The following is a 115343-nucleotide window of genomic DNA, read 5'->3' as shown; positions in this document are numbered from 1 at the left end:
CAGCCAGAACGCCATCTTTAGCGATGGAGCGTTTGAAGCGACGAAGTGCTGCATCAATTGTTTCGTTTTTGCGAACTTTCGTTTCAGACACCAGTTTTCCCTCCCTCCGACCAGACCGTCCGGAAAAATAACACGGCTTATCAACTTTCATTATAGGTGAAAACGAACTGCAGTGTCAACTAAATCACGTTTTTTTACACTCATTTTTTTCTAAAGCTGTTCATGACGATTATTGTACGGATGCTCACTTTCGCTTCCAACCGTGTATCTTATTTAAGCGTGGGAGTCGGAAATGCCGGTTAATGCGCCAAGTTTACCGCCGCCGAGCAAATGATAATGCAGATGCTGTACAGCCTGTCCGCTATCCGGGCCGCAGTTGTTAATTAGACGATAGCCGGATTCAGCGATGCCGAGCTGCTTGGCAAGTTCGATCGCTACGCGATGAATTTCGCTAATTAACGGCAAGTCCTCCGCAGTTACTTCATTCATGGAATCGATATGCTTTTTTGGAATGATCAGTACGTGTACAGGTGCTGCCGGAGCGATATCGTAAAATGCCAAAATTTGCTCATCCTCGTACACTTTGTTGCATGGGATCGTACCTGCAACGATTTTGCAAAACAAACAATCTTCTTTAAACATCGAAAATCCCCCTTCCTAATAGGACAGTTACATTTTTTCCAATACGACTTTGGAGCCTTTGCCTGCTTGCTCTGCCGGTATAATAACCAGTTTACGCGGCAAGCGCATCCGCAGCTCCGGTACGTGACTAATGATGCCGACAGCCAGGCGATCGGTATGCAGTTTCTCCAGTGACGTCACCACTGTATCGAGAAGTTCGGGATCAAGCGTACCAAATCCTTCATCCAGGAAAAAGAACTGCAACGGGTATTTGCCACGTAATTGAATTTGTGCGGACAGTGCGAGCGCGAGCGATAGCGAAGTTAGGAACGTTTCGCCACCGGAAAGCGTCGACACCGGACGGCGAATGCCTCCATTTCCATTATCGCAAATGACAAACCCACCACCTGAATCGACTTCCAGTGAATACCGTTGACGCGTCAGAAAACGAAGTCGCTCCGAAGCGGCAAGACTGACTTGCATTAACTGCTCCTCGGCAATATATTCTACAAATGCATTGCCACGCATACTGGACTGCAATTTGGACAAATATGACGCTTCAATCGCAAGCTGCTCACGCTGTCGTTCCAGCTCTAACCAGCGGATGTGCCGATGTTCCAAATCTTCCACATCGCGTGTGGCACGAGCGCGTTGTTCCAATGCCGCTTCATCCGCCTGCCTTGCTTGCTGCCAGTTTTGCTGCAACCCCTGCCATTCTTGCTCCGACACATGCTGTCCGTCCAGTCTTGATTCCAGCTCACGCAAGCGTACAGTCAATTCGCTCTGCTGTTCCCGATGCTGCTCGATCCGCTGCCGCCCTTGCACTTGCTGCTGTTCATCCATGCGGGCAGTGTTAACATGCTGTTCATCCGTAAAGCGAGACGCAGCCAACGCCTGTTGCCAACGCGTCTGTGCTTGCGCCACTTGCGTTGCTAGCGCTTGCGCGGACTGTGTTGCCAGCGCACATGCCTGCGCAGCTTGTTGCTGCTGCTCTTGTGCTGTACGTAGCTGACGTGCCCAATGCGTAGCTTGCGACCGATAACGTTCCAGCTCAGACTGCGACTGCTGTAACAGTTCCTCAGCGGATTGCCCGCCAATCCATTGTTCCAGACGACTGCGTTTCTCTTGCAGCTGTCTTTCCTCAGCTTCAAATCGAGTACGCAACTCAATCTGCTGCCGCTCAAGCGCATTCGTTTGCTGCTCATATTGCTGTAGCTTATGTTTGCGTTCTTCCATATACGGTACACTTTTTTCCAGCCCGGCGCGAATTTGCTCTGCCTGTTCATCTCGTTTGGTCAGCTCGGTAAAGCGCTGGCGTGCCTCTTGCTGCGAAAGTTCCCCATGCGCATGTTGCCAATCGTCTAGCGATTCCTGCACCGCCTTGTGCCCCGCTTCCAGGCGCAGCGCTGATTGTTCATACAGACGCTGTACACTTTGGCGCTCTGCTTGTACGGCAGTATAGCGCTGTGTCCATTCGCGTTGCTCTTGCCGCCATAAACGCAGCTGCTGGCGCAACTCGTCCATTTGCCGTTCCAGCGCTTGTACAGCGGTACCATATCGGGCAAACCATGCCTCGGCAGCGAGCAAACTAGCATGCAAAGAAGATTGTTCATGTTCAGTTTCAGACAGTATAAATGGAGACAAGCTAGCTTCCTTATCATGATCACTGTACTGATAATCGCCAGTGTTGACGGATGACGTCTCCGCCCCACTTGTTGACACTGCAACTTCCGCTTGGGCATGCTGCCACTCCCAATCGGCAATGATCCGTTCCAACTCATAACCGTAATTGCGCATACGTTCGCCATATTGCATGGCAAGCTGACGGAACGGATGGAGCATTTGCAAATCATGATGCAGATCAGCAGTATCGGCTACGTCGGCAACGGCTGCTGCCGCTGGCTGTGGATGGTGGAGCGATCCGCATACGACACATGGCTGCCCATCCTGCAATTCCGCTGCCAGCCGTGCAGCCAAGCGATGCGATTCGGCTTGCCGAGATGCTTGCTGACATTGCTGTTCCAGTTGTTCCAAACGTTCATGTGCCCCGGTGAGCAAGCGCTCTTGTTCCTGTTGTACCGTTTGCGCTGCTACCGCCATACCGTACAAATGCTGCTCGGTCAGCGCGAGCTTTGCCGACTGCTGCTCAAGCCGTTGCCATTGCGTATTGTGTTGCTCACTCGTCGCTGCATATTCCTTATGCTCTTGCTCCAGCTCGGCTTGACGAGCACGCAAGCTATCAAGTGTACCGAGTCGTTGCTGCGCTTCTTGAAGCTCACGTCGATCACTACTGCGTACTTCGCACTCTTTCAACTGCTGCTCCAATTCCGCACGGCGCTGCTCGGCTTTGTGCAACATACGCTGCTCACTCTCTGCCTGCTGCTGCACTTGTACAATTTCTGCCTCCAGTTGTTGAAGACGCTCATGCAGCATACGCTGTGCTTGTTCTAGCTCGGCACATTGCTGCTGCAATTCAAGCGCCTGACCTAACTGTTCTAAACGTAACAATAGACGCGGCTCATGCGTTGCCAGTTCCAAACGTGCTTTTTGTTCACCAGCGGCAGCCTGTTCATGACTCTGCTCGACTTGCTGAAGTTTAAACTGCAACTCGTTCAGCTGTTGCTCAGCGGCTGCGGATTGTGTTTGTACTTCCTTCCACGCATCCAGCAGCGGCAGCAATGTGAGCGCCGATTCCGCATCCGCCAGCTCCTGCTCCAATAGACGAATATCCGGCTCATGCTGACGCAGCCGTTCCTGCCGGGTATGCAGCAGTTCACGCTCGCGCAGCAATTCGCGCACTTTACCAAGCTGCTCCACCTGTCCGTTCATGTCAAGCAGGCGTGCACGCACACGCTCTGCCTCCTGCGTCATTGCGGTCAGATGCTCCTTCGCCTGCTTTACTGCGTCTGCTGAGGCATCCCCAAGCCCGGTTTGCTCGGATGCAAATCGTTCTAGCTGATGATCGGTGTCTTTGACGCGCTGATTGAGCTTTTGCATTAAACGGTCACCGTAACGTTCCAGATGGAACAGTCGCTGTAGCATCTGTCTGCGATCGCTGCCTTTTAGCGACAGAAACTCGGCAAACTTGCCTTGTGGCAGCACTACTGCACGGGTGAAATCGTCCATTTTCAATCCGATATATTCCTCTACACACCGGGTCACATCACCAAGTTTATCGGCAATGACTTCATCACTACCGGGATTGCAGACGATAAACCGACTCATGCTATTGCTGACCGTATGATCACCTGTACGCTTAAAACGGCGCTCGACTCGATACACTTGCGCTCCCGCATCCGACAACAATTCAAACGAAAATGATACAAATACCGCATCCTCCGAATGATTCAATATGCCTTGCGTTCCGTTTTGGGCACGCTCCACTTTACCGTACAGCGCCAGTGTGATCGCATCCAGCACGGTTGATTTGCCGCTGCCTGTCGGTCCAAAAATACCAAACAGACCGGTTTCACACAATTCGGTAAAATCAATCTCCTGCTGCTCGCGATAGCTTTGCAAGCCGGATAGCTTTAACGTGATGGGCTTCATGGCTGCACTTCCTTATTGTTAAAATCGTGCATCATTATTTTATTAAATAGATTAATTAAACAGATTTGTTAACCAGATCGCTATGTTGTCGCATAGATCGCGGTATCTCCACATTGGATTGTACTATCGATTGGACAAATTATGATGCGTATCCACTTTACTGAAATAGACATGCTAGTAGCTTGTCTCAAATTTATCCAGGGATTGCGTTCGTCTGAATGCTGCACGGTTCAAGCAGGGTTCAGATGGACGCAACCTTACATCTTCCTGAGACAAGTCACTAGTAGCTTGTCTTAAGTACATTTAGAGTTTATCACTACAACAATCGCTTGCTGATGACTAGGTTACGGTACGTTCAAACATGATTTTCATTTGAGACAGCCTACTAGTAGCTTGTATCAAATACATTTACAGTTTGTCGATCTCCCCTCACTTGATGATGAATAGGTTAAGGTACGTTCAAACACAATTTTCATTTGAGACGGCTCACTAGTGCTTTGACCAAGTTAAATGTTAATTTGATTGTGTGCTGAAATCCTGATCCATGCGATCTTAAAACAGATTCAACACTCCAACTCATCTCGGTCAAGGTGCTAGTACTTTAACCAACTTACATTCAATGTCTAATTGACTACATCTTATGAAAAATATTTTAAAAATCGCCAATACTGAAATCCGTCCTTCTCCCTTATTTCCTTCCCACAGTGAAGTGCATTTTGCATCAAATCGAGTTTGCGTACACCCCCTAGGCTATCCTCAAGACAGTTTACTCGCCGACACTTCGCTCATTTCTTCGCCATCGATTAGTTCCAGAAATAGCTCTACCAACCGATCTTCCGGCACCGCTCCACCGGTCTGACGCTCATAAAATTTACGAAACAGCTCATGCACTGGCAATTGTGCACGCTCGCTAAGCAGCTCTTGCGTCTCCATTTGCGTATAAATCGGACGAATATTGACGATACCGCCACACGCTTTGCGCAATGTTTGGATATCGCTCATCGATAATGCTTCAACAAGTGAAATTTCCAGATCGATAAACGCATTCGGATCGCGTCCTTCTTCCAGCCATTGATACACTTCGGCAAGTCCGTTTTTCGCTTTCCAGCGCACAAGTGGACGACCGCTGCTCAGAAACAGTTCTTCCATTTGTGGCGTTTGTCCTGGCGCAATATCCAGCATTGTGACCGATTTCGCTTGCCCGGACTCGGAAAAGCTATACGCAAGCGGTGAACCGCTGTAACGGATCATCCCTGCTCCTTTTACAGCCTGCGCCCGATGCAGATGACCAAGCGCTGTATATTGCGCCCCCGTATCCAGTGCGGACGGATCAACCGTATACGCTCCACCGACTTGAATCGGTCGCTCCGAATCCGTTTCCACTCCGCCCAGCACATAAATATGACTCATCGCCAAATTGACGGTATCGTGCCGGAAACCGGAGCCAAGTTGACGCATCAGACGTCCGACACGCTCACTGTAAGCACGGCGAACGGTATTTTCTTCATTTTCCTCAGTTAACAATTCATGCAAACGCGCTTCGGATGGATACGAAAGTGGAGCAATGATCGCCGTTTCGTCCGTGCGTGGAACATTAATATTCAGCCCTGTCGATTGGGAGACACCGAGCAGATGAATGCCACGCCCGCGCACAAGCGGAGCTGCCGACGAAATGCGTTCCGGCTGATCATGATTGCCGGCAATGACAACGAGCGGTCTGCCTTGCTGCGTCAAACGCGCCGTCGCTTCATAAAAAAGCTGTTCCGCGACTGCTGGCGGATTGACCGAATCGTACACATCGCCTGCCATTAAAATTAAATCCGCCTGCTGTTCATTCGCTATCTGTACTAGTTCATCTACAAATGCCGCCTGCTCCTCCATCCGGCTACGCCCTTCCAGCGTTTTGCCAAAATGCCAGTCTGCGGTATGTAAAATACGCACAGAATTCCCCCTTTATACAGTCAATTGCCAGTTGTTCATTATTTGACGCTCAATCTTCCAATCATCGCTTCATATTTATTCATCAAGTCTATCCATCAAGCCGAACTTGATGCTTGCCATCAAAAAAATACAACCATAGTTCATCGACATTCCAGCCAAGCGATTGCTGTACAGCCAGCGCATATAGTTCAAGCTGTACTCGATAACGCTCCTTCAGCATCTCGATACCACCTTCATGCGCAAGCACACGGTCGGTTTTATAGTCGACCAAAATCGTACGCTCACCTTCGCGGAACAGACAGTCGATAATGCCTTGTGTGAGCATTAGATCGCCATGCTCGTTCACAGGCAATGCATGGCTAAATGCCAGCTCACGCCGTAGCCAAGCTGCATTGCGCATACGCTCGCCAAGCGTTGTCGCAAAAAATGCCGCCACTTCAGCCGCTTCCACACTATCCGCTTCCGGTTGTCGCAAAATTTGCTGCTCGACGAGCCGCTGCTTGGTTGCCTCGACGAGCTGTATTGTCACTTCACCATTATGCAGCGGCACACGTTGCATAACCGTATGATAAGCGGTACCACGCTCCGCTCCGCTCATTCCTTTTTTCTCCATAAATGAAGGTCGTTCCAGCTTGAGGCTGTAATGAGGATGATCGGCACTAGTGGACAATGAGTTTGCAGACATGTCAGATGTCGCTGCATGTGCAAAAGTTGCTGACGGCACATTCCCTTCCACAGCGGAATCTTGTGGCTGCCGCTTTGCATGATGGTTGGTCAAACCGCTGATCGACGACGGAATAGAGGAATCCAAGCCAGTATCCGGCAGATTGGACAGAGATACATGTTCATCTGTTGATGCCGATAATGGCAATTGTACTGCCGGATCATCATTCTGCCCATCCTGCGTAGCGACCGGCTGCTGCTTCCGTGCTAACGATTGCTTTTGCCGCTCGATATATGCTTTAAGCTGAGGGTTCAAATCCCAAATGCCTTCCCACAGATCGGCATCTGGCACCTCATCCGAGACGAGCTGTAGCTTCAATTCGCTGACCGTTGTTTTAGCCGCTATATGCGCAGCCTGCTCATACGGATACGTCCAATCTAGTCGTGCATCAATCGTTGCTGCCCATTGCCGTTGCTGCTGTTCAAGACGAAGCCGATCGGTTTCGTTCATTGGCAACTGCTTAGTAGGAGCTTCATTTTTCATATTATTCACTTCTTGAATATCATTCACTTCGCCATTCACTTCGCCATAAGCTAACGACGCATCATGCGCTGCCGCCTGCTCGGCTGGAGTATCGGCACCGTCAGCATGGTCAGCACGATCGGTATACTGCTGACCATCAGTAGTCCCGATTGCGTTTGCCATCCCATCATTACGGGTCATGCCATCTGCTTCAGCCCGTTCAGTTACCGTATCCGAATGAATACCGCCTTGCTCCTGTTCCCATGCAGCCGCTACAATATCGAGCCATTGCGGCGCTTGCTGCTGCTGCAACGCCTGCCACTTCGGATCGTGCTCACGCGGTTCGATCGTCACTTGCTCACCCGCATCCGCCGCAGCCAGCAGTCCACGTGAATCGACGATATGCACCTGCCAGGCTGCCGGATCATCGGTCAAAATGGCTGCATATGGCGCTGTCGCCGCTTCGCTACGTTCGCGGAATACACGTGCCGCCCGGTGGCGCATAAAGGCTGGGCCAAGCCAGTCCAAATAACTGCGTGCACGTGACAGCACATAGTCCGGCAGCTCCAATGCCGGATGAGACTGCACTTGACTCCAGGCGGCAATCCGTTTGTCCAGGTCTTTTACCGTTGCCAGCATAATCAGCTTATCGCGCGGACGGGTTAATGCCACATACAATACACGCAATTCTTCAGCGAGCAATTCCTTTAACGCACGGCGACGAATCGCTAAATTGGGCAATGTCGGATAGCTGACCCGTGTGTCCTCATCGACAAATTTCGGTCCAAACCCAAGCTCTTTGTGCATCAGAAACGGTGCATTCAAATCCTGCATATTGAACATTTTCGCCATACCAGCCAGAAAGACGACCGGAAATTCCAGCCCTTTACTTTTATGAATAGTCATAATCCGAATCGCATTTTCCTCCGACCCTCCGGCTGCTGAGCCGAGATCGCCGCCAGTATCTTTCAGTCGCCGAATAAAACGTAGAAAACGGAACAATCCCTGCGCTGAACTAGCACGCTCAAATTGCAGCGCCCGTTCATACAACATACGCAAATTGTGCTGACGCTGCACACCGCCCGGCAAACCGCCCAACCAGTCGATATAACCAGTCTCTCGATAAATGCGCCAAATCAAGCTGCCTAGCTCTCCTTCACGCGCTTCCGCACGCCAGCTTTGCAGCTGCTCATGAAAACGATGCAGTTTAGCGGTCAGCTTGGCGTTGTCATGCCATTCATCCGTTGCCTGTGAACGTTCCAGCGCGCCTTCGCCAATATTAGCGGACGGATGCACGATAGGATCGTTTGCTGTCCGTTGCGTATCGCTCGCTTCCAGTAGTGCCGTCATCGCCTCGTAAAAAGTTACCTGTTTGCGCGCCAACCTGACTTGGACAAGCTCATCCTCATTCAAGCCGACGAGCGGCGAACGCAGCACCGATGCAAATGGAATGTCCTGCTGTGGATTATCGATAATATCGAGCAGCGACAGCATCACATCCACTTCCACCGCTTCAAAATATCCTTGTTCCACATCGCTATACGCCGGAACACCAGCCAATTTTAGCTCATCAAGCATCAATGGCGCCCAAACGGCGGTCGAACGCAGCAAAATGACCATATCGCGATACTCTACCGCACGCAGCCCATCCAAACTTTTATCATAAATCATTAGCGGCTTGCCACCAGGAGTCGTCATTTCCTTTACGCGTACGATAATCGCCTGCGCCTCCAACCGCGCTGCTTCCAGCTCAGCATGATCCGCTCCAACGGACGTATCGCTATCACTCGCTTCATCGTCACCACGCTCTGATGTGTCTGCCCCGCCGCGTTCAAGCAGCCAAAATTCCGGTTCATAATCCGCTTCATGCCCATCCGGGTAGTTGGCTCCCGCCACCAGTTCAGCGCGCTGATCATAAACGATCTCAGCTACCTTCTCATTCATCAACTGTCGAAACAACATATTGACCGCATCGACAACTTGCACACGACTGCGAAAATTACGCGATAGATCGATTCGCCGCCCAGCACCGCTCCAGTCATCGCGATAATCGTGATACTTTTGCAAAAACAGTCCCGGCTCCGCCAGACGGAACCGATAAATGCTCTGTTTTACATCACCGACCATAAACCGATTGCCTGGCAGCTCACGCGAAATTAACTGTACCAGTTGCTCCTGCACCGAGTTCGTATCCTGATACTCATCCAGCATCACCTCGTCAAAACGCGCCCGATATTCCAACGCTGCCGCTGACGGGACGATTTCCTCCGGTGTAGACGCAGGATCACGCAGCACTTGCAGTGCATAATGTTCCAGATCGGAAAAGTCGACCCAGCCATGGCGCTGCTTTTCCTGTTGATAACGCTCACTAAAGCGAATGACCAGTTCAGACAGCTCCTCCATCAGCGGCGCCGATTCACGCAGCTCCTGCGCAAATTCAGCGGCTGTGCGTCCGAAAAATAGACTTCCCAGCTCGCCAAGCGACTTTTTGACCGTTTCACGCAGTTGCTTGACCGTTTCTTGCAGCTGTACATCCAGTTCATCGCTTTTGCGCATTGACTTCAGCTTTCCAAATGTGATCTGTTCAAAGACCGGATACAGTTCACTCCACGGCTTGGACATGACCGCATCTTGCAAATGATGAACCAATTGCAAATCGGCATGGAGTGTTTCCGCATACGCCGCTGGGCCGCCTGGCTGCAATGCCGTCTCAATCGCTTGCCGCAGCAATGCTTCCAATCCTGCTAGCGCCATACCGAGATCGCTCATAATTTGCTCAACCCATACCGATTGCTCAAGCTGCTGTACATCTTGTACGTTAAAAGCACGTGCCGTTTCCCGCAACCAGTGCTCAGGCCACGGATGACTGCGCGCAAAATGATACAGTCGCTCCACCAATTGCAATGCCGCATCATCGCTACGCTCACCGCCAAACCAGTTAATTAGACGGTGAAACTGCTTGTTGTCGCGTTCTTCTTCCTCGGTATATTTATCCTCGAACAGCTCCTCCAGCAATTCTTCGCGCAACATGGCGCATTCATGTTCACTGGCGATCCGAAAACCCGGATCAAGCGGAATCATCGCATAATAACGCTGAATAACTTCCATGCAAAATGAATGCAGCGTCGTAATCGACGCTTGACCGAGCAATGCCAGCTGTCTGCGCAAACGCTCATCGGTCGGTCGATTCAACACTTCCCGATCAAGCGCCGCCCTAATCCGCTGCCGCATCTCGGTCGCTGCTGCCTTCGTAAATGTCGCCACCAACATCCGCTCCACATCAAGCGGATGATTCGGATCGGTCACCTGCTGAATAATGCGTTCAACGAGCACTGCTGTTTTACCGGAACCAGCAGCAGCCGCAACGAGCAAATTGTTACCGCGCAGCGATACCGCCTTCCATTGATCTTCTGTCCATGTACTTGCTTCCGGTCGTGGAACGTTCAATTGCTGTAAGGCATACGCTCGTTCACGATGCGAAGTATGAACTTCACGTTCATCGGAAACCGTCTCCTGCTTGCCCGATACCGCAGGAACGGGATGATCGTTCTGTCCACCCTGCCCTAATTGTTGTGCACGCTCATTATCGCTCATATCCGCTCTCTCCCTCCTGCGGGTTTTGCCGGGTTTGCAGCAGCTCCCAAGTTTCGTTTTTGTTCGGTTTTTTCAGTACATTATATTGGTTGCCTTTGATGCTCTCATCAAACTGACAAACCGATTTGTACGCGCAAAATGTACATGCTTTTTCCTGATCGATCCGATACGGCTTAATCTGGGTCACGCCGCCGGTAATGCCTTCACCGATCGCGCGCGCCGTCTGCCGCACATTGGTAAGCAGTTCCTGCCATTGCTGCGGCGAAGCAACCGCAGAGCTGCTATAAAAGCCGCCATCCGCTTTCACCGCCACCGGCAAAATCGCGGAATGCCCTTTTTCAAGCGTACTGTCCATCTGATTAATCACATCACGATCCGCCACCAGCAACCCTTTCATTTTGAACCGTTTAAGCAGTTCCTGACGCGATTGCTCCATGCTTAGACGGTTGCTGGATTGCAGCATCGGGTTATGCACATGAAAATAAAGCGCGCCCGCCGGATCGGCTTTTTGCCCCATTTGAGCTTCGGCATGCGTCAGCAGTACATCAAGATACGTCAACATTTGCAGCGCCAGTCCGTAATAGACTTCATGCAGCTTCAAATCGGTCGAACTCGATTTGTAATCGATAATCCGAATGAGCAAATTGCTGTCGCCTTCCGCTACATCGACACGGTCAATGCGTCCGACAATTTCCATCGTATAGCCGTTAGCAAGCGTAAAACGCAGCGCCGGCCAATTGCCATCCGGTCCAAACGCCAGCTCCAAATATCGCGGTTCAAACTGTCCCCGTCGCGATTGTTCGCCAATGATAACCGAAGCACGGCTTACAATATCACGCAGTTTACGCGTAATATAACCATACCGTCTTGAACTAAGCAAAATTTCACCTTGCAGTCGTGGAGTATGTTTATCTACCGCTGCTTCCGCCACCTGTATACATTCCTCCGCTGTCAGCTCACCCCAGCTTCTTCCTTGCGCTTTTAAATCCTGGGCGAGCGTCGTGAGCGAAGCGTGGAACAATTGCCCGATGTCCGGCGCTTTCAGCCGATACTCTTGTCGCTCGCGCAGCTTTAAGCCACGCGCTGCAAAATGAGCAAACGGACACGATACAAACTGCTCCATACCGGAAACGCTCGTACGCAGCACACGCCCATACAGCCGCTGACTCGTGTCCTTGTTTAACCGCTGACCGACATTGTCGTAAAACAATGAGCCAAGCAACCGATGAAGCTGCAAATTCCAGTTTTCATTACGATCGTACCAACGCAACACATGCCACCATAACACCGGCATATCGGTGCCACGACTCCATTCACGCAACTGACCGATCAGATGCGTAAGCGTAACACTTGGACGTCCGACCCATTCCAATTGCTGCTGTGCTGTATACCGGAAGTTCGCAGTCATGCCGATCGATTGCTCACGCAAACCGGGAAAGAGCGCTTTTACCGTTGTAATTACTTCCGATGCGATCAAACCGCGTCCTTCTTCATCGCTCATCGCATAGCTAATCCAAAGCCGCTCGCTCGCTACCGTCAGCGCATGATAAATAATAAACTGCTCATCCAACTGTCGCCGCGTAATACCCGGTGCCAATTCCAGCCCACTATTGGTCAAATTAAGCCGTTCCGCTTCATTCAAAATGCCGCCATCTGGAAAGACGGACGGCACAATCCCATCATTCACACCGAGCACAAAGGCGTATTTAATATCAAGCGGACGTGTCCGATCAAGCGAACCGATCAATACTTGATCAATCGCTGGCGGTACGATACCAAGCCGCAACCCGGCAAGACCCGTTTCCAACAAACCGGCAAACGTTTCCGGCTGAATTTCTTCCTCCGCCATAATATCGACCATCTGCTCCAATAGTTCGATAATGCCGCCATAAATCTGAATATGCTCACGCGCACGTAGCGGCTGTCCGCTAGCAGCGGCTTCTGCACTCCATCGTTCCAGCTTATCCGCCACATCCACTTCTTCCAACAGTTCGTACAAGGCGATGCACATGTCGGTCGCATGGCGCGCTTTTTTGAGCTTCTTTTCCAATCGTTGCAGCGGTTCCGCTACCCGGCGGCGTGTCAGTTCGATTTGCTGTGCCTGTACCGCATCGCGCTCGCTTGGCTCAGCGCTATTCGTATCTTCCGCTTCAAGCGACAAGCTTGGCATCCCTTTCCATGCACGCCCATCTGTCCAACGATAACCGTGAATACCGCAAGCAAGTACCATATTTTCAAGCCGATCCAGATCATCCGCCGTAATCTGCTCATCTAACGTTACGAGCAACCCGGTTTTAATGCAGCGAAACACATCTTCATAGCGCCAATTGTACTGCACTACATCAAGTGCAGCACGCATAAACTCGGCAAGCGGATGATGCAAAATGCCACGCCGTTGATCAAGAAAATACGGGATATTGTAATCTTCCATCAAAGGTGCGATCAGATGCTCATAATCATCCAAATTGCGCACAAACACAGCCATTTCTCGCCAGCGCGCGCCTTGCTGTTGCGCCAGCTTGACCATTTCACGCAATGCGCCTTCAATTTCGGTACGGCGATTCGGTGCGCAATGAATCGACAGCTCGTCTGTCGCGCCATGTTGCAGACGACCGCCCTTCCATAGGCTGCGGGTACGATAGCCTTTTTCCAAATGACCAAGCAGCGGGCTATGTTGAAAACGCACCGGCACATCCTCATGCGCAGGCGACAGATTTTCCACCGCTTCCGGATCAGCATGTCCTAACGCTTCAGCAAATTGATACAAACGCCGACAAGCGACCGCCTGCTCATAAAACAGCTCCATCTCCGGCGGCTGCTCATGCCAGTAAGGACGATCGAGCGTGAGCGATACGGTCACACAATCGACCTTTGCGAGCAATGCCATAATGACGCTGTATTCCTGTGGCGTAAAGCTGTGAAATCCGTCAATCCACACTTCGGCTCCATTTAGCATCTCCGAGCGCGGAATCGCTTCCGCCAGATCGTCCAGCGTATCATCACGATCGATATACAATTGGGATAGCCCATACTCATACTGGCGATAAATATGCTGCAAATCATGTAGTTTGTCCGTTAGCAATGGCGAGACGCCAGTGGCGGATTGTTGCACATACGCTTCCAATTGCGCTGCCGTCAGCGAATAATGTTTAAATTCGCTGTACAGTTCACTCAGTTGACGAATAAATCCAAACTGGTCGCCAGAGCGTCCGAATAGCTTAAGCTGGGATTGTTGCTGCTGAAGCAGCTTGTAGAGCAGCATCTTTTTGCCTTCATCCGCAATGACCGTACGCGCCGAACCGCCAACTTCACGCAATATGAGTTGGGCAAGACGCCGAAAACCGTACGCATTGGCACGCATATTGCCGCGCACCCGTTCGGTACGAATGAGCGCATGTTCCGTTTGAAACGAAGCCTGTTCCGGCACGATCATAAATAGCGGCGCACCAGCAGGTTCCGCGGCGATTTGGTCGATCACCCGATTGATGATCGTAGTCGTTTTGCCGCTGCCGGAGCGACCGATGATAAACTTAAGCGGCATATGCCCATCCCCTTTTGTGTATAAAATAAAAACATGGAATTTATAGTATATTGCCCAGACCACTTCGGATCGGCTTCTGTATAATCGTACCGGCATAACCTTATGTTGAGAAAGAGATATAGTAATTTGCTGCGCAAAAACCTTTTGAGTGCACAGCATATTTGGAAATCGCAAACCGTTAAACAGGAACAAATGTTCTTATTTATATTTTACCGGAATCGGTCTGCAATTTCAACATTATGCTCACTGCTATGTATTCCCACAAATGGCAAATCCCCACCGTCCCAAGCGTACAATCCGGTACGACAGGCGGAGGGGATTCCTCACCATTATTTTAGCATCTTATTTTAAAACGAAGCGCTACGCACTTCAAAAATCGCAAATTTCAAATAATGCCCTTCCGTTACGCCGAGAATTTGCGGATGATCTTTCCCGGCTGCACGCCATTCCACGAGCCGCAACACTTTACCAGCGTCTTGAGCCGCCTCCTGAATCGTTTCCAGGAACAACTCTGGCTTCATATGATACGAACAGCTTGCCGTTACTAGATAGCCGCCTTCATTGACCAGTTTCATGCCATGCAAATTAATATCTTTGTAACCGCGCACCGCACCAGCTACTGCACTTTTCGTTTTGGCAAACGCCGGCGGATCAAGAATTACTACATCCCAGCTACGTCCGCCACCTGCGGTTATCGGCACTGATGTATCCTGTTTGCCGCCTTCAGCACGCGCACGGCGTTCTTCCAGCCCTTTGGCATTGCTGCGCAAATAATCAAACGCATCCGCCACCACAAACTCCACCCGTTCTTCAAACCCGTTCAAACGCACATTTTCCTGTGCACTTTCAATCGCATGGGCGGAAATGTCAAGACAGGTCACTTTTTTGGCACCATATTTGCACGCATTCAGCGTAAAGCTGCCGGTATGGGAAAAGCATTCCAGCACGGTTGCGCCATCCCAATACGGAAATTGTACCACATTGCCTTTGCGATTGACCGGTGCTTGTACGGTCTGTCCATCCTGTGTGACCGATTGTAACGTAATACCACTGCGTTCGCCCCAGCCGCGCATAAGTGGAGCGATCGAAGCGCGATTTTCGCGTTGATCGAAGAAATAACCGGTTTTCTGTCCTTCCTCAATATCCACTTTAATCCATAACCCATTTTCCTGTACAGTCACATGACGCGGGCATTCGCCATATAACACGCCTTTCACTTCGTCCAACCCTTCCAGCTTGCGCACCGACACATCACTGCGCTCATAAATGCCTTTTGGCTGCACCACTTCAACGAGCGCATCGATAATGTGCTGACGACGCTGATCCATGCCAAGCGTCAACAACTGTACGACCAACACATCGTCAAATCGATCGACAATCAAGCCCGGCAAAAAGTCCGCTTCCCCATAAACGAGCCGATACGCACGCTCCTGCGGCAAAAAACGCTCCCGATGCTGCACACATGAGCGAAATCGGTTCGCAAAAAATGCCTGATCCATCACAGTTTCCGGCGCTCTAGAAATGATCCGCACCGTAATTTTTGAAGCTGGATTATAATAGCCGGTCGCAAGAAATTTGCGCTGATGATTGAGCACCTGTACCGTTTCGCCTGCCTGCGGCTCGCCCTCCACAGCGGCGATTTCACTTTCAAATACCCACGGATGCCCTTGCTCCAACCGCTTTTTACGTTTTTGCTGCAAAATAATTGTTGCCAATGTCCGTTCACTCCTTTTATACATTACATTCGCATGCGAAGCGATTTCAGCCTCCGCTGGCAAAACAAAAGATTTCATCCTGCTGCTCCGGCATCTCACCGGTTATGCAAAATGAAATCCTGCTTGAAACCTTTTTATCCATTTGCGGTATCCGATCGCTCAGCTACATTAAAATCTATAAGATCGTATGTGAACGTTGAGCCGCCTATAAGCGAACGGAGCGAGCAGCATGACGGCGCGCTTCCACTCGCGTATACCGCTCAACTGCTCATTCCATCCAACGAGCATAAGCGTTACGATCTACACTATGAGAGCGAGACAAGTGACTGCGACGAGCCTGCTTGAATAGGTGCACCTACAGCAGCTCCACCGCTGCATCATCCGAATCAAGTCACCATCCATCCAATCGCTTATTATGCGAGCTGACTTGGCTCCTGCTCCAGCACACGTACAAGCTGTCCTTTGGACGTATTTGCGCCCGGCTCGATCAGCTTCACACGACACAGCTTGCCAATAAGCTCCTCTGAACCGGCAAAAGCGATCTGCAAATAGTTGTCGCTATAACCGCCGATCATCCCTTCACCGAACACGCCTTTGTCGTTATTTTCCGGAATAATATCGAGCACATGACCGACAAATTTCTCCGCATAAGACAGCTGCATTTGCTCAGACAGATCGATCAGTTGATGTACACGTGCATGTTTCACTTCATCGTCCACCTGATCTTCCATGCGTGCGGCTGGTGTACCGGTACGTTTGGAATACGGGAACACATGCATTTCGGAGAAACCGATCGCTTTCATCATATTGTAGCCATTTTGAAACATTTCGTCCGTTTCGCCAGGAAAGCCAACGATCACATCGGTCGTAATCGCCACATCCGGCATCGATTGACGAATCCGGCGAATTTTCTCCGCATATTCGGCAACCGTATATTTACGACGCATCCGCTTTAACACCTGATCATCACCCGCTTGCAGCGGAATGTGGAAATGGCGGCACATTTTGGACGAACGATTCAGTACGTCGAGCACTTTTTCGTTAATTTGACTCGCTTCAATCGAGCTGATGCGAATACGCTCCAACCCTTCCACTTTATCCAAATCCCATAGCAGGTCGGCAAGATCGTAATCTTCCAAATCGTCGCCATAACCGCCGGTATGAATGCCGGTCAGGACGATTTCTTTGTACCCTGCCGCCACGAGCTGGTGCGCTTGAGCGATAACGCTGCTTGCCGCACGGCTGCGCGACAGACCGCGCGACCACGGGATAATGCAAAATGTACAGAAATTGTTGCAGCCCTCCTGAATTTTCAAAAAGGCACGTGTATGATTGGCAAAGTCGGGCACATCCAGTTCCTCGAACTCGCGTGTTTTCATAATATTGCGCACCGCATTAATCGGTTGACGCTCCGCTTGCAGCGTATGGATATGCTCCATCAGCTTGTCGCGATCTTGCGTACCGACGACGAGGTCTACACCTTCGATATCGAGAATTTCGGCTGGCGATGTTTGCGCATAACAACCGGTTACAGCGATGATCGCATCCGGATTACGGCGTACGGCACGCCGGATAATTTGACGGCTTTTTTTGTCGCCTGTGTTAGTGACCGTACATGTGTTGATCACGTACACATCCGCCGTTTTTTCCTCAAAATCAACCTGCTCATAGCCTTCATTTTTAAACAGTTGCCACATGGCTTCTGTATCGTAAAAATTGACTTTACAGCCCAGAGTATAAAATGCTACAGATGGCATAATTCAAACTCCTCCCATTTCTCCGGTTTCATACATGAGACAAGCAAGCGCGGTCATCGCTGCCGTTTCGGTACGCAAAATACGTCGTCCAAGCCCGGTCGATACCGCCCCATGCTGCTCTGCTATCTCCACTTCCTGCTCGGTAAAGCCGCCCTCTGGCCCCACTACGACCAGCACGCGTGTAGGCTGTTCTCCGCTCTCACGCTCGCTTAAACCGGCTGCAAATGGCTGCAACACATCGCGTAACTGGCTGCCATTTTCCTTTTCATAACAAAAACAGATCAGATCATATTGCGCTAATGAAGCTAACAATTGCTTCCAGCTCAGCGCATGGGCAATCGCCGGAATACGGCTGCGATGACTTTGCTCAGCGGCTTCTTTGGCGATTTTGCTCCAACGTTGCAGACGTTTTTCCTCTTTGCGTGCATCATACTGCACGACCGTACGTGCTGACAAAAACGGCACAAACGCCGCCGCACCCAGCTCTGTACATTTCTGGATCACCGTCTCCATCTTATCGCCTTTGGGCAAACTTTGCGCGATTGTCACCTGTACTTTTGCTTCGGACGATTGCTGTAGTCGTTCCACAATCCGTGCGGTGACGACGCCATCCACCATCGTTTCGATCATAGCTAATACATCAAGCTGCTGTCCGTCACAGGCGATAAATGAATCGCCTTCCTCTGAACGCATCACTTTTATAATATGCCGGGCATCTTCACCAGTAATCGTGACTTCGTGCTCACTAAACTGCGCTGCCGGTACAAAATATCGCTGCATCACTCATCCACTTTCTGTGCGTAAAATCAACTATCGTTCCTGAATCCGTCCCTGCTTCCACACTACCAGACCTGCGCATCGCATTCAAATAGCCCGACCGTGTAAACAAGCCGGACTGCTCCAAAATAACGCCGCACATCGTCCCTAACAGCAAGAACACTGAATCCTTATCATACAACTTTTAGCGAGCGAGGGCTAGCGTTTTGGCGCAATTTGTATAGGACTGAGCTAATTATATGTACACGATAGATGATCATTTGGCGATGTATAAATCTGACCTAACGAGCTTTAGCTGGGTAAGGCATAAGCATCACATCCTTTATGTGAAGTATAACGTAATCATTAAATCCTAATTCTCATCCACAAAACAAACAAGCCCTTCCCCAACCTGACACTACATCAGTTGGAAAAGGACTTGCCGTGATCCATTACAGGATCGCTTTATGCTCCATCCGTTCAAATCAGTTGCGAATCATATAATCAAATGCGCCTAGTGCTGCCGTCGCGCCAGAGCCCATCGAAATAATGATCTGCTTGTAGGCGCTATCCGTGCAATCGCCAGCGGCGAATACGCCCGGCATGCTTGTCGCGCCATGCTTATCGGTCACAATCTCGCCCATACGAGTCAGTTCCAGCGAATCTTTCAACCAGTCCGTGTTAGGCACGAGACCGATCTGAACGAATACACCTTCCAGCTCCACATGATGCACTTCGAGCGAATCACGATCTACGTAAGTAATACCGTTTACAGTATCCGTACCTGTGATTTCTTTTGTCTGTGCATTTTTGACAACCGTCACGTTAGGCAGGCTATATAGGCGCTCTTGTAAAACCGAATCGGCTTTCAGCTCGTTACCGAACTCGATTACCGTTACATGTTTAACGATCCCGGCAAGATCAATCGCCGCTTCGACGCCGGAGTTACCGCCACCGATTACCGCTACACGTTTGCCTTCAAACAGAGGGCCATCGCAGTGTGGGCAGTAAGCAACCCCTTTGTTTTTGAACTCCTCCTCACCCGGTACGCCGATATTGCGCCAGCGTGCACCTGTCGACAGGATGACGGTTTTGCTTTTCAGCACTGCGCCATTTTCCAATTCGACTTCGACGAGTTCTTGTTTGTGCAGCCGCTTAGCGCGCTGGGAAGGCATAATGTCAACACCGTATTCCTTCACATGTTCTTCCAGACTGGCTGCAAGTTTAGGGCCTTCGGTATATTTCACACTGACAAAGTTTTCGATCCCGACCGTATCCATAATTTGTCCGCCGAAACGTTCAGCGACAAGACCGGTACGAATGCCTTTACGGGCGGCATAAATCGCTGCACTGGCACCGGAAGGGCCGCCGCCAACAACAAGCACATCATACGCTTCTTTGCTAGCAAGTTCATCCGCATTAGGACCTGCACCGAGCTTGCTCAAAATATCTTGCAGTGACATCCGACCGTTACCAAACGGCTCACCGTTCAAAAATACAGTCGGTACAGCCATAATGTTTTTGCTGTCGATCTCATGCTTGAATGCGCCGCCTTCAACCATCGTATGACGGATGTTCGGGTTCAATACACTGAGAATGTTCAACGCCTGCACGACGTCAGGACAATTGTGACAAGTCAGGCTTACATAGGATTCAAAATTGTATTCGCCCTGAATCGCTTTCGCTTGAGCGATCAGACTGTCATCTACCTTAGGCGCACGGCCGCTTACCTGAAGCAGCGCCATAATAAGCGAAGTGAACTCGTGACCAAGCGGAACACCGGCAAATACGACGCCGGTGTCCTCTTGTCCACGATTTACGCTAAAGCTTGGTGTGCGTTCGAGGGTTGCTTGTTCGACCTTGATGCGCGAGGAAATGGCAGCCAGCTCATCCAGCAGTTCCAGCGTTTCCTGAGATGCTTTGTCAGCGCCAGCGCTTACTTTCAGAACGATGTCGCTTTCCAGCAATTGCAGGTATTGCGACAATTGGACTTTCATTTCTGCATCTAATGCCATTGTTTATGCTCCTTACACGTAAACGTGAATCACGTTTAGCTTAAATTTATCGAATCGATCGAAAAGAATCGCTTAGATTTTACCAACCAGATCAAGGCTTGGTTTCAATGTTTCAGCGCCTTCTTTCCATTTCGCTGGGCAAACTTCACCCGGATTGTTGCGCACGTATTGTGCGGCTTTGATTTTGTCAACAAGTGTACTTGCATCGCGACCGATACCGTCAGCATTGATTTCTACCGTTTGTACGACACCATCCGGATCGATGATAAATGTACCGCGTTGTGCCAGACCTTCTTCTTCGTCCAGTACTTCAAACAGACGGGAAATGCGTTGCGACGGATCACCGATCATGATGTACTCGATTTTGCTGATCACATCGGAATGATCATGCCATGCTTTATGTGTGAAGTGAGTGTCTGTCGATACGGAGTATACTTCAGCACCCAGACTTTTCAGTGTTGCGTATTGATCTTGCAGATCGCCCAATTCAGTTGGACATACAAATGTGAAGTCTGCCGGATAGAAACATACTACACTCCATTTACCTTGAAAGTTTTGATCAGACACGTCGATGAACTCACCGTTGTGAAAAGCTTTTGCGTTAAAAGAATCTACCTTTTTACCGATCAGAGACATAATATAATTCCTCCCATTATCCAATGATTTTTTAATTACTCCAACATGTAATTAGAATAATTATAATCTGAGAACCATTATCATACTAGACGATAGTTGCTGTCAAGCGATGCGGTAGACTTCACTTAATCTTCATACAACTGGCAGCCCACTGTTGCTTTATTACCCTGATCGCGGACGCTTTTATCCATTTTGGTGAAATAGATTTAGCGATAAAAGTTCAACAATTGTTCATATTTGCCCTTTTCGATTATAAAGCGCTTACATACATCGAAACATATAATACACGAGCGGAAATGATCCATCTTCATGAAGTTCATGAACAACGATAAACGCCGATATCCGGTATCGATCCGGTTATCGGCGTTATTTAAATAAACAAGATAGTTTGGTGTTATAACCCATTTGTACAGTTTTCAATATCGATCAAGCATATACATTAACAACTATAATCGCAAAGGTGAGCGGAACGTCCTCTGGTGAAAATCGTGCATTTACCGCTTTGCCTACAATAAAAAATCTTATCCGCCAAACAACAGATTGCCAAGGCTATAAAAGCTGCTTGACAATGAACCTGCCAGCTCATACAGCGGTTGAATCGTATACGCCTTCAGCGGCGGCAGGAAGACGACTAACAGGAACAGCAGCAATGCCCATTGCTCCATACCTTGCAGCTTTGCGCTAATCCGCGGCGGCAGCAAATCGGTCAAAATGCGATAACCATCGAGCGGTGGCAACGGAATCAAGTTGAACACAAACAGGAAACAGTTCATCAAAATCATATACTGTACAAATGTATAAATAGCAATATCGATCCGGTTGTTGGCAAATGAACCGATCAAACCAAAATAGTTCAGCGCATAATAAATAATTGCAGTCACGAGCGCAAGCAGCAAATTGCTAACCGGGCCAGCTGCGGAAACGACAATCCCCATCAGCCGCGGACGATCAAAGTTAGCGCGGTTAACCGGCACCGGACGCGCCCAACCAAAACCGGCAATCAGCAGCAAAATCATCCCGAAAATATCGATATGCGCCGCCGGATTAAGCGTCACTCGACCGAGCATTTTGGCGGTCGGATCACCGAATTTGCTCGCAAAGTAAGCATGTGAAAATTCATGTACCGTAAAGCCAATCACGAGTGCCAACACATAAAATGGCAATACATCCAGCCGCACAAACAGCAAATTATTCAAAAAATCCATACTTACCTCTTTCTCGCTACAAAGGCGATCCAGTCTTCATCCCGATGAGCAGCTTCGATCTCGAAATTAGCAGCTTCCAGCGCTTCGCGTACGACATCTTCTTTATTTTTGTAAATACCGGAAGCGATATAAACGCCGCCTGGACGCAGTGCATCATACACATCCCCGATAAACAGCAAAATAATTTCCGCCAAAATATTCGCCACGACCACTTGCACCGGCAACGTCACATTAAGCGCGTTATGAGCCGCTTGTCCATCCGCTTTGAGTACGGACAGCAGATCGCTTTCATGCACATGAATACGGTCGCTCAAACCGTTCAGACTCGTATTCTCACGCGCACTCGACACAGCGACCGGATCAAGATCGAGCGCCAGTACACTTTTGGCACCGAGCTTAATCGCACCGATCGCCAAGATGCCGGAGCCTGTGCCGACGTCGATCACTTCTTCACCGCCATGAATGACCGTTTCCAGTGTGCGCAAACAGAGCGATGTGGTCGGATGCGTGCCCGTACCAAACGCCATGCCCGGATCAAGTTCGATAATTTGCTCCTGCTCGCTTGCTGGTGTGTAATCTTCCCATGTCGGTTTAATCGTCAAACGCTTGGACACACGCAGCGGTTTAAAATATTTTTTCCACGCATCTGCCCAATCTTCCTCATCCACCGTACGCACCGCCATCGTCGCAGCACCCGCATCGATACCGAATTGCTGCAATTGTGCAATGCGTGCGGCTACGTCTTGCGACAGCACCGTCATATCGGTCTCCTCGGCAAAATAACCTTGAACGACCGCCTGCCCTTCCGGAATATCGTTCAGCGGCAACTCATACCATTGTCCGTACGATGTATCGCGCTCTTTGTTCAGCGTACCCGATTCTTCGATCGTCACACCGCCTGCGCCCGCTTCATGCAGGAAATTGGAAATCATCTCCACCGCCTGCTCGGTTGTATGTATCGTTAATTCATGCCATAACATGATTGCATTCCCCCTGGTCATTATCGGATAAATAGGAGCATGTATCCGGTTTACATTACGCTTCATTGTACTACACATCCGCCGTACAGTTCAAAGACTTCCCCATTATAGGCGCTCATTACAGAGCAAAGCCCGGCTCTGTGACAGAACCGGGCTGCTCCAGTCTTTATGTGCTGCTAAGCATCCATGCTTACCGCCTTCCGCTTAATCCCCTCGGAAAGCACGTTTCACACGATCAAAAAACGATTGCTCATTCTCATGCGTATGCTCGCCGCTGAGCGAACCGAATTGACGCAGCAGTTCTTTTTGATCGTCGGTCAGATTGCTCGGTGTCACGACGACCACTTTAATATGCTGATCACCTTGTCCTGTACTACGCAGACGTGGCACACCTTTACCTTTAAGGCGGAAATACGTACCGGTCTGGGTGCCTGCCGGAACTTTAATTTTCACCTTTTCCGTCAGTGTTGGCACTTCGATCTCGTCGCCAAGCGCTGCTTGGGTAAACGTCAGCGGAATTTCGCAATAAATGTCATCATCTTCACGCTGGAAGAAATCATGATCTTTCACGCGGAATACGATATACAGATCGCCCGGAGGGCCTCCGCGCATACCGCCTTCCCCTTCACCATTGATGCGCATTTGTGAACCATCATCCACACCAGCAGGGATGTTAATGCGAATTTTGCGCTGTTTTTTCACACGGCCAGAGCCGCCGCAATTGCCGCATTTGTCTTCGATAATCGTACCGGTACCACCGCAATTGGAACAACTGCGACGATTGACCATACGTCCAAACGGCGTATTTTGCACGACTTCTTCCTGACCTGTACCGTGACAGACCGAGCATGTTTTAGGCTGTGTGCCTGGTTTGGCACCGCTACCGTTACACACATCGCAATTTTCGGTACGGTTAATCGTAATTTCGGTATCTTTGCCAAATATCGCTTCTTTAAACTCCAACGTCATCGTATACTGCAAATCGTTCCCGCGCTGTGGTGCATTCGGATTGCGCTGTCTGCCGCCACCATTGCCGCCAAAAAACATATCGAAAATATCGCCAAAACCGCCGCCCGAAAATCCACCGCCGCCAAAGCCGCCCTGGTTCGGATCAATATGCCCATATTGGTCATACTGGGCGCGTTTGGACGAATCGCTCAGTACATCATACGCTTCTTTTACTTCTTTAAACTTGGCTTCCGCATCATCCGCTTTGTTTACGTCCGGGTGATACTGGCGCGCCAGCTTCCGGTATGCCTTTTTAATCTCATCTTCGGAAGCGCTTTTGCCTACACCAAGCACCTCATAATAATCGCGTTTATCTGCCATCAGTCCACCTCCACTCGCTCATTGAGACTGGCTTGCTCGTATCGATATGACCAGTCTGCGTATTTGTTTAGTTTAGCACTTTAACGATTGCTATCCATTGCGGATACGATCGGTAGTCCTATGCGTGAAAATCAATACCCGCTGTGCTCGACTCCAGCTCGTATAAACAACGTACCTATACAAGTGCCTATAGACGAGTAAATGAGCGCCTACAATCGTTGTTTAAGATCACGATCTAGATCGCCGGGCATGAACATAAATGGTTCCGGTCGCATAACCCACTATGCCGTTATACCATGTGGACATAAAAAATGAAAGTCAAAGCACGGGATGCCCCGGCTTTGACCTTCCCAGTTTCAAAACATGTCCATCATTTATCTTTTTTGTCTTCGTCAACGACTTCGTATTCCGCATCGACAACATTGTCGTTTTTCGGTGCGGATTGCTCAGCACCACCTGCCGCTTGTTCTTGACCGGCAGATTGCTCATACAGTTTAACCGCCAGCGCTTGGGCGACAGTGTTCAGTTCTTCTGTAGCCGCTTTGATCGCCTCTACATCTTCGCCTTCCAGCGTCGATTTCAGCTTGTCTTTAGCAGCATTTGCTTTTTCGACTTCGCCTGCATCGGCTTTTTCGCCCAAATCTTTGATCGTTTTTTCCACTTGATAGATCAGTTGATCGGCGCTGTTTTTCACTTCAACGACTTCTTTGCGTTTGCGGTCTTCTTCGGCGTGCAGTTCCGCGTCTTTCATCATGCGTTCCACTTCATCATCGCTCAGACCGCTCGAAGACGTGATTGTGATCTTCTGGCTTTTGCCTGTGCCTTTGTCTGTTGCCGAGACGTTAACGATACCGTTCGCATCGATGTCAAACGTAACTTCGATTTGCGGTACACCACGTGGTGCAGCAGGGATATCACCCAGCATAAAGCGTCCCAAAGTTTTGTTGCCAGCAGCCATTTCACGCTCACCTTGCAGGACGTGAATTTCTACGCTAGGCTGGTTGTCCGCATACGTGGAGAACACTTGGGATTTGCTCGTTGGGATCGTTGTATTGCGCTCGATCATTTTGGTGAATACGCCGCCTGCTGTCTCGATACCGAGCGACAGTGGAGTCACGTCGAGCAATACGACGTCTTTTACGTCACCAGTCAGTACGCCCGCTTGTACAGCAGCACCGAGAGCGACAACTTCGTCCGGGTTTACGCCTTTGTGCGGCTCTTTACCGGTTAGCTTTTTGATCGCTTCTTGTACCGCAGGGATACGTGTCGAACCACCAACGAGTACGATTTTGTCGATATCGTTTGCGCTCAGACCGGAATCTTGCAGGGCACGGCGCGTTGGAGCGAGTGTGCGCTCTACCAGATCAGCGGACAGTTCTTCAAACTTCGCACGCGTCAAGTTGATTTCCAAATGCTGTGGTACGCCGTCAACAACGGTAATAAATGGCAACGAGATCGTTGTTGTCATTACGCCAGACAGTTCTTTTTTCGCTTTTTCGGCTGCATCTTTCAGACGTTGTACAGCAGCTTTATCTTTGCTCAGGTCGACGCCCTGATCTTTTTTAAATTCACTTACGAGATAATCGATAATGACTTGGTCAAAGTCGTCACCGCCGAGATGGTTGTCACCGCTCGTTGCTTTAACTTCAAAGAAACCATCGCCCAGTTCAAGAATCGATACGTCAAATGTACCACCACCGAGGTCGTACACGAGAATCGTTTGATCATCGGCTTTTTCCAAACCGTAAGCGAGTGCCGCAGCTGTTGGCTCGTTGACGATCCGCAATACTTCCAGACCGGCGATTTTACCAGCATCTTTAGTCGCTTGACGCTGACTGTCATTGAAGTAAGCAGGTACCGTAATAACGGCTTGCGTTACCGTTTGACCGAGATAAGCTTCCGCATCGGATTTCAGCTTTTGCAAAATCATCGCCGAAATTTCTTGCGGGCTATAGTTTTTGTCATCGATTTGCACTTTGTAATCTGTACCCATATGACGTTTGATCGAGCTGATCGTACGATCCGGGTTGGTGATCGATTGACGTTTCGCTGTTTCACCGACGATCCGCTCGCCGTCTTTTTTGAAACCTACCACCGAAGGAGTTGTACGCGCGCCTTCCGGGTTTGGAATAACGACAGCTTCGCCGCCCTCCATTACTGCTACACATGAATTCGTTGTACCTAAGTCGATACCAATTACTCTGCTCATGCTTAAATATCCTCCTCATAATGTAAAATCGTATTATTTTAGAAAGTATACTATTACAGCGATTGCGATGCGGATTATCCGCTCACTTTAACCATTGCCGGACGAAGCACTTTGTCTTTCAGTACATAGCCCTTTTGCAGTTCTTCCACAACGGTGCCTTCTTCATACTCATCCGATTCCACCTGCATCACCGCTTGATGGAATTCCGGGTTAAATGGCTGACCTACCGTTTCCATCGTTGTCAGACCGGCATTTTTCAGCACATCAGACAACTGGCGGAAGATCATATCGACACCTTTGCCAAAAGACTCCAGCTCCGGATGATCCGGCTTCGTTGCCATCGCGCGTTCAAAATTATCAATCACCGGAATCAGCTCGGTAATGAGCTGAGCGGACGCATATTTGGCTAATTCTTCTTTTTCCTTTTGCGTACGGCGACGGAAATTGTCAAAATCCGCTTGCGCACGCAACAGACGCTGGGTTTGCTCCTCCGCATGTGCTTGCACACGATCCAGCTCAGCCTGGCTCACGACTTGTTCGGTCGTTGGCTCGGCAGCTTCGTTAGTCGCTTGCGCCTGCTCGTTATCGGCTACCGTTTCTACAGCTTCGGTTTCTTGAACCGTTCCCTGCTGCTCGGCGTTATTGTTTTCTTGAAAGGATTGCTCTTTATTCAAGATTGTTCACCTCCTTAAAATAGATGCATCACAAAATCATCATTACCGCATATACAGGTCGATCTAATCAGCGAATAGGGCTACAACATAGAGAGAACAATACGCTAACGATACCACTGTTTCAGAATGCGTGTCATGTCATGCGAAAGCATATTTAAAATGCCCATTACACGCCCGTATTCCATACGCGTCGGTCCTAGTATACCAATCGTACCGAGCGATTCGCCATCCAGCTCATACGTCGCTGTGATCAAGCTGCAATTTTCAAATGCTTCATGCGCATTTTCCGCACCGATGCGCACTTGAATGCCATGCGGTGCTGCCGCCTCGGTCATCAGCCTCGTTAAAGTTGGCGTTTCTTCGAGCAGATCAAGAATACTTTTCACTTTGTCCATATCCCGAAATTCCGGCTGGATTAGCATATTGGTCGCACCGCTTAGGAAAATTTTCTGTTCCTGCTCCTGACCAAATGCGCCGTCCAGCGCTGCCATCATCTCCTCATAATGTTCGAGATGACGCTGCATTTCCTCGCTAATTTCGGAAAAAATACGTGTTTTGAGTTTATATAAAGGTACGCCGATCAAGCGGCTATTCAGCAGATTGACCGTCTGCTCCAATTCGGAGGCAGACACATGATCCGGAATACGAATTTTGCGGTTTTCCACCTGCCCGGTGCTGGTGACCATAATCGCAATCGCGCTCTGATCTTCCAGCGGCAATAGCTGAAAATGACGCAGTGAAGTATGAAACACTTCAGGTCCTAACAAAATGGACGTATAATTCGTCACATGCGACAGTACCATAGCTGCATGCTGCATCATCTGTTCGGCAGCGCTCAATTGCTCGGTAAAAAAGCGTTTCAGCTCTGTCACTTCAGCAGGATTGACCGGCTGCATCGGCGAAAGATGATCGACATAATAACGATATCCCTTATTGGAAGGGATGCGTCCGGCGGATGTATGCGGCTGCTCTAGAAAACCAAGTTCCTCCAGATCAGCCATCTCATTACGAATCGTCGCCGGACTGTAATTAACATCGCCACGCTTGGAGATGCTGCGGGACCCGACAGGCTCTGCCGAACGAATATAATCATCCACAATTGCATTCAGAATCATTTTTTGACGCTCGGTTAACATGAAGTTCCCTCCTTATCGGTCTGATATCACCTCAACGGAGAGATATCTGGATCGTTAGCACTCGTTTGACTTGAGTGCTAACGACTAATACAAAAATACCAAACTGCCGCATTTATTGTCAAGTCAGTTCCGCTATTTTACTATGGCAATTTACAAATTAAAAAGCCTGGCAGCGCCACCTTAGGAGGCTACTGTCCAGGCTATACCATGTATAAGGAAAGGATGAACGGGTCGTGAACGCGCTAACCGCTTAAATATCAAGCACCTTCAGCACAGCGATCTCGTCACACCGATCTTGTTTCGGGCAATGACGGCAATCCGCCCATACCTTTTCAGGGAAAATACTCGTCTCGACCACTTCAAAGCCGTTCTTTTTGAAAAAGGACACTTCATACGTCAGCGCCATTACTTTACGCAGACGGCGCTTGGCTGCATGCTCGATCAATGTATCGACGAGCTTGGAGCCGATGCCTTGTCCTTTGTGACCATCCGAAATACCGAGCGAACGAATTTCGACCAGTTCTTCTCCAAGTTTGCACAAGGAACCACAACCGACCAGTTCGCCATCGATCTCAGCCACCACAAAATGCTCCAGTTGCCGACGCAGCGCCTCACGGGAACGCGGCAACATGATACCTCGCTCAGCATAACCTGCGATTAATTGATACAATGATTCTACATCTTCGGGTACGGCTGCTCTGCAAGTTACTACAGCATACATGAATACGTTCCTCCTCGTTGCGGCGTTGCGGATCAATCCTTGAGTATGTTCAGGGCTCCGTCTACCTCGTCTTTTATTTGGGTAATGTTAATTTTGTAAACTCTGAATTAAGCGAATAACCAACGGTGTCACATTATTGTTAAATGAATACGTATAAATATACAACATGACAAATGAAAATTCAATAGAATTCCCACAAAAATTTTCGGGGAAATATAGGTATTGTTTTGGGCGACTGAAACCGGGCGTTATATAGGGAAATAATGCGTTCTCATTCTTCTTTTTTGCGTGTTTTCACTATAGATTTATTCTATATTCCTATGCAGATGTATCCAATTAAGCGTGTATTTTATACAGCAAGCAATATAAATCATCATTTTACATTTATCGCGATAATGGGGATATAGCTGCATTTAAGGGTTTTGAGGGTTTTGAGGGTTTTGAGGGTTTTGGGTGCTTTGAGCAGATTGAACAGCGCTGTTCAGTTTGACGTCGCTCATCCTCGTTTAAAATCATCACAATCTGTACGCAAACGTAATAGGATACTTTGACATGATGTCTGTACGTTTTAACGCCATCCGAACAAAAAAGCGCTGCCCTTGATAAGAGCAACGCGATTGCATTATTTATTTTACTAAACGATGTTTTATTAAAGCCAGAGACGACGCCAAAATCAATACACATCGGTCAGTCTTATATTACTATTACACTGACTGCTTTAAATATAAAGTTTGCTGTTGCATAGGTTTCCACTACGAATAAGGAGCACGGGCGGATTCAAAGCCAAGCTTGGAAGCAGTCAAGCTACTACTCATTTGTCTCCCTTCAATAGTAAGTTTAAACTCTCCTGAACTTGCGCATGAATAACATTAGCACGCAATTCATACTAGCCATTTGCTAAAGACAAGCTACTACGACTTAAGCATGCTCCTGCACCAGACTGCCGACAAACTCACCAAACACATCGTTTCCAAACAACAACCCTTTTTCACTCAACCGATAACCTGTTTCCGTTGGCTCCAGCAATCCAGCACCTAATAAGCGGCTAATCTGTTTGCTGAATACGTCGTCCAATTGCTGCCCAGCAAATTGACGGGCAAAACGTGCTTTGGATACACCTTCCAGCATACGCAAACCGACCATCATAAAATCTTCCATCGCTTCATCGCGATCAATCTCGGACGCATCAAGTCTTGGCAAGCCGTTTGCAGCGGCTTCATTGTACGGGTTTACGCCTTTAATATTAATATGGCGTTTGCCATCCACATAACCGTGCGCACCAGCACCAAGCCCGTAATAATCTTCATTACGCCAGTAGGTCATATTGTGACGACTGCCCAAACCGGGTTTGGCAAAATTGCTAATCTCATATTGCTCGTATCCAGCCGCCTTCATCTTCTCCATCAGCAGTAAATACATGCTCAGTTCCACTTCTTCATCTGGCAGCGGTAACTCGTTTTTTTGGAACATCGTATGGAACAGCGTATTTTCTTCTACTTTCAGGCTGTAGATCGAATAATGCGGCAAATCAAGCTCTAGCGCACGATCGACACTATAAGATAGCATATCAAGCGTCTGATTCGGCAGCCCGAACATCAAGTCAATCGACAGATTGGTCAAGCCCACTTTACGCGCATTTTCGAGACTGCGATACACATCATCGGTATTGTGAATCCGTCCGATGCCGGTCAACAGCTCATTTTGGAAGGCTTGTACACCAAAGCTAACACGGTTCACACCGCCCGCTTTCATAATCGCCAGCTTGTCCGCATCCGTCGTACCTGGATTCGCCTCCATCGTAAACTCGATATCGTCAGCCCACTGTGGAAAATGACGCCGCAAACTGTGCAAGAAATATTCCATTTCTGCATGTTTCAGTACTGTCGGTGTACCGCCACCGACAAAGATCGTATCGATAACGCCAGGTGGTGTTTGTGCCACCGTATATTCCATCTCACGATCCAATGCCCGCAAATAGTCCATTACCGGCTGATCTTTTAGCACGTAAGAATTAAAGTCACAGTAAAAGCACTTGTTCGTGCAAAATGGAATGTGTACATATATCGCACGGGGCGCGTCTTTGTTGATCCGCTTGTTCATGACCGGTTTCCTCCCCGTCAGTCTATTGTAAACCCGGCTTGTACCGGGGACTGTTCATTATTTATCCAGCACTCATTCAACGATAAATGGACAAAAGGGAAAGCTCATAGCCGAGCCTTCCCCGCATCCTCCAACTTATATACCTGACAGCGTCATACTGTCGTATGCCGGTTCAGACATCATTCATTTGCAATCATAACACGCTTACGCTTAACTAAGCTTCCATCATTTTCCGGTTTGGCACCCCAAACTAGATCATATGATGCACAACAGCCGTTTGCCAAGCGTTACCGCCCAGCTCTAATCGTCAATACGCAGTACCGCCATAAATGCTTCCTGCGGAACTTCAACGTTACCGACCTGTTTCATCCGCTTTTTACCTTCTTTTTGTTTTTCCAGCAGCTTACGCTTACGGGAAATGTCACCGCCGTAACATTTGGCAAGGACGTTTTTACGCATCGCTTTGACCGTTTCACGGGCAACGACTTTGGTACCAACCGATGCTTGGATCGGAATTTCAAACATTTGACGCGGAATTAGCTCACGCAGTTTTTCACAAATAATGCGTCCGCGCTGATACGCACGATCACGGTGCACGATAAACGACAGTGCATCGACCTGTTCGCCATTGAGCAAAATGTCCATTTTCGCCAAATTGGAACGACGATAACCGGACAGTTCGTAGTCAAACGAAGCATAACCTTTCGTGCTCGATTTCAGCTGATCAAAGAAATCGTATACGATCTCCGACAATGGCACCTGATACGTAATCGTAACACGCGTCGTATCCAAATATTCCATATTGATAAATTCGCCACGTTTGCCCTGACACAGCTCCATTACTGTACCGACATAATCGTTAGGCACAATAATCGAAGCTTTTACATACGGTTCTTCGACATACTCAATCCGACCGACTTCCGGATAGTTCGACGGGTTGTCGATCGTGATCACATCGCCATTCGTCAGCGTAACATGATAAATAACGCTTGGTGCAGTCGTAATGAGCGGAATATTGAACTCGCGCTCGATCCGTTCCTGAATGACATCCATATGGAGCAAACCGAGGAAACCGCAGCGGAAGCCAAAGCCAAGCGCGCTCGACGATTCCGGCTCAAAGCTCAGCGATGCATCGTTAAGCTGCAACTTTTCCAGCGCTTCACGCAGATCAACATAGTCGGACGATTCGATCGGATACAGACCGCAATACACCATCGGGTTAATTTTGCGATAACCCGGCAATGGCTCGGTAGTCGGATTTTTCGCGTCAGTAATCGTATCCCCAACACGCGTATCGCCGACCGTTTTGATACCGGCAACGATAAAGCCAACATCGCCTACATTCAGCTCATCGACAATCGTCATGCGTGGCATAAAGGCACCGACTTCGATCACTTCGAATTCTTTGCCTGTTGCCATCATTTTGATTTTGGAACCAGCTTTGATTTTGCCATCTACGATACGGGAATAAATAATGACCCCTTTGTACGGGTCATAATGCGAATCAAAGATGAGCGCTTTCAGCGAATTGGACGGATCGCCGGTTGGTGCAGGCACTTTTTGTACAACCTGCTCCAAAATTTCTTTGATCCCGATTCCCGCTTTAGCGGAAGCAAGCACCGCTTCGCTTGCATCGAGACCGATCACATCTTCCACCTCTTGCTTGACCCGTTCAGGATCAGCGCTTGGCAGGTCGATTTTGTTAATGACCGGCAAAATTTCCAGATTGTTATCCAGTGCCAAATACACATTAGCAAGCGTCTGCGCTTCGATCCCTTGCGCCGCATCTACGACGAGCAATGCGCCTTCACAAGCTGCCAAACTTCGGGAAACTTCATACGTAAAGTCGACGTGTCCAGGTGTATCGATCAGATTGAGCAGATACTCCTCGCCATCATCGGCTTTGTATGTCAAACGAACCGCTTGCAGTTTAATCGTAATTCCGCGTTCGCGTTCAAGCTCCATCTGATCAAGTACCTGCTCTTGCATCTCACGCGAGGTGAGTGCGCCCGTGTACTCCAAAATACGGTCAGCCAACGTAGACTTCCCGTGGTCAATATGCGCAATAATCGAGAAATTGCGAATTTTCTGCTGTCTTGCTGAAATATCAGTCATGCCTTACCCCCAACATAAGCCTGAAATATAATGCTGATGGTCCGGTCCTATTATGAAACGTTAACCATTCCCATTAATCAATTCATTATAGCAGTTGGTCGTTGACCCAGCAATCCCATTAGAAGCAGGAATTGCAGTCCTTCCTATTCCCTAGGCAAACAAAATCCCAATTACAGCTCCCGAATCATCCATACATGCTCAATTCCATCTTCCATAAAAGGAACAGAAAAGATGCGGTAACCGAGCTTTTCATAAAACGGTGCCGCCTGGCTTTGCCCATGCAGCTGGAAATGGCGTAACCCTTGCTCGCGCGCCTGCTGCTCCAATCCGTTAATAAGAAAGCTCCCAAGACCGTACTTACGAAACTCCGGCAGCAAGCAAATACGTTCCAGCTTGGCAGTGCCATCCACCAGTCGCCAGCGCCCTGTACCCGCAGGCTGTCCATTATAATAAACAAGCATATGCGTACATGCCCCATCTAGACGATCATAGGCATCAAATTCATCCGCCAACGCCACACCCTGTTCATCTACAAACACACGCTGTCGAATATGTTTTGCCAGCTCCAGCTGTTCGATCGTTGTCACATGCTTCATTTGAGTTCCTGTTGTTTGATTCATTATTATCTTCCTTTCATGATTGTGTTCCTTTCACTATGAACGAGTGATCGTATTCGTTATGAATAAGCTATAGATCGGACACGGAAATAATTTTAGCTTATGTTTATTTTATTGCAAACACTACATACAGCCGCATAAGTTTTCAACCGCCGCTCTATTGTATCGTGACAACGACCAGAAATCCAAGCATCCAAACATCCCACACAGAAACGAACAGCAATTTATATTGCAAAACTGAATATAACGTGATAATATATTTAGAGTTGTGAGTCTTAACGATGATTCGTATATGCTTTACAGGAGGTGAATGTAATGCCTAACATTAAATCCGCGGTAAAACGTGTGAAAACTAGCGAAAAGCGTCGTGCTCTGAATGCGGCTCAAAAGTCCGCTCTGCGTACTAGCGTAAAAGCTGCTGATAATGCACTCGTGAATAGCGATGTTGATGCTGCTAAAACAGCAGTTGCTGCTGCTTCCAAAAGTCTGGATAAAGCTGTAACTAAAGGTCACATCCACAAAAACGCAGCATCCCGTAAAAAATCCCGTCTGGCTAAGAAACTGAATGCACTTTCCAGCCAAGCGTAATTGCTGCCTTTGTATAAACCCCTGATCGGCTTTGCCGGTGAGGGGTTTATTTTGTACTATGGACATATGCTGATTGTAGAAGTCTCATCCAATTCACTGTTCCCATACCGCTCGTATCACCTAAGTTAATCTGTAAAAAAGCCTGCAAAGTAGACGCATATGCGCATAGATGATCGCGCAACGTTGACTTTGCAGGCTTTTATTTTTTATTGTATATGACTTAGGTATGACGTTTACAATACAAGCACTTTAGCTTTACTCGATTATCGTGTTGCTTAGCAATACAGACCGCTCTTGGCAATGTAAACAGCACTTTACTTTCATCCAAACATCTGCACGCTTCGAGTTCGCCATATATCGTATTGTATCTAATTCCATTTAAGCACCCAGTCGCAACAAAAACATCTCCAACCCGAGCACTTTATCAATCGCTCCGGTTTTCATCTGATAATCTAAACGCGCCAGATGGGACAAAATCGAACGCAGCTTTGCCGTTTCAAAGCGACGCGCCTGCTCACCGGCAATTTTGACCGCATACGGATGCAAGCTAAGTTGGGAAGCGATCTGCTGCTGGGAATAGTTCTGACCTGCCAATTCCTTCACTTGTAACATAATCCGAAATTGACGGGCGATCAGCGCCGCGATTTTGATCGGCTCCTCCCGCTGCTTCAGCAGATCGTAAAAGATCGTCAGTGCCTTTTCCAGCTTTACCGCAGCAATCTGCTCGACGAGCATAAACACATTTTGTTCGGTGCTACGCGCAACGAGCTTGTCCACATCTTGCTCGGTAATGGTACCACCGCGTCCAGCATGCAAGCACAGCTTATCCAGCTCGGCAGACAAAATGCCCAGCGTTGTGCCTGCTGCTTGCACAAGCGCTTCGGCTGTCGATTTAGAGCATTCGCAGTCTTGCTTTTTAGCATGGCGGATCAGCCATGCCAACAGCTCATCTGCATTCATCGGCTGAAACGAAAGTAGACAAGCTTTATTTTTCAGCGCTTTGACGACCTTTTTGCGCTCATCCAGCTTCTCAGCATTGACCCAGAACAATAAGATCGAATAATCGACCGGTTCCTCCATATAACGTAGCAACGTCTCGGTACGGTGCTCTAACTTGCCGCTATCTTTACCAGCTGCCAGTACGGAGGAATCGCGAATAATAATCACTTTGCGCGGCACCATAAACGGAATTTCCTCGGCATCTTCAAGCACCGTTTCCAGCGGCGTTTCGGACAGATCATAACGTGCAAGCGCAAAATCACGATGCTCTGGTTCAATCAGCTTTTGAATCGTAAAATCAATAAATTCGTTAATTCTGTATTTTTCCGCGCCATAACAGACATAAATGGGCGCGGGGTTGTTATTTTGGATATCTTTACTTGCCGTTTTCAAATCCATACGGTGTGCCCCCTGACTTCAGTACATCCATTGTAACGGAAAAAGCAGGAGTCGAACAGCATGTTCAACAACAACAGAGGACTTCCCAAGTATACTCGGAAAGTCCTCTACTGCAGCACTATGCTGTATGTGGTTGGATGAACCGGATGCCAGAAACACACAGTTACTGGTGCTGCTCTGTTGCCCTGGCTTCATCACGTTCATTCGTTTCCATACCGTTACAGGTTCCTTAGACCATTTAAGCGCTGCGACGCTTAGTTGCCCACTGTAATTTTGTACGTTTTGTTAATGCCGCTTTCGTTCACCTGATACGTAAACACTTTGCCGTCGTCTGACCATTTACCGCCAAGCCATGTTCCTTTTAACGGGATCGAAGATACGACGCTACGTCCATTTACATTGTCAGCAGCGATACTATCCAGACGAAGCGTATTGTTCGTCATTAACACGACGGTATAATCCTGCGATGGTGACTTCCACTCCTGCTCGATCTTCGACGAGTTCACACTTGCCGAACCAGCGCCTGTACCCGTGCTGCTCGTACCGGACGAACCGGTACTGGAAGACGAATCCGTCGGCGGTGTAGTCGTTCCAGAAGCCTCTGGTGAGCTTTCCGGTACGAGCTGATTCGGTGTAGTTGTTGACGGCGTCATCGTCGACGAATCGGTAGAGCCAGTCCCTTCACTCGAAGTAGACGACTCGGGATCGGTCGCACTTGCGTCCGGTGCATTCAGCGCACGTACTTTGTCTGAACCATCATTGCCCGGTGTTGCAGCAGGGGCTGTGCCCTTGTCGGTCTGCTTGTCCGGCGTCGTTCCCGTTGTGCCACCTTTGTTTGTTGAAGACGAGTTGCCTTTATCAACGGTTGATGGAATCCCGCCACGGTTGCCCGAAGATGGGGCTTGCTGTCCTTTATTATTGCTTGTACTACTACTTGTCGACTCACTTTGCGGAGGAGGCGACTTCGTGCTATTCTCCTGTTGTTGTTGCTGCCCATCAGCTTTAGAACTATCAGGAGTAGCCGTCGATGTTTGTCCGTCAGAAGGCTCATTGGATGAACTTTCTGGGTCCGTTGCATTGGACGAGTCCTTTTGCTTATCTTTTGGTTCCTTGCTGGAACTAGAATTAGAAGCTTCAGGTGAAGAACTTTGTTCAGGATTTGTATTCACGTTATCTTTGCTACCGATGCTGCCAGTCTCATTATAACGATAAGGCGATGCTTCAGGTCCAGCGTCGGTGAGCGTCTTCGGCTCATAACTGGCGATGGAAATACCGAGTACAACCCCTGCTGCGACGATTCCCCCGATCGTACGTACAGGCAGCCGATCACGCCAATTGCTACGCTGACGGCGATGTTCAGCCACTTCATCGGTATCGTGCTGCTGACGTTCCATGATGCCAATCTCGGCGGCACTTTCGGTACGCCGCTGAGCATCCAGTTCATCGAGCTGAGGCAGGATCGCATCTACAAGGCTGTATCTCGGTTTCACATCCGGCAGCTTTTCCAGACGCAGCGACAATGCGGTCATCATGCGAAAAGTTTCGGCTGCATCCGGGTGTTCATCCATATAGCGGAACAACTCCTTGGTATCTTCTCCGTTTAGGTCCCCGTCCAAATAGCGGCTCATCCGTTCTTCCGCTACTTCACGTTTCATCCAATCAATCCTCCTTTCTCATAGTCTGCTAACAGACTTTGTAGTTGTTGGCGGGCGCGAAATAAATACGATTTGACTGTGTTTAAAGGTAAGTCCAGGCAGTCCGCAATTTCGTTGTAGGAAAGGTCCTGAATATAGCGCAGTACGATCACGGTACGATGATGCTCTGGCAGCTGGTTAATCGCTTCCCTTACATCGTTGGAAGTATACGCCCGCAAAACCTCGTTCTCCACATCATCATGACCTTCAAACACCATCTCATGTTCCTCAATCGAAACCGTCGGCTTACTGCGACGGAATTTATCAATACAGATATTCGTAACGATCCGCTGTACCCAAGTCTTAAATTGAGCTTTTTCTTCGTAGGAACCAATTTTGGTATAGATGCGAATTAACGCTTCCTGAGCCGCATCCAGAGCATCTTGTTCATTGTTCAAAATGTAGTACGCTGTTTTGTACACATGATGTTCTATCTCTCTTAATAGGGTGATTAGAGCATCCCGATCGCCATCTTGGGCGGCCTTGATGAGTCCCTGCTCCACCACGGAGGATCCCCCTCTCCTTACAACTCCTAGACGCAAGCAGCGTCCCGATTGTTGCAGTATTTGTTAAATTAATTTCATTTTATTGCTTAAACTCGGAAAGTGTAGTAAAAAGCTTTACAAACACTTACCCTATGTAGAAATCATACGAATCCGGGATGCTTTTGGACTACTATGCAGACGACATGCAGCCGGGTCATATGCCACAACAAACAATAGCTGTACTCTAGAATACCAAAAACCGCCCTATCCGTCATCTTCTGACTCGCTTGCTAAGATAGGGATACGATGAATTGAATACATTTCAAACTTCCGAAGTAGTAGCGAGTATACTCATGTCATATTTAATGCCCATTTATATGATCCGTATAGCAGAATCGTGCGTAAATATTAACATCGATGCTCGTACACACTATCAAAAAGCTCCGGCGAACGATGTGCCGAAGCTTAGCAAAAGCACGTTGTACAGCGCCATCAAAAGCCATAACATGAAATTAAAACGTACGATTCGCCATCATGTTGCCGTTTGTCAACGCTGTGTATCGTCATCAGCTACAACACCAGTGTTATGTCCAACACTGAATATAGATAAGTCTGAATATAGATAAATATGGATAAAAGCAGGATTCGCAGCGATGTGATGAGCTATGCACAACCGCACTGTAGTTTAAGCTAACGGTCGCCACTTAAGACCCAAACCCGCAGCCTAAGCACGGGGATTCTCACCATATTCCAATTCGTTTCCATCATCCTCTACATCGTAAACTTGTCCAACCTCATTAGGATCATCCACCAAGCTTGAACTTGCGGCGCCACCTTTCGTTTTGGCACGCTCAGCGATTTGTGCACGCATTTCCGCTTCGGTATCCTCTACGCTGCCCTTCCCTTTTACGATTGCTTTATTTAAGACGTATTCCCAGTTTGCCCCAAAATGAGGTGCGCTTTTTTTCGCTTCTTTGCTGACACCTTTGCCATCCGATGGGCTCATTTTCTCACATTTATATTCTTTGATTAAGCGGAGCCAGTAGCTATTCGCTTTGCCGGTAGGCTTTTTACCTTGGTAGGAATAATAATAAGCAGCTTCCCACCAATTATCATCCATTTCCCAATGTACGGTTCGTAGTCCGGTCAACTGCTCTTGTTTACGTGCGGCAGCAAAATAAAGCGAATGCTCCTCCGTACCAAAGCTAATATCGATCGGTGCATTCAACCTGGTAACATGACCTTTTTCGTCTGTCTCTACTTTACGATTATTCTCATATTCGACCCGGTGTGCGCTAACACGTTGTACGACAGCATCGGTTGCTGCCACAGTTTGTGCCGTCGCTTCAGCTGTAACTTGTTCGGCAGCAATGGAAGCAGTTGCCAACGAACCCCGCACCAGTTGCTGTGCCGCCTGATTACCCATATACGCTTGTATGATGCCAATATGTTGTAGCGAATGTCCGGGTGCTGTCATAGGCTGTAATAAAGGTGCAGGCAATGTAGCAGCGCTTGACGTTTGCAAATGATGCTCCGCTGTAAAGGAAGGCGGCAATGGCGGGCGAACAGCAGTCAGCTTACGATATCGATCTTCGTACATCGGATGACTCCTTCCATCACTTCATTTTACAATTCATTAACACATGTTAGTGTTCTAAGCATACAACGTGAATACAAAATTGAACACTATCTATATGTACGAATTTCGAAAATAAGCATGTTTGTGCATCGTGTGTTCATACAAAACGGTAATGATCTGTTAAGGCGTGTACGCAAACTATGGCGTTGGAGCATACGAGTTTGCGTACACGCCCTAGTAGCTTGACCAAGTTAAATGTTAATTTTGATCATGCACTGGAATCCTGATAAATAATAGCTTGTTCCAGCTTCAACACTTAAATTAATCTCGGTCAAAGTACTAGTAGCTTGTCTCAAATACATTTACAGTTTGTCGATCTAACCATCGCTTGATGATGAATAAGTTAATGTACGTTCAAACACAATTTCCATTTGAGACAGACTACTAGCTCGCCTAAAATCCATTTTTTTCGCTTACAGCATCTATTGCTCATAACATTTCATTCGATTCCAATCATTCGATTCCAACCATGCTTTACTTTGAAAGGAAAATGCGTTTATTTAATAGGTGCTAACTTGCCAACTTATTGAGCTGAAATTATTGGGCTTGCCTGAATGCTCCCCACATCGAACGCCACTTCATTTCGCCAGAAGGGGCAATACGAAGCTGAATTTCGCCTTGCTGATCGGTGCGTGCTACAGCAGAATGAACAGCAGCTAGACGATCCAATACTTCGGCTTTTGGATGGCCATAGCGATTGTTTTCCCCTACCGAAATGATGGATACACGAGGTTGCCAGTAAGCAAGCCATTCGGCTGAGCTGGAGCTTTTGCTGCCATGATGACCGACCTTTAACACGTCAATTGGCGGTGTGAGCGCTAGCAAACTGGCAGTATGTTGCAAACGATCTTGGGCTTGATAAGTACCCGTGCCATCCGCCTCCATCAATACTGATGCATCATTAGCGGATACAGCCTGTTTTCCATACTGCTCTCGTAAATCATATAAAATAGACTGCTCCTCCATCGTATCCGCATCACCGGTAAACAAAATATGCCTGCCGTACAATGTCAGCATAAACACAATCGAATACGAATTTTGATCTTCCTGTATCGGTAATGGCAATAGAGCAGCAGTAGGGAGCGACGACTGCGATAAGGTGGCAGCTTGATTGGCAGCCGGTTCGCCGATTGCGATCGACTGCGCTGCTAATGCAGTCGGCGCAATAAAGTCGAGACGGGTATATGGATCAGGCTGCATCGTCATACTAGCGGTCGGAGCAACGAGCGGAATATGCCTGTCCAGCAACGAGCGGATCATATCGTCCCGCTGATGATTGTCCGGCATCGTACCGTTGAATATCCAGCGACGCACCGGTATCGCTTCAATAACCGCGGCAAGCCCGCCCACATGATCCTGATCCCAATGTGTGGCGATTACAGCATCAAGCGTATGCACACCACGCTGTTTGAGCAATGGTACAATGAGCTTGTTGCCTACTTCATACGGCTGTTTGCGCTGCCGCCATGCTTGACCGGCTGAACGAAAATTGATCGTACCGCCACCGTCTACCAAAATATGTTTACCAGTCGGTGTTGTAATCAAAATGCTATCCCCTTGTCCAATATCGAGAAATTGCACGATACCGTCGCCATGATGATGCGGTGCATCGTACCAGTAGCCAAGCAACAGCGACAGTGCCAGCAACATAACAGGCAGTGACCATAATTTGCGCCGTGTCCAGGCAAGCTGCCAGTGCAGCCCACGTCGTATGTACAATTTCCAAACTGGAATCGCTCGCCCCGCCATGCTAGCAGATGTAGACATTGTATCTGCTGTAACAAACATACCGACTTTAGCAAACTTATCCGTACCCGTTTCAGCAAACCGATCTGTTTCAACAAACGTCTCTGTTCCAGCAGAATGTAAATTAGCCGGGTTGCCTTTGTACTCGGCATCCGCGCTTAATATGTGTGTTGGGCTCGATATGTTCATTTGAAAGATAGCATAATCGTCAGTTGCGTCATTCCCTGCTTCCCTATCCGACATTGGCATAGAAAAATTACGACCGGATGCGTCGAGCTTTATGTGTGTATATAACGGATCATTTGCATGCTGCTCCAACCATTGCTGCATATCCCGCATATAGCGCAGCGCGATATAGAGCAGTACATAATAAACAAGCAGCAGCCACCAGCTTGGCGCTGCCCAAATCGTCAGCATGCCTGGCATAGCATCAAACCATTCAACTAATCGAAAACACCAACGATTGAGCCAGGAAACAGAGCTGCCAATCCATACACCAGCAGGCAGCCATACATAACTTATCGCTAGCGCCAACGTACCAACAGGCAATACGAGCAAGCCGGACACCGGCACCAAGGCAAAATTTGCCACAAATGATAGCAAAGAAAACTGGTTAAAATAATAAATCGTTAACGGAAACGAAATCAACTGCGCCACTAGTGTGACCGCTACAGCTGCACCGATCCGTGCCGGAAGCCGGTTTAGCAAAACATGTAGCAACGGCACATATATAATCAATCCGGCAGTGACAGCAAATGATAACTGAAAGCTTACATCAAGCAAATAGTATGGCTCATATAGCAGCATCATCCAGCCGACCAAACATAATAGATGCAGTCCATCTTTGAGCCGACCACGACTTGCCAAATACAACCCGATCATGCCCATCAGACCAGCGCGAATCGCTGATGGTGAAGCTCCGGTCAACAATACATAAAACGGCAATACGACCATCACGATCAAACAGGCACTTTGTTTGGTCAGTCTGATTCGCTGCAACAGCCATAACAACAAACCGACATAGATCGCAATATGTAAACCGGAAATTGCCAAAATATGCGTTAATCCAAGCCGTGAAAAAGCGGCAAATGATTCCGGATCAATATCATCCGCATTACCGATAAGTAGCCCTTTCATATAACCTTGATCTGCCTGCCAGAAAATCCGTTCGATTTGCACTCCTAATCGCTGGCGCAGATCATCATTCCAGCGTAGCAGAGACAATTGCTTGTCCGACCATACCGATAGCTGTATGTCTGCTGGACGCAACGCATCCGCTCCAGCAGCTTCCAATATCCAATGGATATGTTGTGTGCGTAAATATTGCCGATAATCGAATGTACCAAAATTACGCGCACCCCCCGGCTGTTTCCAGCTACCTGTCACCACAATCCGATCACCACGCTGCCAGGCATGAGCACGCTGTAACTCCTGCTGTTGGGCAAGCTTAAGCTGGATGATAATCGTTTCGCGCTTGTTCAGCATAAGCGGCTGTCGATTATGTGCAGAGATGTTGCCTGCAAAAGACGTGGCTAGCTTTGAATCGTTCGTCTCTGGTCGATCTAACTTGAACGCATTTGTATTCGATGGGCTGGTCTCTGATATAGTTATCTTCGGTGCGTCTAGCTCTGGTATAGCTAAATTCAAAGCATTTATGTTCGGTGTGTCTGTCCCTGATCCAGCTACTTTCAGAGCGTTTATGTTCGGTGTGTCTGTCCCTGATAACGTAGTTGTCTTTGATACGTCCCTTTCTGATCCATCTCTGTAAGATAGGGCTGTTCCCGATTCGCTTAGTGCCGACTCGAAAGGCTGTAATTGATATAACTCCAGCGGAAAACGAACCCGATCCCCATCGATATCGATATTACCTGCGATCACACCTGTTACTTCTGCTCGCTGTCCTGTCATATCAGCATCTGCTAGCGCAAGCAACTGCGGTAGCCCACTCGTATTACGCTCATCATTCCAGTGCCAATAAGCGGCTGCGATCACAAATACGAACATCATACACAATAGAGTACGTAACGCAGCAGCAAGCAATTGAAGCGGTGAAGAAAGCTCGGAAACACCTTGAGATGAACGATACAAGGACATGACCGCAGGCGGTGACAATCGCTTAAACGATACTCGATTATGTGATAATATATTACCAAATAACGGACTATTGCACGATAATGCCATTGTAAGCACAGCAAACCATACCATCCAGATAACGATTCCCCACCATACGAACCAGAACGCACTGCCAGGCAACAATGCCGCATACGTACTACCTGCAATCCACGCTGTACACAACACGACTAGCGGACGCGTTGTCATCATAAGCATAGACCCGTTTTAATGATGACTGTGTGCTCTATGTGCTCTATGTGCTCTATGTATGCGATGGACTCCATGCAATGAGCGTTTCGTAGCGAAGTAATATGGATATGTAAAAGAGAACTCATTTGTAACCATGTTCGTTTCACTCGTGACATCGATGACAGTTTTATTCGATATGAAGGGATACATCCTGAACATGCTGATGACAAATACATATACAAAAAACGCACCAATAATAACAGGCTCCATCGTTCTAATAACATAATAGAAGGCAGAAATACAGGTTGCAATTGATGGATGTAAACTATGTTATTTTCAAACAGTAGGCTATAGTTATCCTTTTCGCTCATTATAAGTATGTTCATTATAATCACGCTCCATTTAAAATGTAACCCGTTTGATTCGTAACATGACGAGCAGATCAATTTGAATATACCGTCTAGCTTACTACCTACAAAAAAACCGCTATTCCTCAGCCATACGTGCCTAAGCAGCACGATCATGGTGATCTAGAATAACGGTTCTTCCATTATGAATTCATATTTTATGATTGCTTACCGTCTCGCGAGGTGGCTCGTATGCTTGTAACTGACGGAATAAAATTCCTTTTTGACTCATCATCTCGTGTACTTTATCGCTGTCTTTCGGATAACTTCTATCGTAAACGATCTCGATTACACCGCTATTTGCCAGCATATTGGCACATGTCCAACATGGCTCATCGGTCACATACACGGTTGAACCTTCGCGGTCGGCACGGTCGGTAAACAGCAGCAAATTTTGCTCAGCATGAATCGTACGGATACAGCGCTGCTTTTTGACCATCGTTTCGACGCCGTTCACGCGTACAATTTCCACGGACTCTGAAATCATACAGCCTGCTTCCGAGCAGTCCGGTACGCCCATCGGTGCACCATTATAGGCGGTGCCGAGCAGCTTTTTGCCTTGCACAAGCACAGCTCCAACATGCCTGCGCGGGCAGCGGGAACGGGTGGACACCATATGTGCAATGTCCATAAAATAAGTGTCCCAATCTTTGCGCATTTCAACTTCCCCCTTCGTTATTGCACATTACAGCTTTACATACGGCAGCATTTTGGCAAGCATTTTGCTGCCGATTCCCTTTACATGATCCAGCTCATTGATGTGGCGGAACTTGCCATGTGTGCGGCGATAATCGATAATCGCCTGTGCCTTTTTCTCGCCGATGCCAGGCAATCCGGTCAGCTCGTTTACTCCCGCTTCATTGATGCTAATGCGGCTATCGGTGCTGACATGACCGTTTTGACCCGCTGCGGATCGATCTGCGTTCGAGCTTCTGTTGCCATTCTGGGCGCTAATATTGTCAGCGTCTGCGGCATCATCGTTATGATTCATCATAGCATCATTGTCTGCTTTGCCGTTAGTCATCGTTTTGTCGTCAGACTTATCGCTTGCAAGCGAATGGTTCGAATCGATCGCTATGGATGATGCCGTATCTTTCCCAGTTCCTGTTGGTGCATCTGTTATAGCGTTTGTCCCGGTGCCATTATCGTGCTGAACGGCGGTGTCATCCGCGGTAGCACTTGCTCCGGTACGATCGCTACTTGCCTGTTCATCGGCAGTATACGCATTTGCCTGCTTGCTCTGTTGATTGTTCTCCATTTCGGCTGCATTTTCCTGCACGGACAATGCGGCGCGAGCATTCCATGTTTGCCACTGCGCTTCCGGCTCTGGCGCACGCATTAAACCTGCAATGATGCACCAGCTCCCTGCTACCGCTAATAAAACCATCATTCCCCATAACGAACGCTTCATTGTTTTGCCTCCTATGTATTGGAAAATAGTTGCCCTTTTCCATACTAAATGGATATAGCTGGATGCCGGTTGATATCGCTTGTTTAGTCGTATTACGATCGTCCCAATCAACTGCAACTTACCTATACTGCTTGCTAGCAAGCATGCCATAATCCAAATAACGCCCCGACTATCATCGGATAGCCGGAGCGTTACGTGCTGCTTGCACTTTAGATTACTTTTATAAAATTGACGGCTTCTGCTAACGAATTACAGCAATTATGCCTGTTAGTTGGCAACGATATTAACGAGTTTGCCTGGTACAGCGACAATTTTGCGCACGGTTTTGCCTTCGATCGCTTTTTGGACAGCTTCCAGTGACAATGCAAATTGTTCCAGTGCTTGCCCATCCATATCTTTAGCTACATGGACACGCTGCACGATTTTGCCGGTAATCTGAATGACGATTTCAACTTCGGATTCAGTAGTCCATGCTTCATCATAGGTCGGCCACGCTTGATATGTGATACTGCCTTCATGACCGAGACGTGTCCACAGTTCCTCAGCGATATGCGGTGCCAGCGGAGACAGCAATTGCACAAAGTTTTCCATCGCCTGACGCGGCAACTCGTCTACTTTATACGCATCGTTAGTGAAGATCATCAACTGGCTGATCGCGGTGTTAAAGCGCAATGCTTCCATATCTTCGCTTACTTTTTTGATCGTTTTGTGCCATGTGCGTTTAAATGCATCATCGCCACCGTCAGCGACGATTTTCGGATTCAAGCTGCCGTCTTCACTAATAAACAGACGCCATACACGTCCGAGGAAACGGTACATGCCTTCCACGCCATTTTCATTCCACGGCTTGGTCGCTTCCAGTGGTCCCATAAACATTTCGTACAGCCGCAATGTATCTGCACCGTATTCGTTTACGATATCGTCTGGGTTAATCACGTTGCCGCGCGATTTACTCATTTTTTCATTGTTTGTGCCGAGGATCATACCTTGGTTAACGAGCTTGTGGAACGGTTCTTTCGTGTGTACAACACCGATATCGTACAACACTTTGTGCCAGAAACGGGCATACAGCAAGTGAAGTACCGCATGCTCGGCACCGCCGATATACAGATCGACTGGCAGCCAGTAGTCCAGCTTTTCTTTGGAGCACAGTTCCTGATCGTTTTTCGGATCGATATAACGCAGATAATACCAGCAGCTACCTGCCCATTGTGGCATCGTATTCGTTTCACGGCGCGCTTTCATACCGGTTTCTGGATCGATCGTGTTCACCCAGTCGGTAGCGTTTGCCAGTGGCGATTCGCCTGTACCAGAAGGCTTGATTTCGTCCAGATCAGGCAGCAGCAGTGGCAGACTGTCTTCCGACACCGGCTTGATTGTACCGTCTTCCAAATGCAAAATCGGAATCGGCTCGCCCCAATAACGTTGACGGCTAAACAGCCAATCACGCAGACGATAGGTCGTTTTGCCTTCGCCTTTCCCTTGCTGTTCCAACCATTCAATAATAGTCGGAATCGCTTGCTCGGTCGTCATGCCATCCAGCATACCGGAATTAACATGTTTGCCTTCACCTGTATAAGCTTCCTTGGTTACATCGCCACCCTCAACGACTTCAATGATCGGCAGTTCAAACTTTTGCGCGAATTCCCAGTCACGTGTATCGTGCCCTGGTACAGCCATAATCGCACCTGTACCGTAAGCAGCCAGCACATAATCGGCAATCCAGATCGGCAGTTTCGCGCCATTTACCGGATTGATCGCATAGGCACCTGTAAATACGCCTGTTTTGTCTTTATTCAAATCGGTACGTTCCAGATCGCTCTTATGCGAAGCTTTTTCCTGATACGCTTTGATCGCTGCTTGCTGATCCGTAGTTACGATTTGTTCCACCAGTGCATGTTCTGGTGCCAGTACGCAATATGTCGCACCGAACAATGTGTCTGGACGAGTCGTGAACACACGGATGTGCTGGTCACTGCCTTCGATTGCAAAGCTCACTTCTGCACCGGTCGATTTGCCAATCCAGTTGCGCTGCATGTCTTTGATGCTTTCCGCCCAATCCAGTTCTTCCAAATCATCCAGCAGGCGATCGGCATACTCGGTAATTTTCAGCATCCATTGACGCATCGGGCGACGAATGACCGGATGACCGCCACGCTCACTTTTACCGTCGATCACTTCTTCATTTGCCAGTACCGTACCGAGTGCAGGGCACCAGTTGACCGGAATTTCAGCGATATAGGCAAGCCCTTTTTTGTACAATTGCAGGAAAATCCATTGTGTCCATTTGTAATATTCCGGGTCGGTTGTGCTAATCTCACGATCCCAATCGTAGGAGAAACCGAGCGATTTGATTTGACGGCGGAAATTGTTAATGTTTTGTTTAGTAATTTCACGCGGATGACCGCCATTATCGATCGCATATTGCTCGGCAGGCAGACCGAATGCGTCCCAGCCCATCGGATGCAGTACATTAAAGCCTTTCATCCGTTTATAACGGGAAACGATATCGGTTGCTGTGTAACCTTCCGGATGTCCTACGTGCAAACCTGCCCCCGATGGATAAGGAAACATATCCATCACGTAAAATTTCGGTTTGCTCGTCTCATCCTCGGTTTTGAACGTTTTGTGTTGATCCCAGTAGCCTTGCCACTTCGGTTCAATCTCCTGTGGGCGATAACCTTGTGGAATTGTATGATTGTCTGTCATGCTTGTTCCTCCTTCGTAATTGGCACTTGCCTGTAACGCATGCTGTGCGGTATGTGCACTTGTCCGTAAACCACAAAAAAACCTCTCCATCCCCAGCGTAAACAATCGCTAGGGACGAGAGGTTGATCTCGCGGTACCACCCTAGTTAGCAAACGGTATGCTTCACCATTCACTCACTTAGTTGCCTGATAACGGTAGGAAGCCGATGCGGTTAAGATCAGGAACTTCAGGTCATCCTATCCGATGAGCTTGTTTCACAGATCGTTGCCCCATATCTCCAAGGTGAGTTCATTACGGCATCATATCGGCTTACACCACCCGCCGACTCTCTATTGCATGCTTGCCGCCATTACTATTCCTTTTCACTGAGCATTACGTATATCCGAACATCACTTGCCCGGCTGTAACAATATTTTCATTGTAGGAAAGTTAGCCGCTAAAGTCAATAAAACAATCACGCGATTTTGCCGCGCAGATTCGTTTTTGCTTTCAGACGGGCTTCTTCTTCTGGTGTCGTAATAAATCGCGTAATGATCGCGCTCATAAAATACAACACGGCAAATACCCATACAACCCCTTGCGCGCCAATCGAACCGATAAACGCATAGGCAATCGCCGGCGCAATAAATGCGGATAAACCGGCACCTAAATTGACGATCGACATCGCTGGCCCTTTATTTCCGCCCGATACGGATGGTGCCAGTGCAGCGATCGGTACATACCCTGCGAGCAACCCGCCCCACACAAAACCGACAATCGTCGTGATCCACAAATTGCCATTCGTCCATTCCGGTACATAATAAAGTAACAAGGTAAAAATTCCGCAGCCGACACCGCCAAACCACATCACCGTTTGGCGCCAACCAAATTTATCACCGATAATTCCAAACAATAAATTAAAGACGATATTGCCGAGAAAAATCGTGCCCCAAATGTTCAGCCAAGTCGTCGTCGTAATACCATATTGCGCCATATGAAGCGGCAAAAAGACCGGAAATCCATACGAACCGACACTGTTAATAATACGTACAATGCCGCTTAAGCCTACTTTGGGATGCGTTTTGACAATCGTTAAACCTTTGCCCAGCTCACGCAATGTTTCACGCGTATTGCCCGCTTTTTTAGGTAATTGATCCCGATTAAGCAGCAATGCAAACACCGCGCCAATCGCTGCCAATACGACTGCACTCCATAATGTCTGCATATAACCAAGATGGGTAATCGCATAACTGGAATAATAAGCGCCCAATACGAACATACCGCCGGAATAAGCGACCCAGAACCAACCGATGGCGGTACTCAGTCGTTTTTGCGGGCTACGGTAAGTGATCCACGTCAAAAACGAATACGCAAACAGCGGATAACCGAATCCTTTAATCGCGTACGTCAGCAGCATCATCGGATAATTAAGCGTAGACACACCAAAAGCGATAAATGCTGACGTGCCGATAATGTAAAATAAAAAGCCGAGCAACATCGATTTTTTGGCGCCAAATGCTTCCAAAAATACACCGGAAAACCATGAAGCAATCGCTAGTGTTACCCCATAAATCGTAAATAGCAATCCGGCATCCTGTACACTTAAGCCTTGTTCAACTAAATACGGGCTAAGCCACCCCGCCTCCAAACCATCGCCCATCATAAAAATCAACACGCCCAAATAACCCCATGCCAGTGTTTTCGGAATCCCTACGCGATCCAGTATGTTCATCACTTACACTCCTTTTTATGTTTGGTCATTGTGCTTGCTAACATGCTATAATGTACAGTTGCTTATCGTCTGCTGCATATGATTCACTGTTAACTATCCGAGACGGCGATGGCGATAGCTGTTGCTTGTGTTCGCTCAGCGAAAAATTGTTGAGCTTGTCGCCATTGTTCATAATCCTGTGTCAACGCAGCGGAAGATTGCGGCATAAAAGTTGTAACCGACTGCTGTTGTTCTACTTGATCTCGATAACCGAGTGCATGATTGCATATGGCTACCGCACCAGCGATCGATGCCTGTTCATACCCTGGTAATACGTGTATTTCCCGCCCTAACAAATCAGCTAATGTCTGGACGAGCAATTTGCTTTGCAGCCCTCCGCCACATGCACGAATAACCGGATTTCCCAGTGGACTTACCTGTACCAATTGTTCAAATTGTACTTTGATCGAAAAGGCAATTTCATACAATGCCGCTCTCACAAAATGCGCCCGCCGTAAGCTGTCCGCAAGCGGAGCATTGAACAAAAATCCGCCTTGTACCCGTGCATTTTTCTCGGTCGATAAATAGGCGCCTAGCGCAGCGATACACTCACTATCGCCCAACTCACTCATCTCCTGCTCCATGATCGCATAGCTCTCATTTGGATAAAAAATAGCTTTAAGCCGCTGATAATTCAGTCCGGTAATCCCAGGATTCGTCTCGATTAGCCATTGTCCTGGCGTTGTGTGGGCATTGATCCAAGCCGTTTGCGTCGGATCGCGCACAACTTGCGAGCTTACTTTGGCAATCGGTGTAGTCGTACCGGATACGATCACAATATCACCAGGCTGGGCAGCGGTGCTGGCGATCGCAAGCTGTGTGTCTCCGCCGCCTATAACAACCGGAATGTGTTCGCTTAATCCCAACTCGGCTGCACGATCTGCGGTGAGTGTACCGACTACTGTGCCTGACGGTACGAGTGGCGGCAATACCGCGGGATCGATGCCAAAATGCGCACACATTTCGGTAGACCATACGCCTGCGGTGACATCATATAACAACGTTTCACAAGCTTGGGAAGGTTCATACAGCAATTGACCGCTTAACTCATACGTGACCCAATCGCTAATGCTCGTAAAGCGCTGCAATGCTTCATACTGTGCTCTGCGCCGTTCACGCAAACCGACTAATTTCATAACGGAAAATAACGCCGAAGTCGTTCTGCCTGTCACATCATACACATGTGACGAATTGCCGCTAGACTGCTCCCATTCCCGACCGCGATTATCGATATTCGGCAATCCAACATACGCTTGTCCGCCTGTATCGATCAATACGATCCCTTGCCGCTGGCTCGTTGCAGTGATGCCGACAATGTGTACATCCGGTACGCTCGTTAATACAAGTTTGGCAAGCGCTGTAATTTGCGTCCATAACAATTCAGGCGCGAAGCTGCAACTATCGGGATATCGCTCATCTCGTTCATAGGCGATATCATGACGTTCCAACGCCAAAATACGTCCCTCCATGTCCGTTACCGCCACTCTGGCATTGCCTGTGCCGATATCAAAGACGAGATATGCTTGTTGTGTCATCTGTTTGCACCTCCAATATCGCTTTGTTATACAGTGTGCGTACCGTATGATCATGTTCGCCAAACCATTGCTGTAGCGCCTGATTCATAATCGTTACATGATGATCTTCCACTTCATAGCTTGCGCCAGCCAAATGCGGAATAGCGAGCACATTGGGCAATCGTATAAGCTCATAATCTTGCGGCAGCGGTGGCTCTTGCTCAAATACATCAATAATGGCACCACGAATGCGACCTTGTTCCAACAGCTGTACCAAAGCGTGCTGCTGCACAACGGCAGAACGCGCCGTATTGACAAAAATGCTGTCAGGCTTCATCGAGCACAATAAACGTTCATCAATCAAATCTGTCGTCTCCGCCGTCACTGGCAAATGTACGGATACGATATCACTGTCAGCAAAAAGCTGCTCTAACGATAATTTGCGATCACGCGGGTCAGTGCTAGTCACATACGGATCATAATATTGAATATCGCACGGAAAACTGCGCAAAATTCCGGCAGTACGCTGTGCTACCGCACCAAATCCGACCATACCGACTTTTTTGCCTGCTAGCTCATTGCCTTTAAAAGCAAGATATGCCGTCAAACGACCGCTTTTCCATTCCCCCGCTTCCAGCCATTGACTGGATGGAATCACATTACGCAGCAACGTAATCAGACTGCCGACGACCATTTCTGCGACCGCCTGCGCATTGCGTGCCGGTGTATAAAAGACAGGAATGCCGCGCTCGGTCGCCAATTGCACATCTACATTAGAAGGCGTGCCCCGGCATACCCCGATAAATTGCAAAGACGGCACTTCATCCAGTACGCGACCGGTAACATGATCGAGTTCCACAATCAACCCGTCCGCTTCCGTTGCTTGTAACAACTCGATTAATTGCTGCTCTCCATACGCTTGCCCATGATCTTTCCAACAGCGATAAATGACCTCATCAAACTGCTCTGCCAACTGCTTCCGCCCTTGCTCATTGTATGGCGCAGTAATCAAAATTTTCATCAAGTAGCTCCCCTTTCGTACATCCCAAACATTCTAATAAGATGAATATATGCGTCAGATGAACATATGAACACAAACAATGCCGAGTAGTCGTGTTATAACTTTAAAGCAAAGAAGCATTAGCGTATACGAACATGCTGCCTATTTACGTTAGTATTGCTTGCTAAAGTGACTTCATATCGCCATATACGCTCCTATTTCGCTATTCTACGTAAACGACACCTGTGCTGAAATGTACAAATAGTACCGAGATTCAGCAATTCCTTCCCTCTCTTTCCACACTTAAAATATAATGAATCTGCTCTGTTACGGTTGTACAATAATAATGAACACGCTATGATATGTAGCAACGTATGGTTGACTAATTTTGTCGATTCGGCAATAATTTTTCTTAATTCTAATTAAACCAAGTGGCAAAGTCAACATTGAAATCGTAATCTATTTATCCTGATGTAAAATAGATGATTTGGCGAAAGGAGCACTATGTATGTCGACGTATACAGAGCAACTAAACGGTACATTTAAAACCGTTTGCTCACTGGATTGTCCGGATCAGTGCGGTCTGCTCGTTCATAAAGAAAACGGCAAAATTGTCAAAATCGCCGGTGACCCGGAGCATCCGGTCACACGCGGTAACATCTGCAACAAAGTACGTCATATGGCAGAGCGCATCTATGACGACAAACGGCTAACCTATCCGCTTAAACGAATCGGGCCCAAAGGCAGCCGTCAGTTCGAGCGCATTAGTTGGGACGAAGCGATCGAGACGATCACTACGCGCTGGAAAGCGCTAATTGCCGAGCATGGGTCAGAAAGCATACTGCCGTATAGCTTCTATGGCAATATGGGCAATATTAATGCCGAAGGAATGGATCGCCGCTTTTTCCATCGTATGGGCGCAAGCCAGTTGGAGCGTACGATTTGTACGGCGGCAGGCGGAGCGGGATTTAAACATACCGTTGGCGGCAGCATCGGCGCTGACCCAGAGGATACGGTGCATACGAAGCTGTTTATTTTTTGGGGCATTAATGCGGTCAGCACAAATATGCATCAAATTACGCTGGCGCAGCAGGCACGTAAACAAGGCGCCAAGATCGTCGTGATCGATGCGCACAAAAATCAGACTGGACGGCTTGCCGACTGGTTTATTCCGGTACTGCCTGGCACCGATACGGCGCTAGCGCTTGGATTGATGCATATTTTGTTCACTGAGCAACGGGTCGATGAAGCGTTTTTGCAGCAATATACGATCGGACATGAGCAGTTGCGTGAGCATGTGAAAGCCTATGATCCGGCTACGGTGTCCAGCATTACCGGTGTACCGGTCGATGATCTGTACAAGCTCGCCCGTATGTATCATGAAACGACACCAGCGCTCATCCGTATCGGTAACGGTTTGCAGCATCATGATAACGGCGGGATGAACACGCGCTCGATCACCTGCTTGTCCGTATTGACCGGGCAATGGCTCGTTGCTGGCGGCGGTGCGATCCGTTCCAATTCCGCGTATTTGTCGTTTAATAGCGCTGCATTGCAGCGCCCGGATTTGCTGGACAACCGCCAGCCGCGCTCATTTAATATGAATCAGCTTGGACGGGCGTTGGCGCTTACCGAACAGCCGGTTCGCTCGCTGTATGTGTACGGCAGCAATCCAGCAGTCGTCGCGCCCAAAGCGGGGCAAGTACGTGCAGGGCTAGTGCGTGAAGATTTATTTACGGTTGTGCATGATTTGTTTTTGACCGAAACAGCAGCCTATGCCGATATCGTATTACCAGCAACGTCAGCATTTGAAAATCATGACTTTTATACATCGTACTGGCATCTGTATATGCAAATCGCTGAACCTGTCATTGAAGCTTATGGCGAAAGCAAATCGAATACCGAAGTGTTCCGTCTGCTCGCCGCAGCGATGGGCTATGAGGAGCAAGCATTACAAGATAGCGATGAACAACTCATCCGACAAGCAATCGACTATCCGGCGAACCCGGCATTGCAAAATATTAACTATGAAGCGCTGCTGGAACATAAATATATTAAAGCACACCGTCCGTACATTTACCCGGAACGTCTGGCAACACCAAGCGGCAAAGTTGAACTGTATTCCGCTACGCTGGCACAGATGGGTCTGCCGCCACTACCTACGTATGTACCGCTGCTGGAACAGGAAGACGATGGATATGTATACATTCCAGGCCCAGCGCATAACTATTTAAATTCTACCTTTTCCAACAATGCCAAACATGCAGCAATGGAAAAAGCTCCGCGTCTGTTTATGAATACTGCAGATGCACAGCGTGAAGGCATCGCTGACGGTGATTGGGTAATCATTTCCAACAGCAATGGCTGTTGCGAACTGCTCGCTTCGGTCGGTGAAACCGTATTACCCGGTGTCGTCGTCAGCCAAGGATTATGGGCAGATACAAACGACAATAAACCGATCCACCTCGTCAATGCCCTTACCTCGGATCGACTGTCCGACATGGGCGGCGGAGCGACCTTTTTCTCCAGTCGTGTACAGTTGCAAAAGCGCAGCGATATGCACAGCGAAGCAGGGATGGAGACAACCGCAGTACGTTAAATGGTAAAACAAGCGCATCATGCTATACAACAGGCATTGCCCACAATTAAATGAATACCGTATGTCCACCAAATAAAGACAGTACATTAATTGGCATTCATATGAGTTTGCATCTAACATTTAAGCAATGATCACATGATTAAACAAACCAAAAGCAGATATTGTTCTATGAATTGCACTCCAATCATTAGCTAATTGCTAAAGATTAGGGTCACTTCAATAGAACACTATCTGCTTTTTTGTCATACACGATACAGCCTATCGCCTAAAGTAAAATTACAAATAAATATTATACAAGATAATTATTCAAATATCTCATCCAAATGGTGCGAGATGGGAGTCTGTCCGCTTATTCCGTACCGCAGTGGTGGCTGCTTACATCCTACCTCAGTTTGCGTACACATCCCTGTTTAACTCCGTCGACAAACATACTTGATTGCGCCCATGCTCCTTTGCATAATACAGCGCCCGATCCGCTTCCTGAAACATCTGTTTGGGCGCTTGCTGTGGATACACACTCACACCGATCGATACGGTCAATTGCAATTGCTGCCCGCCATCCAGTTTAAAGATATGCTGTTCAATCCGCTGCCGCATCTGTTCTGCCATATTGAGCGCTGCGCGCGATGTGCTCATTGTCAAAATAGCTGCAAACTCCTCGCCACCCTTGCGCGCACAATAGCCACTTTGCCGCACCGTATCGTTTAACAATTCCGCTACCTGCACAAGCACGATATCCCCATTTAAATGCCCGTACTGATCGTTCACATGTTTAAAATGATCGATATCGACGACAAGCAGCGCAAATGAATCATCATTTTCCTGTGCCTGCTGCGTAGTTAGCCGAAACAAACGATCAAATGAACGCGAATTGTACAATTTGGTCAAAAAATCATGATTGGCAGCATCCCGCATTATGACTAAATTGTCATCGGCACGCTGCAAATAACGAATAATATAATAGGCGAACAAACCGGCAAGCACGAAAAAGAACCCAAACAGCGCATGCAGTGCATACGAATGAAACAATGCACCAATGATCGTCACCGATACAATGTATAACAGCAGCGCCCCTATTAGCGTACGTACCCATATCCAAAAAGACACTTGCCGCGCATGGCGCATCATTGTGGCAGCAAGTATATACGTAAACATAATATTGGCAAATCCGATCCAAGCGCTAAACTGAAACGAGCCGAAAAACAGACGATAAATCCCGATCATCGCTGCCGCAATCAGCCCTGCCCAGCCACCGCCATAATAAACGGAAAACAACACAGCCAATTGCCGAAAATCGACCATGAGCGAATTGCCCCCAATATGAATGCCAATCGAAAAATAGGTGATCATCACAATCCCGATCAACCCGCTAAACATTCCGCCAATCACCGGAGCGACCCATCTTGTCTTGCCCAGCTTTTTGTCCGCCAGCTTCAAAATCAAATTGCCAAAAAATAAAGCGGTTGTTAAAAAAGTTAAATTGTTAAACAGTGTTTGTATAATCGTATGCATGCAGTGCCCACCCTATTCATTGTAGTAGAGTGCAATTGAAACTGTATCGTATCGCTACATTTACTATCATTTCACTCCGAACAACCACAAGTATTATGGTATGTATATTCCAATTATATCGGTTAATTATGCCAAAATTAAAGCCTTCCTATGAAAAAAGCTCCCGCAGGAGCTTGAAGTAGTCATACGCTATCATTGTAACCGTCAATGACAGATCATACTCGTTGCACAACGAAATTGCCATCATCGTCACACCTATCGCATCCTAACGAACGATGCGCCTTCTCATTGGCATGTATACAGTTAATACGCCACATTGATTCCGTTTCTGCCCATACAGAGCGATTTGCACATTGGCGTGTATACGGTTGATACCTGTCTGTGTCAACGTTTTCGCATGCCGATGTGGGTACGCATTGGCGTATATACGGTTAATATGCTCCCTCTGACGATGCAGCCGATCATACATACCTTTTCATAAGCACAGTTATCACCGTCTACCGCCTATTTTATCGCCACAAAGAACAAGCGTGCACTTTCTTCGTTCGGCTCATTCCAGGTGAAATCGGCATAACATTTCACATCACGAAAACCAATTTTATATAGCTCTGTACTTAACCATTCCTGCGCATACGAACGCTGTACATGAATTTCTTCAAAGCGTTCATACAATGCATGCTGCTCGTCACCGGTACGGGCGAAAATGGTCAGATGATGCTCAATTTCCGTACGTGCCGCATCATATTGACATGTCCACAAATACGATACCGAACGATCATCGAGCATAAACGGCTGTTCTTCCTCATAACGACGCAATGTATTCGGATGATGCACATCAAATATAAACGTGCCACCCGGCTTTAACCCGCGATACGTCGCCTGTAACGTACGCACTACATCTTCCGGCTCGGTCAAATAATTTACGCAATCACAAAATGAAATTACACTGTCGACCTGCTCTGCCAATTCCCAATTGGTCATATTTTGACAAATCCATTGTACCTGTCCATCCTGAAACAGTCGATGTCCTTGTGGCGTTGATTCCATTTTGTCACGCGCGATCGATAGCATATCTGAAGACAGATCAATACCGGTCACCCGAAAGCCAGCATTGACAAGTGGGATCGTAATGCTACCTGTACCACAACCAAGCTCAGCGATCTGACGTGGCATACCGTATTTGTCCCATACTTCACGCGCAAAGCGCAACCACTCCGGATAAGGCATATCGTCCATCAATTCATCGTACACATAAGCAAACTTGCGATATGACACGGTTTCAACCGTCCTTCCTTGTTGCCGTTTGCCGGCGTTTTGTAAGTATAAAAGCTGTACATACAAAAACAGAAAGGCAGGAACCGCAATCAAAGCCGTTCATGCCTTTCCATTTTACTCGTTATCACTCATCGAGTTTACCGATTATGATCGATCAGGCTTGTTCGCCTTCATTCGTTTGCTGTGCATCCGGCTTAGCTTGCGCAGCGGCAGCGTCACTATGACTTGCCAGACGAGTCCAGTTCTGATCTTGCACAACGACGCCTTCTTTCATCAGCTTGCCTAGCGCGCGTTTGAAAGCAGCTTTGCTAATGCCAAAGCGCTGTTTGATCACATCGGGCGGCGTGCGATCCGAATACGGCATCGCTTTATCTTCACGTTCTTCCATAAAGGCAAGCAGACGCTCCGCATCTTGATCGCGTCCTACTTCCTTGCGCTGTAACATGGATAGATTTACCCGTCCGTCTTCACGTACTTGGGTTACACGCACGCTTACTTTTTCACCAAGCCGTAGCATACGGCTACGCTCATTTTGGTGAATGAGACCGATCGCGCCAAAACCGAGCACACCGCCTTCGATCAGTACAAAGCTGCCCATTTGCAATGGCTTGTACACAAGCGCATCGACCCATTGATTCATCCAGCTCGTTGGTGCATGAAACACATGTTCAGTCAGTTCTTCTTCACCAGCCAGCTTTGCTAGCAAACGTCCTTGACGATCATGCTGTAAGACGACATACACTTCATCACCGATCTGCGGACGCAGCTCCGGCTTTTCGGGCAGATCGCTCATCGGCAACAGCAACTGACGACCGAGACCCATTTCAAGAAATGCGCCAAGGCGTGGATGCAGATCGGCAATTTTTAGCTTCGCCAGCTCACCGAGCGTTAGCAACGGCTTTTTCATCGTCGCGGTCAGACGATCTTCGGTATCATGGAAAATAAACGCTTCCACCGTTTCGCCCACTTTAATTTTGCCAACGATCTCGCTGTAATGCATCAGCACTTCCTGCTCACCATCGGTCAGGAAGAAGCCGTACGGCGATACTTCACGCCCGATCTTCAGGCTAACAATCGTACCTGCTTCCAAACTCATACGGTGCCCACCACTTTGGCGTCAGACCAGAGGCGTTCAATATTGTAATATTCACGCTCATCACGATGGAAAATGTGCACGACTACATCACCCAGGTCAATCAGTACCCAGCGTGCAGCGTTAACGCCTTCCATACCACGAATATTCACATTCGCTTCATGCGCACGCTTGCGCACCTCAGCAGCGATCGAGCGTACCTGTGTATCGGAATTACCATGACAGATGACAAAATAGTCTGCCACGAGCGAGATTCCTTTCAGGTCGAGCACCACCATATCTTGAGCTTTTATACTTTCAGCCGCATCTACTGCCAGCTGCATTAATTGTTCTGGATTTAATGCCATTTAAAGTTTTCCCTCCAATTCAAGTTGTTTGACTAGATCATTTCTCGATAATACGGTCAGCGGATAAATGACTTGTCTACGCGCGAGCAGCAGATTGATCGTAGAGTCAAAACCGGCGACGAGCGCCGCTTCAACGCTTGTTTCCGCCAGGCGACGAATATGATCGACACCAGGGAAATCGCGTCCAGGTTCAATATAATCCGCCAAACAAATAATTTTTTCGAGCAAAGTCATACCGACCCTGCCGGATGTATGATACCGAATTGCGTTTAGCACTTCCTCATCATCGATGCCATATTCAACCGCTGCCACATATGCACCGATTTCGGCATGCCAGAGCGGTTTGTCATACAGCAATAGTTCATCATTCAGCGCTTTGTCGCGTAACAATTGCTCCTGACGCTCACTAGGCCAATATTTGGCAACATCATGCAAAATCGCTGCCAAATCCGCCTTTACCGGATCAGCTCCATACCGCTTGGCAAGCAGTACTGCCGATTGCATCACACCTTCGGTATGACGCCAGCGTTTCTCCGGCATTTGAGCGGAAACGGATTGAATCAATTCATCGCGTGTCAGCTTCATATATTCCGCTCCCCTTAATATAGTCATACACATGATCGTGAACCATATAACGGATCGTCTGCCCGTTTTGCAATCGTTCACGAATATCGGTGGATGAGATATCAACTTGTGGCATATTGACCAGCTGTACACGCGGCTGCAAATAGATTGGCATTTTCGACTTGTCAATGACCGACCCAGGACGCCCTACACCAACAAAGGTCAGCCGCTGTGCCAATTCTTCGATCCCATGCCACTCGGTTAGCGAGTTCACCATATCGGCTCCGATAATAAAAAAGAATTCATGCTCTCCATATCGCTCCTGCAGCGCACGGATCGTCTCAATCGTATAGGATACGCCGCCGCGCTCCAGCTCGATATCAAGCGTACGAAACGCCGGATTCGTACCGATTGCACGCTCTACCATCTGCAAACGCTGTGCACCGGAAGCACCGGCAGCATGTTTGTGCGGAGGAATATGAGACGGCATAAACCAGACCTCATCCAGCGCACACCCTTCCAGTGCAGCCTCGGCTGCCAGCATATGACCGATATGCACCGGATCAAACGTGCCTCCCATAATACCGACTTTCATGAATCCACCACCGCATCGTTTGTAATCGCTGTGCCGCAACAGACCGGAATATTTGACAGACCAGATGGCGGCAACAGAGGTTGAGACTGCACGCGAAATTTACGCTCGTGGCAGCTCGATTTGTTTGTGATCTTTTGATTCTTTGTACAGTATGATCGTACGTCCGATCACTTGTACCAGCTCTGCGCCTGCGCCTTCTGCCAGTTGTTGTGCCAGTTCCTTCGGCTCATCCAGACAGTTGTTCAGTACCGATATTTTCATCAGCTCGCGCGTTTCAATCGCATCGACCACATGGCGGATAATGCCTTCATTCATGCCGCCTTTACCGATTTGGAAAATCGGGTCCAAGTGATGCGCTTGACTGCGCAAGTAACGTTTTTGTTTTCCAGTTAACATAGGTATCCCCTTATATTCGTTATTCGTAATTAATGTTGTTCATGATTCAGCGCTTCCAATACCGCACTATGCATGAGCGATACAGGAGCGTCCACTCCGGTCCAATATTCAAACGCATAGGCACCTTGATAAACGAACATGCCCAGCCCGTCCACAACGGTGCAACCGCGTGCTTTCGCCTCGCGCAACAGGCGCGTCTCGAGCGGATTGTAGATCAGATCGCTAACGATCATATGTTCCGTAAGCAGTGCACTATCTACCGGGGAAGCGTCCGTATCCGGGTGCATACCGACAGAGGTCGTATTAATGAGTATATCGGTTGCCGCCAGACTAGCTTGCAGTTCATCATACGGCGCGGACTTCATCATCGTCGCCCCGGTTTCGGTATGCAAGAGCGCGATTAGTTCATCCGCTTTGCTGACGGTACGATTTAATACGGTCACTGCCGCAACCTGCTCTTTGAGCAGCGCATAAATGATGCCGCGTGCCGCACCGCCCGCACCAAGCACGGTCACATGTTTGCCGGACAGTGCACCGGTCTGTTCCTTCAGCGAACGCACATAGCCGATGCCATCGGTATTGTATCCTTTTGTTCGTCCGTCACGGATCACGACCGTATTGACCGCACCGCATTGCACAGCCGATTCGTCCAGCTCATCTAGCAGTTCCATAATCGCAACTTTGTGCGGAATCGTCACATTGAAACCGCTGAAACCGAGCGCAATCGCACCGGTAACCGCTGCGGCAAGCCGTTCCGGTTTCACATGCAGCGGCACATACATACCGGGCAAAGCAGCCGCTTCCAATGCAACATTGTGCATCGCAGGTGATTTGGAATGAGCGATTGGATCACCGATAACGCCCAGCAATAGCGGGGCATGAATATGTGGATGATGACTCATCATCGTTCGCCTCCTGAACTGTATTGAAAATACCGATTTCGTTTAACGTGATTTCGATTAGATCAACGATGGACGCAGCATCACTTTTACGCCTTTTGGCAGATGAACAGCGACGAGCGCACCTTGATCGCTATTGACTTTAATCCAACCCAACCCGGAAATGAACACATCGAGCGATTTGCCTTTAGGTATACGCAGCTCATGACGCGTCCATGCCGGCAGTTCAGCCAGATGTTGCTTTGTTGGCGGAGCTAGCATTTCACCGCCATGTTGCTGAAATAGCTCATCTGCACGATCCAGCTTCGTACGGTGAATATGCAGACGATTGTTCATATAAAAAGTGAACGACTGACGTTCACCTTCGATAAAATCAAAGCGTGCCATCGCGCCGAAAAAGAGCGACTGTCCTGCGTTCAATTGATACACCGCCGGTTTGAGCGGTTTGTCCGGCATCAATGCCGCCAAGTCCTGTTTATGCACCAGCTCGGTGTAGCGAGATTCATACACGATCCCCGGTGTATCGATAATCGCATGTCCATCATCAAGCGGAATGCTAACCGTATCAAGCGTTGTGCCCGGATAGCGGGAAACGGTCAGTTCTTCCTCCAGATCGCTATAGTCGGCAATCAAGCGATTGATCAGCGTCGATTTGCCGACATTTGTAGCGCCGACAACGTACACATCACGCTTGCCACGCAGAAAACCGACCACTTCCAGCAGACGATCAAAGCCTTGATTTTGCTTCGCACTGCACAAAATAATGTCTTCGACTTTTAAACCAAGCTCTTTTGCTTCCTTTTGTACCCAGTTGCGAATTTTGTTCCAGTTGGTTACCTTTGGCAGCAAATCCGTTTTGTTCACTGCGAGAATGACGGGGTTGTTGCCAACAAAACGCTGTAACCCCGAGATCACACTACCGTGAAAATCGAACAGGTCGACAATGTGGATCACCAGTGCATCCTTGTCTCCCACCTGACTTAGCAGGCGCAGAAACTCGTTCTGGTCAACCGTTACCGTCGACGATTCATTGTAATTCCGTATACGGAAACAGCGCTGGCAGAGCAGCGGTGTGCGCTCCAGCGCCTGCGCCGGAATATAGCCCGGCAGTTCCGTTGCTTCGGTTTGCAGCACGATTCCACAGCCGCTGCATTTGGTTCCAGCGGTCAAGCCGCTTTGTTCAGTCATTTATTGCGTTCCTCCTCGGCCCATAAGCCCTTTTTACGAAGTCTTAGCCTTGCCAGCCGTTCCACCTGACGGTTAAATCGGGTCCGCCAGCCTTCATCACCTAGCGCAATCGGCAGTACAAGCACAGTGAACAAGCCGAGTCGGTTGCCGCCGTATACATCGGTCAACAACTGATCGCCCACAACGATCGTCTGGTCGTCACGACAGTTCATCAGCTTCATCGCCTTGCGAAATGGCGCATTGGAAGGCTTGCGTGCAGCATGCACAAACTTGATATCCAGCGGAGTCGCAAACAGGGAAACCCTGTTCATATTATTATTGGAAACGATAATCAGCTCGAAGCCATATCTTTTGACTGTGGCGAACCATTCGATTAATTCCGGTGTGGCATCCGGCGCCTTCGCGCCGACCAATGTGTTATCCAGATCGGTAATAATTCCTCTGTACCCGTCTGCATACAGCTTTTCCAGATCGATATCATAGACCGTGTTTACACGCAATTTTGGAATGAGCATTTCAAACAAGCTATATTCACCTCGATTTCATACGACAAACTATACCATAAATTTAACCACTCTGACAAAAAGAAACGCCGCAAAAGCGGCGCTATTTACGAGCGTATGAAGCTTTATTTATGGCGGTTTCAGGCTTGATCATGTCAGCCTATGCACACCGTATCCATTATACTACTTTGTAGACGCATTACGCCACAACTTTCGTAAATCATGCACATACTGTTTCATCGTCGCATATTCATCTTCGGTTACGACGTTCGGGCTATACTTCGCCCGTTCAAACAATTGTAGCAACGGAACTAGCGCAGGTTGCAGCTCAGGCTGTTGTTGCTGCCAACGCGCGACCGATTCGCGTAGCGTTTCATGCGCTTCACGATTCATGCCATGCCGTTTCATCCATGACAGCCAGCGCTTCGCTTCCAGCATCATTTTCTGCTGCGATGTTTGCGGCTCGCCATAGCGTAGACGCACATAAGCGGCATGCAGTTTGCGGCGATAACGGAACGCCAGGAAACCGATCCATGCGGCGATAAGCAAGCTTGCTGTCCAGATGACAGCCGGTGGTGCGCCATTTTCGGAAGCCTGTACCGGCGTTTGCGCTTGCTCTTGTTCCGGCTGTTGTTGCTGCTGCTCCGGCTGTGGCGTTTGCTCCGGCTGTGCTGGAGTTTGAACCGTTTCGGTTAGCAGCGGCATATCAAAGCCTGGTGTTGCCTCAATCGGAATCCAGCCATAATCGGCAAAATAAATTTCCGCCCACGAATGCGCATCCGCATTTGTCACCGTATATTCGGTCGCACCGTCTGGAAAATAATCGCTCGTCACATAACCGGACGCTTGTCCGGGAGCATACCCTTTCACCCAGCGCGCCGGAATATCGAGCGAGCGCGCCATCATAACCATCGCAGTAGAGTAATAATCACAATAGCCCTCTTTGATCTCAAACAGAAAGCTATCGACAAAGTCGCTGCTCTTTTTACGCGACAGATCGGGATTGTTCGTGTACGTATAATTGTTTTTCAAATACGACTGCAACAATTCGATCTTACGATACGGCGTCGTTGCCGAAGCGGTTACTTCGCGCGCCAAATTTTTCACACGCTCTGGGAAATCAGCTGGCATTTGCAAATAAGGCTCTAACGATTTGCCATCGTACAGCTCGCTGTACGTCTTTTTCTCTAACTGGGCGACCGGCACGACCGGGACACGTGAGATGAGTGCATATGACTCCGGATAATTGCGATTTTGTCTCGTCTGACTCCAATGCACTTCACCGGAATTGCTGCGCCAATCCAATTGGTCGGTATCGTTTTGCCCATTTACGCTCTCGATACGTGAGATCGTATACGCACCGAACAACACCGGATAATTTGTGCCTTTATCGCTTAACATTTTGACCTGCTGCTTCACGGTGCGCATTTCAATGCTGGAAGGCTCGCCCTCTGTCGATAACAGCTCATCCGCCTGAATCGGTTCCAAATCGCGCCAACTGCTACTAGAGCGATCGATCCAGCCTTTACCTGAATACGCAAGCCGCGTCTCGCCGCGCCAATAACTACGGCTCGTCGTGCTAACCGACATCACCGGCGTATAATCAAAGTTAAAACCACCGCCCAAATTGGAATCTTCACGGCTGTACCCCGATGAAGCGCCACCTTGTCCGTTCATATTATTCGAGCCATTGACGGTAATGACCGATTCGCCGCGCCAGTTTTTCCAGGCGGTGTAAGGGTCCTTAAGCGTTGGCTGTACTTCCGGCATATTGATACCGATCAATAAAATAACCGAAAAGATCACCGCAATATTAAACATAATTTTGAGCGGATACCGGCGCAGATGTTTCCAACCACGCGGGAAACGCTCCTGAAAATAACGAAAATGATTGCTGACGAGCCAGCCCATCCCGGCGAACACTACCCAGGCGACCTCTTGCCACAATGCTGTTTTCGTAAACGAATCCAAAATCGCTAGCGTCACAATATTCGTACCGACAAACATAATGATCGCGCGCCGTGATGTGCCAATCCGCGCCGACACTTCCAGCAGCATCCAGGCTGCCACGACAAACCAGATGTACGTCCGCAGCGTACCGATAAATTCCTCTAGATTGTCGGACACTGATTGCGCGCTGCTCCATGTGAACAGATCATGGGTATGCATCGCATAATACACAACGGCAATGACCGCGACCAGCTTAAGCAACAATCTGTACCAGGCGTTAAACGGCAGCACGATATCGATCACCGCTACCGCTAACATCGTGCCTAGCACGAACATCGTCGTTTCTTTATACCAGATCGCATCTGCATATTGAATCCACTGATAAGCGATAATAAGCACCCATAATAAACATAACGAATAGTACCAGGAGTTGCGGATTGCGCTCCACCATTTCCTCATTGAGCTCTCCCTCCTAATACGGTTGGAAGCTGATCGAGCCGACTAAGCGGATAACAGACCGCGCCGCGTGCGCTGGCAGTCAAATTCCAATCATATATGCGCTGTTCATGCTGTTCGCTTTCGATCAATAATTGCACAGGTAACATTTGCCGCATCCGTGCAAACTGGAACACTTCCCATGCCTTTTCTCCACCGAGCGGACTGATCAGCACAAATAACGAACCTGACGGAAAACTGCGCGCCCCTTGCTCCAACCCTTTGAGCAATCCATCCTGACCGTCTGCGAGCAGATCAACGAGATGAAGCTGCATCCGATGCCATTCACCGGCATGATCGGTAGGCAAAAATGCTTCTGTCCGCGCTCCAATCGTAAACAGCCCCATCCCCATCCGCTCACGCATGCCATATTCCAGCATCGATGCTGTCACCGATACCGCCAGTTCAAAATGATCGGCAGATTCGTAATGCGCTGCGTTTGCATCGAGCACAAGCACGGTTTTGGGCAATGATTCATGCTCAAACTCCTTCGACTTCCAAACACCGGTACGTGCAGTCGCATTCCAGTGAATACGCGAAATGCGATCACCGTACACATAATCGCGCACACCGTTGATCTGGTTCGTTTCCGGCCGCGATAGCATTTGGGACGTTTGCTGTCCACCTAGTCTGGAATGACGCGAACCCATTTCCCAGTAAGGTACAAAAATCGTGCGCGGCAAGACGATAAACTCACCTGGCGCATGAAAAGTACCACGGTTTTCCAGCAAGCCGAAAATATCTTCACTAATACAATCTGTAGCATAAAAGCGATACCGTCCACGTTCCAGCGGCGGCGTCTGAAACAACAGCTCACCGCGTCCTCTCATGCTCGGCATCAAACTTTCTTCAAATGACCATGATTCCCCGTTATGACGCTTTAGCGTCTCACGTACAATCACATACGGCAACGGCAAAAAACCCGGAATCGTGACATTGAGTTTCACCTGTACTTGATCACCTGCATGAATCATATTGCCGCTACCTTCATCGCCTTCAATCGACAACTTACGGCTGCCACGCGCACGTCCAACACCGCGAAAACCGCCAACGATTAAATATAATGCAAGCAGCGTTACCATCGAAAATAACATGACCGATGTTTTGCCACCTTGAAACAGCACATACAGCAAGCAGCCGAGCCACACAAACATGACGAGCCATAGCTTGGATAGCTGACGCTGCAACTTCATATTCAGCCGCAAATACGAGAATAATGCTCTCATACGATTATTGTCCTATGGATACCGGTGCGGTAACCTGCTCCAAAATTTGCTGCATAATGCGCTCAGCGCTCATCCGCTCCATCCGTGCTTCCGGACGCGCCAAAATGCGATGGGCGATCGTATACGGCGCTAGACGCTTCACATCGTCAGGCAACACATAATCGCGCTCATGAATAAGCGCGTGCGCCTTCACCGCCATCATAAACGACAATGTGGCACGCGGGCTTGCTCCGAGCAGCACCGAACGATGCTCACGTGTCGCACGAATAATGCCGACCAAATAATCGCTAACCGAATCATCCATATGCACCGAGCGAATTTCCTGCTGGATATCAGCGATGCTTTGCATATCGGTTACCGGTGTTAGACGTTCTACCGGCTGCCCGCTTGCGCCCTGCTGACGCAGCAAATTTTTCTCGGTCTGCTCATCCGGATAACCGATCGTAATTTTCATCATAAAACGATCAAGCTGCGCTTCCGGCAGCATATACGTACCTTCAAAATCAATCGGATTCTGGGTCGCACAAAGCATAAACGGATGGGGCAACGGATGGGTTTCACCATCGACCGTCACATTGCGTTCCTCCATCACTTCCAGCAATGCCGATTGCGTTTTAGTCGTCGCACGGTTAATCTCATCGGCAAGCAATATGTTCGTCATGACCGGGCCTGGACGGAAATAAAACTGCTCGTCTTTTGGATGAAAGATCGATACGCCCGTAATGTCGCTTGGCAGTAAATCAGGGTTACACTGAATGCGGCGATATTGACCGCTCATCGATTTAGCGAGCGCTTTGATCATCTGCGTTTTGCCTGTGCCGGGTACATCCTCGATCAGTACATGACCACCAGCGAGCAATGCGGTAAGTAGCAGCTCGATTTCAAATGATTTTCCCAGAATGCACGATTCCAGATTGGAGCGGATATCCGCAATAATTTGCATCGATTCTTTACGTACTGGCATATATTGAAAACCTCCTACCTCGGGTTCATAATTCCAAATGGGTCGTTGCCACTAATGCGGCTTGCGGTTCGCTGCCAGCTGGAGGTTCCGCTTGTGAAACGTGTGCTGATTGTAACACAACATACGCAATATCGATCCATGTCGGATCATTTGTTATTGTACATGAACTATGGAACAGAGTCACTTTTACGTGCAACAAGTACGGTTACATATACATCTGTTACAACTGAAAAATGACGATCCCGCTTTGATCTGAACAGTGGTCAAAAAATGGACTTTTGCAGCAAATAGAGGCATACTGTGATAAGTCATTTTACGTTAAAGGAGACTGTTATATTATGAACGAGCAAACTGTTGCACTTTTCAAACAATTAACCGAATTTCCCGCTGTATCAGGCTTTGAACGCGAGCTGCGTCAACTCGTAAAGGAGAAAATGTCAGCGTATACGAGCGAATTTGTGCAAGATCGGCTTGGAAGTCTGTTTGGTGTTCTGCGCGGTGACGCATCCGGCCCGAACATTATGGTCGCCGGGCATTTTGATGAAGTCGGCTTTATGGTGTCAGGTGTGACGGATCAGGGGCTTGTGCGTTTTCAGCCGCTAGGCGGTTGGTCGAACCAAGTGGTGCTGGCACAGCGGCTCCATATCGTAACCGATCAAGGAACGATTACAGGGGTAGTCGGCTCCACGCCGGTTCATTTGCTTAGTCAGGAAGAACGCAGCAAAGCGATCGATATTCGGAACATGTACATCGATATCGGTGCCGATGATCGTGCCGAAGCGGAAGCGCTGGGGATTCGTCCGGGTCTGCAAATCGTACCGGTATGCGAATTCACACCGATGGCAAATCCGAAAAAGATTATGGCAAAAGCTTGGGATAACCGTTACGGTGTAGGGCTTGCAATCGAACTGCTGGAGGCGCTGCACAAACAGCCACTCGGCGGCACCGTCTATGCGGGCGCCACCGTACAAGAGGAGCTGGGCTTGCGCGGTGCGCGTACAGCAACACAGCTCATTCAGCCGGATATTTTCTTTGGGCTTGATTGCAGTGCCGCCAATGATATGACCGGTGATCGCAATGCATTTGGACATATCGGCAAAGGGGCATTGCTGCGCATTTACGATCCGACGATGTTTACCCATCGCGGCATGATCGAATATATCCAAGATACCGCCAGCAGCCATCAGATTCCGATTCAAACGTACATTTCCCAAGGCGGTACAGATGCCGGTACGGTGCATCAGAGCGGCATTGGCATCCCTTCTAGTGTCATCGGCATCTGCGCCAGATATATCCATACGTCCGCTTCCATTATGCATACCGACGACTATGATGCTGCCAAACAGCTGCTGATCGAGCTTGTTAAAGGCATGAATGCGTCCACATATCGTACGCTTGTAGAACGTGCTTGAGTAATGCGTCCCGCGGCTCATACAGCTTTCCGTTTACAATAAAAAAGCATCGTATGAGCCGCATTACTTCTATCGTTATAATTCGTTTAGCCTGCACAACTTTCCCGGCACTTGCAAATGTTACTCGCGAGCAAGTGTGTTATTCATGTAATACCCGACAGTTATCGACTTTAATCCTGTCATAGCAGGGCAAACGGCATATTTTTTAAAAAATTGTAACCTTTTGCGCAGCGCTTGTTACAGCGCATGATTGCTACAGATTGGAATGATTCATTTTATCATAACCGGTTCACAATATCATCTTTACTTCATCGTTTACCTCCTGTTCACTTGATCCTCTTGCCAGCGCGCTGACAGCTGTTCAACATTGCTCGGAGCACTGACAGTACTGTCTGTTTCGGCAATAGGAAGTATCGACTATAACATTACCTATTTTTCCATTAATTAACTATGATTTGTTTATCGCAAATAAGAATTTTTGACGATTACATAGGGCTTGTGGCTGTATTATACTGAATCATGTCCCCAGATAAAATGATTCCTTTAGCTCATTCCAAGCTAGTGATGCTGCTTATTCCAGCTTTGCCTGCCCTTTATGATCGCTTCCCTATAGCGATGTAGAAAGGTTGGTCACTTCCGTAAGCCGCTATCCATTAGCAGCTTGCTACTGCTCACTCCGCATCATTGTTATTAACGGTTATTTTCCTCATTCTGCTGCCCGTAGTCGTTCAAAGACGGGCAGCGCTTATTTTTTGCAATAGGTGCAGCGAATCACCTGCTGCTCTCGCTACTATTTTCACATCCACTTTCATCTCTTATCTCGGTACTCATTCCCGCATCTATTTCGATCGCTTATTCCGATACTCATTCCTGCATCGCCTACTTTCTACTTCTTTTTAACTATTGTACGACTTCATCAATCCCGACCTTATCGAGCTTTGATGAATAAAATCGTGCGAAAATCGTCGTATTTTGTTTTTAATTAACCATTTTTATCTATAAATATTAATAATTAGATCAATTTATCCGACAAAATAACTAGCGCGTTAAGACTACTCATTGCACTCATAAATGGAGATATGCCTCAAACTAACCAATATAACAACAACGAAATGACCATCAGAAAGGGAGTATACTAATGTTCGCAAAAAAATCAGTCATGGCGCTCGCCGTGGCAAGCTTGCTTGTAACCGGAGGCAGCTTTTTACCTACTGCCGCACAAGCCGACAAGCTTGCCGATGGCAGTGTCGTTACAACACTTAGCAGCGGTACAACGACCAATACCGGTCTGAACTTGTATGTAGATGGCTCGGTCGCAACAGCGGGCGACGGTTCCAAAGATGCACCTTACAAAACGATGACCCAAGTGCGCGATGCAATCCGTGCCAAAAACGGCGCCCTTCCAACAGGCGGAATTACCGTTTGGGTAAAAAGTGGTACGTATAAGTTTCCGTACACATTCGAGCTAAATGCTGCCGATTCCGGCGCACCTGGCAAAACGATCGTCTACCGTACGTTTCCAGGCGAAAAAGTTATTTTGTCCAACGGTGTAAGTGTAGACGCTTCGATGTGGAAGCCGCTAAATGCGGATGCGCAAAAACGCGTTAATCCCAAAATTAGTGCCTCCAATCTAGTGGAGCTGGATGCACAAGCACTCGGTTTGAGCAATATTAACGGCTATCCAGGCGGCACCTCGTTTTCCGATAAATGGGGCATTGTCGATCTGATCGTCGATCATGAACGTCAACCTATATCCCAATGGCCGAATCCAGACGAAACAGCAGGCAACAATCGCGCTGGCTGGACGACCGCCAACGGTTCGGCTGATGCCAGCTCCTTTTATTACGGCAATGGCGGCACGCCAACAGATGGCGATACTGCCGATGCGCTGAACGCCGATAGCACGAACCGTGCCCAACGCTGGCAAAAAAGTATCGCTGCCGGGCATGATTTGTATTTGCAAGGCTTTTGGAGAACCGCATGGGCACCGGTCATGAGCAAAGTGCAAAGCATTAACACCGGCGATAACAGCATTACATTGCTGGACATGCCTTCCGGTGGCATGGGCGATAAATTTAGCAAACAGGTGCTCGGCTCCAATCCTGTTTACCGCGTCGGTAGTGGTAAAGAAGAATGGCGCGCTATGAATCTGCTGGACGAAATCGACCAGCCAGGCGAATGGGCACTTGATTTTAAAGACGGCAAAATTTATTACTATCCTAAAAACGGCACCAGCATGACAGACAAAGATGTCGAAATTGCCGACAAAACAAGCGCTGTCGTCAAGCTGACCAATGCCGCGTATGTTTCATTTTTCGGCTTTAATGTGGAAGATAGTATGGGCAATGGCATCGATATGCAAAATAGCCACCATATTACGATCGCTGGTAATACGGTGCTTAATGTCGGCAATGGCGGCATTATCGACACTGGCGGTTACTCCAATGTGATCAAAAGCAATGACATTTACGATACCGGTAGTTTTGGCATTAGCGTCGGGATGGAAGGCGATCGGGCGACGCTGACCGGTGCTGATACACGCATTACGAACAATCATATTCATCATATCGGTGAACATGCCCATCTCGCCGGCATCGTCATTCGCGATTCGGTCGGCATCTGGGTCGATCATAACTTGATTCATGACGTCCCACGCGATGCGATTCGGTATGAGCGCAACAACAATTTAACATTTGAATTTAACGAAATTCACAATACCGCATTGGAAGAAACGGATACAGGTGCTTTTTATACCGCACAAGATTGGTCTTCATACGGCAATGATCTGCGCTACAACTTTATTCATCATAACCGCCGTGCCAATGGCTTTTATGCGGATGGCAGTGATGCGGGCGACAACTACTACAACAATATTATTCAAGGTTCCGATCGTGCGTTACAGCTGAACGGACACCATAATATCGCCAAAAACAATGTCGTCGTTGCCTCCAACAGCGTACGGATCGAAAATCGCAGTGATACCAAAGATCAATCGGCTTCCGTTTCGAAAAGCTATGGCGCAGATAGTACATTCGCCGACACATTACGCTCCAAAAATCCGACTTCCGGTGTATGGCTCGATTATGCAGCCAAACTAACCGCCAAATACGGTTATACCGACAAATTATGGTCTGATGTGCTTGATCCAAACTGGCGCCCCGAATATTCTAACGGCTCTGCGATTACGAACAATGCACTCGTTCAAGTCGGCACCATTATCAAACCGAAATACGGCAACTACAGCGTCAGCGATAACACCGTGCTTGATACGATAGCTGCCGCAAGCTTTTACAATTACAACAAAATGGACATGCGTACGAACAATGCCGACATTCTCGCCAAATTCCCGAATTTGAACAGCATTTTCCCACAAATCGGTTTGCAACAGGATGCTTATCGGATTCGTGTCGTGACACGCGCCGAAACAGGCGGGCTAAGCAACCACTAAACTAATGGCTGATGAACAGCGATTGCATTGCCATTCAGCGCTCCTGCTCGTATGACAGCGGAGAGCATCTGCACTGTCTTTGTATACAGCAATTATTTGCCTTTTCATAGGCAATTCACTTTCTGCTACCGCACGATTACAGCACGATGCAGGCATAACTAGCCGCATCGTGCTGTTTTTATATTCCCCATTCTTTTCCTTTTCTTTTCCAGAAAATTGACACTTCCACTCGCACCTTTTTATACTGTTTCTATATTGAATATACATAACGATCGAGGGAGGTCAGGCATTAAAGGTGAAAACTATTCGCTATATTTTGCTGGCAGTCGGTCTGATGATGCTGCTGACGTTTCCGTTTTGGCAATCTGGATGGTCGGACAGTCGACTCGGCGCGCTGGATAGCGGGCCTGATCCACAAACGCCGCTCAATCTATATGTGGACGGCACTGCCGCTGCCAACGGGCAAAATGGCAGCCAAACTCATCCGTTTACGACGATTGCAGCGGCGCGCGATCATATTCGCGAATTGCAGCGTCCGCTGCCACAAGGCGGCATTACCGTTTGGATCAAAGGTGGTGAATATACGCTGTCCTCTACTTTGGAATGGTCAGCAGCCGATTCCGGCACCGCGACCGCCCCGATCATTTACCGCTCCTTTTCCGGGGAAAAGGTTAGTCTAACCAATGGCAAAACGGTCAATCCGGCGGACTGGCAGCCGCTTGATGCCGCAGCACGCAGCCGCGTCAATCCTGCGATCCAACCGGATCAACTCGTTGAGCTGGACGTGCGCAAGCTGGGCTTTCACCATATTAACGGCTTTGCTGGTGGCGATTCGTTTACCGAGCAATGGGGCATTTTGCAATTGATTGTCGATGATACGATGCAGCCGATTTCACAATGGCCGAATCGTGACGATGCCAGTGCAGGTACGCGTCCAGGCTGGGCGGTTGCAGCGGGTATCTTGAATGCACGCTCCTTCTTTTATGATCCGGCGCAAAATAAAGACGCTGGCATCGAAGGGCGTATGCAGCGTTGGGAGCAAGCGATCAAGTCGGGGCATGACGTTTATTTGCAAGGGTTTTGGCGCACCGTTTGGAGTCCGGTCACGATCCGGTTGCAGCGCATTGAAGCGTCCTCCCGCTCGATCCAACTGTCCAAAACGCCTAACGGTGGGATCGGCTCCAAATTTAGCGCAATGGCTGATCATGCGACCGATCATAATCCGTATCGGATCGGCGATGGCAGCGAGGAATGGAGATTGCTCAATCTGCTGGAGGAGATCGATCAACCTGGCGAATGGGCGCTCGATTTCAAAGATGGCAAGCTATATTACTATCCAGCACACCCGCTAAACCAATCCCAGACCGTGATCGCTGACAATACCGACCCGATCATACGCATCAATGGAACTTCGTATATGAAGCTGATCGGTTTGGAACTGAAAAATGGGATGGGCAACGGCATGACGATGCAAAATACGAATCATATGACCATTGCCGGGCTAACGATACGCAATATGAGCAATGGCGGCATTACCGATATCGGCGGCTCACACAATATGATACAAAGCAACGATATTTACGATACTGGCAGTTTTGGTATCAGTGTCAGCAATGCGGGCAGCCGGGCAAAGCTGATCTCCGCCAATACGCGCATTACGAACAATCATATTTACAATACCGGCATACTCGTCCATCTTGAACCGCTCATTATTCGCGATTCGGTCGGCATGCGCATGGATCACAATTTGCTGCATGATGTGCCCAAAGATGCGGTACGGTACACGTTTAGCAACAAGCTGTTGTTTGAATACAATGAGGTGCACAATACCGGGCTAGTAGAAGGCGATACCGGCGCCTTTTATACCGCACAAGATTGGTCGTCGTATGGCAATGTACTGCGTTATAATCTAATTCACCATAACCGTCGTTCCAACGGCTTTTATGCGGACGGCGGCAGCAGCGGCAATACGTATCAAAACAATATTGTTCAGGACACTAAGCGCGCTTTTATTATCGAAAATGGACATCATAATGTGGCGACTGGCAATCTGCTCATTAACACCGGCACGATGGAAATTAACGATCGTTCCAGCACGCTCAACTACGGTTTAAACAGCGAATACGCCAACCGGCTGCGCAGCTTAAAACCGATGTCAGGCGCATGGAAAACGTATGGCGAGCAGCTTGCCAAGCAATACGGGCTGAGCGGCAATTTATGGAGTCACGTGCTGAACGCTGCCTGGCAGCCACAATACCCGAACGGCAGCAAACTGAACAACAATGTCATCGTCGGCAGCATCACCGTTCGCCTACCGAAAAAAGGCGATGCAACTGCGACCGGCAACGTAACGATCAAAACGATTCAGGCAGCTGGCTTTTACAATTACAGCAATCTTGATCTGCGCACGAACAATAGCGTTATTTTGAAAAAGTTTCCATCGCTCAATCGCGTCATTACCGAAATTGGACTGTACAGCGATCGTTATCGGGTACAACCGCTCAAACGTAACGAATACGACGCACTTACAAATCATACTAGCCATTAAGGTCTGATAGACGATGCAAATCGGCAATTTGGCAAAAAAGGGCTAGCTGGCGCACACAGCAAAGTATAGCTTTGGCAGCAGCGAGCTAGCCCTTTTTTCACCTAAACTTGACAAACTTTTGCAAGCTATGCTGAAATAGTTACAAAATAGCAACCATTTAGTTAACATTGTGAAATAAAATTTACAAATATTATTTAATTAAGTTTATTTTTGCTAAAATTGATTAAATATTTTATGATAGCCTATACATCAAAATGGCAAATTGCCGGATCGTTCCACTCCTACCTAGCCAAGCTTGCAGCGTGCAGCTTTCCGCGCTGAGCACTGTTTGCACATCGTTGTAGCCGTTCGTAGGCGACTTGCCAAATAACTCGATCAAGGAGGTGAGTTTACGTTTCGCGATCATCAGGCATAATCTTGCAATAGGATAGGCTATCGTCTGACACATTGCATGTACAGAGAAACGGAGGGAAATCATACGCATGAACAAGCTGCAACAAATGATATCGTTGACTGCAATCGTCGCGCTTGGCAGTACATTCGTCTATCCAGCACCGTACGTCGCTGCCGATCAGGTGAACCATCGTGAAGTAGTTACGCTAGACAGCGGCGCGACCGTCAAGACCGGGTTGAATCTGTATGTCGATCCAGCCGGCAGCGACAGTAGTGGCGATGGTAGCCAGAGCAAGCCGTTCGCCACATTAACTGCTGCACGTGATACGATCCGTGCGCTGCATGGCGATCTGCCAGCAGACGGTGTGACCGTCTGGGTCAAAGGCGGCGAATACGAACTATCTAACTTTGAGCTGACCGAGCAAGATTCCGGCACGGCAGCTAAGCCGATCATTTATCGTACGTATGCAGGAGGACAAGTTACATTAACAAATGGCGTGCATATTAATACGTCAGACTGGCAGCCGCTTAGCCAAGCGGCAGCAGCACGTGTGCATCCGAATGTGTATGCGGACGATTTAGTTGAGCTGGATGTGAAAAAGCTCGGTATGAAGCATATTCATCATTTTTCCGGCGGTACATCGTTTACCGAGCAATGGGGCATTATCGATTTGATCGCAGACGGTGTGCGCCAGCCGATTTCACAATGGCCAAATGCTGACGAATCGGTCAACAAACATCGCAAAGGCTGGACAACGGCTAACGGTTCCGCTGATGCCAAGTCGTTTTATTATGGCGAAGGCGGTATTCCGGAAAATGGCAATACGACCGATACGCTCGATTTGGACGGAACGAATCGGGCTGAACGCTGGCAAAAGTCTCTGCAATCTGGTCATCCGTTATATTTAAAAGGATTTTGGCGCACCGTTTGGAGTCCAATCACAAGCTCGGTACAAGCGATCGATACGAAGCATCATGTGATCACACTCAAAGATATTCCCGATGGTGGCATGGGTTCCAAATGGAGCAAAGCGGTCGAAGATTATCGCTCCAGCACGAGTGCAGCCAAATCAGGGCAAAGCCCGCATTCATTAGCGGCACAGACGACACCGCCGTCCGAAGACGATACACTGCATGATAACGATACCGCCAGCAAATCATATCTCGTATACAAAGATGGCGGCAGCGCTCAAACGATGACGCTCAAGGAAGAACAAGGTAACGATTCACTGTTGGAAACGAAACCATCCAGCCCTGAAAGCGATGCCGAGCAAAATACGCCGATTCAATTGACCGATCAAGGTTTAAGTGTGCCCGGTTCAAGCTCCATTAACAAGCAAAAGATGGCACCAACCCTATCCTCATCGGTCACCAAAGACGCCTATAGTGCGGTCAATGATGACGTATACAGCTCCACCGACTCCGCTGTTAGCGATGATGTGTACGATAGCGGCTATATCGCCAAAATACGTGCACCGTATCGCATCGGTACCGGTACTGAGGAATGGCAAGCGCTCAATTATCTCGATGAAATCGATCAACCTGGCGAATGGGCGCTCGATTTTAAAGATGGCAAGCTGTACTACTATCCGCCCGGCAAGTTGCAAGCTTTGAACATTATTGTCGCGGATGACGACAATCCAGTCGTTTCGTTTAACAACGCCTCCAATGTGCAGTTTATTGGCTTTACGATCGAAGGCAGTATGGGCAACGGAATTGAATTGAAAAATACCGACCATATTACACTCGCTGGTAATACGCTGCGCAATCTTGGCAACGGCGGTATACTCGATGTTGGCGGTCAAAACAATCTGTTTCAAAGCAACGATATTTACGAAACCGGCGGCTTTGGCATTAGTATAAACCGCTCAGGTGATCGGAAAAGTTTGACACCAGCCAACAGCCGTGTCACGAACAACCATATTCACCATGTGGGTGAACTTACGCATTTGGAGCCAATTCTAGTGCGTGACTCGGTAGGCATTCGGTTTGATCACAATTTGCTGCATGATGTGCCCAAAGACGCGGTACGTTACGTGTACAGCAACAATTTGACGTTTGAGTACAATGAAGTGCATAACACCTCCTTAATTGAGGGCGATACCGGCGCCTTTTATACCGCGCAAGATTGGGCATCGTATGGGAATGTGCTGCGTTACAATTTTATCCATCATAACAAGCGCTCCAACGGCTTTTATTCCGATGGTGCCGACAGTGGCGATAACTACCACTACAATATTATTCAAGGCTCCACCAAAGGCATTTTGTTAAACGGACATGACAATATTGCGACCAACAATTTGGTAATCGACTCCAATATGATTCAGGTCGATCAGCGCGGTGACAGCAAAAGTCATGGTGTGAACAGCATTTTTGCTGATCAATTACGCGAGATGAATCCGGGCAGCAATCCGTGGGCAAATTACGGTAAAGTGCTACAAGATACGTATGGCTATGATCATAATCTATGGAGCAGCATTCTCGATCCAAGCTGGCATCCCGAATATCCAAACGGCACCAAAATGACCGACAATATGCTCGTCAACACACCGGATGTAGTCGTGCCAAAAGTTGGCGATGTGCAAGTAGCCAACAATGATTTTATTGGCAATGTTAGCGACGCTAGTTTTTATAATTACAGCAAAATGGACTTGCGCACCGACAATGCTCAAATTTTAGCTAAATTCCCAGACTTGAACAAAGTGTTCCCAACGATCGGTCTGCAACAAGATAAGTATCGCGTCCGCGTGCTCACACGCGCAGAAACACGCGGTTTGTCCAATCATTAATTGAAGCTAGACTATCGTTTCATCTCCCCCTTGTCTGCTTAACTAGACAAGGGGGTTTTGCTCATAATCCAGCTATTGCAATTTGCCTATACTGTGTTATAATTATCTTAAATTAAAGATTTAATATTTAAAAATATTATCTCAATTATGAACTGAACTTGCAGCACTACGATCTTGCTGCCGTACATGATGTATAATCTCTAGCTAAGATGACCGCTGTCACTACCAATTGAATGACGATGTAAACGGATCGACTTTATTCCCGAAAGGATGAGAATGATGGAACTTAAAGGTATTCACCATGTATCGATTATGACGGGCAAAGCAGAGCAAAATTTCGAATTTTACACCAAAGTGCTCGGCATGCGGCTTGTAAAAAAAGGCGTAAACCAAGATGACACGACTTCCTATCATCTGTTTTATGGCGATGCGGTCGCTTCGCCAGGGTCAGAGCTGACGTTTTTTGATCTGCCTGGTATTGGGCCAAGTTATCCGGGGGTGTCAAGCATTTCCGCATCCTCGCTGCGTGTTGCTAGTACTGAAGCGCTGCAATATTGGTCAGATCGTTTTGATGAACTGAATGTGAGCCATGAACCTATCCAGCCACGTGCTGGACGTGATACACTCGCGTTTCAAGATTTTGAAGGCACACGCATTATACTCGTGGCGGACAATGGCGAACAAGGCGTAGCTGCCGGTACAGCTTGGAATGGCTCCGATGTGCCTGTCGAATACGGTATTGTCGGACTTGGCCCGGTTATGCTAACCGTAGCGAAGCCTGATGCGACAGTGATGATTTTGACCGAAGTGCTCGGTTTTCGTCATGTCGGTTCGTATCCGTCGCTCATTGGCGAGCAGCATGCCGATATCGAAGTGTATGCGACCGGTGAAGGCGGCGCTGGCGCTGAAGTTCATATCGAAACACGTCCGGAATTGCCAGTGGCACGGCTCGGTCGTGGCGGTGTACACCATGTCGCCTTCCGCGTGCCGAATGAAGCGGAATATGATATATGGGCAAGTCGGTTGACCGGACTCGGTATTCCCAACTCCGGCAAAGTCGATCGCCACTACTTCCGCGCGCTGTATTTCCGCGAGCCTAACGGCATCCTGTTCGAACTGTCCACCGATACACCAGGCTTTGATGTGGACGAATCGATGGATTCGCTGGGCGAAACATTATCACTGCCCCCATTTCTGGAATCGCGCCGTACCGATATCGAAGCCAAGCTTCGTCCGCTCGTGCTGAACGATTAATCGCCTCGCTTGGAAAGACAGCTCTACTGCGCAGACCAAGTTGAATTTTAAATTTGATGTGGACTAAATTCTTTATAAATAAGCGCTTGAGCTAGATTCAAAACTCAGATTAATTTCAGTCAATGGACTAAGCATATATAAACGCCCTATGCCAGCTCATACACCTATTGCTAAAATAGGCTTGAGACACGATCTGCATCATTCATAGCCATCAAGCGAATCAGCATGAGCGCAACCAAGTTGTTCATAAATGCGAGACGATCACACGAACCGCCATAACTGCATCTGTTATTGATGTACACGCTACAATGCATACGAAAAAGGGGCTGTCCATAGACAGTCCCTTTTTCGCGCGTTTATGTTCTAATTAGCACGTATATGCCTTAATACACAGACCACTTTCAATATATTAATTACGGCTATACATAAGATCATGCAGCGGATTCAAAGCCACTATTGAAAGCAGTCAAGGTGCTAGCTACTCCTTGTAGTCGTCACGTACACATTAGCAAGCGCTATCACTGACCTGCTTTTTCCCGACGCCGGCGCAGCTCCTCTGTAATTTTACGTCCGGTCGGTGTTTGTGCCAGACCGCCGCGTGCTGTTTCACGATGTTCGCTCGGCATCGAGCGCCCCACCTGTAGCATCACATCGACTACTTCGTCGGATGGAATGGCACTGCGTACGCCTGCCAACGCCATATCTGCCGCTGCCAACGCATTGACTGCGCCAAGCCCATTGCGCACGATACACGGAATTTCCACCAAACCGGCAACCGGATCACAGATCAGACCGAGCGTATTTTTCAAAGCAAGCCCGACAGCATGCATCGCTTGCTGTGGTGTACCGTCACGCAGCTCCACTACCGCGCCTGCCGCCATTCCGATCGCAGAGCCAACTTCCGCCTGACAACCGCCTTCCGCTCCCGAAATGGACGAATTGTTGGCGATCACATAACCGATCGCGCCGGCTGCAAATAAACCGAGCACCATCTGCTCATCGCTCCAGCCAAAACGCTCCTGTGTGCTCACAAACACACCCGGAATGATACCGCATGAGCCTGCGGTAGGTGTAGCGATAATGCGCCCCATCGACGCGTTCACCTCGGACACTGCCAGCGCATACGACATCGCACGTGTCGAATGACTGCCTGCCGCTGTCTCACCGCCGTTCAGATAATCATACACACGCCGGGCATCGCCGCCAGTCAAGCCGCTACGCGATACCGTATCTTCGTGAATGCCGCGCTGCACCGCTTCTTTCATCACTTCATAATAAGCTGCCATCTGTCCGATGACATCTGCGCGTGCAACACCGGTTTCTTTTACCTGCTCCACAATCATCAGCTCGGCAATCGTGCATTGCCTTTCCTCACACAACTGTACGATCTCGTTTAATGTACGAAATTGCATCGATTTCCCTCCCTTCTAATCCAAATTAATGACCATCGCACACGTTACATGTGGCAATGCTTCAATTTGCTTTAATACCGATGGTGATGGTGCGCCGTCTAACTCGATCAATGTCATCGCTTCACCGCTGCGCGATTTACGATCAACGTCCATAAAGCCGATATTTAGCTCCCCTTCGCTAAGTGTGCGTGTAATGTCCGCTAGCACGCCTTTGCTGTCCATATGTTCCACAACAAGGGTCGGATACTGCCCCGATCCTTTTACATCAAACCCGTTCAGTTCATGAATTTCAATATTGCCACCACCGATCGAAGCGCCGGCAAGTTCGGCTTGCTGTTCGCCGCATTTCAGACGCAAGCGCACAAAGTTAGGATGCGGATAATTACCTGATCCTTTATCAAATTGAATCGTCATCCCCAGTTCATCGGCAAGCTCTGCCGCTTCTGGCAAACGCGGATCATCGGTTCCGTAATCAAGCAATCCGCCAACAAGCGCCAGATCGGTACCATGTCCCCAGTACGTTTCGGCAAACGAACCGTACAATATAATGTCCGCATGCTCCGGCATTTTACCAAGCAACTGCCGCGCCGCTCTGCCGAGTCGTGCCGCCCCTGCCGTATGTGAACTGGATGGGCCAACCATCGATGGACCGATAATATTAAATACATTTTTAAAACGCATACGCTTCCCCTTTTCCGCTGCTGCATCATATGAGCAGATACTGCTGTTCCGTCCTCCGGCAATTGCGATCCGCATGCACGCGCCAAAAAAGGACAGAATACAGCCTGCATGGCCTGTATGCTCTGTCCTCGTTACCTGAGAGTTTGGACAAGAATGAATCCCGTCATACCCCTTGGGTGGCTGTTATGCTCTCTCCAGAGTTGCGTCCCAAAGCGGTTCCTAGTACCTGAGAGATTAACCGACGGTTTGGCGACCGGCAGCTTGCTCCTTCGGTGGCGGATTACATTCATCCGCAAACTCTCCCGCTCTGTTCATTCGCCGCTTATAATGTGCGGGAGCATTGCCGGTTCCCGCACATATTTACAATTACTTCTAGCTTAATGCAGCCGCCAAATGCTGTCAATCATCCGCTGCAAATCGCTCATTATCCGCTTGTAAACAGGCGCTACAAAGGAATCGTATCATGCGCTTGCGGTGCAGCGGGATCGTCTGCTTTTGGCAACTGAATCGTAAACGTTGACCCTTTGCCAATCTCGGATACAAAGGTCAGCTTACCATGATGCGCTGTAATAATTTGCTGTGCAATGTACAGACCGAGACCTGTACCGCCAATCCGCCTTGCCTCCGCTGCACCTGAACGGAAAAACTTCTGGAAAATGCGTGGCTGATCCTGCTCTGAAATGCCGATCCCATAATCTTCGATCTCAATCATCACTTGTCCCTGCCGCTCCACTAGACGAATATCGACCGGTACGGTGGAAGGAGAATATTTGAGCGCATTGCCGATTAAGTTGCTAACTACTTGAATCATTCGATTATGATCACCTGTAATGTAAATTTCATGCTCTGGCACCGACAGTCGCAAGCGATCACGCTGCTGAATTTCCCATTGAAAACAGATGACTTGCAGCAGTTCAACAAGCTGAATACGTCCCATCATATAATCAACACGCCCGGCATCGATACGCTGACTGTCCAGAAAATCATCGAGCAGGCGTGACAGACGGCTGCCTTCAAACTGAATCGTATTCATAAACTCACGCCTTTTGTCCGCCGGAATATCCTCATACATCGATAACATCTCAATATAGCCCATAATGGCGGACAACGGTGTACGTAGCTCATGTGATACGACAGCGATCAATTCATTTTGCAACTGCTTCATCCTGCGTTCTTCTGTACAATCGCGGAAAGTCAGCAGAAACCCTTGACTTTCATGGCTGTTCATATCCGCCAGCGATGTCATATGCACCGATAACAAAGAACCATTTTTGCTCACAACGATACTGCCTTGCTCCCACTGCTCTACACCGGCAACATGACGCTGTAACCGCTCATACAATGACGTAGCATCCGTCTCTAATTTGGCTTGTATTTGCTTCAGCAACTCGGATACTGAACGCCCGGTATAATCGTCCACTTGGAACAGCACTTGCATCGTTGCATTCATAAACACGGTATTGCCATTCGTGTCCCCGATCACAATGCCTTCCTGCACCGTTTGCAGCACATTGCCAGTAATCCGCTTTTGCTCCTCTACCGCAACCTGTTCTTCCATCAAGCGATCGGTGAGCTGTTTCACCTGGCGTTCATGTTCGCTGTACTTTTCCTGTGCCTGCTCCTGCTCGGTCAGATCGTGCACGAAAAACGTATGCATCGCTCTACCTTCGTTTAATATCTCACTGCGCGTTAGCTCCACGCGAAATGTGCTGCCATCGACACGAGTCGCCAGCACAGTGTTGCTTTGCCTGTTTGATGATGTTTTGTTCATTTGAATCAGTTGCGATAATGGCAATCCATAGGCGTCTTGGCTGTCGCATTGAAACATCCGCTCTGCTGCCGGATTCATTTCGGTAATGCGCAGCTGACTATCTGTCGAAATAATGCCGTCGACCGCCAGTCGTAAAATGGCGTTTTTCTGTGCCCGACTTTCTGCCAGATCAAATGTACGTTCAACGACGCGAATTTCCAAACGCTCTTTATCGTGTTTGATCTGGACAAATTGCTGTTCCAGCGTATCGATCATACTTTGGAAATTGCGCATGAGCTGCCGGATTTCCATAATGTAACTTTTGGGCAACCGTATACGCTCTGTACCGCCTAGACGACCAGACACATAGCTCGATGCCTCAACTAGTTGTTGCAGCGGCTTAGCAAGCGTTCGTGCAATCAATTGCGCAATAATAGCGGCAATACAAACGATGATTAACATGCGCGCCATCGTTTCCAAATAAAAATCATACATCGGATATAAATAATACGAAAACGGCAGCGTCAAAATAAGCTTATTGCCGTTATTTAACGACTTGTGCAAAACGAAGCTGGAATCTTCCCAACGCTGCAACAAATATTCGCTTACAATCGGGTATTGCTCATACACCTGTATGTTATCATAATGAAGCAGTAAAGTTTGCTTATATGCTTTGCCATCGCCTACAAAACGTGAAACTTGATCAGCCGGCAACGTCGATTCCACGACTCGATTATTTTGACCGAGCAAAATCGAATCCACGGAAAAATCCTGCTTGTACTCTTTCATCAGTTCGTAAATATGGGGGTCATCACTGCGTAGCTCTTGCAAATGATCGATATACATACGCGCTGAACGTTCCAGATTGGTCGATCCCCAGAGCATCATATCACGAAATTGTTGCTTGCCATTCACAAACAAAATCAAAATCGAGCTGACCATAATAAGCGCAAGCAAATATTTAAAAATAACGGTACGCATCGAAATCGAATAGACTGGATATTTGCCAATCGGTATGCGCTTAAGAAAAAAACCAACCACTGTAGACGCAATCAATGCGTTTACGATACCATTAAGCAAACGATTGATCAGCAGTATCCACAGTAACTTCGGATTGATCGTTCCGGAATAGAGCAACGCATCTATACTATACAAAATCGGGAGCGCAATCGTAATCCAGAACCAAATATCGAGCTTCAGTAGCAAACTATCGCGGAAATAGCGAAATCCGAGCGCGATAAACAAAATCTCAAAGCTGTGCAATGTGAACGCTTGAACATAAGATTGATACTGAATCGTCGGTAAATTGATCAGCAACATAGCAGGCACAGCAAAAGCAACGCCATATAAGCGCAAAATAATCAGGAGCGCAGCACTGCCAAATATGAACATAAGCGCAAATGACAGCTGCAATATGAACATATTGAGCACGATCCCTGCGATCGTTAGTATAAGCGTACCTATCCACGGTGACTTGAACAGATGAAGTAATTTGTATTTCATAACGAACGGCCCTTTCCTTCACGGACAGCGTAGCGATTCCCGACACGATCCGGCATTCATAACATATTTAATCCGCTTTACTGCGCTTTTTCAACGACTGCGACGATCGGTTATCGTAAAGTTAAAAATATTCCATATCCCCCATATCGCCTATCAATGGTACAATATAGGCGTATTTACTAACTGGCAGGTGTATAGATTCGCAATCACTAAGGAATTAAGATAATCGATAATTTTATTATACCTGCAAATACATGATCCGAGAATCATCAGCAGCTTTCTTTAGGGACATTCGAACCATTTACCAGTCTGATGTACATATGCATAAACAGACGATCACGGTTTGCGCAGCCTGTCTGCATCCACGCCGCCGCAAACGCAAGCCTATCCTCTCGCGTTGCATGTGAGCCTGTCGCACTTTGACACCCCAAGATTCGTATCCCGGGCAAAAAAAGATTACTTGACACAGTAATTGCATATCGCAACGTCAGATGATGACGTTTAACCGATAAAGCCCCAATTTTCAAACAGGAGAGTGAGAGCGATGCCTACCAAAGTATTATTAATCGAAGATGAAAAAAGCCTGGCTGATATGATCGCCTTTTTCCTGAAAGAGGAAGGTTACGATACAAAGTTAATTCACGATTCCGTCGAGGCGCTGGCACTGCTGAGCGAATACAGCCCTGACATTATCGTGACCGATCTGATGCTGCCCGATCTGAGCGGCAGTGAGCTTGTGCGCGAGATTCGCAAGCAATCCACCGTGCCTGTACTTATGATATCGGCAAATACGATGTTAAATGAACGGCTCAAAGCGCTTGATAACGGTGCCGACGATTTCCTTTGCAAGCCATTCAGTTTAAAAGAATTGGATGCACGTATTAAGGCGTTGCTGCGACGCAGTGAGCTGCATCGGATGAACGGTTATAGCCTATCTACAAGTACGACGCAAAATCGCATCTCGGTAAATGATTATCGTCACAGTTTATTTGTAGACGATCAGGAAGTCGAAGTGACCCAGATCGAATTTGCGATTATGAAAGAATTGCATAATGCGCCGGGCAAAGTGTTTACCCGTAACGAGCTAATGGATCGCATTAAAGGTGGCGATCGCGCTTATCTGGATCGTACGATCGATGTACACATCTCCAATTTGCGCAAAAAAATTGAGCGTGACCCGAAAAATCCAGAGCATATTTTAACCGTATGGGGAACCGGCTACAAATACGTACAGATCGCTGAATAAGCGAGCTGTATCCTTCCAGGGTGATCACTTTGATCACCCTCCTATTTTGATTAGCCATGCGGCATAGGAGAGCAAACGAATGAAACCAACCATCCATACCCGCGAGCACTGGATTCCATTGGAAGTGCTCTATGTGATCGGCATTATTGCGATCTCTTTTTCATCGATTTTTATTCGCTGGTCAGATGCTAACGTATCTGTTATCGCGATGTACCGTCTATATTTTACCGATCTGTTGCTGCTGCCGTTGGCATTGCGGCATTATCGTGCTCTGTTCAACATTCCACCGCGCGTCTGGCTGCTGCTCGGATTGTCTGGGCTAATGTTGGCGCTGCATTTTCTGTTCTGGATGGGTTCATTGCGTCTGACGACTGTAGCCAGCTCGACCGTCATTTTGACATTGGAACCGATTATGGTCGTGATCGGCTCGTATTTTCTGTTCAAAACACGTACGAACCGTTATATGATTATCGGCATGGCGCTCGCAGTCATCGGTTCGCTCGCTATCGGCTGGGGCGATTTCACCGTATCTGGCACCGCGTTTCAGGGCGATATGCTATCGTTTTTCGGTACGATTGCCGTTGCTGTGCATATGCTAATCAGCAAGCAAGTGCGCACACATATGGAGGCGCTTGTCTACAATTTCTGGGTGTTTTTTATAGCGGCGACGGTGCTCGCTTTGTACAATATTGCGCATGGTATTCCATTCACCGGCTATGAGGCACGCGATTGGGGCGTATTCTGGTTGCTCGCTCTCGTACCGACGTTGTTTGGGCATTATTTGTTCAACTGGTTGCTTAAATATATGAATGCAGGCGCTGTATCGATGGCGGTGTTAGGTGAACCGGTATTTTCATCCCTGCTCGCTTTTTGGCTGCTTGGCGAAGCGCTCACCGGCGTACAGCTTGGTGCGGGTACGTTAATTTTGATCGGTGTCTGGATTTTTATCCGGTTTGGCAATGAGAAGGAAGATACACTCGTACCGCCGGATATTATGGCACAGGAGCATGAAGTGCCTTATACGTCCGCTCCTACTGCTACTTCGTCTCATGTACAGACGAGGACGGAAAATGGGCATAAATAGGGGAAGCTTTGACAATGTACTATCTTGGCTCGTTTGCTCATCATATGCCTATATCATGTATTCCATATGCAACACAAAAAGACCTCAGCTGCTCCGTCTGCATGACGAAGCATGAGGTCTTTCCTATGATGCTATGCTATTCAAGCCTGTTGCCACGGCGACAACAAATGCGCGGCTTCACGCTCAATCATATCCATCGCCGCATCATAACGCCCTAATTTAAAATAACGCACAATTTGCAGCAGTTCATCCCGGCCCAGCAAACATACTTCGTTCACGCCAGCCAGTGTAGCGCAGGAAGCTGTAAAACGCCCAGCAGTCGTCAGTACGATCGCACGCTCGGCATCATAATAACGCATCGATGCATATACCTCTTGTACCGCGTCCAGTCCAAGTGCTTGCCCGGCAGCATAACGCTTCGCTTGCAACACATTGCGCACACCGAGCCGATCGGTAAACACCAGATCGGCACCAAAATCACTGCTGTCCTTCGTCTTCTCTGCATCACCATATCCAAGCTCGATGAATAGACGCTGCAAATAACGTTCAAATTCCGCACCTTCCATACTGTCGATATCCGCAATCGTCATTTTGCGCGGATCGAGGCGGGCACGCCGCAACCGTATCCGATAATGCTTGAATGCACGTAAGCATAACCATACTAGCACCAAGCCGAACAGCATACCGATCCCCCACACTGCCCACTGCTGCTGTAACCGATCCATCATTTGTACCATATTGCTTGTATCCTCTCTGTCTATCCCGTATCTTCTAGGTCGTATACGCAAACTTGGCGTGTTGGGGCAGCCACCACTGTAGTACAAAATAAGGGGATGGACTCCCGTGTCGCATCGGCATCTACGGAATGGGAGTATAGAGTAGATGCCCGTGCTCCAACATGTCGATCATATACCAAAATTCAACGCTTATTACAGCAACACAAACTTTCCCCTTAATGCGTCCCCGAAGACACCGGACTCAAATGCCCCTGCTCACGCCAATGTGCCAGCGCAAATTCATCTGCATATGCAGGCGCCTCACCGGTCAGCAACTGTGAATTGTACCGATGTAGTGCCTGCACCGCTTTACGAAACAATGGCAATGCATAATGAAGCTGCACAGCGCCGGTATAACTTACAGGGATACGAGCATCGTTATTTTCATCCGCTTTATACGCAATTAGCACACTTTCCGTCCCATCCGCATGCAATACAATCGAGTAAAAATAATGCTCATGCAGCGTATCACCATGCTCATCCTCATATTCACGCCCGACACGAATAAGCGGCATTTGCGGCTCCCCTTGAAAGAGCGTTCCCTGCTGGCGAAAAGCGATAAACAAATCGCCCAGCCACAACCCATGACGCTCATCATCATAAAAGTTATCATATGGCTCCACAAGCGGCAATGCGAGCAGTTCCCGTATCGTTTGCGGTGCAATGAGCGTACGCGCATATTCATAATTGGATACCGCCTGCAATAGCCCTTGCCAACCCGTCTGGTACAGCTTGCGAAATACCGGCGGCGCCGTACGTTTCAACGTATGCCACTCGGTATCATTGCCTTCCAAATAACGAAATTTGCACGATACTTGCCACAAATACGTAGAATCCCCCGACAACAGCCCTGGCAAAATATCCCGGCTTTGTTCCACCGGTTCACTGCGTAGCAATAATGCATGACGATCATCATCTTGAATATACACGCCTTGAAAGCAGCCTTCTTCCCCTTCCTGCCCATACGCTACCGCACGAATAAACACATCATTCAGCCAAAATTCATAACATGGTGCGGTGTCTTCCGGTCGACGCATACATAACAAAGACGTCGCGGTCACCCGACGCATATTCACCGGATTAATTTCCGTATTTTCAAACAAAAATGGAACATCCGGCAATACAAATGGATCGATATACTGCTGCCGTAGCACAGGCTTCCCTGCAACGATCATCCGTATCATCTGTTTGCGCCATATAAAAGGTTCATCATCATCAATCACACATTCCTCATCAAAAGCATCCAGACGCTCCATCCCTTGCCACGGCTCCATAGACTGCAAACCTTCCCAATGCAGACGAGCATTGTGCTCACCGCGTACGTCCACTGAATACTGCCCCGTCTGTAACAACAGCCCAGTCGACAAATTTCCGCGGACGATCAGCGTACCGTGATTGTAATCGCCCCAAAGCAAATGCTCAGCATACACATTGCCAGTCACATACACTTCCTGTCCACCAAGCAGCATATACGGCACAGACAGATCGCCCAGCACGATTAACCCGGTCGCACCGTCGGTATCTTCATTAGCAATAATACGATTCACCCGCAAATTGCCTTCTACAACAATGAGCAAAATATACCCAAGCTTCGCTTCTTCGGTATGCTCACCCTCGTCTTCAGTTTCCTGCTGCAACCATCCATTACGCCACGGCTCATCCAAATTCAGCACATCCAGTTCCACATCCCCGGCACAATACCATACCAGCTCATCATCATATTGATCCGGCTGCCGCTCAACCCAATCCGCAATCAGACTATCTGCAGGCAACTTATGCTTGATATCCGCTAATTTCAGCTTTTGATAACGATTCATACTCATAGCAGTCTCCTCCTCGTATTGGAACATGGATGTGCCGTTTGCAGTTGGTTCCGTTGATAGCTTACAGTTCAGTTCGTGTTAGTTCGTGCAAGACATCGATTTTTGTGCAGGATGTAGAGTAATGTACATCGCATAAATGGCTGTATCATTGCACGGTTACGATCGATACAGCTTTGTATATGGCATAAATGTTCGCACAGCGATACAGTTGCTTAGCAGTAATACCGTTTCACGCATATACGACATTATTTTTTATGCCTATACGATATCACTTTGCTAAATTGCCCTCATTACCAATCATACTTTCTGTTGGCACATCGCCAGTCGAACTACTCCAATTACAGACCACAATCGCAAAAATATAAAAACATTCGTACATTCGATATCAAAATTAGATATCAAACAACGTAAAAAATATCATGCTCAACAGCATCGATTGGCATCCGCTATCCTACATCACTACCAATTCATTCGGAAAACGATGCCAATCGAACCACTTTGCATTTATTGTAATAGAGGATATTGCGAACCACAACGGAACAGAGAACGATTTTGATAGAGTTTTCTATAATATGTGAGTATTGTAGCGGGAAGTTACAGACGAAAGCTTTTGCCGTCTCTTAGCGCATATACCTAAACTGAGCATGTTGGCGCATCTATCACTGTGATACGGAATAAAGGGATGGACTCCCGTGCTCAAATCAAAAAAGGTAATGTATTTTGCAATGCAAAAACCTTTTTGCTGTGCACCTCGTGTTTGAAGAACGTACACACTGAAGTCATCCTTACCCTTCATTTCTTCCCTCCGTTCCCCGCATCTCGCATCCTACGAGTTTGCGTACACGCCCTAGTCAAAACTAACTACCGAAGTTATACGTATCTCTTTTGTCAAAGCTGGTCATTAGAGTTATATGCATCCCTCATCAAAGCCGATCACCAGCGTTATATGTACCCCCTCGTCCAAGCTGTTCACCAGCGTTATACGTACTCTCTCGTCAAAACTGGTCGTCCAAGTGATACGTCCCCCTTCGTCAACGTCGGTCAGCAGAGTCATACAATAAAGTTATAGGCAAAAGCTACAGACATAAATCGGCATCTATAATTATGTATAACCACACCGAACGATGCTATGAATCCTTCCCTAACTATCGCTGTCTTCTCTAGGCATAGCAGGAGAACATGTCTGCTTGGCAAGATCAAACTGCCTATTTAATGCGGTCAAACTACTAGTTCCAACACCATCTAAACTACTCCTATCAAGTACCTCCATCCCTTTCCACATCTCCCGTCTGGATTGTTGCCGTGATTCAGGTGTAAAATAACAGATATCGATATCATTTCAAGGCATTCTTCACACCTTTACGTTTATGATCATATCGCTCGAAATAGCTGTTGTTCAGTAGAATGGAGCATACGTTATGAAAGATTAGGGCAATATAAGCATCCGAATGACACCTGCAACATCATGTTCACAATTATCTGAAATCCGCTCGAATCAAGCCACTTTACAGCATGAACACATCAACACGAATGACATGGATGACACCACTCCATGCATACTACATTTAATCCTACACAACGGAAGGAGTATTACCCTATGCCAAATACCGTATCGATCAAATGGCTGCTTGCCCGCCTGTACGAACCCGACCTCATCGTCGCTGATTGCCGTTTCTGGCTCAATGACCCACAGGCAGGACGTCATAAATACAATGAATCCCATATCCCGCGCGCCATCTATCTCGATTTGGAACAAGACCTGTCTTTCCCGATCAGCACCCACGGCGGACGTCACCCATTGCCTGAACCGGAACAAATCGCACGCACATTCGGTCGCGCCGGCATCAGCCAAGACGATCGTATCGTCATCTACGATGACAACAATGGCATGTACGCCGCACGACTATGGTGGATGTTAACGTACATGGGACATACACAAGTGTACATACTGGAACAGGATTTCAGCGCATGGAAACAAGCAGGCTTTCCAGTGACCGATGAACAACCGATTGTCGTACCCAAAACGTTTGAAGCCCGTCCACAACAGCAGATGGTCGTAGATGTTAATTATGTGCGACAGGTGTCGGAGCGTTTGTCTGGTACAGGTGGTGGCGGAGCAGTTGATGATGCCAGTCCGTCGTCATCTTCCTCAGCTTCGTCTTCTTCCACCTCCACTGTGCTAATCGACTCGCGTGCTCACAGCCGCTATCTGGGACTGGAAGAAACGATGGACAAAGTAGCCGGACATATTCCAGGCGCGGTGAATTTCTTCTGGCAAGATGTGTTGACCGAGGCGGGGAGTTTGAAGTCGGCGGAGCAGTTGGAAGAACATTTTGCCGGGCTGGATAAAGGTGCGGAGATTATTGTGTACTGCGGGTCTGGGGTTTCGGCTTGTCCGAATGTGGTGGCATTGACGCAGATTGGGTTTCAGAATGTGAAGCTGTATCCAGGAAGTTGGAGTGATTGGGTGAGTTATGATGAGCATCCGATTGGGACGGGTGAGGAAAAATACTAAAGTACAATCGTACAGGATCTTAAAAACAAATACACCGCCATGCAGGCTTTGAGGCTATGGCGGTGTATTTGTATACCCTGAAAGTCAACAGTGAGTCAACCACACCTATTGACAACCAGCTTGTGATTACTTACATCTCATAACGATCATTTCACTGTTAATACTCGAGTATGAAGATAAAAAGTCCGAAGCCTTGCCAAAGTATAGTAAAGCTTCCTCTACCATACACACTGACTTCTAGATTCAAATCTCACAAAGACATTTTGGTCTAAACAACACAAAGTCAACCAGTTCTTTCACATCAAGTCTGTGATTGTGATAATGGTTCATCAGAGAGATTAAAGAAAATATTTCCCTAAAAAGGAAGGGGAGTTTATACTAGCTTTATATTTGAACATCTTTATTGAAAGGTGAGGAGATATATTGGCGATAAGTAAAGAAGAAAAGAAAACTGTTAATAAAATAATAAAAGAGCTAACTAATAAATTAGAGAGCCTTCGACCTAACGTACTAACCCGAGCTAAAGCAATTTTAGCAAAAGATATTACTGTCCAATCGCTACACGGAATGATAGGTGGAAAAAATAACGAATACGCCGATTGTATAAACACTCAGTATGCAACACCTGATGAGTTTATTTCAAGATGGTTAGAAGGATTTATTGAAACAGAAGGAGATGATTGGTGGTCCGGTGGCCACCCTTTGTTTCATTTGCTGAAAGATGATGAATTCAAGCAATACCTTATGTTGTTTCTTGAGCGGAATTTCTATAGAAACTTTGAAGAACGGACTAGGGAAAAACCAATAGAAAGCTTATGGAGTTGTTGGTTTGGGGATAGAGATATCTATTGGGGGCTGCTGATATCACCAGTTAAAAGAGATAAAAAATGGAAAAATGACGTGAGCGAGATTCGCAAAGCTAAATTCTCATACTGGACTATTGGTCATGTAATGAATACTGGACTTGTTGATATTGAGAATGATGAATTATACGAATTCGATTCTCTAGATGAACTATATAAATTCATTAAGAATATCTTAAAGCGCCTTAAAAGATCACAATACGAAAAGGAATTGTATGATAGATATATTGATTATCTAAAAAAATCCGAAAATGTTTTAGAAGAACCATTCCTGATTCCAGAACTAAGATGGGGTGGAGCAGATAAGGAGCACAAGTATAGGTTGGATTTTACAATCTTAAATCCCCACACCATGAAGTTTGTTGGCTTTGAAATAAGTCCACAATCTTCACACATGTCTGTAAAAGGAGCTAGGAGTGGTAGGCAGATTGAATGGAATAGTGATTTAAAAGTACAGTGGGGAAAAGAAATGCGTAAGAGAAACGACTATTTTGGAGATTTCGGAATCACAACCATTACTTTTACTGATAGTGAACTTGAGGATTTAGATGCATGCTTTAAAAAAATCGAAGATTATCTAAGTATGCATGGTAAAAAGAAAAAGGCGGTGCATACGCTTCTAGATCAAATCAACACACTTGCAAATGATAATAAGAAGTAGTTATTGTCAGGGAGTTTATGTTTATAAAACAAAAAAATTGTACACTAACATTAAGAAAAGCCCGCGTTCTTAGCAGGCTTTTTTTTGCTTTGCGGTGTTTTGGAAATATACGATGCAGAAAACCAAGGCGGCTGCGTGGAGTATTCCGATGAACCCAAAATCAACAAAGAGTCAACACTGAACTGTAGAAATAACAGGAATTTCTGGAATAAAAATTCTTTAATTTGAGTGAGTTAACTTATAGTAGATCAATTTAACAGAAAATTAATAGTGCATCAAAACATTATCGCTAACTGAAACTACAAGCAAGTTAGCGCGTAATAGGATTAAATCATAATCAAGGAGGATAAGATGAGCAAGAAGAAAAAGGGAAGAATCACTAAACAAAAAGGGAATGTATCTCATTCTATTGATACGTCTGATCCGAGAAGAAATACAAAGTTTGGACTTTGGGCTTTGAAGAACATTCAAAAAGTAGATTCTTGGTCAGCTCCTTTTTACTTCGTTGCAAAGTGGGATAAAAGGTTAGGTTTTAAGCTTATAAGATTAATACTTTTAACAATCCCTACTCTCATTTTACTTCCTGATAAATTGCTAGAATGGGTTTTAGGAATACACGCCCCTTTGTTAAATACGCTTCCTGGATTGAAAAACATTATGGGCATATACGAAAATATTTTTACGTGGATATTTAGTATGGATGTACCGTATGTGCTTCTAATACATGTTATTTTTCCGCTTAGCTTATTAGCAGCTATAGTGAATTTCATGAAGACCAGAAAAATAGCGTATAAAAAAATCAATTTCGGACTTTTATTCTCCATATTTCTAGATACAATCGCAGCATATGGCTCTGTAAAATATCAAACTCCAGAATTACAACAGACAATGACTATAATGCTAGTTATTTTGACTATAATGACTATCTGGGAGCTATTTTTTCTAAAAAGATATCACAAAGAACATGGCTCATATGATCCTGGAAAGCTGTTAAAACAAGGAGAGAGAAGAGCTAAAAAAAGGGGGCGCAGAGAGATCAATAGTAAAAAGGCATGATAATGTGGTATAAGAAGAGCCTTCCTAAATCTAACGTAGACTTAGGAAGGTTCCTATTTGCTCATCGCCCTAAAACTTCATCCATTTCTTCCGCAGCCCCATAGTCTACACTATACGTGTGCGAATAACGATCAAGCGTTATTCCTACAGACGAATGCCCCAGTCGTTCGGATACAATTTTCGGGTGCACGTTCTGCTTGAGTAGAAGCGAAGCATGCGTATGCCGCAAATCATGAAACCGGATCTTCGGCAGCCCTGATTTTGCAAGCATATCAAGCCACCTGTCCTCAAAATAATACGGGTTAATCGGCTTTCCTGTTTTCGTCTGCGATACAAGCCCATAATCCTGGTATTTAGGGCCAGCCAGCAATTTATCCTGTGCTTGTATGACTTTCTGTTTTTTCAGAGCCTGTACTGTAATATCTGGCAGAGATATTGTACGTATGCCAGCTGCCGTTTTGGGCGGTTGAAAAATAAACCCTTTTTCCCCATTGGTGTATGACTGATTTACTGTAATCGTTTTGGCATGCAAATCTACATCTTCCCATCGTAACGCAATTGCTTCTCCTCTACGTAATCCACAAGTAGCTGCCAGCAAAATGATCATGTAGTAACGATATGGTTTTACATAGTCCAGAAACTTCATCAGTTGCTCTGCTGTCCATACATTCGCTTTGTATTTTGGGATTTTTGGTGGCCTAATTAATGCAGCCACATTACGTCCCAAAACTTCATGTCTGACTGCCGTAGCCAGCCCATCGTACAATACCCTGTGTACATGATTAATGGTTTGCGGAGACAAACCCTCTGTTACTCTCAGTTGTTCATACATGGATGCAAGATGACTCGGTGTCAATCTAACTATAGGGATCTGTCCTAATTTCGGAATGATGTGGTAATTGATCAGCCACTTGTACGTTTTTACTGTACCAGGTCTAAGATTAGGCTTTTTTATTTCTAGATAATTTGTAAAGTATTCTTGCACGGTTTCCTTTGTTTCTTCTACATACTTTCCTCTACCTATCTCCGCAAGCGCAATGCTAAGCGCCTTCTCAGCCTCCTTTTTTGTTTCAAATCCCGCCTTCATTTTCTGTCTACGTCGCCCTGTTTTCGGATGTTTGCCCATTTCGATTGTATAGGCATAGGTACCGTTTTTACGTCTACTTATACATCCACGCATGCTCCCTCTCCTTTTAATCGTGTTAGGGTACAAAAAATCCCTAATCATCAAAAAATCGAGAAAGTCAACACGTCAAGATAACGCAGTCAACTAGCGTTCAACCAATCACCACTTAGATATACCACGTATAATTCACGTTGCATGGGCACTACTACAGTTCATCAGGCTTAAAATCTTGGTATAACTATGGTTAAAATTCGAATATGTATTTAAATATTCGTGTAAATTGAAGCTTTTTCCGAGAAAGAACAACTGTTGATGATACGAAAAAATACGAACGGAATAATTGTGCACAATTATTCAAGAAATTTAAAATAAAAAGAGAAGGATTGATACCTTCTACTAAGACTCAGGAAGGTGAAAATTAAATGTCTACGCAGGCAAATATACCACAGCTTTTGACTGTAACTGAGTTGTGCAAATTTTTACAGACAAGTCGCAGAAATGTAGAAAAATTGCGCAAAAAAGGATTGCCACAATACCAGCTATCCAGAGGTGGACATCCGAGATTTGATGCTGCGGAAGTTAAAGAATGGATGAGAAAAAATCAAAATTAGTTCTTTACACCTATTGTAATGTATAAATAGATAGAAGAAAATCGCTTTAAAATAAACAGCCCATGTAAAGAGTGTATAAAAAGAAGACGTTTTCCGTTAATAATCAATGGAATCAGTCTGTCTACTTGTACACTCTATTTACATGGGCTTTTTTTGTTGCTTTTGCATGTGATAACTCTGTTGGTAGCAGAGTATTAGTGGAGGCGCGTATAATTATACCTCCATTTTATCACATCAGAATTCACAGCGACAATACTATTAGTGGGGGGAAGAAGAATGGAAAAAATCAATACACTCAATGAAGAAATGATTAACGATACGACTGGATCGGAGCATAAAAGTGTTTCCGAGATTGAACAAATTGCTAGTGGTGATAGCACTTTAGAAAACAATGGTACTGTCTCGGCTAGTAACGTAATTGGCTTTTCTCGAAACGGAATAAAAGAACAATTAGACGGGTATTACAAAGAAGATCCACAACAAAATGGTAAAAAGAGATCCACACAACTAACTAATTTTATATTTACAAATGTAAGAAAAGTTCGGAATTTGGGAAAAGAAGAATCGCTACTGGTGGACATTAAAGAAGGTTCTAATATCAGATATAATGTATTGATTGCAGCCTCTCTTACGTGCGAACGAAGAAAACTTTTACCTTATCTAAGAGCACAAAACACAAATTTACAAATATATACACATAAAACAGAGGAACTTGATGCAATCATAGAGTATGTATCTGGACAAACACAGGCAGTCGAATCTATGGTCGATTACACAGGGTTGTTCCAAGATAAACAAAGCGGCATGTATTATTACGTAGCACTAAACCGGGACAATGAGATTACTTACATCGTGCCGAATAATGTTGCTGCAATCAACCACATTTACATTGCAGGTCCACGTCATCTGAGTACACAAACACGGATTAACCAGATGCCTAATAATACATCGTGGAAAGAAGCTGGCAAGGAAATGCTAGATATTGTTCCAAAAACGCTTAAAGATAGCAAATCTTTAATGATTCTCGCTTGGCATTTTTCATCTCTCATCAACGAATGGATTCATAACGTACTTGAGCACAGACTCCCGATTCTGTTTGTATATGGTGAGAAAGGTAGCGGAAAATCAACCAATTTAGACCTCGTATCTATGTATTTCGGAAAACATGGAAAAACTCTAGCGATGGGTTCGACCCCTCAGCCCATAAGAGAAGCTATGGCGGCAACCAATGCTTTCCCAATTCTTACTACGGAAACCGACGACAGAGCACGTAACATACAAACTACTGTAAGTATGCTAAAAGAATTGTTTGATAAGGGAAAGATACTCCGGGGACATCTCAGTGGCAATGAATCTTTCCACCTTCAAGCCCCTTGGATCATGCAAGGAAACAATCAAATTAGTAACGAGGCCGTGCAGGACAGAATGCTACAGATCCTAGTACAGAAATCTGATCAAAATGATTGTAATGGTCTATTAAGAGAAGCACTACTAAATAAATCAGGAAAAGATACATTCATTGCTGGTTATCTACAGTATCTAATAGACAACCAGAACAAATGGAACGAATGGTATGGACAAGCAAAAGTTTACCTAGGAACACCCGATACTAGACAACTGAACATCCAGATTTCTATGTTAATAGGGCTGATGATGATTCAGGATCTCAGACAGCATCTAGACATGCCATTATACACAGAGAGCGAAATAAAAAACTTTGCGCAGGCCATGCAAGCTTGTCAGTCTGATAATCAAGTGCAGCCGCAACATATTAAATTTTTGGAGTTTTTACAGGAGTACTGCATAGCGCCAGAATTTGTAGCTAAGAAAATGTATCAGGAACAAGATGGGATTCACAAATTCCATAAAAAACGTTGGGAGGATGCATTTAAAGAGTATATGGCGAAAGACCACTACGATATCAATATGGGTGTAATCTTAAAAAGTCTAGAAGAATTAGGTAAGCAAAATGAATGTATTAGGGTAGGAGGTTCTTCTCGTATTTTTGGCACAACGTGCAAAAATATAATACTTGATCCCGTTAAACTTGAAGAAGCAACAGGCGGGGAAATTCGGGCAGAAAACTGGAATTCAGAGTCAAAAAAATAAATCATTCTTTGGAGACGTCGATATAGATGTCTCCATTTCTTTTTGTTTGTAGACATAGCAGTTATGTATGAAACCAACATGCAACTCGTATTGGTTGCATATCACAACTCGTTCCCTCCGAGCTAGAAAATAAATATGCAACCAAATGCAACTGGGTTCGGTTGCATATTTCGAACCGCCTGGAAACGGATTCTAGATACTTTTTAGATATATTATGAAACTAAAAAAATAAAAATAATATTTACGTAGGATATATTTTTATTTTTTCTCCGGGGTGCATATACTTTGTGTAGGTTGCGGTTGCATATAGGCTCTAGAAGCATTTTGAGTCGCCTAGTAGCGAGGTACAAATATGCAACCAGCATTGGTTGCATTTGGTTGCATACATAGTGATGGAAAGCCTAACATGGAGTGCAATAAACTTGCCAACAAATGCATAGTGCCAATAGAATCTCTGAATTGATAAAACGATCCAATGGTTGCATTTTCGGTTGCATATAGGGAGCATTGTACAACAAGTTTAATATAAAGCAAAAATGCCACCTGACTCTACGATGTTTTATAAATGTATTCGAATTTACATTACAAATGTGGAAAAAGCTTCTCCCCAAATGGCTTAGCCAACTCCTTACGAATAGCTCTCAATGTAGATTGGATATTCTTATCATTTGATCGTTGCTCTGCCAATTCGATCTCATATATTTGCTCGATGACATTACCTTGAAACTCATAGGCTTTTTTCAAATAATCTAAAAAGTCATTACGCGTTGTGTAATTGGCAGGTCTCCCTGCTTTTTTTTCATGCCATGTTCTCTTTACACTCTGTTCTTTCTCAGTTGCTATACCAACAGTAGATCTAATCACACCATCGCTAAATAGCTTCTCAGTTTGTGTTCTACCAAGATTTATGTTGAGTTTCTCAAAGATCATTTTAATATCTTTTATTGTAACACCATCGTCTTGGTGTTTTTGCTTGTTGGCTAAATAATTCTCCGTATATGCATGTAGCACAATAGCTTTAAGTTCTATATCTTTCACTACGTAGTTAGGTCTTGCCCAAGTCAAACCTAACTCAGACATTAAAACCTTAACATCGTTTTCTTCCCCTAATTTACGATCACCTTTAAGAAATTGTTTTAACACATTTGTATCACAAAATTTATAAATCGCTACATCTGCCTTTTTATCACAATCCAGCATCTTTTTATATAGGCTAAGATCCACTATTTCGTCAAAATAAGGTTCATTTTTAAAAGCATTAAATATTCTAGCAAAACTTGTTGATTCTTTTCCAACACTAGTTTCTGAGTATCTATCGTAGATAATATCTACTCTCACTTTATGTATTTCGCACCACTCATTTAGATTAAACAGCTGTAATTCAGAAGCTATATTCACATAACAAATTCCTCTCTGTAATAGCAAGTAAACTAAACATAAAAATAACTCCAAATCGGTTTAAATCCCCCCCCCTCTTAGAAGGCCGAAGGGAAAAAGACTAACCTATTAACAAGAAATACATCATATTTGCAAAATTCATTTAGAAAGTTCAGGTGCAGTTGAATCTTAGCACAAAAGGAGGAATGCACGCTTAAACTATAAACTGAATAATAGTAGAAATCAATCGTCGCCGCAACCAAAATTATAAAACCCAGGAGGAACCAACAATGACTAACTATCCAAACATCGACTTTCAGAAAGTGAAAGCAGCTTATGCGAGAGTTCTAAGAAACATTGAGCAGGCACCCATCCATCTCTCTAACCGAGGCCAATACAAAGAAGTTTCCACCATAGAAGGAAAATATTCCTGCAAACTGACTATCAACACCTTTGGGTTCAGTGTAGTTATCTACCTTAGAATACACCGCGAGTATTGCGAAGAAATTCTAAAAATCAGTTCGTTATGTGGCCCAGTCACAGCAGAGTCATTTTTGCCTGCTTCTGAACAGAAAAATTTCAATGCTATCATCAATGATCCCACACTATGTAAAATGCTAGAGAACAACATCCAGCAATTTCATACATGCCTCATCCAAAACCGTGTATGGGAAAATCCTCAGATATACAACAATCTATAAATCGTGAAGCTATAAATTCTAACGTTTCAACTCGTGCGGACAATAAGTTTAAATATCTTATAACAATGTATTGTAACTATCATGAGAGTGGATTATTATGATCTGCTCTCCTAACTACAAAATAATTTTTTGGGGAGGAATACTCAAATGAACAATCAAATACAAGATCAACACCTAACGAGGTAAACAAAAAATTGAGCCAACATGTACAATTCAGTGTAGTAAATACAAAAATCAGTTTTGCAGATTTTTGCCGAGCACTGTATGCACCCATTTATAATGAACAAGGCGAATCGGAGTATTATATCGAGTTATACCACCATTCGGCATCCGAGCATACCTTTCGGTGGTTTGGCTTCAAAAATGGAGAATCTAGTTACGAACCTATGCGAAAGAGACTTCTAACAGGTGCGAGATCAAAATACTGTATGTACTATTCGGTTTGTCCGAGAGACCGCCAAATACAGGATAAAGAAGATGGCAGAAAGATACGTACTACAAGGGCGGATATTACCATAGCAACAGCTTGCTGGCTCGATTTCGATTACAAGCATTTTTCATCAGATATTTGCGAAGCTGATGATATGATCATAGACAAAATTTGTTCTATGGATCCATTTCCAAGCATTATTGTGAAGACACCTGGCGGATATCACTGTTACTTTCTACTGGATAATAAATACCCGGTAGAGGATATATGCTATACCAACCGGCGTATGGAAAAACGTTGGGAAGCAGATCACTGTAGTGACGCTACACGTTTAATGCGGATTCCTATGGGCAAACACTTCAAAGAAGTAGGCGACGGGAAACCGGTAACCATTATTCATTTTGATGATACCTTGAGATATACACTGGATGACTTTGATCACTACCCTGCTGTGAGTGAGTGTAGAACAGGATAAGAACAAAATGGCGCAGATAGCCGCACTACCGCCAAATGAAACGCCTCTAGATTTTGAAATACTAAGAGAAACATTCAAAGATCCTAAACTTGTAGCTAAAATCGAAGCTGCTACATTGGCAGATTATCATGCTTTACTGAGTGGCAGTACGTCAATGAAAAGCCGAAGCGAACGTGATTTTCATATCATTCTGCAACTTCTAAAATCAGATGTATCCGTCACGGATATAAGAAATATTTTTGTTACTTTCCCATGTGGTGATCGGTATAGAGAGAACGGTAGCGGCGATAGATATCTAATAACCCAAATCAACGCTGCTATTGAGCGGTTGAACCAAGAATTCAGTATTGAAATTGTGACAAAAAACTTTGACGATGTGGAATATATCTAGTATAACTTCCTTCCTTTTCTACTAACTTGAACCATTAAAAATATATGTGGCGGAATGGTGGAAACTTTACTATTTCGCCTAAAAGGAGTAATCAAATGAAAACAATAGCAGACCAAATTCTCCAAGCTTCTTTAGCAAATGATATGTTAGCTGTTACTCTATTCGTCCATCAATATGGGAGTTCAATTGCACAACATATTGATTACGAAACCTTTTCTCAGATTGTACAGCATGGCCATGACAGCATTGTGCAAATGCTGATTGGGCATGGAGTGAATGTTAATATGAGGCATCCCAGAACCGGAGCTACAGTTCTTCACAAAATGTGTATACAAGGAAATACTCAGAAAGTCGAACTTTTACTGCACTTAGGGGCCGATACAACTCTGTTAAACTGTGTACGAACCCCATTACTTGATGCAGCATATCATGGGCACTTAGATTGTATAAAGTTACTAGTTGAACATGGTGCGAATCTCAATTATTATGCCGATGATGAGGAAAATGCTATAAATTATGTATTGTTCAGTAAAGTTGAAAATTCGGGCGTGCTCGAATATCTTCTTGCTAATAGCGTAGAGTGTAATGAGGATGCAATAAGCATGTTATCTTCCCAAGAGAAGGTTATACCTGAGCACAGACAAATTTTGAAAAGATGGGGTTATAGTTCTTATTCATATGGTGCGTTATAATATTTAAAAAATTAGTTATTATAGCGTTTAATTTTCATTCCTTATTAAAATGAGTTATCTATCCTTTGAGATTTTGAAAGGAATGTCATTAAATAAAAAATTATCTAAAGACTAACCCAAAAAATCAAATACAAAGTAATAAATACAGAGTTAGATCGCTATTTTCAATCTAACTCTATATAAATCTCAAAATAAATATTGTTGAGTATAGTTTATATATCATAAGATTCATGTATTATATTGCTTAATTTATCAAGTTCATCTAAACCATTTATTTTAATAATATGTTCTCTTAGAATTTCAATCAAATCTATTATCTTTTTGCAATGTTTTTCTATATTGAAATGATCAAACCCCATTTCAGAAGAAAGGTCTGATTCTAGATCGTGTTTATGCATTGCTATACTTAACCCAAGGTTATTCATTAAATTAGAATGGTTAAATAATTCATCGAATTTTAGCCTGGTACTTTCATGTAGCCATATTTCTTGTTTTCTATAAAACTTTTATATGTATAGAGTTCAGAATATACTTTTGCATAAGCAGATTGTCTGACTCCGAAATTTGCCATAAGTATTCTTTCTTTGCTAAGTCTTTTCTCATTCTTTTGGTTAGCTTCCTGAGTATTCTCAAAATTCCGCTTAGTTAAACGAACTGAATATACACTAACACATGCGGCAAATAGTGAAATAATAACTGGCACCCATGTAAGCATAATCTATCCTCCAAGATAGTTTTTTTAAGTTCAAAATTAAATACAAAAAGACCCGGAGGCCTTTTATAGAACATTATATCTGTTATCTATATCTCTTGGAGCAAAGTAACCTTTTATGCAATTGAGGTTTCTTATACAGAGTTGTATATGATTCTTCTCCTTAAAACCGGCATTGGGGTACAGGGGTTCTCCCTCTGTAAATAATCCTCTGACGGAGTCATACTTTCTAATATCATTATCCTCAGTGTATTGGTGTACCATCTGAATAACCGAGCAATCTAGATGTCGAAGTAACAAATCAGATCCCCCCCCTATTTACAGGCATTTCAGAGTTCGTAGCTTCCGTAAATATGCTAAGAGTTTCATATCCTTGCTTTACGACCTGTAAAGAGTCTGAGTACATGAGATTTAGACAATACCCAAGATCAATAACTGCACCGATTACTGCTACATCCCTAATTTTGTTTCTCTTCTTTTGTTCTTCTGCAAATTCGTAAGCACGTTGTAAATTGCCTTCCCAGAAGTAAACTCCGTGCCCAAGCCAGTCATAATCGTTTTCACTAGGATTTAGTATTCCGCCTCTTGATATAACTTCGTCATATACGCTTCTATCGCAACCATGGAATGCAAGTACGAGATTTGGAAGTGTACTATACATATGACTTAACGGTACTCTTTAGTGAGTTTACCATTTTTGTCGTGTGTGCCTGCGCGGACCAGAAAATCAAGCGCCTTTTTCTTGTCGCCTTCTCGCATCATATCTTCTCTAAACTTTTTCATACCTTCAACTTGTTTCTTTATATCTTCTGAAGTCATTTGAGACATGCTGTTCGCCTCCTGAGAATGTTTTACTACATTTTATCACACTGGATTTAGCATAAACAATGCATACTTTAATTCATATAAAAAATAGACCACCTAAATATGGTGGCCTACTTTTTTCTTTACATATAGGCGGTAACCCGATATGCTTAGGGGTACAGGAGTTACAGCTCCTGTACAAATTATGCTTTAAAAGGAGACTGATTGCTATGAGACAACCGAAAAATCCAACAAGTATCCAGCAGACCATTTATGATCTACACTTCGTGAGAGGTTTTGGATACAAGCACATTGCAAACCTTCTGCACTGTAGCCGTACGAACGTTGTGAGCCATGTCAAAAGAGTGGTAAGAAAAATGATCTAAATTTTTAGAACTAGGGAGCTGTACCAGCAGCTCTCTTTTTTATTGCGGCATATCCATGAAGCTCGCCGCCAGCGGGCTTCTACTACACTTAAGGTTACACATATAACCTCTGGGTGTCAATCCCCACGATGTATTTTTATTAAATCATCCAGGCATCATCTTCGTCAATTATATGGATACTCAGAGTCACTACTTCCATTACAGTGTAGACGCGCAACCCAAAACGAATGCCCAGACGATTATACGAATATAATTTCTCATAGGTTCTCCGATGTGAACGATCAGCTGTTCTCAGGATGTGCATTAGCATATGTTATCCCGCCATGCATTGTCGGAGGAATATACGATCATGTATGCGTAGTACACCCTGAGAACATGAGTCCATGTAGCAATGGCATGCACTGAATCCCATATGCTACTTGACAATATGTTTCAGATCTTGTTCTGCTAGAAGTTGGCAAAAATATTTATACGCTAGAGTGATATCCTGCACCTGGGTATATATAGGGATCTACAAACAGATCCTGCACTTTAGTTATAATAAAAAAAACCGTCTGCATTTCTGTATGCTAATCAGGATGATGGTGCTAGCATGTTATTATATTTAACCAGATATTTCAACGCATCTATATGCGCGAGTTAAAATGGAGGTTTCAAAGTCATCTTGACTGGTTTATGCACATGCGCGTTCGAATGCAAAGCAGAGATGGAGCGCCGAAGGCTGTCTATATAGCTAAATACCCCAGATGACTATGGGCACTAGTCCTCCCTGTATCTATATAAAATACACAGCTGTATGCCACATTCCGAGCGCTATATTCGTATTGGTCTTCACGTGATGGATTGGGCAAGAATACATACAAGAAAGAGGAGAACATGTAGTTCTCCCCTATATGGGACTAACTGACTCGTGCGGAAGCCGTAGCATTCATGCTTAAATCCGCGAACACATGGATGTTCGAATGTAGCGCGGTCCTGCGCTAAATACCTGTGTAGCATCTAACAAAAAAATTAAACCACAACTGTATATGCTCCAGTCAATATAATCTAGTATATATTGACACCCCATATGCGGAAAACCCATGCTACAATGCATATCTCCGTGGGGTCTCTTTAATTTCTATGCTCCTGTTCTCAGGGAATTCGAGGTGTCTAAATACATGGGTGCGCCTTGGAATACTTTGTGCGTACACTACATATAAATGACTCCCCGAGAACAAGGTATACATAGAAATTTAGACGCTATATAGACATACAAAAAGAAGCAGACAAAATACGCCTGCTTCCTTCTTCTTTGCTGGGAGTTCATACCCATGTATATTTGCTGGAGCAGCTAGCTCCATCTTATTTTTTAGATACAGGACTGGTTAGATGCCATCAGACGTAGATGGATGCTCCCTTGGCATCTAAGCTTACCGAATGAAGAAATCTTTTGAGGAGTGTTGCACTCCCATATGAAATTTAAGCAGAATACCTGCAAAACCATAAGATACATAAGGAATATCTCACAGGTGTCATAACAATTTGAAACACTAACCTTGCCCTTACGTACATTAAAACATGTATATGTAATCTAGGTCAATTATATGTATTCACGTGTGCTGGGTAAAAGTAACACCATGCGTAATAGTAAAATACATGTATTTATGGTATATATAAGTAGTGGGAGAGCAGGAACCACAGACTGAAAGGTGGATGATAGCTTGACTACATCCAGAAAATCGCGGGTTAAGGCCCGCAAGATGGCTAAGAAAACTTTGCGAGATAAATATGATACACATCTATTCATCCTGCAAGTATTGGCAGCCGGTTGCACCATCGGAATCACCCTAATACACGCTTTGTCCTAGAGTCCATGATGTAATACATGTTCTTTCAGTGTAATCTGTGTATTTTTGCCTGCTCTCTCCGTAAAAATAGCAAAACACGTGTATTTAATTTCTGTCAATTACATATAGAAAAGGGAGAGCATTTCGCTCTCCCCTTTTCTTAGTTATTTCAATAAGTAACTTCACTTAATACAATTATATGGTTATTTGTGGTAAAATTGTATGAAGGACGGTCGGATCTTTTACACCTGGAGGGGTGCACCCTTGGCATCTAAGCATACCAAACGGAAAAAGATTACAAAGCCAGAAGCAAGAACTAAGCTCACATCAGTGGGCGATTGCCTCCGCGCCACGTACTATCTGATAAGAGTAGTGAAAGAGTTCCTGCAAGATAATATTTAATGTAAAATATGTCTTATCAGTGTCCTAACAGTGTGAGGTACCGACCGTCCCCATAAAAATATCAAAACACGTGTATCTAACTTCTGTCAATTACATACAGAAAAGAGGATCCTGGCACATAAGAATCCTCTTTTACATTAGTCTATAGAATTTTTTTCTAGCTTAGCGCAAATTCCATCTGTATGCAGCTACCTCAGCCATGTATTCGGGTCCCATATGTTGTGCCCACGCTACATCGCTAATTATTATCTCATGCATTTCAGGTGAATATACAATGCGTTCGGATTCGCTAACATCAATATGATGTTCTTTTACGAGAGCGTCCCTGATAGCATTTTTGAAGCTAGGGTACCCGTTCTCTCTTTCAAATATTAACCGATTTTCAATGTTATGGTTTAGGGACGTATTCTTCGTTTTGATCATATGCTATCACCACCTTGTCTAGTTTTAATACGCCATGTTTAATTATGTCACTATTACAAATAACCAATTGATCATACATGTATTTTGCTATATTGTGCAAAAAATAGCTAGATTTTATCTCTCCACTATTTTTATAATGCATATTTATTTCATCTATGAGGGCAAATAAATCTGTACCGTCTGCAACGCCACCAAATACATAATCATATTGAGAACCCATGTCAAATAAAGAAGACCTATTCATGTATATAAAATCGGACCATTTTTCGTTCATTCGTGTGAATATTTGCCCCTTGAAGTCATTTCGTAATCTAGTTCTATCTAAATTATACACAAAAACAATAGGGTCTGCACCAAGATTATCTGCTTTTCGTTTAGCAATTTCGCTAGCTTGTCTGAAATCAGTGGTGAGATAAAATCCCTTCCCGAAATCAAGGTTTCTCCTGCCAGCATTTATATCTACACCTTTCAAAAGAGAAAAATAATTGTGCGAGAGTGTCCCATGATACACGGGAGATGTTATTCTATCAAATTGTCTAGATCGTATAGAAGCTTTGAGCATTTCATACCCCAGTGTATAACGTATTCAGCCACACCATAACTAAAAAATGTACTGTTTATATATTTTACCATGTAGTATTACAACCTACAATAAGCTATGATTGAAAAATGTGCGCCCAGATGTGAAAAATAGAAGGATTACACATGTTTTAATCTAGTGTGCATACTAACAACAGAATACATGCCACATCTCTTGTTTATCCTTATAATAGCAACTCGATATCTATCATGAGAATTTTCATTCCTGATTTTTCCCATTAAACCTAGAGCCTGATACATTTCTTTAAATTCTAACTTTTTTATGTGTATACCCATTAAAACATTCGGATTTTACCTTTGTCAATTTCTCACATATGAAAGGGGAGAACAAATTGCTCTCCCCTTAACGTAAAAAATCTCCCGTATGGGAGGTGCTTTCTATTTAAATAAGTGACTTAACTTTTTACTTGAAATCGACGTAAATAGTATCCATATTCGTACTGTGCGGATGGATGGTCAGCGTTTTGCTTCCCGCTGTAACTGTCCTGTCCTTACCATCCTGTACAGCTGCCTTAAGCACTGATTCCAGGTTGCTTGGAACATCAATACCTACAGCTTTTAGCGTGGATACCATCACCTTGATGGAGGTAGCATCTGTAGCCGTGAACGACATAACTTGATTGTTCTGCCCTGCAGATGTGGCAGTTTCATAACTCACAGCGACTTTGCCTGAAGGATTATACACGTTTACAACGTCGTCGCTGTTTGTACGAGTGTAGTAGCCCGGGTAGTTTTTGATAGCCGCGTCGATTGCCGCTTTAGCTCCCTTAAGGTTGCTAGGTGTTTCCTGCACTGTAGGGATGATGTCAGTTGACGTTGGCATATCAGGACGGGCCTTAAGCTCTGCAAGTCCGGCGTCTTTGGCCTTCTTGATGAAGGCTACAGCTTCCGCACGCGTGAGGTAATCACTAGATGAGTAACCGTCCACCGTATTACCTTTTTTACCATTAGCCTGGCCTGTACCAAGCAGGTAACGAACAGCGTCTTTGGTAATGAAGTTGATGCCCTGAGCGGAGACGATAAGGTCTGCGACTTCGCCACGAGTCATCGGTGTATTTCTTGCCTGTACATTTGAAATGCCTTTGACAGGCCAGTTGAGGCTAGTGGCTACATTGTAGACTGGGTCTGCCCAGTTGTTTTTCACTTGGCTCTTGTCAATTTTTTGGTAGGTTGAAACGAACATCATGAGAAACTCGGCTTCACTGACTTGCTTGTTTGGCTTGAACGTGCCATCCGGGTACCCTTTAACGATACCATTAGTCACAGCCCATTTAATTGTAGAGTACGCCCAGTGACTGGATTTTACATCCTTGAAACCAGAAACGGCAGCAGCCTGTACAGTTGATGTAAATAAACAGACTCCTACTAGCAAAACACAAAAAACATACGTTATCTTATTCCTCGTTAGTTCCAATATTTACACTCCTCCATTTTTATTTTGTCACCAATCCATTAAAAATTCTAAGTTTTCATGCAATCAAGTAATTACTTCTTATTTAAGATAAGCTATCTCTGATAAAATAGAACTATCTAACAATCAGGAGGACGCTTATGTTAAACTCTGTAGCGGACACATCTTTCTTTGCTGGTGTAGCAAACGAAACTAACCGTGAAGAAATTGAGTCTGGATTTTTATTAAGAAAATACCCACGTGGACAAGTGCTTTATGAGCACGGCGATCAGGGTGACAGCATGTATATCGTCAAATCAGGGTCACTCAAAATTTACCGTACAGATGATCGTTCTGAAATCATACTCGGTCACCAATTTGCCGGCGAAGCTGTCGGAGAGTTGGAATTATTTCATCATGATTCCGCACATACAGCATCTGTAGCTACACTTGAAGCCAGTGAATTATGGGTAATCAAACGACAAGATATGGATGAACTTATACAAAAATATCCCGAGCTGATGCGTAAGGTAATCTACATACTTAGCGAGCGTTTAACACAGGCTGACCGCAAAATCGAATACCTAACGTTTCTAGATGTGCGAATACGTGTAGCCAACTTACTCCTTGATCTCTGTTCTAATTTTGGTGTTGAAGAACAAAGCTCTTTAAAAATTAACTGGAAGTTTACCCATCAACATCTGTCTGATATGATCGGAGTCACGCGAGAAACCGTTACAAAAACGCTTAATGAGTTTCAACAAAATGGGTGGCTCTCTTTTGTGAATCGTCAATTAACAATTCACAGCATCCAAGCTGTACGTGAATACGCCGATGGACCCCTTACTGCTTTAGAGGCTACCGAAAGAAAATGGCACTCCCTACACAAGTACATGTAATACGGTAGAATGGCAATACATATACACTTGTTTAAGAAAACAGGTTCCCCCCAGAGGATTACTTCCTCTGGTTTTTTGGTTTTCACTTAATTATTTATTGTGTGTGCGAATTCGGTTGCTTCTATTAGTAAGTATCACCTCCATACTGTTTTTGACATGATCATACACTTTAATGAAAAACTTTTCTGTGTGTTCGGTTACCAAAAAATTGTGTTCTTACTCACAATATCAATTAGTACTTGAGAAGAATCTATTAATTCTTTTAGTAATTCCTATTAAGGCATGTATTGTTATCTTGTCCGAAAAATTAGCTGTGTGTTTTGATTGCATTACTTTGAGAGGAAAGTAGGGGTTATTATCAAACACGATGCAAAAAACATTCTACCGCCAGCTAAAATCGATGTGCCTGTCGAGCATATTCAGATTGTTCTGGATGGGATGGTAAAAAGTCTTTTAAATGAAAGTTCTAAAGGTGCAACAGTCACTAGGATGATTGCAGAATTATATAATTGTTGCCTAGAACTGATAATAAGTGAACACAATATCGAAGTCGTTGTTTATCAAATTGAAACCAGAGAATTAGCTGCATATGCCAAATATGATTTGTACAGCAAAAAGATCATGTACACACTCCAAAACGAAACTGTGAACAAATGTATGGCAGATTTGATCATGCTACATGAACTGGACAAGCTATAGACACTCTATGACGGTAAATCTATTCACGCATATGCGTGCGAGTTGAAATCAAAAGGAGATGACCTATGCCACGCCCTAAACCTCATGCTGATTGGTTAACCCAGTGTTTAAACCCCGACTGCAAAAGTGACAATCTACAGCTCAATCCTGGAAAGAAATAGACAGATGCTGTAATGAAGTGTAATGCCTGTGGACTGAAATTTGAAATCTTAATGCTTTGATTAGTGACTTAATTCTTTATTTATCTTGATATTTTGCAATATGGAAAAGTGAGGGCGATATTTTGAACGCCCTCGCTTTTTAGAATGCTAGCAACCACCTTTGATTTAATGATTAAAAACACCCAGACTTTTCAGATAGTCTGGTATCTCCATTACATCCGTATATCCCATTTCCTGAAAAGAATCGACAAACTGAACATCTCCCCAGAACTGAATATCTTGCCTACCAGCCAGCTTCATCGTCCCTCTACATTTCAAAACCATTTCAGGAAAGGTATCCCCTGTATATTCCAGTGTAAGTAAATCTCCTCCATGCTCTAACCTCATCACTATATCTACTCCATCACCACGGTATACTCCAATATTGTTTACAGTAAAGCATTCTTCTTTTCTATATTTGGCTTCGATTAGCGCAGTTATAATATCGTCTACCGTAATTTTAATATTGTTCATAGTGTCTCCTCCAATTTGATTGTTTGTCATGAGGCTGCTGTAAATGTATAACTAATTTCATTTAATGTATGGAAGAACTGCGAGCGAAATGAAAATGATAGAATGTGCAGATCTATCAGATCATTTATATTTAAAGCTTTTAATTTCCCCATCATGCATTAGAGGCTAGAGACTTGGGGCTACAGATCTTTTTTATGTTCTTTGAAGAACTCCATCACTTCATCTAAATCATATCTTACACTTCGACCCAGAACATATCGGGGGAACCTATCAAGCTTTTGCAACTTGAAAAGATTCCTTCGAGTTATGCCTAAAGCCATAGCTAATTGTTTTGATGTGATCAGTCTTCTCATCTCATCCCCTCCAAACAACGCAAATACGTTAAATTGATAGGAACATTAAAACATGTCTTAAATTTTTCTGTCAATATAAGTATCAATATTTAAAATTACTGTCTTGCTATTTATTGAAAACTTTAATTCATCTAAGAATCTATAATTATCCCGCCAAATAAACATTATAATTAGTTAACATGTAATATCTATAGTTACAAAATATCCAAAAAGAGCATTCATTGTTGAACACTCTTTTTAACATTCAATATTTTTCATTTTCCCTACCATGAACTATTATCAACTTATTGTGTTCCTTAACATTATCTCACAAATCTACTGCCTCTTTGATTTGTTTTGCAAACACTCTACCACTTTTCTTAAAATTACTATACTCTAGTAATTTAATATCGTCTCTAATAGTTACTTCGGGATTACGTAAGATAAGTTCAATATCAGAATCAATTAGTTCAATGTTATCTTGTACATACTTTGTTAAAGAAATAATGTCTTGCAAATCATATTGTTTTAATCTAAATTTTTCTTTGAATTTGTTCAGTATTTCGTCGTCTTGAGAAGTAATATTACCACTAAAATAACCACCAAATTCCATGAATTCGCTATAGTTACTTATTTCAACATCGTGCTCCATAATATTTATAGGTATGTTTAGAAGCAATTTAATCTGTTCATGAGTTAAGTCGTTCTCATACTTCCTAATGGATACTAAAATATTAGATACTGTTACCAAATCGAACTGACCATTCTGAAAATCTTCATACAACTCATTAAAATTTCTAAGCATGGATAAATTCTGCATTTGACTACCTCATTTCTAATTATATTTTACATGCTATTTCTGTATTTACAGCATAGCGAATAAAGTTTGTTAGGAATACACCAAATTAATTCCATATACTTCCTGCATACTTATTATAGCTTTTTCTACTTGTTAAACATTATTACCGTAAAGCCTTAACAGCCTTTCAAAGGATTGTTGATCTTGCGAAACTTTCAAATATTCAATTTGCTTTTTTTCATTCAATATATGAAGCTCTATAGTTTTATCAGCCGCTGGAGGAATTTTTGACGATATGATTGCTTCAATAAATAAAGTGAGCGGGGTTCCTACTGCGTGTTTAAAGTTAAAACCTATTATTTGTAGTATATTAAAAGTTTCTTTTGATAATATTGGTTTGAACATTTCAATTCCTTGTCTTATCTTCTCTGCATCTTCATTACTACTCTGCTGGATAATACTTTCTAATATCGGTATGATGCTGCTTGTAATATAATTTATATCTTCTTCTGAAATTTTTTGTGCTATCAAATTTTCTTCATATGTTTGAGTAACCTGAATAAGTTGATTTTTATCAGAAATCAATTCATTAATAATTTCTTCAAGACTACTAATAATTTCTGTTTGATTGCCTTTTTGCTTCACAGTACGGATCTTGTCAAATATTGCATCTACACTTTTCTTTGCAATTTGGCTGACTATCTCTGAAGCTATCTTTACCGACTCTGTATTAATATCCATAATAAATTTCCCTCCTCTATATTTTGCTTTAGTTTGTCCAAATATTTACCAGTCTTCTGTATCTATCATGTAATATATGCTAAGTATCAGGAAACCTGTAATTCTAGTATATGTGTCACAGTATAAATACTATTCCCCCCTTAAATCTTCATTTTTATTCACTACGATTATTCTTATTTTCTTCTTTAAGCACATAAATGGCTTCATGTTCTAATCCACTAAATTTCCCTATAATGTAGCTGGCTTCCCCCATATGATTTTTTGTTTTTTCTATAGATATGCCTTTAATTTTATGTTGTATTTCTCCATCTTTCACTATCCTATTACCAATCATTACAATTTTATTCTTATCAATCTCCATACTCATTAAAGCAACTATTGACTGACTACTATAAAAATATCCCTGTATGCTTTCCGATTGTCTAACACGACCTGAAATTCTATCTTCTCCAACTTTAATTAGTTTCATAAAATTTCTTTTAAAGAATATAAAGCTTCTTGTTAATGGTACTACGGTTTTATCAATTAAAAAATAGCAATCTTCTAAGACTATAGGAGAAGTTGAGTTAAATAATCTTTCAATCATTTTTATTACTCCTTTTTTTCAACCGCCATAATAAGCAAAGCATGTTTTAATTCTTCAATTTCATTAACAAGATCATGAACATCTCTGCGCATTAAGTAAAGTTGGCCTTTTCTCTCTTCAAAATTAATTTTAATATTTCTTGAGAACGGCTTTGAGTTTTTATTCTCAGAAGGTGCTTTATAGTAAGTGATTTTTGCAGTTACTTGCATTGGACTTTGACTTCCAAAAAAATCTACTGCAGAATCGTAAAAAAAGCTAATTTCTTCCCCTTTATCTAAAAGAGGCATATTCCTGAA

At 46.0% G+C, this 115343-nt stretch carries 82 protein-coding genes, 1 riboswitch and 1 other annotated feature (2 of these 84 only partly in view); of the genes, 20 read left to right on the top strand and 62 right to left on the bottom strand.

Translation table 11 applies throughout. The annotated features are described in order from the left end of the window. From rpsU to U1I11_RS06650, 21 genes are all read right to left on the bottom strand, one after another. Window positions 1-91 carry the 5' portion of a 30S ribosomal protein S21 gene (gene rpsU / locus U1I11_RS06750; RefSeq protein WP_005547957.1) on the bottom strand. 83 nt of this gene lie to the left of the window's left edge, so 91 of the gene's 174 nt are visible here — the first part of the coding sequence; it begins with the start codon at window positions 89-91; its stop codon lies off the left edge, out of view. Between the two features lie 182 nt (window positions 92-273). Next, window positions 274-642, bottom strand: coding sequence for a histidine triad nucleotide-binding protein (locus U1I11_RS06745; RefSeq protein WP_322904928.1), 369 nt, complete (start codon window positions 640-642; stop codon window positions 274-276). A 27-nt stretch (window positions 643-669) separates the two neighbouring features. Continuing rightward, entirely contained in the window at window positions 670-4170 is a 3501-nt protein-coding gene (locus U1I11_RS06740; protein WP_322904926.1) for an SMC family ATPase, read from the bottom strand. A 756-nt stretch (window positions 4171-4926) separates the two neighbouring features. Then, window positions 4927-6111: an exonuclease SbcCD subunit D gene (locus tag U1I11_RS06735; RefSeq protein ID WP_322904925.1), complete on the bottom strand. Its 1185-nt coding sequence runs from the start codon at window positions 6109-6111 to the stop codon at window positions 4927-4929. Between the two features lie 88 nt (window positions 6112-6199). After that, window positions 6200-10891 (bottom strand): helicase-exonuclease AddAB subunit AddA, encoded by a 4692-nt coding sequence (addA, locus tag U1I11_RS06730; protein WP_322904923.1) that lies wholly within the window; start codon window positions 10889-10891, stop codon window positions 6200-6202. Then, window positions 10881-14432, bottom strand: a complete 3552-nt coding sequence (gene addB / locus U1I11_RS06725) for a helicase-exonuclease AddAB subunit AddB (protein WP_322904921.1) — start codon at window positions 14430-14432, stop codon at window positions 10881-10883. The genes addA and addB overlap by 11 nt, the downstream gene beginning before the upstream one ends. A gap of 347 nt (window positions 14433-14779) precedes the next feature. Then, entirely contained in the window at window positions 14780-16171 is a 1392-nt protein-coding gene (locus U1I11_RS06720; protein WP_416235606.1) for a class I SAM-dependent rRNA methyltransferase, read from the bottom strand. A 389-nt stretch (window positions 16172-16560) separates the two neighbouring features. Further along, window positions 16561-17904: a tRNA (N(6)-L-threonylcarbamoyladenosine(37)-C(2))-methylthiotransferase MtaB gene (gene mtaB / locus U1I11_RS06715; RefSeq protein ID WP_322904919.1), complete on the bottom strand. Its 1344-nt coding sequence runs from the start codon at window positions 17902-17904 to the stop codon at window positions 16561-16563. A 3-nt stretch (window positions 17905-17907) separates the two neighbouring features. Then, a complete protein-coding gene (locus tag U1I11_RS06710; RefSeq protein ID WP_322904917.1) occupies window positions 17908-18684 on the bottom strand; it encodes a 16S rRNA (uracil(1498)-N(3))-methyltransferase in 777 nt (258 codons plus the stop codon). 461 nt (window positions 18685-19145) lie between these two features. Further along, complete coding sequence (ahpF, locus tag U1I11_RS06705) at window positions 19146-20675, bottom strand: alkyl hydroperoxide reductase subunit F (RefSeq protein ID WP_322904915.1); 1530 nt, start codon at window positions 20673-20675, stop codon at window positions 19146-19148. Between the two features lie 72 nt (window positions 20676-20747). Then, the gene (ahpC, locus tag U1I11_RS06700) at window positions 20748-21311 is read right to left on the bottom strand and encodes an alkyl hydroperoxide reductase subunit C (protein WP_322904914.1); all 564 of its coding nucleotides are present in this window, start codon (window positions 21309-21311) and stop codon (window positions 20748-20750) included. Window positions 21312-21832: 521 nt separating this feature from the next. Then, window positions 21833-22516, bottom strand: coding sequence for a site-2 protease family protein (locus U1I11_RS06695; protein ID WP_322904912.1), 684 nt, complete (start codon window positions 22514-22516; stop codon window positions 21833-21835). A gap of 2 nt (window positions 22517-22518) precedes the next feature. Beyond that, on the bottom strand, window positions 22519-23496 hold the full coding sequence (prmA, locus tag U1I11_RS06690; RefSeq protein ID WP_322904910.1) for a 50S ribosomal protein L11 methyltransferase: 978 nt from the start codon (window positions 23494-23496) through the stop codon (window positions 22519-22521). Window positions 23497-23700: 204 nt separating this feature from the next. Next, the gene (gene dnaJ / locus U1I11_RS06685) at window positions 23701-24825 is read right to left on the bottom strand and encodes a molecular chaperone DnaJ (protein WP_322904908.1); all 1125 of its coding nucleotides are present in this window, start codon (window positions 24823-24825) and stop codon (window positions 23701-23703) included. Window positions 24826-25195: 370 nt separating this feature from the next. Further along, window positions 25196-27034: a molecular chaperone DnaK gene (gene dnaK, locus U1I11_RS06680; protein ID WP_322904907.1), complete on the bottom strand. Its 1839-nt coding sequence runs from the start codon at window positions 27032-27034 to the stop codon at window positions 25196-25198. A gap of 74 nt (window positions 27035-27108) precedes the next feature. Next, window positions 27109-27708 carry a nucleotide exchange factor GrpE gene (gene grpE, locus U1I11_RS06675; RefSeq protein ID WP_322904905.1) on the bottom strand — a complete coding sequence of 200 codons (600 nt, stop codon included), beginning with the start codon at window positions 27706-27708 and terminating at the stop codon, window positions 27109-27111. Window positions 27709-27812: 104 nt separating this feature from the next. Further along, entirely contained in the window at window positions 27813-28844 is a 1032-nt protein-coding gene (hrcA, locus tag U1I11_RS06670) for a heat-inducible transcriptional repressor HrcA (RefSeq protein WP_322904903.1), read from the bottom strand. 250 nt (window positions 28845-29094) lie between these two features. After that, complete coding sequence (locus U1I11_RS06665) at window positions 29095-29565, bottom strand: N-acetyltransferase (protein ID WP_322904902.1); 471 nt, start codon at window positions 29563-29565, stop codon at window positions 29095-29097. A 918-nt stretch (window positions 29566-30483) separates the two neighbouring features. Continuing rightward, window positions 30484-31665, bottom strand: coding sequence for a radical SAM family heme chaperone HemW (gene hemW / locus U1I11_RS06660; RefSeq protein WP_322904900.1), 1182 nt, complete (start codon window positions 31663-31665; stop codon window positions 30484-30486). A gap of 300 nt (window positions 31666-31965) precedes the next feature. Then, window positions 31966-33780, bottom strand: a complete 1815-nt coding sequence (gene lepA / locus U1I11_RS06655) for a translation elongation factor 4 (RefSeq protein WP_322904898.1) — start codon at window positions 33778-33780, stop codon at window positions 31966-31968. A gap of 170 nt (window positions 33781-33950) precedes the next feature. Further along, on the bottom strand, window positions 33951-34400 hold the full coding sequence (locus U1I11_RS06650; RefSeq protein WP_416235598.1) for a GNAT family N-acetyltransferase: 450 nt from the start codon (window positions 34398-34400) through the stop codon (window positions 33951-33953). Window positions 34401-34712: 312 nt separating this feature from the next. Between U1I11_RS06650 and rpsT the strand changes: the two genes are divergently transcribed. After that, window positions 34713-34985, top strand: a complete 273-nt coding sequence (gene rpsT / locus U1I11_RS06645) for a 30S ribosomal protein S20 (protein ID WP_322904896.1) — start codon at window positions 34713-34715, stop codon at window positions 34983-34985. 378 nt (window positions 34986-35363) lie between these two features. Here the strand turns inward: rpsT and holA are convergent, their stop codons facing one another. The 11 genes from holA to U1I11_RS06590 form a co-directional block, all read right to left on the bottom strand. Then, the gene (gene holA, locus U1I11_RS06640) at window positions 35364-36383 is read right to left on the bottom strand and encodes a DNA polymerase III subunit delta (protein ID WP_322904894.1); all 1020 of its coding nucleotides are present in this window, start codon (window positions 36381-36383) and stop codon (window positions 35364-35366) included. Between the two features lie 254 nt (window positions 36384-36637). Next, the gene (locus tag U1I11_RS06635) at window positions 36638-38038 is read right to left on the bottom strand and encodes an anti-sigma factor family protein (RefSeq protein ID WP_322904892.1); all 1401 of its coding nucleotides are present in this window, start codon (window positions 38036-38038) and stop codon (window positions 36638-36640) included. Next, on the bottom strand, window positions 38035-38583 hold the full coding sequence (locus U1I11_RS06630; protein ID WP_322904890.1) for an RNA polymerase sigma factor: 549 nt from the start codon (window positions 38581-38583) through the stop codon (window positions 38035-38037). The genes U1I11_RS06635 and U1I11_RS06630 overlap by 4 nt, the downstream gene beginning before the upstream one ends. A gap of 703 nt (window positions 38584-39286) precedes the next feature. Further along, a complete protein-coding gene (locus U1I11_RS06625; RefSeq protein WP_322904888.1) occupies window positions 39287-40162 on the bottom strand; it encodes a hypothetical protein in 876 nt (291 codons plus the stop codon). Between the two features lie 576 nt (window positions 40163-40738). After that, window positions 40739-44269 carry a ComEC/Rec2 family competence protein gene (locus tag U1I11_RS06620; RefSeq protein ID WP_322904887.1) on the bottom strand — a complete coding sequence of 1177 codons (3531 nt, stop codon included), beginning with the start codon at window positions 44267-44269 and terminating at the stop codon, window positions 40739-40741. Window positions 44270-44806: 537 nt separating this feature from the next. Next, window positions 44807-45313 (bottom strand): deoxycytidylate deaminase, encoded by a 507-nt coding sequence (locus U1I11_RS06615; RefSeq protein ID WP_322904885.1) that lies wholly within the window; start codon window positions 45311-45313, stop codon window positions 44807-44809. A gap of 27 nt (window positions 45314-45340) precedes the next feature. After that, the gene (locus U1I11_RS06610; protein ID WP_322904883.1) at window positions 45341-46066 is read right to left on the bottom strand and encodes a ComEA family DNA-binding protein; all 726 of its coding nucleotides are present in this window, start codon (window positions 46064-46066) and stop codon (window positions 45341-45343) included. 267 nt (window positions 46067-46333) lie between these two features. Next, the gene (gene leuS, locus U1I11_RS06605) at window positions 46334-48775 is read right to left on the bottom strand and encodes a leucine--tRNA ligase (protein ID WP_322904881.1); all 2442 of its coding nucleotides are present in this window, start codon (window positions 48773-48775) and stop codon (window positions 46334-46336) included. A gap of 107 nt (window positions 48776-48882) precedes the next feature. After that, window positions 48883-49150, bottom strand: a binding site (T-box leader). Between the two features lie 79 nt (window positions 49151-49229). Then, on the bottom strand, window positions 49230-50480 hold the full coding sequence (locus U1I11_RS06600) for an MFS transporter (protein WP_322905738.1): 1251 nt from the start codon (window positions 50478-50480) through the stop codon (window positions 49230-49232). A gap of 95 nt (window positions 50481-50575) precedes the next feature. Next, the gene (locus tag U1I11_RS06595; protein ID WP_322904879.1) at window positions 50576-52060 is read right to left on the bottom strand and encodes an FGGY-family carbohydrate kinase; all 1485 of its coding nucleotides are present in this window, start codon (window positions 52058-52060) and stop codon (window positions 50576-50578) included. Next, window positions 52032-53060, bottom strand: a complete 1029-nt coding sequence (locus U1I11_RS06590) for a 2-hydroxyacid dehydrogenase (protein ID WP_322904877.1) — start codon at window positions 53058-53060, stop codon at window positions 52032-52034. The genes U1I11_RS06595 and U1I11_RS06590 overlap by 29 nt, the downstream gene beginning before the upstream one ends. 487 nt (window positions 53061-53547) lie before the next feature. Here U1I11_RS06590 and U1I11_RS06585 point away from each other — a divergent pair, with 487 nt between their 5' ends. Next, window positions 53548-55638 carry a molybdopterin-dependent oxidoreductase gene (locus U1I11_RS06585; RefSeq protein WP_322904876.1) on the top strand — a complete coding sequence of 697 codons (2091 nt, stop codon included), beginning with the start codon at window positions 53548-53550 and terminating at the stop codon, window positions 55636-55638. A 387-nt stretch (window positions 55639-56025) separates the two neighbouring features. Here the strand turns inward: U1I11_RS06585 and U1I11_RS06580 are convergent, their stop codons facing one another. From U1I11_RS06580 to U1I11_RS06520, 13 genes are all read right to left on the bottom strand, one after another. Then, window positions 56026-57150, bottom strand: coding sequence for a GGDEF domain-containing protein (locus tag U1I11_RS06580; RefSeq protein ID WP_322904874.1), 1125 nt, complete (start codon window positions 57148-57150; stop codon window positions 56026-56028). 504 nt (window positions 57151-57654) lie between these two features. Beyond that, entirely contained in the window at window positions 57655-58386 is a 732-nt protein-coding gene (locus U1I11_RS06575; protein WP_322905737.1) for a class I SAM-dependent DNA methyltransferase, read from the bottom strand. 193 nt (window positions 58387-58579) lie between these two features. Then, window positions 58580-59521: a CvfB family protein gene (locus U1I11_RS06570; protein ID WP_322904872.1), complete on the bottom strand. Its 942-nt coding sequence runs from the start codon at window positions 59519-59521 to the stop codon at window positions 58580-58582. Beyond that, on the bottom strand, window positions 59518-59865 hold the full coding sequence (gene rsfS / locus U1I11_RS06565) for a ribosome silencing factor (RefSeq protein WP_322904870.1): 348 nt from the start codon (window positions 59863-59865) through the stop codon (window positions 59518-59520). Before rsfS ends, U1I11_RS06570 begins: the two co-directional genes overlap by 4 nt. Continuing rightward, entirely contained in the window at window positions 59866-60450 is a 585-nt protein-coding gene (gene yqeK, locus U1I11_RS06560; protein ID WP_322904868.1) for a bis(5'-nucleosyl)-tetraphosphatase (symmetrical) YqeK, read from the bottom strand. Beyond that, complete coding sequence (nadD, locus tag U1I11_RS06555) at window positions 60431-61024, bottom strand: nicotinate-nucleotide adenylyltransferase (protein WP_322904866.1); 594 nt, start codon at window positions 61022-61024, stop codon at window positions 60431-60433. The genes yqeK and nadD overlap by 20 nt, the downstream gene beginning before the upstream one ends. Window positions 61025-61123: 99 nt before the next feature. Beyond that, window positions 61124-61420, bottom strand: a complete 297-nt coding sequence (gene yhbY / locus U1I11_RS06550) for a ribosome assembly RNA-binding protein YhbY (protein WP_322904864.1) — start codon at window positions 61418-61420, stop codon at window positions 61124-61126. Between the two features lie 29 nt (window positions 61421-61449). Then, entirely contained in the window at window positions 61450-62325 is an 876-nt protein-coding gene (aroE, locus tag U1I11_RS06545) for a shikimate dehydrogenase (RefSeq protein WP_322904862.1), read from the bottom strand. Window positions 62326-62379: 54 nt separating this feature from the next. Further along, on the bottom strand, window positions 62380-63507 hold the full coding sequence (gene yqeH / locus U1I11_RS06540; protein ID WP_322904860.1) for a ribosome biogenesis GTPase YqeH: 1128 nt from the start codon (window positions 63505-63507) through the stop codon (window positions 62380-62382). Further along, window positions 63504-64031, bottom strand: a complete 528-nt coding sequence (locus tag U1I11_RS06535; RefSeq protein WP_322904858.1) for a YqeG family HAD IIIA-type phosphatase — start codon at window positions 64029-64031, stop codon at window positions 63504-63506. Before U1I11_RS06535 ends, yqeH begins: the two co-directional genes overlap by 4 nt. 162 nt (window positions 64032-64193) lie before the next feature. Then, window positions 64194-66419, bottom strand: coding sequence for a DUF4129 domain-containing transglutaminase family protein (locus U1I11_RS06530; protein ID WP_322904855.1), 2226 nt, complete (start codon window positions 66417-66419; stop codon window positions 64194-64196). Further along, window positions 66416-67681, bottom strand: a complete 1266-nt coding sequence (locus U1I11_RS06525) for a DUF58 domain-containing protein (protein ID WP_322904853.1) — start codon at window positions 67679-67681, stop codon at window positions 66416-66418. The genes U1I11_RS06530 and U1I11_RS06525 overlap by 4 nt, the downstream gene beginning before the upstream one ends. Before the next feature lie 4 nt (window positions 67682-67685). Then, window positions 67686-68645, bottom strand: coding sequence for an AAA family ATPase (locus tag U1I11_RS06520; RefSeq protein WP_322904851.1), 960 nt, complete (start codon window positions 68643-68645; stop codon window positions 67686-67688). Between the two features lie 338 nt (window positions 68646-68983). On the opposite strand from U1I11_RS06520, the gene U1I11_RS06515 reads away from it, so the two are divergent. The 5 genes from U1I11_RS06515 to U1I11_RS06495 all read left to right on the top strand — a co-directional run bounded on the left by U1I11_RS06515 (window position 68984) and on the right by U1I11_RS06495 (window position 80489). Beyond that, complete coding sequence (locus U1I11_RS06515) at window positions 68984-70057, top strand: M42 family metallopeptidase (RefSeq protein WP_322904849.1); 1074 nt, start codon at window positions 68984-68986, stop codon at window positions 70055-70057. Between the two features lie 1138 nt (window positions 70058-71195). Then, window positions 71196-73505, top strand: a complete 2310-nt coding sequence (locus U1I11_RS06510) for a right-handed parallel beta-helix repeat-containing protein (RefSeq protein ID WP_322904848.1) — start codon at window positions 71196-71198, stop codon at window positions 73503-73505. A 295-nt stretch (window positions 73506-73800) separates the two neighbouring features. Beyond that, entirely contained in the window at window positions 73801-76053 is a 2253-nt protein-coding gene (locus U1I11_RS06505; protein WP_322904846.1) for a right-handed parallel beta-helix repeat-containing protein, read from the top strand. A gap of 482 nt (window positions 76054-76535) precedes the next feature. Continuing rightward, complete coding sequence (locus tag U1I11_RS06500; RefSeq protein WP_322904844.1) at window positions 76536-79235, top strand: right-handed parallel beta-helix repeat-containing protein; 2700 nt, start codon at window positions 76536-76538, stop codon at window positions 79233-79235. A 279-nt stretch (window positions 79236-79514) separates the two neighbouring features. Continuing rightward, the gene (locus tag U1I11_RS06495) at window positions 79515-80489 is read left to right on the top strand and encodes a ring-cleaving dioxygenase (protein WP_322905736.1); all 975 of its coding nucleotides are present in this window, start codon (window positions 79515-79517) and stop codon (window positions 80487-80489) included. Window positions 80490-81007: 518 nt separating this feature from the next. Here the strand turns inward: U1I11_RS06495 and sdaAA are convergent. From sdaAA to U1I11_RS06480, 3 genes are all read right to left on the bottom strand, one after another. Continuing rightward, window positions 81008-81901: an L-serine ammonia-lyase, iron-sulfur-dependent, subunit alpha gene (sdaAA, locus tag U1I11_RS06490; protein ID WP_322904843.1), complete on the bottom strand. Its 894-nt coding sequence runs from the start codon at window positions 81899-81901 to the stop codon at window positions 81008-81010. Window positions 81902-81916: 15 nt separating this feature from the next. Next, on the bottom strand, window positions 81917-82582 hold the full coding sequence (gene sdaAB, locus U1I11_RS06485; protein ID WP_322904841.1) for an L-serine ammonia-lyase, iron-sulfur-dependent subunit beta: 666 nt from the start codon (window positions 82580-82582) through the stop codon (window positions 81917-81919). Window positions 82583-82785: 203 nt separating this feature from the next. Then, window positions 82786-82897, bottom strand: a riboswitch (glycine riboswitch). Between the two features lie 130 nt (window positions 82898-83027). Then, window positions 83028-85835: a sensor histidine kinase gene (locus tag U1I11_RS06480; RefSeq protein WP_322904839.1), complete on the bottom strand. Its 2808-nt coding sequence runs from the start codon at window positions 85833-85835 to the stop codon at window positions 83028-83030. A gap of 544 nt (window positions 85836-86379) precedes the next feature. Here U1I11_RS06480 and U1I11_RS06475 point away from each other — a divergent pair. Both U1I11_RS06475 and U1I11_RS06470 read left to right on the top strand, forming a co-directional pair. Next, entirely contained in the window at window positions 86380-87081 is a 702-nt protein-coding gene (locus tag U1I11_RS06475) for a response regulator transcription factor (protein ID WP_322904837.1), read from the top strand. Window positions 87082-87160: 79 nt separating this feature from the next. Continuing rightward, window positions 87161-88165, top strand: coding sequence for a DMT family transporter (locus U1I11_RS06470; RefSeq protein ID WP_322904835.1), 1005 nt, complete (start codon window positions 87161-87163; stop codon window positions 88163-88165). 140 nt (window positions 88166-88305) lie between these two features. Here the strand turns inward: U1I11_RS06470 and U1I11_RS06465 are convergent, their stop codons facing one another. Next, window positions 88306-88893, bottom strand: coding sequence for a restriction endonuclease (locus U1I11_RS06465; protein WP_416235605.1), 588 nt, complete (start codon window positions 88891-88893; stop codon window positions 88306-88308). Between the two features lie 224 nt (window positions 88894-89117). Continuing rightward, entirely contained in the window at window positions 89118-90764 is a 1647-nt protein-coding gene (locus U1I11_RS06460; RefSeq protein ID WP_322904833.1) for a hypothetical protein, read from the bottom strand. A gap of 1597 nt (window positions 90765-92361) precedes the next feature. Between U1I11_RS06460 and U1I11_RS06455 the strand changes: the two genes are divergently transcribed. From U1I11_RS06455 to U1I11_RS06445, 3 genes are all read left to right on the top strand, one after another. Next, a complete protein-coding gene (locus U1I11_RS06455) occupies window positions 92362-93279 on the top strand; it encodes a sulfurtransferase (RefSeq protein ID WP_322904831.1) in 918 nt (305 codons plus the stop codon). 423 nt (window positions 93280-93702) lie between these two features. Beyond that, window positions 93703-94803 (top strand): hypothetical protein, encoded by a 1101-nt coding sequence (locus tag U1I11_RS06450; RefSeq protein WP_322904829.1) that lies wholly within the window; start codon window positions 93703-93705, stop codon window positions 94801-94803. Window positions 94804-95154: 351 nt separating this feature from the next. Continuing rightward, the gene (locus U1I11_RS06445; RefSeq protein WP_322904828.1) at window positions 95155-95859 is read left to right on the top strand and encodes a hypothetical protein; all 705 of its coding nucleotides are present in this window, start codon (window positions 95155-95157) and stop codon (window positions 95857-95859) included. A 61-nt stretch (window positions 95860-95920) separates the two neighbouring features. Here U1I11_RS06445 and U1I11_RS06440 read toward each other — a convergent pair whose 3' ends face one another. Then, window positions 95921-97039, bottom strand: a complete 1119-nt coding sequence (locus tag U1I11_RS06440; RefSeq protein WP_322904827.1) for a tyrosine-type recombinase/integrase — start codon at window positions 97037-97039, stop codon at window positions 95921-95923. A 368-nt stretch (window positions 97040-97407) separates the two neighbouring features. Here U1I11_RS06440 and U1I11_RS06435 point away from each other — a divergent pair, with 368 nt between their 5' ends. Both U1I11_RS06435 and U1I11_RS06430 read left to right on the top strand, forming a co-directional pair. After that, entirely contained in the window at window positions 97408-97596 is a 189-nt protein-coding gene (locus U1I11_RS06435; protein ID WP_322904825.1) for a helix-turn-helix domain-containing protein, read from the top strand. 276 nt (window positions 97597-97872) lie between these two features. Further along, the gene (locus U1I11_RS06430) at window positions 97873-99705 is read left to right on the top strand and encodes a hypothetical protein (protein WP_322904823.1); all 1833 of its coding nucleotides are present in this window, start codon (window positions 97873-97875) and stop codon (window positions 99703-99705) included. A 582-nt stretch (window positions 99706-100287) separates the two neighbouring features. On the opposite strand, the gene U1I11_RS06425 is transcribed toward U1I11_RS06430, so the two are convergent. Beyond that, window positions 100288-101103, bottom strand: a complete 816-nt coding sequence (locus tag U1I11_RS06425) for a hypothetical protein (protein ID WP_322904821.1) — start codon at window positions 101101-101103, stop codon at window positions 100288-100290. A gap of 269 nt (window positions 101104-101372) precedes the next feature. Between U1I11_RS06425 and U1I11_RS06420 the strand changes: the two genes are divergently transcribed. The 4 genes from U1I11_RS06420 (at window position 101373) to U1I11_RS06405 (ending at window position 103771) form a co-directional block, all read left to right on the top strand. Then, entirely contained in the window at window positions 101373-101783 is a 411-nt protein-coding gene (locus U1I11_RS06420) for a hypothetical protein (RefSeq protein ID WP_322904820.1), read from the top strand. A gap of 194 nt (window positions 101784-101977) precedes the next feature. Next, the gene (locus tag U1I11_RS06415; protein ID WP_322904818.1) at window positions 101978-102688 is read left to right on the top strand and encodes a hypothetical protein; all 711 of its coding nucleotides are present in this window, start codon (window positions 101978-101980) and stop codon (window positions 102686-102688) included. A 7-nt stretch (window positions 102689-102695) separates the two neighbouring features. Continuing rightward, window positions 102696-103079, top strand: coding sequence for a hypothetical protein (locus tag U1I11_RS06410; RefSeq protein WP_322904816.1), 384 nt, complete (start codon window positions 102696-102698; stop codon window positions 103077-103079). A 95-nt stretch (window positions 103080-103174) separates the two neighbouring features. Continuing rightward, window positions 103175-103771 carry an ankyrin repeat domain-containing protein gene (locus U1I11_RS06405; RefSeq protein WP_322904814.1) on the top strand — a complete coding sequence of 199 codons (597 nt, stop codon included), beginning with the start codon at window positions 103175-103177 and terminating at the stop codon, window positions 103769-103771. A 457-nt stretch (window positions 103772-104228) separates the two neighbouring features. On the opposite strand, the gene U1I11_RS06400 is transcribed toward U1I11_RS06405, so the two are convergent. The 5 genes from U1I11_RS06400 to U1I11_RS06380 form a co-directional block, all read right to left on the bottom strand. Next, entirely contained in the window at window positions 104229-104486 is a 258-nt protein-coding gene (locus tag U1I11_RS06400; RefSeq protein ID WP_322904812.1) for a hypothetical protein, read from the bottom strand. A 298-nt stretch (window positions 104487-104784) separates the two neighbouring features. Beyond that, window positions 104785-105144 (bottom strand): hypothetical protein, encoded by a 360-nt coding sequence (locus U1I11_RS06395; protein WP_322904810.1) that lies wholly within the window; start codon window positions 105142-105144, stop codon window positions 104785-104787. A 5-nt stretch (window positions 105145-105149) separates the two neighbouring features. Then, window positions 105150-105311, bottom strand: coding sequence for a hypothetical protein (locus tag U1I11_RS06390; RefSeq protein WP_322904808.1), 162 nt, complete (start codon window positions 105309-105311; stop codon window positions 105150-105152). Between the two features lie 2981 nt (window positions 105312-108292). Next, window positions 108293-108889, bottom strand: coding sequence for a DUF3990 domain-containing protein (locus U1I11_RS06385; protein ID WP_322904806.1), 597 nt, complete (start codon window positions 108887-108889; stop codon window positions 108293-108295). A gap of 441 nt (window positions 108890-109330) precedes the next feature. Then, on the bottom strand, window positions 109331-110341 hold the full coding sequence (locus U1I11_RS06380; protein WP_322904804.1) for an S-layer homology domain-containing protein: 1011 nt from the start codon (window positions 110339-110341) through the stop codon (window positions 109331-109333). Between the two features lie 137 nt (window positions 110342-110478). On the opposite strand from U1I11_RS06380, the gene U1I11_RS06375 reads away from it, so the two are divergent. Continuing rightward, window positions 110479-111216 (top strand): Crp/Fnr family transcriptional regulator, encoded by a 738-nt coding sequence (locus U1I11_RS06375; RefSeq protein ID WP_322904802.1) that lies wholly within the window; start codon window positions 110479-110481, stop codon window positions 111214-111216. Window positions 111217-111540: 324 nt separating this feature from the next. Further along, entirely contained in the window at window positions 111541-111915 is a 375-nt protein-coding gene (locus tag U1I11_RS06370; protein ID WP_322904800.1) for a hypothetical protein, read from the top strand. Between the two features lie 326 nt (window positions 111916-112241). On the opposite strand, the gene U1I11_RS06365 is transcribed toward U1I11_RS06370, so the two are convergent. The 5 genes from U1I11_RS06365 to U1I11_RS06345 form a co-directional block, all read right to left on the bottom strand. Further along, a complete protein-coding gene (locus U1I11_RS06365) occupies window positions 112242-112589 on the bottom strand; it encodes a hypothetical protein (protein ID WP_322904798.1) in 348 nt (115 codons plus the stop codon). 660 nt (window positions 112590-113249) lie between these two features. Continuing rightward, entirely contained in the window at window positions 113250-113741 is a 492-nt protein-coding gene (locus tag U1I11_RS06360; RefSeq protein WP_322904796.1) for a hypothetical protein, read from the bottom strand. Between the two features lie 132 nt (window positions 113742-113873). Further along, window positions 113874-114461, bottom strand: a complete 588-nt coding sequence (locus U1I11_RS06355; RefSeq protein ID WP_322904795.1) for a hypothetical protein — start codon at window positions 114459-114461, stop codon at window positions 113874-113876. A 154-nt stretch (window positions 114462-114615) separates the two neighbouring features. Then, entirely contained in the window at window positions 114616-115047 is a 432-nt protein-coding gene (locus U1I11_RS06350; protein WP_322904793.1) for a hypothetical protein, read from the bottom strand. Between the two features lie 5 nt (window positions 115048-115052). Continuing rightward, window positions 115053-115343, bottom strand: the end of a protein-coding gene (locus U1I11_RS06345) for a hypothetical protein (RefSeq protein ID WP_322904791.1). The gene runs 405 nt beyond the window's last position; 291 of the gene's 696 nt are visible here — the last part of the coding sequence; its start codon lies off the right edge, out of view; the stop codon is at window positions 115053-115055.

Origin of the sequence: Paenibacillus campi (genome assembly GCF_034659835.1) — a bacterium.
Classification (GTDB): Bacteria; Bacillota; Bacilli; order Paenibacillales; family Paenibacillaceae; genus Saccharibacillus; species Saccharibacillus campi.
This window is presented reverse-complemented; position numbering and strand designations above follow the sequence as displayed.

Coding starts and splice junctions, on each gene's coding strand:
- U1I11_RS06745 (WP_322904928.1), bottom strand. CDS start 642: ATGTTTAAAGAAGATTGTTTGTTTTGCAAAATCGTTGCAGGTACGATC.
- U1I11_RS06740 (WP_322904926.1), bottom strand. CDS start 4,170: ATGAAGCCCATCACGTTAAAGCTATCCGGCTTGCAAAGCTATCGCGAG.
- addA (WP_322904923.1), bottom strand. CDS start 10,891: ATGAGCGATAATGAGCGTGCACAACAATTAGGGCAGGGTGGACAGAAC.
- addB (WP_322904921.1), bottom strand. CDS start 14,432: ATGCCGCTTAAGTTTATCATCGGTCGCTCCGGCAGCGGCAAAACGACT.
- U1I11_RS06720 (WP_416235606.1), bottom strand. CDS start 16,171: ATGTATAAAAGGAGTGAACGGACATTGGCAACAATTATTTTGCAGCAA.
- mtaB (WP_322904919.1), bottom strand. CDS start 17,904: ATGCCATCTGTAGCATTTTATACTCTGGGCTGTAAAGTCAATTTTTAC.
- U1I11_RS06710 (WP_322904917.1), bottom strand. CDS start 18,684: ATGCAGCGATATTTTGTACCGGCAGCGCAGTTTAGTGAGCACGAAGTC.
- ahpF (WP_322904915.1), bottom strand. CDS start 20,675: ATGGCATTAGATGCAGAAATGAAAGTCCAATTGTCGCAATACCTGCAA.
- ahpC (WP_322904914.1), bottom strand. CDS start 21,311: ATGTCTCTGATCGGTAAAAAGGTAGATTCTTTTAACGCAAAAGCTTTT.
- U1I11_RS06695 (WP_322904912.1), bottom strand. CDS start 22,516: ATGGATTTTTTGAATAATTTGCTGTTTGTGCGGCTGGATGTATTGCCA.
- prmA (WP_322904910.1), bottom strand. CDS start 23,496: ATGTTATGGCATGAATTAACGATACATACAACCGAGCAGGCGGTGGAG.
- dnaJ (WP_322904908.1), bottom strand. CDS start 24,825: ATGGCAGATAAACGCGATTATTATGAGGTGCTTGGTGTAGGCAAAAGC.
- dnaK (WP_322904907.1), bottom strand. CDS start 27,034: ATGAGCAGAGTAATTGGTATCGACTTAGGTACAACGAATTCATGTGTA.
- hrcA (WP_322904903.1), bottom strand. CDS start 28,844: ATGTTAACCGAGCGTCAAAAAATGATTCTGAATGCAATTGTGGATGAT.
- U1I11_RS06665 (WP_322904902.1), bottom strand. CDS start 29,565: ATGTATGCTGTAGTAACTTGCAGAGCAGCCGTACCCGAAGATGTAGAA.
- hemW (WP_322904900.1), bottom strand. CDS start 31,665: ATGAACAAGCGGATCAACAAAGACGCGCCCCGTGCGATATATGTACAC.
- lepA (WP_322904898.1), bottom strand. CDS start 33,780: ATGACTGATATTTCAGCAAGACAGCAGAAAATTCGCAATTTCTCGATT.
- U1I11_RS06650 (WP_416235598.1), bottom strand. CDS start 34,400: ATGAATCAAACAACAGGAACTCAAATGAAGCATGTGACAACGATCGAA.
- rpsT (WP_322904896.1), top strand. CDS start 34,713: ATGCCTAACATTAAATCCGCGGTAAAACGTGTGAAAACTAGCGAAAAG.
- holA (WP_322904894.1), bottom strand. CDS start 36,383: ATGGATTTGAAAACGGCAAGTAAAGATATCCAAAATAACAACCCCGCG.
- U1I11_RS06635 (WP_322904892.1), bottom strand. CDS start 38,038: ATGAAACGTGAAGTAGCGGAAGAACGGATGAGCCGCTATTTGGACGGG.
- U1I11_RS06625 (WP_322904888.1), bottom strand. CDS start 40,162: ATGTACGAAGATCGATATCGTAAGCTGACTGCTGTTCGCCCGCCATTG.
- U1I11_RS06620 (WP_322904887.1), bottom strand. CDS start 44,269: ATGATGACAACGCGTCCGCTAGTCGTGTTGTGTACAGCGTGGATTGCA.
- U1I11_RS06615 (WP_322904885.1), bottom strand. CDS start 45,313: ATGCGCAAAGATTGGGACACTTATTTTATGGACATTGCACATATGGTG.
- U1I11_RS06610 (WP_322904883.1), bottom strand. CDS start 46,066: ATGAAGCGTTCGTTATGGGGAATGATGGTTTTATTAGCGGTAGCAGGG.
- leuS (WP_322904881.1), bottom strand. CDS start 48,775: ATGACAGACAATCATACAATTCCACAAGGTTATCGCCCACAGGAGATT.
- U1I11_RS06595 (WP_322904879.1), bottom strand. CDS start 52,060: ATGACACAACAAGCATATCTCGTCTTTGATATCGGCACAGGCAATGCC.
- U1I11_RS06590 (WP_322904877.1), bottom strand. CDS start 53,060: ATGAAAATTTTGATTACTGCGCCATACAATGAGCAAGGGCGGAAGCAG.
- U1I11_RS06585 (WP_322904876.1), top strand. CDS start 53,548: ATGTCGACGTATACAGAGCAACTAAACGGTACATTTAAAACCGTTTGC.
- U1I11_RS06580 (WP_322904874.1), bottom strand. CDS start 57,150: ATGCATACGATTATACAAACACTGTTTAACAATTTAACTTTTTTAACA.
- U1I11_RS06575 (WP_322905737.1), bottom strand. CDS start 58,386: ATGGACGATATGCCTTATCCGGAGTGGTTGCGCTTTGCGCGTGAAGTA.
- U1I11_RS06570 (WP_322904872.1), bottom strand. CDS start 59,521: ATGAGTTTGGAAGCAGGTACGATTGTTAGCCTGAAGATCGGGCGTGAA.
- rsfS (WP_322904870.1), bottom strand. CDS start 59,865: ATGGCATTAAATCCAGAACAATTAATGCAGCTGGCAGTAGATGCGGCT.
- yqeK (WP_322904868.1), bottom strand. CDS start 60,450: ATGAAGCTGACACGCGATGAATTGATTCAATCCGTTTCCGCTCAAATG.
- nadD (WP_322904866.1), bottom strand. CDS start 61,024: ATGAAAGTCGGTATTATGGGAGGCACGTTTGATCCGGTGCATATCGGT.
- yhbY (WP_322904864.1), bottom strand. CDS start 61,420: ATGTTAACTGGAAAACAAAAACGTTACTTGCGCAGTCAAGCGCATCAC.
- aroE (WP_322904862.1), bottom strand. CDS start 62,325: ATGATGAGTCATCATCCACATATTCATGCCCCGCTATTGCTGGGCGTT.
- yqeH (WP_322904860.1), bottom strand. CDS start 63,507: ATGACTGAACAAAGCGGCTTGACCGCTGGAACCAAATGCAGCGGCTGT.
- U1I11_RS06530 (WP_322904855.1), bottom strand. CDS start 66,419: ATGAGGAAATGGTGGAGCGCAATCCGCAACTCCTGGTACTATTCGTTA.
- U1I11_RS06525 (WP_322904853.1), bottom strand. CDS start 67,681: ATGAGAGCATTATTCTCGTATTTGCGGCTGAATATGAAGTTGCAGCGT.
- U1I11_RS06520 (WP_322904851.1), bottom strand. CDS start 68,645: ATGCCAGTACGTAAAGAATCGATGCAAATTATTGCGGATATCCGCTCC.
- U1I11_RS06515 (WP_322904849.1), top strand. CDS start 68,984: ATGAACGAGCAAACTGTTGCACTTTTCAAACAATTAACCGAATTTCCC.
- U1I11_RS06510 (WP_322904848.1), top strand. CDS start 71,196: ATGTTCGCAAAAAAATCAGTCATGGCGCTCGCCGTGGCAAGCTTGCTT.
- U1I11_RS06500 (WP_322904844.1), top strand. CDS start 76,536: ATGAACAAGCTGCAACAAATGATATCGTTGACTGCAATCGTCGCGCTT.
- U1I11_RS06495 (WP_322905736.1), top strand. CDS start 79,515: ATGGAACTTAAAGGTATTCACCATGTATCGATTATGACGGGCAAAGCA.
- sdaAA (WP_322904843.1), bottom strand. CDS start 81,901: ATGCAATTTCGTACATTAAACGAGATCGTACAGTTGTGTGAGGAAAGG.
- sdaAB (WP_322904841.1), bottom strand. CDS start 82,582: ATGCGTTTTAAAAATGTATTTAATATTATCGGTCCATCGATGGTTGGC.
- U1I11_RS06480 (WP_322904839.1), bottom strand. CDS start 85,835: ATGAAATACAAATTACTTCATCTGTTCAAGTCACCGTGGATAGGTACG.
- U1I11_RS06475 (WP_322904837.1), top strand. CDS start 86,380: ATGCCTACCAAAGTATTATTAATCGAAGATGAAAAAAGCCTGGCTGAT.
- U1I11_RS06470 (WP_322904835.1), top strand. CDS start 87,161: ATGAAACCAACCATCCATACCCGCGAGCACTGGATTCCATTGGAAGTG.
- U1I11_RS06465 (WP_416235605.1), bottom strand. CDS start 88,893: ATGATGGATCGGTTACAGCAGCAGTGGGCAGTGTGGGGGATCGGTATG.
- U1I11_RS06460 (WP_322904833.1), bottom strand. CDS start 90,764: ATGAGTATGAATCGTTATCAAAAGCTGAAATTAGCGGATATCAAGCAT.
- U1I11_RS06455 (WP_322904831.1), top strand. CDS start 92,362: ATGCCAAATACCGTATCGATCAAATGGCTGCTTGCCCGCCTGTACGAA.
- U1I11_RS06445 (WP_322904828.1), top strand. CDS start 95,155: ATGAGCAAGAAGAAAAAGGGAAGAATCACTAAACAAAAAGGGAATGTA.
- U1I11_RS06440 (WP_322904827.1), bottom strand. CDS start 97,039: ATGCGTGGATGTATAAGTAGACGTAAAAACGGTACCTATGCCTATACA.
- U1I11_RS06435 (WP_322904825.1), top strand. CDS start 97,408: ATGTCTACGCAGGCAAATATACCACAGCTTTTGACTGTAACTGAGTTG.
- U1I11_RS06430 (WP_322904823.1), top strand. CDS start 97,873: ATGGAAAAAATCAATACACTCAATGAAGAAATGATTAACGATACGACT.
- U1I11_RS06420 (WP_322904820.1), top strand. CDS start 101,373: ATGACTAACTATCCAAACATCGACTTTCAGAAAGTGAAAGCAGCTTAT.
- U1I11_RS06410 (WP_322904816.1), top strand. CDS start 102,696: ATGGCGCAGATAGCCGCACTACCGCCAAATGAAACGCCTCTAGATTTT.
- U1I11_RS06405 (WP_322904814.1), top strand. CDS start 103,175: ATGAAAACAATAGCAGACCAAATTCTCCAAGCTTCTTTAGCAAATGAT.
- U1I11_RS06400 (WP_322904812.1), bottom strand. CDS start 104,486: ATGCTTACATGGGTGCCAGTTATTATTTCACTATTTGCCGCATGTGTT.
- U1I11_RS06395 (WP_322904810.1), bottom strand. CDS start 105,144: ATGTATAGTACACTTCCAAATCTCGTACTTGCATTCCATGGTTGCGAT.
- U1I11_RS06390 (WP_322904808.1), bottom strand. CDS start 105,311: ATGTCTCAAATGACTTCAGAAGATATAAAGAAACAAGTTGAAGGTATG.
- U1I11_RS06385 (WP_322904806.1), bottom strand. CDS start 108,889: ATGCTCAAAGCTTCTATACGATCTAGACAATTTGATAGAATAACATCT.
- U1I11_RS06375 (WP_322904802.1), top strand. CDS start 110,479: ATGTTAAACTCTGTAGCGGACACATCTTTCTTTGCTGGTGTAGCAAAC.
- U1I11_RS06365 (WP_322904798.1), bottom strand. CDS start 112,589: ATGAACAATATTAAAATTACGGTAGACGATATTATAACTGCGCTAATC.
- U1I11_RS06360 (WP_322904796.1), bottom strand. CDS start 113,741: ATGCAGAATTTATCCATGCTTAGAAATTTTAATGAGTTGTATGAAGAT.
- U1I11_RS06355 (WP_322904795.1), bottom strand. CDS start 114,461: ATGGATATTAATACAGAGTCGGTAAAGATAGCTTCAGAGATAGTCAGC.
- U1I11_RS06350 (WP_322904793.1), bottom strand. CDS start 115,047: ATGATTGAAAGATTATTTAACTCAACTTCTCCTATAGTCTTAGAAGAT.